Annotated in this window: 99 protein-coding genes and 1 riboswitch (1 of these 100 cut by a window edge); of the genes, 47 read left to right on the forward strand and 52 right to left on the reverse strand. The window is 68.1% G+C overall.

Annotated features, from left to right (window positions below; all coding sequences use genetic code 11):
- Nucleotides 1–107 precede the first annotated feature (107 nt).
- Nucleotides 108–773 (forward strand): phosphatase PAP2 family protein, encoded by a 666-nt coding sequence (locus GGR47_RS00565; protein ID WP_221204560.1) that lies wholly within the window; start codon nt 108–110, stop codon nt 771–773.
- 266 nt (nt 774–1,039) lie between these two features.
- Here the strand turns inward: GGR47_RS00565 and galE are convergent, their stop codons facing one another.
- The gene (galE, locus tag GGR47_RS00570) at nt 1,040–2,038 is read right to left on the reverse strand and encodes a UDP-glucose 4-epimerase GalE (protein ID WP_147036397.1); all 999 of its coding nucleotides are present in this window, start codon (nt 2,036–2,038) and stop codon (nt 1,040–1,042) included.
- Nucleotides 2,039–2,105: 67 nt separating this feature from the next.
- On the opposite strand from galE, the gene msrA reads away from it, so the two are divergent.
- A complete protein-coding gene (msrA, locus tag GGR47_RS00575; RefSeq protein WP_017977361.1) occupies nt 2,106–2,642 on the forward strand; it encodes a peptide-methionine (S)-S-oxide reductase MsrA in 537 nt (178 codons plus the stop codon).
- Between the two features lie 158 nt (nt 2,643–2,800).
- On the opposite strand, the gene GGR47_RS00580 is transcribed toward msrA, so the two are convergent.
- The 8 genes from GGR47_RS00580 to GGR47_RS00615 all read right to left on the reverse strand — a co-directional run bounded on the left by GGR47_RS00580 (nt 2,801) and on the right by GGR47_RS00615 (nt 9,174).
- Nucleotides 2,801–3,580, reverse strand: coding sequence for a sigma-70 family RNA polymerase sigma factor (locus GGR47_RS00580; RefSeq protein WP_147036398.1), 780 nt, complete (start codon nt 3,578–3,580; stop codon nt 2,801–2,803).
- Nucleotides 3,577–5,649, reverse strand: coding sequence for a flagellar biosynthesis protein FlhA (gene flhA / locus GGR47_RS00585; protein WP_017977363.1), 2,073 nt, complete (start codon nt 5,647–5,649; stop codon nt 3,577–3,579). Before flhA ends, GGR47_RS00580 begins: the two co-directional genes overlap by 4 nt.
- Before the next feature lies 1 nt (nt 5,650).
- The gene (locus tag GGR47_RS00590; RefSeq protein ID WP_147036399.1) at nt 5,651–6,514 is read right to left on the reverse strand and encodes a lytic transglycosylase domain-containing protein; all 864 of its coding nucleotides are present in this window, start codon (nt 6,512–6,514) and stop codon (nt 5,651–5,653) included.
- A 229-nt stretch (nt 6,515–6,743) separates the two neighbouring features.
- Nucleotides 6,744–7,058 (reverse strand): hypothetical protein, encoded by a 315-nt coding sequence (locus GGR47_RS00595; protein WP_018250541.1) that lies wholly within the window; start codon nt 7,056–7,058, stop codon nt 6,744–6,746.
- Entirely contained in the window at nt 7,045–7,356 is a 312-nt protein-coding gene (flgM, locus tag GGR47_RS00600; protein ID WP_017977366.1) for a flagellar biosynthesis anti-sigma factor FlgM, read from the reverse strand. Before flgM ends, GGR47_RS00595 begins: the two co-directional genes overlap by 14 nt.
- A 95-nt stretch (nt 7,357–7,451) precedes the next feature.
- Nucleotides 7,452–7,970, reverse strand: a complete 519-nt coding sequence (locus tag GGR47_RS00605; RefSeq protein WP_147036400.1) for a flagella basal body P-ring formation protein FlgA — start codon at nt 7,968–7,970, stop codon at nt 7,452–7,454.
- The gene (locus GGR47_RS00610) at nt 7,967–8,533 is read right to left on the reverse strand and encodes a flagellar motor protein MotB (RefSeq protein WP_221204561.1); all 567 of its coding nucleotides are present in this window, start codon (nt 8,531–8,533) and stop codon (nt 7,967–7,969) included. Before GGR47_RS00610 ends, GGR47_RS00605 begins: the two co-directional genes overlap by 4 nt.
- On the reverse strand, nt 8,530–9,174 hold the full coding sequence (locus GGR47_RS00615; protein ID WP_147035823.1) for a motility protein A: 645 nt from the start codon (nt 9,172–9,174) through the stop codon (nt 8,530–8,532). Before GGR47_RS00615 ends, GGR47_RS00610 begins: the two co-directional genes overlap by 4 nt.
- 448 nt (nt 9,175–9,622) lie before the next feature.
- Here GGR47_RS00615 and flgB point away from each other — a divergent pair, with 448 nt between their 5' ends.
- The 13 genes from flgB (at nt 9,623) to GGR47_RS00680 (ending at nt 20,446) form a co-directional block, all read left to right on the forward strand.
- Nucleotides 9,623–9,970, forward strand: coding sequence for a flagellar basal body rod protein FlgB (gene flgB, locus GGR47_RS00620; protein ID WP_024310425.1), 348 nt, complete (start codon nt 9,623–9,625; stop codon nt 9,968–9,970).
- A gap of 4 nt (nt 9,971–9,974) precedes the next feature.
- On the forward strand, nt 9,975–10,382 hold the full coding sequence (gene flgC / locus GGR47_RS00625) for a flagellar basal body rod protein FlgC (RefSeq protein WP_017977371.1): 408 nt from the start codon (nt 9,975–9,977) through the stop codon (nt 10,380–10,382).
- Nucleotides 10,383–10,385: 3 nt separating this feature from the next.
- Nucleotides 10,386–11,114 (forward strand): flagellar hook assembly protein FlgD, encoded by a 729-nt coding sequence (locus GGR47_RS00630; RefSeq protein ID WP_147035822.1) that lies wholly within the window; start codon nt 10,386–10,388, stop codon nt 11,112–11,114.
- Between the two features lie 36 nt (nt 11,115–11,150).
- Nucleotides 11,151–12,419: a flagellar hook protein FlgE gene (locus tag GGR47_RS00635; RefSeq protein ID WP_147035821.1), complete on the forward strand. Its 1,269-nt coding sequence runs from the start codon at nt 11,151–11,153 to the stop codon at nt 12,417–12,419.
- 29 nt (nt 12,420–12,448) lie between these two features.
- Nucleotides 12,449–13,201, forward strand: a complete 753-nt coding sequence (locus GGR47_RS00640) for a flagellar basal body rod protein FlgF (protein ID WP_147035820.1) — start codon at nt 12,449–12,451, stop codon at nt 13,199–13,201.
- A gap of 12 nt (nt 13,202–13,213) precedes the next feature.
- Nucleotides 13,214–14,002, forward strand: coding sequence for a flagellar basal-body rod protein FlgG (gene flgG / locus GGR47_RS00645; RefSeq protein ID WP_024310426.1), 789 nt, complete (start codon nt 13,214–13,216; stop codon nt 14,000–14,002).
- A gap of 1 nt (nt 14,003) precedes the next feature.
- Nucleotides 14,004–14,741 carry a flagellar basal body L-ring protein FlgH gene (locus GGR47_RS00650; protein ID WP_017977376.1) on the forward strand — a complete coding sequence of 246 codons (738 nt, stop codon included), beginning with the start codon at nt 14,004–14,006 and terminating at the stop codon, nt 14,739–14,741.
- A gap of 48 nt (nt 14,742–14,789) precedes the next feature.
- The gene (locus tag GGR47_RS00655) at nt 14,790–15,890 is read left to right on the forward strand and encodes a flagellar basal body P-ring protein FlgI (protein ID WP_063687289.1); all 1,101 of its coding nucleotides are present in this window, start codon (nt 14,790–14,792) and stop codon (nt 15,888–15,890) included.
- Nucleotides 15,887–16,219 carry a rod-binding protein gene (locus tag GGR47_RS00660; protein ID WP_147035819.1) on the forward strand — a complete coding sequence of 111 codons (333 nt, stop codon included), beginning with the start codon at nt 15,887–15,889 and terminating at the stop codon, nt 16,217–16,219. Before GGR47_RS00655 ends, GGR47_RS00660 begins: the two co-directional genes overlap by 4 nt.
- Nucleotides 16,216–17,559: a flagellar hook-associated protein FlgK gene (gene flgK / locus GGR47_RS00665; protein ID WP_147035818.1), complete on the forward strand. Its 1,344-nt coding sequence runs from the start codon at nt 16,216–16,218 to the stop codon at nt 17,557–17,559. Before GGR47_RS00660 ends, flgK begins: the two co-directional genes overlap by 4 nt.
- 8 nt (nt 17,560–17,567) lie before the next feature.
- A complete protein-coding gene (flgL, locus tag GGR47_RS00670; RefSeq protein ID WP_017977380.1) occupies nt 17,568–18,470 on the forward strand; it encodes a flagellar hook-associated protein FlgL in 903 nt (300 codons plus the stop codon).
- A 203-nt stretch (nt 18,471–18,673) separates the two neighbouring features.
- Nucleotides 18,674–19,537, forward strand: coding sequence for a flagellar motor stator protein MotA (gene motA, locus GGR47_RS00675; RefSeq protein ID WP_020486342.1), 864 nt, complete (start codon nt 18,674–18,676; stop codon nt 19,535–19,537).
- Nucleotides 19,538–19,543: 6 nt separating this feature from the next.
- Nucleotides 19,544–20,446 (forward strand): flagellar motor protein MotB, encoded by a 903-nt coding sequence (locus GGR47_RS00680; RefSeq protein ID WP_017977382.1) that lies wholly within the window; start codon nt 19,544–19,546, stop codon nt 20,444–20,446.
- Between the two features lie 115 nt (nt 20,447–20,561).
- Here GGR47_RS00680 and GGR47_RS00685 read toward each other — a convergent pair whose 3' ends face one another.
- The 3 genes from GGR47_RS00685 to GGR47_RS00695 form a co-directional block, all read right to left on the reverse strand.
- Nucleotides 20,562–21,053, reverse strand: coding sequence for a Ros/MucR family transcriptional regulator (locus GGR47_RS00685; RefSeq protein WP_017977383.1), 492 nt, complete (start codon nt 21,051–21,053; stop codon nt 20,562–20,564).
- Between the two features lie 129 nt (nt 21,054–21,182).
- Nucleotides 21,183–22,346 carry an alpha-hydroxy-acid oxidizing protein gene (locus tag GGR47_RS00690; protein ID WP_147035817.1) on the reverse strand — a complete coding sequence of 388 codons (1,164 nt, stop codon included), beginning with the start codon at nt 22,344–22,346 and terminating at the stop codon, nt 21,183–21,185.
- A 170-nt stretch (nt 22,347–22,516) separates the two neighbouring features.
- Nucleotides 22,517–23,305 carry a class II aldolase/adducin family protein gene (locus tag GGR47_RS00695; RefSeq protein ID WP_147035816.1) on the reverse strand — a complete coding sequence of 263 codons (789 nt, stop codon included), beginning with the start codon at nt 23,303–23,305 and terminating at the stop codon, nt 22,517–22,519.
- A gap of 313 nt (nt 23,306–23,618) precedes the next feature.
- On the opposite strand from GGR47_RS00695, the gene GGR47_RS00700 reads away from it, so the two are divergent.
- Together GGR47_RS00700 and GGR47_RS00705 are read left to right on the forward strand one after the other, a co-directional pair.
- Nucleotides 23,619–23,846 (forward strand): BrnT family toxin, encoded by a 228-nt coding sequence (locus GGR47_RS00700; protein ID WP_147035815.1) that lies wholly within the window; start codon nt 23,619–23,621, stop codon nt 23,844–23,846.
- The gene (locus tag GGR47_RS00705) at nt 23,830–24,102 is read left to right on the forward strand and encodes a BrnA antitoxin family protein (RefSeq protein ID WP_116462815.1); all 273 of its coding nucleotides are present in this window, start codon (nt 23,830–23,832) and stop codon (nt 24,100–24,102) included. Before GGR47_RS00700 ends, GGR47_RS00705 begins: the two co-directional genes overlap by 17 nt.
- A gap of 216 nt (nt 24,103–24,318) precedes the next feature.
- Here GGR47_RS00705 and relB read toward each other — a convergent pair whose 3' ends face one another.
- Nucleotides 24,319–24,495: a type II toxin-antitoxin system RelB family antitoxin gene (gene relB, locus GGR47_RS00710; RefSeq protein ID WP_147035814.1), complete on the reverse strand. Its 177-nt coding sequence runs from the start codon at nt 24,493–24,495 to the stop codon at nt 24,319–24,321.
- 239 nt (nt 24,496–24,734) lie between these two features.
- Here relB and GGR47_RS00715 point away from each other — a divergent pair, with 239 nt between their 5' ends.
- Both GGR47_RS00715 and GGR47_RS00720 read left to right on the forward strand, forming a co-directional pair.
- Nucleotides 24,735–25,280, forward strand: a complete 546-nt coding sequence (locus GGR47_RS00715) for a Panacea domain-containing protein (protein WP_147035813.1) — start codon at nt 24,735–24,737, stop codon at nt 25,278–25,280.
- The gene (locus tag GGR47_RS00720; RefSeq protein WP_147035812.1) at nt 25,252–25,959 is read left to right on the forward strand and encodes a hypothetical protein; all 708 of its coding nucleotides are present in this window, start codon (nt 25,252–25,254) and stop codon (nt 25,957–25,959) included. The genes GGR47_RS00715 and GGR47_RS00720 overlap by 29 nt, the downstream gene beginning before the upstream one ends.
- Here the strand turns inward: GGR47_RS00720 and uvrA are convergent, their stop codons facing one another.
- Nucleotides 25,960–28,866, reverse strand: coding sequence for an excinuclease ABC subunit UvrA (gene uvrA, locus GGR47_RS00725; protein ID WP_147035811.1), 2,907 nt, complete (start codon nt 28,864–28,866; stop codon nt 25,960–25,962).
- Between the two features lie 130 nt (nt 28,867–28,996).
- Between uvrA and GGR47_RS00730 the strand changes: the two genes are divergently transcribed.
- The 3 genes from GGR47_RS00730 (at nt 28,997) to GGR47_RS00740 (ending at nt 34,852) form a co-directional block, all read left to right on the forward strand.
- Complete coding sequence (locus tag GGR47_RS00730) at nt 28,997–29,374, forward strand: hypothetical protein (RefSeq protein ID WP_147035810.1); 378 nt, start codon at nt 28,997–28,999, stop codon at nt 29,372–29,374.
- A 364-nt stretch (nt 29,375–29,738) separates the two neighbouring features.
- Nucleotides 29,739–32,834 carry a TonB-dependent receptor domain-containing protein gene (locus GGR47_RS00735; protein WP_147035809.1) on the forward strand — a complete coding sequence of 1,032 codons (3,096 nt, stop codon included), beginning with the start codon at nt 29,739–29,741 and terminating at the stop codon, nt 32,832–32,834.
- A 110-nt stretch (nt 32,835–32,944) separates the two neighbouring features.
- Nucleotides 32,945–34,852 carry a M61 family metallopeptidase gene (locus tag GGR47_RS00740; protein WP_147035808.1) on the forward strand — a complete coding sequence of 636 codons (1,908 nt, stop codon included), beginning with the start codon at nt 32,945–32,947 and terminating at the stop codon, nt 34,850–34,852.
- A 135-nt stretch (nt 34,853–34,987) separates the two neighbouring features.
- Here the strand turns inward: GGR47_RS00740 and actP are convergent, their stop codons facing one another.
- Nucleotides 34,988–36,952 (reverse strand): cation/acetate symporter ActP, encoded by a 1,965-nt coding sequence (actP, locus tag GGR47_RS00745; RefSeq protein ID WP_147035807.1) that lies wholly within the window; start codon nt 36,950–36,952, stop codon nt 34,988–34,990.
- Nucleotides 36,953–37,596: 644 nt separating this feature from the next.
- Here actP and GGR47_RS00750 point away from each other — a divergent pair.
- From GGR47_RS00750 to GGR47_RS00760, 3 genes are all read left to right on the forward strand, one after another.
- Nucleotides 37,597–38,343: an AcvB/VirJ family lysyl-phosphatidylglycerol hydrolase gene (locus GGR47_RS00750; protein WP_147035806.1), complete on the forward strand. Its 747-nt coding sequence runs from the start codon at nt 37,597–37,599 to the stop codon at nt 38,341–38,343.
- Complete coding sequence (gene mprF, locus GGR47_RS00755; RefSeq protein WP_147035805.1) at nt 38,340–40,934, forward strand: bifunctional lysylphosphatidylglycerol flippase/synthetase MprF; 2,595 nt, start codon at nt 38,340–38,342, stop codon at nt 40,932–40,934. The genes GGR47_RS00750 and mprF overlap by 4 nt, the downstream gene beginning before the upstream one ends.
- Nucleotides 40,935–41,096: 162 nt before the next feature.
- Entirely contained in the window at nt 41,097–41,969 is an 873-nt protein-coding gene (locus tag GGR47_RS00760; RefSeq protein ID WP_147035804.1) for an HpcH/HpaI aldolase/citrate lyase family protein, read from the forward strand.
- A gap of 109 nt (nt 41,970–42,078) precedes the next feature.
- On the opposite strand, the gene GGR47_RS00765 is transcribed toward GGR47_RS00760, so the two are convergent.
- A complete protein-coding gene (locus GGR47_RS00765) occupies nt 42,079–44,172 on the reverse strand; it encodes an ATP-binding protein (RefSeq protein ID WP_147035803.1) in 2,094 nt (697 codons plus the stop codon).
- Between the two features lie 84 nt (nt 44,173–44,256).
- The gene (locus GGR47_RS00770) at nt 44,257–45,684 is read right to left on the reverse strand and encodes an efflux transporter outer membrane subunit (protein ID WP_147035824.1); all 1,428 of its coding nucleotides are present in this window, start codon (nt 45,682–45,684) and stop codon (nt 44,257–44,259) included.
- Between the two features lie 189 nt (nt 45,685–45,873).
- On the opposite strand from GGR47_RS00770, the gene GGR47_RS00775 reads away from it, so the two are divergent.
- Nucleotides 45,874–46,182, forward strand: a complete 309-nt coding sequence (locus GGR47_RS00775) for a GIY-YIG nuclease family protein (protein ID WP_147037392.1) — start codon at nt 45,874–45,876, stop codon at nt 46,180–46,182.
- 74 nt (nt 46,183–46,256) lie between these two features.
- Here GGR47_RS00775 and GGR47_RS00780 read toward each other — a convergent pair whose 3' ends face one another.
- The 14 genes from GGR47_RS00780 to GGR47_RS00845 form a co-directional block, all read right to left on the reverse strand.
- A complete protein-coding gene (locus GGR47_RS00780; protein ID WP_017977402.1) occupies nt 46,257–47,408 on the reverse strand; it encodes an HlyD family secretion protein in 1,152 nt (383 codons plus the stop codon).
- A complete protein-coding gene (locus tag GGR47_RS00785; protein ID WP_063687325.1) occupies nt 47,408–49,063 on the reverse strand; it encodes an efflux MFS transporter permease in 1,656 nt (551 codons plus the stop codon). The genes GGR47_RS00780 and GGR47_RS00785 overlap by 1 nt, the downstream gene beginning before the upstream one ends.
- Before the next feature lie 45 nt (nt 49,064–49,108).
- Nucleotides 49,109–50,116 (reverse strand): glycosyltransferase family 4 protein, encoded by a 1,008-nt coding sequence (locus GGR47_RS00790; protein WP_147037391.1) that lies wholly within the window; start codon nt 50,114–50,116, stop codon nt 49,109–49,111.
- Between the two features lie 272 nt (nt 50,117–50,388).
- Nucleotides 50,389–51,948 (reverse strand): alpha-amylase family glycosyl hydrolase, encoded by a 1,560-nt coding sequence (locus tag GGR47_RS00795; protein WP_147037275.1) that lies wholly within the window; start codon nt 51,946–51,948, stop codon nt 50,389–50,391.
- Nucleotides 51,949–52,148: 200 nt separating this feature from the next.
- Complete coding sequence (locus tag GGR47_RS00800) at nt 52,149–53,261, reverse strand: glycoside hydrolase family 130 protein (protein ID WP_147037276.1); 1,113 nt, start codon at nt 53,259–53,261, stop codon at nt 52,149–52,151.
- Nucleotides 53,262–53,471: 210 nt separating this feature from the next.
- A complete protein-coding gene (locus GGR47_RS00805; RefSeq protein ID WP_147037274.1) occupies nt 53,472–54,317 on the reverse strand; it encodes a TorF family putative porin in 846 nt (281 codons plus the stop codon).
- A 159-nt stretch (nt 54,318–54,476) separates the two neighbouring features.
- Nucleotides 54,477–55,991, reverse strand: coding sequence for a SulP family inorganic anion transporter (locus GGR47_RS00810; protein WP_147037273.1), 1,515 nt, complete (start codon nt 55,989–55,991; stop codon nt 54,477–54,479).
- A gap of 6 nt (nt 55,992–55,997) precedes the next feature.
- Nucleotides 55,998–56,696 carry a carbonic anhydrase gene (locus GGR47_RS00815; RefSeq protein WP_017977409.1) on the reverse strand — a complete coding sequence of 233 codons (699 nt, stop codon included), beginning with the start codon at nt 56,694–56,696 and terminating at the stop codon, nt 55,998–56,000.
- Nucleotides 56,697–57,005: 309 nt separating this feature from the next.
- The gene (locus tag GGR47_RS00820) at nt 57,006–58,316 is read right to left on the reverse strand and encodes an ATP-binding protein (RefSeq protein WP_147037310.1); all 1,311 of its coding nucleotides are present in this window, start codon (nt 58,314–58,316) and stop codon (nt 57,006–57,008) included.
- A gap of 171 nt (nt 58,317–58,487) precedes the next feature.
- Nucleotides 58,488–59,198: a response regulator gene (locus GGR47_RS00825; RefSeq protein WP_017977411.1), complete on the reverse strand. Its 711-nt coding sequence runs from the start codon at nt 59,196–59,198 to the stop codon at nt 58,488–58,490.
- 100 nt (nt 59,199–59,298) lie between these two features.
- Nucleotides 59,299–60,831, reverse strand: coding sequence for a DHA2 family efflux MFS transporter permease subunit (locus GGR47_RS00830; protein WP_147037311.1), 1,533 nt, complete (start codon nt 60,829–60,831; stop codon nt 59,299–59,301).
- 113 nt (nt 60,832–60,944) lie between these two features.
- Complete coding sequence (locus tag GGR47_RS00835; RefSeq protein WP_147037312.1) at nt 60,945–62,135, reverse strand: HlyD/EmrA/EmrK family protein; 1,191 nt, start codon at nt 62,133–62,135, stop codon at nt 60,945–60,947.
- A complete protein-coding gene (locus GGR47_RS00840; protein WP_183949406.1) occupies nt 62,132–63,547 on the reverse strand; it encodes an efflux transporter outer membrane subunit in 1,416 nt (471 codons plus the stop codon). Before GGR47_RS00840 ends, GGR47_RS00835 begins: the two co-directional genes overlap by 4 nt.
- Nucleotides 63,544–64,014 carry a MarR family winged helix-turn-helix transcriptional regulator gene (locus tag GGR47_RS00845; RefSeq protein WP_017977415.1) on the reverse strand — a complete coding sequence of 157 codons (471 nt, stop codon included), beginning with the start codon at nt 64,012–64,014 and terminating at the stop codon, nt 63,544–63,546. The genes GGR47_RS00840 and GGR47_RS00845 overlap by 4 nt, the downstream gene beginning before the upstream one ends.
- Nucleotides 64,015–64,167: 153 nt before the next feature.
- On the opposite strand from GGR47_RS00845, the gene GGR47_RS00850 reads away from it, so the two are divergent.
- From GGR47_RS00850 to GGR47_RS00860, 3 genes are read left to right on the forward strand one after another with little or no spacing between them, the layout of a single operon-like run.
- Nucleotides 64,168–66,714 carry a DegT/DnrJ/EryC1/StrS family aminotransferase gene (locus GGR47_RS00850; RefSeq protein WP_147037175.1) on the forward strand — a complete coding sequence of 849 codons (2,547 nt, stop codon included), beginning with the start codon at nt 64,168–64,170 and terminating at the stop codon, nt 66,712–66,714.
- A gap of 2 nt (nt 66,715–66,716) precedes the next feature.
- Complete coding sequence (locus GGR47_RS00855) at nt 66,717–67,772, forward strand: glycosyltransferase family 2 protein (protein WP_147037176.1); 1,056 nt, start codon at nt 66,717–66,719, stop codon at nt 67,770–67,772.
- A 35-nt stretch (nt 67,773–67,807) separates the two neighbouring features.
- The gene (locus tag GGR47_RS00860) at nt 67,808–69,166 is read left to right on the forward strand and encodes an NAD-dependent succinate-semialdehyde dehydrogenase (protein WP_147037177.1); all 1,359 of its coding nucleotides are present in this window, start codon (nt 67,808–67,810) and stop codon (nt 69,164–69,166) included.
- A 23-nt stretch (nt 69,167–69,189) separates the two neighbouring features.
- Here GGR47_RS00860 and GGR47_RS00865 read toward each other — a convergent pair whose 3' ends face one another.
- Both GGR47_RS00865 and GGR47_RS00870 read right to left on the reverse strand, forming a co-directional pair.
- Nucleotides 69,190–69,384 (reverse strand): hypothetical protein, encoded by a 195-nt coding sequence (locus tag GGR47_RS00865; protein WP_017977419.1) that lies wholly within the window; start codon nt 69,382–69,384, stop codon nt 69,190–69,192.
- Nucleotides 69,385–69,501: 117 nt separating this feature from the next.
- Complete coding sequence (locus GGR47_RS00870; RefSeq protein WP_147037178.1) at nt 69,502–71,172, reverse strand: GGDEF domain-containing protein; 1,671 nt, start codon at nt 71,170–71,172, stop codon at nt 69,502–69,504.
- A gap of 151 nt (nt 71,173–71,323) precedes the next feature.
- On the opposite strand from GGR47_RS00870, the gene GGR47_RS00875 reads away from it, so the two are divergent.
- The gene (locus tag GGR47_RS00875; RefSeq protein ID WP_244305266.1) at nt 71,324–71,788 is read left to right on the forward strand and encodes an NUDIX domain-containing protein; all 465 of its coding nucleotides are present in this window, start codon (nt 71,324–71,326) and stop codon (nt 71,786–71,788) included.
- Here the strand turns inward: GGR47_RS00875 and GGR47_RS00880 are convergent.
- From GGR47_RS00880 to GGR47_RS00890, 3 genes are all read right to left on the reverse strand, one after another.
- Nucleotides 71,762–72,232: a hypothetical protein gene (locus tag GGR47_RS00880; RefSeq protein ID WP_183949407.1), complete on the reverse strand. Its 471-nt coding sequence runs from the start codon at nt 72,230–72,232 to the stop codon at nt 71,762–71,764. The genes GGR47_RS00875 and GGR47_RS00880 overlap by 27 nt on opposite strands.
- Before the next feature lie 77 nt (nt 72,233–72,309).
- Entirely contained in the window at nt 72,310–74,625 is a 2,316-nt protein-coding gene (gene clpA / locus GGR47_RS00885) for an ATP-dependent Clp protease ATP-binding subunit ClpA (RefSeq protein WP_017977423.1), read from the reverse strand.
- Nucleotides 74,626–74,759: 134 nt separating this feature from the next.
- Nucleotides 74,760–74,954 (reverse strand): DUF1192 domain-containing protein, encoded by a 195-nt coding sequence (locus GGR47_RS00890; protein WP_017977424.1) that lies wholly within the window; start codon nt 74,952–74,954, stop codon nt 74,760–74,762.
- 95 nt (nt 74,955–75,049) lie between these two features.
- Here GGR47_RS00890 and GGR47_RS00895 point away from each other — a divergent pair, with 95 nt between their 5' ends.
- Together GGR47_RS00895 and GGR47_RS00900 are read left to right on the forward strand one after the other, a co-directional pair.
- A complete protein-coding gene (locus tag GGR47_RS00895; RefSeq protein ID WP_082049326.1) occupies nt 75,050–76,066 on the forward strand; it encodes an NAD(P)H-quinone oxidoreductase in 1,017 nt (338 codons plus the stop codon).
- A 240-nt stretch (nt 76,067–76,306) separates the two neighbouring features.
- Nucleotides 76,307–76,984 (forward strand): DUF1013 domain-containing protein, encoded by a 678-nt coding sequence (locus GGR47_RS00900; RefSeq protein ID WP_116461911.1) that lies wholly within the window; start codon nt 76,307–76,309, stop codon nt 76,982–76,984.
- Nucleotides 76,985–77,104: 120 nt separating this feature from the next.
- On the opposite strand, the gene GGR47_RS00905 is transcribed toward GGR47_RS00900, so the two are convergent.
- From GGR47_RS00905 to GGR47_RS00915, 3 genes are read right to left on the reverse strand one after another with little or no spacing between them, the layout of a single operon-like run.
- The gene (locus GGR47_RS00905) at nt 77,105–77,971 is read right to left on the reverse strand and encodes an SMP-30/gluconolactonase/LRE family protein (protein ID WP_147037264.1); all 867 of its coding nucleotides are present in this window, start codon (nt 77,969–77,971) and stop codon (nt 77,105–77,107) included.
- Between the two features lie 59 nt (nt 77,972–78,030).
- A complete protein-coding gene (locus GGR47_RS00910; protein WP_183949408.1) occupies nt 78,031–79,398 on the reverse strand; it encodes a sensor histidine kinase in 1,368 nt (455 codons plus the stop codon).
- Nucleotides 79,395–80,063, reverse strand: a complete 669-nt coding sequence (locus GGR47_RS00915) for a response regulator (protein ID WP_147037473.1) — start codon at nt 80,061–80,063, stop codon at nt 79,395–79,397. Before GGR47_RS00915 ends, GGR47_RS00910 begins: the two co-directional genes overlap by 4 nt.
- Nucleotides 80,064–80,173: 110 nt before the next feature.
- Here GGR47_RS00915 and GGR47_RS00920 point away from each other — a divergent pair, with 110 nt between their 5' ends.
- Nucleotides 80,174–80,926, forward strand: coding sequence for a hypothetical protein (locus GGR47_RS00920; protein WP_246342832.1), 753 nt, complete (start codon nt 80,174–80,176; stop codon nt 80,924–80,926).
- 207 nt (nt 80,927–81,133) lie between these two features.
- Here GGR47_RS00920 and GGR47_RS00925 read toward each other — a convergent pair whose 3' ends face one another.
- The 4 genes from GGR47_RS00925 to GGR47_RS00940 all read right to left on the reverse strand — a co-directional run bounded on the left by GGR47_RS00925 (nt 81,134) and on the right by GGR47_RS00940 (nt 85,552).
- Complete coding sequence (locus GGR47_RS00925; RefSeq protein ID WP_147037167.1) at nt 81,134–81,751, reverse strand: glutathione S-transferase family protein; 618 nt, start codon at nt 81,749–81,751, stop codon at nt 81,134–81,136.
- Nucleotides 81,752–81,762: 11 nt separating this feature from the next.
- Nucleotides 81,763–82,620 carry a dienelactone hydrolase family protein gene (locus GGR47_RS00930; protein ID WP_147037168.1) on the reverse strand — a complete coding sequence of 286 codons (858 nt, stop codon included), beginning with the start codon at nt 82,618–82,620 and terminating at the stop codon, nt 81,763–81,765.
- 279 nt (nt 82,621–82,899) lie between these two features.
- The gene (locus GGR47_RS00935; RefSeq protein ID WP_147037169.1) at nt 82,900–84,480 is read right to left on the reverse strand and encodes an aldehyde dehydrogenase (NADP(+)); all 1,581 of its coding nucleotides are present in this window, start codon (nt 84,478–84,480) and stop codon (nt 82,900–82,902) included.
- 214 nt (nt 84,481–84,694) lie between these two features.
- Nucleotides 84,695–85,552, reverse strand: coding sequence for a glucose 1-dehydrogenase (locus GGR47_RS00940; RefSeq protein WP_147037170.1), 858 nt, complete (start codon nt 85,550–85,552; stop codon nt 84,695–84,697).
- Between the two features lie 131 nt (nt 85,553–85,683).
- Nucleotides 85,684–85,890: riboswitch (cobalamin riboswitch) on the forward strand.
- A gap of 136 nt (nt 85,891–86,026) precedes the next feature.
- Between GGR47_RS00940 and GGR47_RS00945 the strand changes: the two genes are divergently transcribed.
- The 5 genes from GGR47_RS00945 (at nt 86,027) to alr (ending at nt 91,968) form a co-directional block, all read left to right on the forward strand.
- Nucleotides 86,027–87,952, forward strand: a complete 1,926-nt coding sequence (locus tag GGR47_RS00945) for a TonB-dependent receptor plug domain-containing protein (RefSeq protein WP_147037171.1) — start codon at nt 86,027–86,029, stop codon at nt 87,950–87,952.
- 425 nt (nt 87,953–88,377) lie between these two features.
- Nucleotides 88,378–89,175 (forward strand): ABC transporter substrate-binding protein, encoded by a 798-nt coding sequence (locus GGR47_RS00950; protein ID WP_147037172.1) that lies wholly within the window; start codon nt 88,378–88,380, stop codon nt 89,173–89,175.
- Nucleotides 89,172–90,128 carry a FecCD family ABC transporter permease gene (locus GGR47_RS00955; protein WP_147037173.1) on the forward strand — a complete coding sequence of 319 codons (957 nt, stop codon included), beginning with the start codon at nt 89,172–89,174 and terminating at the stop codon, nt 90,126–90,128. The genes GGR47_RS00950 and GGR47_RS00955 overlap by 4 nt, the downstream gene beginning before the upstream one ends.
- A complete protein-coding gene (locus GGR47_RS00960; RefSeq protein ID WP_183949409.1) occupies nt 90,119–90,889 on the forward strand; it encodes an ABC transporter ATP-binding protein in 771 nt (256 codons plus the stop codon). Before GGR47_RS00955 ends, GGR47_RS00960 begins: the two co-directional genes overlap by 10 nt.
- Nucleotides 90,890–90,942: 53 nt before the next feature.
- Nucleotides 90,943–91,968, forward strand: coding sequence for an alanine racemase (alr, locus tag GGR47_RS00965; RefSeq protein WP_147036873.1), 1,026 nt, complete (start codon nt 90,943–90,945; stop codon nt 91,966–91,968).
- Here the strand turns inward: alr and GGR47_RS00970 are convergent.
- The 4 genes from GGR47_RS00970 to GGR47_RS00985 form a co-directional block, all read right to left on the reverse strand.
- Complete coding sequence (locus tag GGR47_RS00970; RefSeq protein ID WP_244305193.1) at nt 91,965–92,885, reverse strand: 2OG-Fe(II) oxygenase; 921 nt, start codon at nt 92,883–92,885, stop codon at nt 91,965–91,967. The two genes, alr and GGR47_RS00970, sit on opposite strands and share 4 nt — an antisense overlap.
- Before the next feature lie 135 nt (nt 92,886–93,020).
- Nucleotides 93,021–96,299 carry a TonB-dependent receptor domain-containing protein gene (locus GGR47_RS00975; protein WP_017977441.1) on the reverse strand — a complete coding sequence of 1,093 codons (3,279 nt, stop codon included), beginning with the start codon at nt 96,297–96,299 and terminating at the stop codon, nt 93,021–93,023.
- A 195-nt stretch (nt 96,300–96,494) separates the two neighbouring features.
- Entirely contained in the window at nt 96,495–97,667 is a 1,173-nt protein-coding gene (locus GGR47_RS00980; RefSeq protein WP_147036872.1) for an acetyl-CoA C-acetyltransferase, read from the reverse strand.
- Between the two features lie 21 nt (nt 97,668–97,688).
- On the reverse strand, nt 97,689–98,696 hold the full coding sequence (locus GGR47_RS00985; protein ID WP_147036871.1) for an alpha/beta fold hydrolase: 1,008 nt from the start codon (nt 98,694–98,696) through the stop codon (nt 97,689–97,691).
- An 89-nt stretch (nt 98,697–98,785) separates the two neighbouring features.
- Between GGR47_RS00985 and phaR the strand changes: the two genes are divergently transcribed.
- The 3 genes from phaR (at nt 98,786) to GGR47_RS01000 (ending at nt 100,475) form a co-directional block, all read left to right on the forward strand.
- Nucleotides 98,786–99,349 (forward strand): polyhydroxyalkanoate synthesis repressor PhaR, encoded by a 564-nt coding sequence (gene phaR / locus GGR47_RS00990; RefSeq protein WP_147036870.1) that lies wholly within the window; start codon nt 98,786–98,788, stop codon nt 99,347–99,349.
- A 12-nt stretch (nt 99,350–99,361) separates the two neighbouring features.
- Nucleotides 99,362–99,547, forward strand: coding sequence for a hypothetical protein (locus GGR47_RS00995; protein ID WP_116732672.1), 186 nt, complete (start codon nt 99,362–99,364; stop codon nt 99,545–99,547).
- A gap of 241 nt (nt 99,548–99,788) precedes the next feature.
- Nucleotides 99,789–100,475 (forward strand): hypothetical protein, encoded by a 687-nt coding sequence (locus GGR47_RS01000; RefSeq protein WP_147036869.1) that lies wholly within the window; start codon nt 99,789–99,791, stop codon nt 100,473–100,475.
- Between the two features lie 146 nt (nt 100,476–100,621).
- Here GGR47_RS01000 and GGR47_RS01005 read toward each other — a convergent pair whose 3' ends face one another.
- The 3 genes from GGR47_RS01005 to GGR47_RS01015 are packed head-to-tail and all read right to left on the reverse strand — an operon-like array spanning nt 100,622 to nt 104,967.
- A complete protein-coding gene (locus tag GGR47_RS01005) occupies nt 100,622–101,803 on the reverse strand; it encodes an aspartyl protease family protein (protein WP_147036868.1) in 1,182 nt (393 codons plus the stop codon).
- A gap of 45 nt (nt 101,804–101,848) precedes the next feature.
- Nucleotides 101,849–103,417 carry a glycosyltransferase family protein gene (locus GGR47_RS01010; protein WP_147036867.1) on the reverse strand — a complete coding sequence of 523 codons (1,569 nt, stop codon included), beginning with the start codon at nt 103,415–103,417 and terminating at the stop codon, nt 101,849–101,851.
- 14 nt (nt 103,418–103,431) lie between these two features.
- Nucleotides 103,432–104,967: a TadA family conjugal transfer-associated ATPase gene (locus tag GGR47_RS01015; RefSeq protein ID WP_029720768.1), complete on the reverse strand. Its 1,536-nt coding sequence runs from the start codon at nt 104,965–104,967 to the stop codon at nt 103,432–103,434.
- Between the two features lie 334 nt (nt 104,968–105,301).
- Between GGR47_RS01015 and GGR47_RS01020 the strand changes: the two genes are divergently transcribed.
- Nucleotides 105,302–106,804 (forward strand): S1C family serine protease, encoded by a 1,503-nt coding sequence (locus GGR47_RS01020; RefSeq protein WP_183949410.1) that lies wholly within the window; start codon nt 105,302–105,304, stop codon nt 106,802–106,804.
- 107 nt (nt 106,805–106,911) lie between these two features.
- Nucleotides 106,912–108,450 (forward strand): hypothetical protein, encoded by a 1,539-nt coding sequence (locus GGR47_RS01025; RefSeq protein WP_147037143.1) that lies wholly within the window; start codon nt 106,912–106,914, stop codon nt 108,448–108,450.
- A 471-nt stretch (nt 108,451–108,921) separates the two neighbouring features.
- On the opposite strand, the gene GGR47_RS01030 is transcribed toward GGR47_RS01025, so the two are convergent.
- Nucleotides 108,922–109,947, reverse strand: coding sequence for a methylated-DNA--[protein]-cysteine S-methyltransferase (locus tag GGR47_RS01030; protein WP_147037144.1), 1,026 nt, complete (start codon nt 109,945–109,947; stop codon nt 108,922–108,924).
- Between the two features lie 49 nt (nt 109,948–109,996).
- A complete protein-coding gene (locus GGR47_RS01035) occupies nt 109,997–110,938 on the reverse strand; it encodes a hypothetical protein (protein ID WP_147037145.1) in 942 nt (313 codons plus the stop codon).
- Between the two features lie 196 nt (nt 110,939–111,134).
- Between GGR47_RS01035 and GGR47_RS01040 the strand changes: the two genes are divergently transcribed.
- The 4 genes from GGR47_RS01040 to atpD form a co-directional block, all read left to right on the forward strand.
- Complete coding sequence (locus tag GGR47_RS01040; protein WP_078462262.1) at nt 111,135–111,683, forward strand: F0F1 ATP synthase subunit delta; 549 nt, start codon at nt 111,135–111,137, stop codon at nt 111,681–111,683.
- Nucleotides 111,684–111,688: 5 nt separating this feature from the next.
- Nucleotides 111,689–113,218: a F0F1 ATP synthase subunit alpha gene (gene atpA / locus GGR47_RS01045; RefSeq protein ID WP_063687414.1), complete on the forward strand. Its 1,530-nt coding sequence runs from the start codon at nt 111,689–111,691 to the stop codon at nt 113,216–113,218.
- A 75-nt stretch (nt 113,219–113,293) separates the two neighbouring features.
- A complete protein-coding gene (locus tag GGR47_RS01050; protein WP_017977456.1) occupies nt 113,294–114,202 on the forward strand; it encodes a F0F1 ATP synthase subunit gamma in 909 nt (302 codons plus the stop codon).
- 25 nt (nt 114,203–114,227) lie between these two features.
- Nucleotides 114,228–115,343, forward strand: the 5' portion of a protein-coding gene (gene atpD / locus GGR47_RS01055; protein ID WP_063687416.1) for a F0F1 ATP synthase subunit beta. 366 nt of this gene lie beyond the right edge of the window; 1,116 of the gene's 1,482 nt are visible here — the first part of the coding sequence; it begins with the start codon at nt 114,228–114,230; its stop codon lies beyond the right edge, outside the window.

A 115,343-nucleotide genomic window follows, 5' to 3' on the forward strand; every position in this document is an offset into this window, starting at 1 on the left:
ACCGGGCGTGACGCGCCAGAGGTTGGCGGATCGGGCAGTGCGGATCGACGATCCGGGCCCGGCGCGCGTCCTTTTCGTCCCGAAGGCGTTGGCGCGGGATGATATGGATGTCTGATCGAGCCGGCGGGCGCCGGCTGCCGCCCTTATTGGTGGGACTCGCGCTGATCGCGGCGGGGCTGGCGGTGCTGCTGATCGGCGCGGTGGCGACCAGTCGCTATCCGTTCGCCTTCGACCGGGCGATCATCGTCGGTCTGCGCCATCGGAGCGGCCCTGCGTGGCTGCCGAAGGTGGCGGCGGACATCACCGATCTGGGCGGCGGCGTGGTGCTGACGCTGATCGTGACGCTCGTCGTCGGGTTCCTGCTGGTGCAGCGCCTGTGGCTGACCGCGCTCGCTACCGTGCTGGCGACGCTGACCGGTGGATGGGTGATCGAGCTGGTAAAGGGCATGGTGCTGCGCGCGCGGCCGGAGCTGGTGCCGCACCTCGTCTCCGCCAACGGCTACAGCTTTCCGAGCGGGCACGCGACGGCGAGTGCCGTCTGTTATCTAACGCTGGCCGCGCTTGCTGGGCAGGTGACGCCCGACCGCGCGGCCCGATTGTACCTGTTGGTGGCCGCGGTGCTGCTGGTCGGCGCGATCGGGTGCAGCCGCGTGTATCTGGGCGTGCATTGGCCGAGCGACGTGCTGGCCGGCTGGAGCTTCGGGACGCTCTGGGCGCTGGGTTGGTGGACCGCCACGGCGCGGGCGCGTGTGGCGATCGGCGGGGAACGGTAGGCTTCGTCAAGGTTCGAGTGGTCGTCAGTCCTCCCCGCCAATGGGAGGAATGAATCGATTTCGTCGAATGTCGAACGGCCTATGGTTGCGTGGCGAACGTAGACAACTTGAACACCTTGGCGAAACCGATCGAGGTCTACCGTTTCCGTTTCTTCACCACTTCAAGGAGCGCAATCCACTGGCCCGGAGAATGGCAGGCCACGGGCGTGTAAGACCGGGCTCGCGCAATTTCGCCGTGATCACAGCAGCTTGCCGGCAGCCCGATCCTATTGGCGTTCGCTGAGCTTGCGTTCCCAGGCGAGCGCATCCTTGACGATCGTGTCGAGGTTGTCGCGCTGCGGGCGCCAGGGCAGCGCGGCGAGGATCGCGCGGTTGTCGGCGACGAGCGCGGCGGGATCGCCGGCGCGGCGCCCTTCGTAGCGGCGCTCGATCGTCATGTTGGTGACGCGATCGACCGCATCGAGCACTTCGTTGACCGAGAAGCCGCGGTTGTAACCGGCGTTGAGGGTGTGGCTCTGCGTGGGTTTGGCGACCAGCAGTTCGAGCGCGGCGACGTGCGCGGCGGCCAAATCACTGACGTGGATATAGTCGCGCACGCCGGTGCCGTCGGGCGTGTCGAAGTCGGTGCCGAAGACCGAGACGGCGGCTCGCTTGCCGGTCGCGGCCTCGACCGCGATCTTGATGAGGTGCGTCGCGCCCACCGTCGACTGGCCAGAGCGGCCCTGCGGATCGGCGCCGGCGACGTTGAAATAGCGCAGTGCGCAATAGTTCATCGGGTGCGCCGCGGCGACGTCGCGCAGCATTGCTTCCGACATCAGCTTCGACATGCCGTACGGATTGATCGGCGCGGTCGGATCGGTCTCCTCGATCGGCACCTTGACCGGCGTGCCATACGTCGCGGCGGTCGAGGAAAAGATGAAGTGCGGCACGCTCTCCGTCACCGCGCTTTCGATCAGCGATCGCGTCGCGGCGGTGTTGTTGCGATAATATTTGAGCGGGTCGCTGACCGATTCCGGCACGATGATCGATCCGGCAAAATGCATGATCGCGCGGACGTTGTGGTCGCGGATCGCGGCACGGACGGCGATGTCGTCGGCGACGTTCGCCTCGACCAGGGTCGCGCGGGGATCGACCGCCCAGGCAAAGCCGGTGACGAGATTGTCGACGACGACGACATCATAGCCCGCGTCGCACAAGGCGAGCACCGCATGGCTGCCGATATAGCCGGCGCCGCCGGTCACCATCACCTTGCCGTTCAATGCCATGCGTCGCGTCCTTCGTCTTTTGCGCGGCCTAGCGCCTTCCTACATGGGCTGCAAAGGAGACTTCAGCATGACGGATTATGTAACGCTGGCGGGCGGCTGCTTCTGGTGTACCGAGGCGGTGTTCAAGGACGTGATCGGCGTGGAGAGCGTCGAGAGCGGCTATATCGGCGGCAACGTGCCCAACCCGACGTACAAGCAGGTGTGCGGCGGCGATACCGGCCATGCCGAGGCGATCCGCATCGGCTACGACCCCGAGCAGCTGGCGCTGGGCGACCTGCTCGACATCTTCTTCGCGACGCACGATCCGACGCAGCTAAACCGTCAGGGCAATGACGTCGGCACGCAATATCGCTCGGCGGTGTTCCCGGCGGACGAGGCCCAGGAGGCGGAGATGCGTGCGGCGATCGAGCGGGCGCAGGCGGGGCTGGACAAGCCGATCGTAACGACGGTGGAGCCGATGGCGGATTGGTATCCCGCGGAGGATTACCATCAGGATTATTGGGAAACCTCGGGCCGGTCGAACCCCTATTGCATGGCGGTGATCCCGCCGAAGCTGCAGAAGCTCCGCAAGAGCTTTGCCGCCCGGTCGAAGGCGGTGGCGTAATTTAAGTGCTAATTCCTCCCCTGCGCACGCAGGGGAGGGGGACCACGCCTCGCAGAGGCGTGGTGGAGGGGCAGCCCATGCGACACCGCCTGCGGCGGCCCCTCCACCACTCGCCTTCGGCGAGCGGTCCCCCTCCCCGCAGAGCGGGGAGGAATTGGTTAGACCTTCCTCGCCAGCGCCTTCTTCAGCTTCGCATGCGCGGCGGCCTTGATCTGGCATACTCTTGCCGAGCCGACGCCGAGCACCTGGCCGATTTCCTCCAGGTTCAATTCCTCGACATAATAGAGCTGAATCACCAGCGCCTCGCGTTCGGGCAAAGCGCCGATCGCGGCGATCAGCGTGTCGCGCAGGTCGCTTTCGGCGAGCTGTTCGAAGGCGTCGGGCGTGTCGTCGGCGAACCAGGGCAGGTCGTCGGCATAGACTTCGTCCATTGATTCGAACCGCACCGTGTCGGCAGTCTCATAGTCTGCGCGCAGCCGTTCGATCGTGACGCCGAGTTCGGCGGCGAGCGTGGCTTCGTCGGGTGCGCGGCCGGTTCGTGCCGTGACGGCGGCAATGGCGGCCTGATATTGCCGGCGCCGCCGCATCGCGCCGCGCGTCGTCGTCGCCTGTCGCCGCAGCTCGTCGATCATCGCGCCGCGCAGGCGGGTTTGCAGATAGGCCTTGAACTGCGCACCCTGTTCCGCGGCCTGTCCGACCGCCTCGACCAAAGCAACGAGGCCGATCTGCACGAGGTCCTCGACATCGACGATGGTGCTCATCGATCCGTGGACATGCCACGCGATGCGGCGGACCATGGGGAGATGCTGGCGGATCAGCGCCTCGCTGTCGCCACCGGGCCGCTGGCGCGGCGAATAGGTGAGGGGGCCCTGCGGCACCATGGCTTGCGGCGCGGGTTGGGCGCCGGCGAAGGCGTTGCTCATCGGTTCGGCGCTCATGCCGCCAGCGCCTGCTGCTGCGGTGCGCCGATGACCGCGACGACCTCGACCGCCTTTTCTTCAGGCACTTCGAAGAAGGAGAGGACGGGCGTGTCGGGCAGCACGGTCTTCACCAGCTTGCGGATCGCGATGCGGATCGCGGGCTGGACGACGAGCGCGAAGGGCTTGGCCTCGGCGATCAGCGGCTGGGCGGCCTGTTGCAGCGCCTCGACGATGCGGCGGCCGAGATCGGGCTCGATGACGTGCCGGCGCGAGGCGTCGGCGCGCGCGGCCTGGCCGAGCAGCCCTTCCAGCTGGCCCTCCAGCGTCATCACGCGCAGCGGCTCGCGCACGCCGCACAGCTTCTGGATGATCAGCGGGCCAAGCTCCGGACGGATCAGTTCGATGATCTCCTCGGCATCGGCGCTGCGCGTGGCGGCGACCGCAATCGCCTGCGCGATACGACGGAACTCCTTCAAGGGGATGTTCTCCGCGAGCAGGCCCTTCAGGACCTGGGTGAGGGTGGTGAGCGGCAACGGGTTGGGCGTGAGGCTGGCGACGAGCTGTGCGGCGCGTTCCTTCAGCCCGTCGAGCAGCGACTGGACCTCGTCGGGGCCGAGCAGGTCGGTCGCATTGGCGCCGAGCAGGTGGTTGAGGTGCGTCGCCATGACGGTGCCGGCATCGACGACGAGGAAGCCCGCGCCGGTCGCGGCATCGGCATCGCCCGCAGGGATCCAAGTGGCATCGAGCCCGAAGGTCGGGTCCTTCGCCTTCTTGCCGTGCAGCTCGCCGAACGCCTGGCCGGTATCGAGCGCCAGCATCTCGTCGGGGCTGACCTGATCTTCGCCGACGCAGACGCCGTTGATCATGATGCGATAGGTGTAGGGCGCGAGATTGATGTCGTCGCGTACGCGGCATTGCGGCACGACGAAGCCGAGGTCGCGCGAAAGCTGGCGGCGGACGCCGGTGATGCGGCCCATCAGCGGCGCACCGCGGCGCTGGTCGACCAGCGGCACCAGGCCATAGCCGATGTCGAGGTTGACCTGCATGCCCTCGGTGACTTCGTCCCAGCCGATCTTCGACGGGTCGACGGGTTCCTCGGCGGCCTTGGGCGCTTCGACGACGGGGCGCTTCTCGATCTGGCGCAGCTTCCACGCGGTGAAGCCGGCGATGCCGGCGGCCGGCAGCATGATGAGGTGCGGCATGCCCGGGAAGGCGCCGAGCAGGCCGAGGATGACCGCGACCGGGGTCCAGGTGCGCGGGGAGCCGAACTGGCTGCCGATCTGGCCGGCGAGGTCCTTGTCCGAATTGACGCGGGTGACGATCGCGGCGGCGGCGATCGAGAGCATCAGCGCCGGCAGCTGCGCGACGAGCGCGTCGCCGATCGCGAGCAGGATGTAGCTTTTCGCCGCGGCGGCGATGGTCATGCCGTGGCTGACGGGGCCAAGGATCAGGCCGCCGATGACGTTGGCGGCGAGGATCAGCATCGCGGCGACGGCGTCGCCCTTCACGAACTTCGACGAACCGTCCATCGAACCGTAGAAATCGGCTTCGGTCGCGACTTCGACGCGGCGCTTCTTGGCGTCGTCCGGCGTGATGAGGCCGGCGTTCAGGTCGGCGTCGATCGCCATCTGCTTGCCGGGCAACGCGTCCAGGGTGAAGCGGGCGGACACTTCCGACACGCGGCCTGCGCCCTTGGTCACGACGATCAGGTTGATGATCATCAGGATCGCGAAGACGAAGATGCCGACGACATAGTCGCCGCCGATCAGGAAGCTGCCGAACGCCTCGATGACATGGCCCGCGGCGCTTTCGCCCTCATGGCCGTGGACCAGCACGATGCGGGTCGACGCGACGTTGAGGCCGAGGCGGAAGAGGGTCGCGAACAGGAGCACGGTCGGGAAGGCGCTGAAGTCCAGCGGCTTCTGCGCGTTGAGCGACACCATCAGCACGGCGAGGCTGATCGCGATATTGGCGACGAAGAAGACGTCGAGCAGGAAGGCCGGGATGGGCACGACCATCACGACGACGAGCAGCAGGATGGCGAGCGGCAGCGCGGCGCCGCGGCCCTGGCTGAGCAGCTTGTTCACGTCAGCGGCTCCCCATGCTGGCGAGCATCATATAGGCGAGCTGCGCATTCTGCGGCGACGGGCGCAGCAGGCTGTTCGCGGCATCGGCGGCGCGGCTGCCGAAGCGGCCGCCGGCCTGGGTCAGCGCCTGCGTCGCCCAGCTCAAGGCATCCTCCGGCGTCTGGTTGTTGCCCGTGATAACGGTGGAATCGCCCATCGCTAGCGCCTGTGCGGCGAAGGCGAGATTGGCGCTGCGGGTTTCGCTGACGCTGTCCGACGCGGCGTTCAGCTTGTCGCTGAAACGCTGGTAGATCGCCGACAGCGACCGCGGTTGGCCGTTCGAGGCGTAGAAGATCGAGCGGTTGGCGCCGGCGGCCTGCGGGAACAGCGAGGCGGCGGAGGCACCGGGATTGTTCGCCATCGCCGACAGGAATTTCTTGGCGCCGCCGATGCCGAGGAAGTGCGCCATATAGAGGTCGGTGCCGTTGGCGTCGCGGCCCAGCGAACCCTCGAGCGCGCTCTTATTGTCGGAGGCGTGTTCGGCCGCCATCAGCGAGGCGACGTCGGGGTCGTTGCGCAGCGCGAGGATGGCGGAGCGGGTCGCGCCGTCGCTGACCGAGAAGCGGCCGCCGGCGGTCTGGCCGATGCTGTCGGCGGCCCAGCCGAGGCCGTGTTCGGCGCCGTGCTTCTTGACGACCGCGAGCCAGCTCTGCTCGACGAACTGGTACAGGCCCGTCGCCGACGACGTGCCCGAGCGCGCGCGTGCGTTCAGCCCGCTTTCGATCTTCGCCTGGCCGAGCAGATAGTCGAAATCCACACCCGTCTTGCTGCTCGCAAGCTGGATGGCGGATTGGACGCGCCCGGCAGAAATCGGATTGACGGTCATTGCGACGAAAACACACCCCTGTTGCCGGGTGGCTTTCAGCAAGAGCCGTGCCAGTTGTGGTTAAGGGCGGGTGTCAGCGGCGATTTCCGTCACCCCGGATGTGTTCCGGGGTCCACTCTGCGGCGAGGGGGATGGCTCCAGCCTCTTGCCGTCCCCGTGCGGCCTAGTGGACCCCGGAACACGTCCGGGGTGACGATAGACCTGGGGAAAGGGCGTCAGCCCCCAAGCCTCAGGCGTAGGCCTGGATCAGCGAGGGGCGGTAGCCGTGGCCGGCATCGCCGGTCAGAATTTGCAGGCGGCGGCGAACATTTGCCGCCATCAGGTTGACGTAGATGCGGCAGGTCTCGTTGAGGCGGTTCGCCTCGTCGGCCAGTTCGCGGATCTCGTCGCCGGCGGGGCCGGTGCCCATCGCGGCGATCTCTTCGATGCCGGCAAGCTTGTCCTGCGTCGCACGTTCCAGCGCGGCGCAGTCGTTGGTCTTCAGCGCTTCGATTTCGGCGTGGAGCGCGTCGATGACGCGGATGAGGGCATCACGCCGATTCATGGCCATCCCAGTTCAGCTTGAGGGCGAGCAGTCGGTCGGCGATGGTCGCCGGCAGAATGGGGAAGGTGCCGGTGGCGATCGCCTTCTTGATCTCGCCGACGCGGTCGCTGTCGACCGGGGCCGACGCGGCCATCGATTTGGCGAGGCCGCTCAGCTGCGTCGCCGGCGCTGCCGCGACGGGCTGGCGCGTCGTCGCCTGCTGTACCACTGGCTGCACCGTCGGCGCGGCCGCGGGTGCGGCGACGCGCGATACGCTTCCACTTGCCTGCTGCGGCTTTGCGCCGATTGAGTCCACCATGTCCGCACCTGTGTATGTTGCCTGACAGGCGACTAAACGGCCGTCTGCGAGCGCGCTTTAGCAAAAAAGATTCGCCCGCGAAAAAAGATGCCGCCTCAGTCGGTCCAGCCGGGCAGCGTGGCGCGGCCCGCTTCTACCGCGACCGCCTGGACGGGCGTGTTGCTGCCGTCGACCTTGATCATCACGCGGCCGCCCGGCGGTGCGTCGCCGACGGCGACGCCTTCGCGGCTGATCGAAAAGCCGGGCGAGCCCGCCTCGATCAGCACGGGATCGCCGCGGCGGATCACCGGCTCTGCCTTGGCGGGCGCGAGCATGGCGGGCACCGCGCGCGCGGCGGGCGCGTCGGCGGGGCGGATCACGGGGACGAAGATGCGCCAGTCCGGCCCGGTGCAGGACACCACGACCGCGTCATGCGCGTCGCTGCGCCAAGCGAGCGAGACGGTGGGGCATTGCGCGAGGCGCAGCCGCGCATCGATCGCGGTGCGGGCGCCGCCCTCCGCCCCGATCGGGCGGCTGGTGAAGGCGGCGACCGCGCGGTCGAGCCCGCCGGTGTCCTGGAACACAGGCAGCGTGCCCATCGGCGCGGCGGCAAGGAGCAGGGGCAGGAGGATCATGGCTGATGTCCGTGTTGAGGGTCGGTGCGGGGGCCGCTCGTGGCCGGAACGTCTCCGGCAAAGGCGAGCGTGACGATCGCGGCGCGGCGTCCGGGCCGCGGCGCGGTGGTAACGGTGATGCGGCGGCTGACCGGCGCCAGCAGCGCCGCGAGCGCGCGGGCACGGTCGGCGGCGAGGATCGCGGCACTGCCGGTCGCGGCATCGACGTCGGCGGGGCTGCCGTCGGTCGATCCGGTGACGGTGAGCGCGACGCGCGGGTCGCGCGCGGCCTCTCTGGCCCAGGCGACGACCGCCGCGGAACCGCCGGGCAGCGCCGCCGATCCGGGGGCGAAATCGAACAGACCCGCGGCCATAACCGGCATCGGCGGGGGCGGGGGAGCGTGCGGTGCCGCCTCGCCACCGAAGCTGCGTCGGAGCGCATCGGTGACGGCGCGGGGCTTCTCGCTTGCCTGCAACAGGACGAAGAAGCCGACGAGCAGCAGTGCGAGATCGGCGAGCGTCACCAGCCACACGGGCCGGGCGGGCGCTGGTTCCGGCCAGCTGGGAAGCGCGGGGGCGGTCATGCGACGCTGTGCAATTGGTGGCGCGGCGTTTCGCGCAGCGCGAGCGCGACGAGCGGCGCCTCGATCCGCGCGCGTTCGAACGCCTCGATCTTGCCCGCGGCGCGCAGGCGGTGGCAGACCGGCATGAAGAGGAGGTTGGCGAACAGCGCGCCGTACAGCGTCGCGAGCAGCGCCACCGCCATCGCGCCGCCGATCGCCTGCGGGTCGGTCATCTGCGCGAACATGCCGGCAAGGCCGATCAGCGTGCCGACCATGCCCATCGCCGGTGCGGCCTCTGCGGCGCCGGACCAGACGTCGGCGGCGGCAGCCTGTCGGTCGATCCGTTTCTGCCGGTGGAAGCGCAGCAGGGCCTCGACCTCGCGGGCGACTGCTCCGTCGACGATGGCGGCGATGGCGGCGGCGACATCGGGATCGGCGATCACCGACTTGTCGAGCGCGACGACGCCGTGGCGCTTGGCGATCCGGTCCTGCGCGGCGATCTGTTCGAGCAGCGGATCGGCGGAGAAGGCGCGGCGCGGCAGGACGCGGAGCGCCACCACCGCGCGGCCGACGTCGCGGAGCGGCGCACGGAGCGGCGTGGCGACGAGCGTGCCGCCGCCGACGATGGCGAATGCGATCGGATCGAAGAGCTGGGCGATCATGCGCGGATATAATGCAAGGGGTGGGCCAGTTGGTTTTGGGAGCGTCGGTTCGGCTGCACACCCCCCTTCGTCATCCCGGCGAAGGCCGGGATCCATGGATACGATGCGGCGGCCGTTGACGTGCGCCATTGGCCTCACCGCCTCCATGGATCCCGGCGTGCGCCGGGATGACGAAAGTAGCGGACAAGCTGTATCTGCGACGAACGCGACAAGCCGTCCCCACGCGGCCTGGTGGACCCCGGACCAAGTCCGGGGTGACGAAGAAGGGCGGCAAGCCTTGCCGTCCCTCCGGCAAATACCGGCAAGCGATTGCCGGCCGGCTTGCCGCCCGCCCGGCAACGGGGTAAAATCGCGAAAAAACCGGACCCCCGCCCTCCTGCCACGAAAAACTGGCACGGCGGTTGCTTAGCGTCTCGGCAGCGCAATGGTGCGCCGGAGATTTGGCCCGATGGCCGCTGACAGTCTGTTCGGAATTCACGGATCCGCCCTGGAAGTGCGTTCGCAACGCATGGGCGTGCTCGCGTCGAATATCGCCAACGCTTCGACCCCCGGGTTCAAGGCGAAGGATATCGATTTCAAGTCGGCGCTCGCGTCGATGGAGAGCGATATCGGCGAAAAGGGCATCGCCGCCGCAACCAAATATCGCGTGCCGGTGCAGACCTCGATGGATGGCAACACCGTCGAGTTGAACCAGGAACAGACCGCCTTCGCCGAAAATGCCGTCCAGTATCAGACGACGCTGTCGTTCCTGAACGGCCGCATCGGCCAGATCACCCGCGCGCTGAAGGGGGAGTAAGGCCATGGCCGATCCGATGAGCGTCTTTCAGGTGGCAGGCCGCGCGATGAGCGCGCAGCTCGTCCGCCTGAACACGACCGCATCCAACCTTGCCAATGCCGGCGGTACGACCGGGTCGGCGGACACCGCGTACAAGACGATGAAGCCGGTGTTCCGCACCAGCTTCGACGCCGCGAGCGGCCTTGCCACCGTCGACGTCGAAAAGATCGTCACCGCGGGCGAGGCGCCGACCAAGATCTACGACCCCAACAACCCGGTCGCGGACAAGGACGGCAATATCTACCAGGCCGCCGTCGATGAAAGCCGCGAGTTCGTCGACATGATGGAGACGGCGCGCTCGTACCAGAACAACGTCGAGGTGCTGAACACTGCCAAGCAGCTCACCATCGATACCCTCAAGCTGGGCCGCTAACCCATGACCACCACGACCTCCACATCGGGTTCGTCGTTCGATACGACGCTCGCCAACCTCGGCATCAAGCGCGCCGCGAGCAACACCGGCACGACGACCGCCAGCGGTGCATCGACCGTTACCGGCGTGACCAAGACGACGCTGGACCAGTCCGACTTCCTGACGCTGCTGACCACGCAGCTGAAGAACCAGGACCCGTTCGCGCCGATGGACAACACGCAGATGGTCGCCCAGATGGCGCAATTCTCGTCCGTCGCCGGCATCAGCGAGATGAACAAGTCGCTGACCGGCATCTCGAACAAGCTCGGCTCGACCAGCGCGAGCGATGCGATGAGCTATGTCGGCAAGACCGTGCTGACCGAAGGATCGACCGCCTATCCGCGCTCGACCGGCGGGATCGACGGTGCGGTCGAGCTGGACGACGATGCGACGCAGGTCACCGTGTCGATCAGCGACGCCAATGGCGGCATGCTGCGCCAGCTCGACCTCGGCGCGCAGAAGAAGGGTTCGATCGCCTTCGACTGGGACGGCAAGGACGGCTCGGGTCAGGACGCGGGCAAGGGCCCCTTCACGATCAGTGCCTTCGCCACCGGTGGCGACAAGACGATCACCAGCCGCACGCTCGTCTGGGCGCCGGTCGAATCCGTGTCCCTGCCATCCAGCGGCAAGCCCGTTCTGAAGGTCGTCGGCGTCGGTGACGTCGATCCGTCCAACGTCCGTTCCGCCGCCTGATCTTCCCCCCGTTTTCCGAATTCCAGGAGAAACCCAATGTCCTTCTTCACCTCGCTGTCCGGTCTTCAGGCTTCGCAGACCGACATGGACACCATCTCGCACAACCTCGCCAACGTCTCGACCACGGGCTTCAAGAAGAGCCGCGTCGAGTTTTCGGACGTCATCGCATCAAGCGTGTCGACCGATCCGCGCAAGATGGTGGGGTCGGGCGTCATCGTGAAGGCGACGCAGCAGCAGTTCAAGAACGGCAATTTGCAGGGCACGACCAACGCGCTCGACCTGGCGGTCATGGGCGAAGGCTTCTTCACGGTGAAGACGACCGGCGCCAGCGACGCGATCGCCTATACCCGCAACGGTTCGTTCTCGGTCGACGCCAGCCGCAACGTCGTCGACAGCCAGGGCAGCTTCCTGATGGTCTATCCGGTCGACGGCGACGGCAACGTCACCGCCACTGGTGAAGATGGCCTGACCAACCTGCAGCTGCAGCAGACCAGCGGTACGCCGAAGGCGACGCAGTCCGTATCGACCGCGATCAACCTGTCGGGCACGACGACCGTCAACAAGAAGACGTTCGATCGCACCGACACGACGACCTACAACAACTCGGTCGCGACGCGCGTCTACGACGCGAACGGCAATCCGATGACGATGACCAGCTATTACGTGCGCACCGCGGTGCCCGATGCCACCAAGGGCACGGACAGCACCTGGGCGGTCTATACGTTCGTCGGCGACAAGCAGCTGGAAGTCGGCGGCAAGAAGGATCCCGTCGAAATCACCTTTGCCAACACCGGCGCGATCAAGACGCCTGCGACGCCGATCCAGTACGACACGTTCATCCCGCTGTCGGGCGCTGCCGCGCAGAACCTGACGCTGAACCTCGGCAACTCGACGCAGCTGGCGTCGGCCTTCGCGGTCAACAGCAAGAGCCAGGACGGCGTGCCCGTCGGCCAGCTGGCCGGCGTGACGGTGACATCGGAAGGCCTGATTCAGGCAAGCTTCTCGAACGGCGACATCGTGCCGCTGGGCAAGGTGGCGCTGGCGAAGTTCTCGACGCCGACCGGCCTGCGCCAGATCGGCAACAGCTATTGGTCGGCGACGGGTCTGTCGGGCACCGCGACGATGGGGTCGGCGGCTGCCGACGGCTTCGGCTCGCTGATGTCGGGTCAGATCGAAGGATCGAACGTCGACATCACCGAAGAACTGGTCAACCTGATCGCCGCGCAGCGCAACTTCCAGGCGAACTCGAAGGCGCTCGATACCGCGAACCAGGTCTCGCAGACCATCATCCAGATCCGCGGCTAAACGAGTCGGTGGGGACGCGGGAGCGCTAGATGGACAAATTGGTCTACACGGCGGCGACGGGTCTGCGCGCGCACATGCAGGCGCAGGCCGCGATCGCCAACAATATGGCGAACGCGTCCACCACGGGCTTTCGCGCCGATCGCGTCATCTTCGACCGGATCGAGCTGAAGGGCGGTGGCGCGCAGTTGGAGGCGCGTGCGCCGACCAGCGAGGAAGTCACCGACGCCGACCGCGCGCCGGGTGCCATCCAGCATACCGGCCGCGCGCTCGACGTCGCCGTCACCGGCGTCAACGACTGGCTGGCGGTGCAGGCGAGCGACGGCAGCGAGGCCTATACCCGCCGCGGCGACCTGGAGGTCGCGCCGTCGGGCGTGCTGCAGACCGGCGACGGCTTCATCGTGCAGGGTCAGAACGGCCCGATCACGCTGCCGCCGTACACCAGCCTGACCATCGCTGGCGACGGGACGATCAGCATCGTGCCCCAAGGGGGCGATGCCGCCAACCCACAGGTGGTCGACCGGCTGAAGATCGTCGACACCAAGGGGTCGCAGACGGTCAAGGGCCTCGACAACCTGCTGCGCGTGAAGGGCGGCGGCACGCTGCCCGCGAACCTCGACGCCAAGGTGCAGGGCGGCGCGCTGGAGGGCTCCAACGTCAATATGACGCAGGTGCTCGTCGATATGCTGGAAAACCAGCGCAGCTACGAAATTCAGGCCAATCTGATGAAGTCGGCCAAGGAACTGGACGAAGGCGGCTCATCCGTGATGCGCCTGCCGAGCTAAGGGACGAAGAGCATGTCATCCTCCGCCATGCATATCGCGCGCACCGGGCTCGACGCCCAGGATACGCGCATGCGAGTCATTTCGAACAACCTCGCGAACGTCAACACGACGGCGTTCAAGAAGGATCGCGCCGCATTCGAGACGTTGGCCTATCAGACGGTCACGGCGCCGGGGTCTCAGTCGACCGCGGAAACCAAGTACGCGACCGGCCTCAACCTCGGCACCGGTGTGCGCGTGCAGGGCACGGCGCGGATCGATACGCAGGGGTCGCTGACGCAGACCGGCAACAGCTTCGATCTGGCGCTGGATGGCGACGGCTATTTCCAGATCCAGATGCCGGGCGGCCAGCTAGGCTACACGCGCGCGGGCAACTTCAACCGCAGCCCGGAAGGCCTGCTGGTGACGTCGGAGGGCTATCAGGTCCAGCCGGGCATCACCGTGCCGGCGAACGCGACCTCGGTGTCGATCGGCACCGACGGCACCGTCACCGCGCAGATTCCGGGGCAGACGACGGGCAGCACGCTGGGCCAGATCCAGATCGCGAGCTTCCCCAATCCCACCGGCCTGCAATCGACCGGCGACAATTACCTGCGCGAAACCGCCTCGTCGGGTGCCGCCAACCTCGGCATCGCCGGGCAGGACGGCCGCGGCAACGTGCGCCAGGGCAGTCTGGAAGCGTCGAACGTCAACGTCGTCGAGGAGCTCGTCGACATGATCGAGACGCAGCGCGCCTATGAGGTCAATTCGAAGATGATCTCGTCCTCCGACGAAATGCTCAAATACGTGAACCAGAACCTGTAACATGGCCTCCGCACCCAACCCCTTCCGCCCCGGCGCCTTCGTCGTCAGCCACTGGGCCGAGATCGCGCTCGCCGCGGCGTCCAGCCTGCTCGTGCTTGCCGCGCTCACGCCCGGCGAGGCCAATGCCAGCATCTTCGGCAAGAAGAAGCCGGCGGAGGACTTCACTGTCGTGCGCGCGCCGATGACGCCGCCGCCGGCCCCGGCCAATGGCGCGATCTTCCAGGCGAGCGACGGCTATGCGCCGCTGTACGAAGGCTGGCGCGCGCGCCGCGTGGGCGATCCGCTGACCATCGTGCTGGTAGAGAACACGGCCGCCTCCAAGTCATCGAGCTCGAAGCTCGATTCGAGCGGGCAGGGCGGCATCACGCCGCCGACCACCGGACCGCTGAGCCTGTTCGGCGCGACTGATGCGTCGATGAGCGGTACGCGCGGCTTCAACGGACAGGGGCAGGCGAACCAGGCCAATTCGCTGTCGGGCGAAGTCTCCGTCACGGTCGCCGCGGTCTATCCGAACGGCACGATGCTGGTGCAGGGGCAGAAGCGCGTGACGCTGAACCGCGGCGACGAATTCGTGCGGATCAAGGGGCTGGTGCGCAGCGCCGACATCAGCGCCGACAATCGCGTGCTGTCGACCCGCGTCGCCGACGCGCAGATCTCCTACACCGGCAAGGGCGACGTCGCGCGCGCCGGGCGGCAGGGCTGGCTCGGCCGCTTCTTCTCCGTCGTGTCGCCGTTCTGACGGCCGTCTTGACGCGTTGTTAACCATAGGAAGTGCAGGCTGCTGCCCATGTTCCGCCGTCTGATCCTCTCGCTCGCCGCCGCTCTGGCCTTCGTCGCTGCGCCCGCTGAGGCCGACCGGATCAAGGATCTGGGCGGGTTCCAGGGCATCCGCTCGAACCAGCTGACCGGTTACGGCGTGGTCGTCGGCCTGCCCGGCACGGGCGACGACAATCTCGAATATACTGTGCAGTCGCTCAAGGCCGTGGCGTCGCGCTTCGGCCTGCAGCTGCCGCCGGGGGCCAATCCGGGCATGAAGAACGCGGCGGTCGTCATGATCACCGCCGACCTGCCGCCCTTCGCCAAGCCGGGGCAGAAGCTGGACATCACCGTCGCTTCGATGGGCAAGGCGAAGTCCCTGCGCGGCGGCAGCTTGGTGCTGACGCCGCTGCTGGGTGCGGACAACCAGATCTATGCGATGGCGCAGGGCAACCTCGCCGTCGGCGGCCTGGGGGCCGAGGGCGCGGACGGATCGAAGATCGTCGTCAACGTGCCCTCCGCCGGGCGCATTCCCGATGGCGCCACCGTCGAACGTGCGGTCGCGACCGGGTTCGATTCGACGCCGAACCTCACCTTCAATCTGGCGCGGGCCGATTTCACGACCGCGCAGAATGTCGCGCAAGCGATCAACGCGAAGCTGGGCTTTGGCACCGCCGAGGCGATCGACGGCGTGTCGATCGCGGTGCGCGCGCCGCCGGGCGCCGACGTCCGCGCGACGCTGATGTCGACGATCGAGAACCTCGACGTCGTGTCGGCCGAGCCGCCGGCAAAAGTAATTGTAAATGCACGCACCGGAACGGTCGTTATCAATTCTGCGGTCAGGGTGGGTCCGGCCGCGGTGACGCACGGCAAGCTGACCGTGCGCATCGACGAGAACCAGCGGATCAGCCAGCCTGCTCCGTTCAGCCAGGGCCAGACTGCGTTGGAGCGCAAGTCCAACGTGTCGGTCGAGGAGGAGAAGAAGCCGATGTTCCTGCTCACGCCCGGGCCGAAGCTCGCCGATGTGGTGAAGGCGGTGAACGCGATCGGTGCGTCGCCCGCCGATCTCGTCGCGATCCTGGAGGCGCTGAAGGAAGCCGGCAGCCTGAAGGCGGAGTTGATCGTCCTGTGACCGGGCCATCGATCTCGACTGGCGTCGCCGGTGCCGGGGGTATCTCGACCGATACGTCGCGCCTCAAGACCGCGGACAACCTGAAGAAGGCGGGTCAGCAGTTCGAAGCGGTGTTCACCGGCATGATGCTGAAGAGCATGCGGCAGGCGAAGCTGGCCGATCCGCTGTTCGATTCGAAGGCGATCGATACCTTTACCGAAATGCAGGACGCCCGCGTCGCGCAGACAATGTCGGAGACGACGCCGCTGGGCATCGGCAAGGCGATGACCGCCTTCCTCGCCAAGAAGCAATCGGATCTTAACGACTCCACGGCAGATCCGCCCAAATGAGCGATATGCTGTCGATCGGCGCGTCCGGCGTCCGCGCGTATCAAACCGCGCTTGCGACCGTTGGCGAGAACATCGCCAACGTGAATTCGGCCGGCTACACGCGTCGACAGGTCGCGCTGAACGAAGTGGCCGGCGTCGGCACGACCTTCGCCTATGCCGCGGGCAACGGCGTCACGCTGACCGGCGTTACCCGATCGACCGACATCTATTCCAGCCGCGCGCTGCGCGCCGCGAACAGCGACCTGTCGCGCACGACCAGCGGTGCGGCATGGCTGGACCGTATCCAGGGCGCGCTGACCGGCAATGCGCTGACGTCGCGCGTCACGAATTTCTTCGGCGCGGCGCAGGCGCTCGCTGCCGAACCCGATTCGACCGCGCTGCGCACCGGTATGGTCAGCGCCGCGACGTCCGCCGCCATCGCCTTCACCGCGACGGGCAGGGCGTTCGACCAGATCGATGCCGATATCGATACCGCCGGCAACCAGGCCGCGCAGGACCTGACGTCGCTCGGCGTGTCGCTGTCCAAGATCAACGAAGGCATCAGCCGCTCACAGCCGGGCAGCACCGCGGCGGCGCAGCTGATGGACCAGCGCGACGACGTCCTGTCGCAGATGAGCAACCTCAGCGACATCACCACGACGTTCGATTCGATCGGGCGGGCGACGGTCAACCTGGGCGGATCGAGCGGCGCGCCGTTCGTGCGCGGCACCGGTGCCGGCACCGTCACCTATGCGCGGGACGACACCGGCAAGATCGCCTTCAGCATCACGGTGGGGATCGAGAAGACGCAGATCACCCCCGGCGGCGGCACGCTGGGCGGTCTGGTGGATGGCGCGCAGCGCGCCTCGTCGATCCGCGACGTGCTCAATTCGGTCGCGGGGCAGTTCGTCAAGACGGTCAACGACAACCAGGCGGCGGGCAAGGACCAGAACAACCAGACCGGCGCCGCGATGTTCGTCATCGACCAGACGCGGCCGGCGACCGAGATGAGCGTCGCCACCGGTTTCGTCGGCAGCCAGATCGCGGCGGGCACCGGTGGCGGATCGCGCGATGCGTCGAACCTCGCCGCGCTGGAAGCGACGCGCAACAGCAAGGGCTATGAGGCGCAGCTGACGACACTCGTGACCGACAATGCCACCGCCTACAAGCAGAAGAACACGATCGCGGACGCGCAGACGTCGATCCGCGATGGCGCGGCGACGGCGCTGTCCTCATCGACCGGCGTCAATCTCGATTCGGAGGCGGTCGATCTCATTCGCTTCCAACAGGCCTATGCCGCCTCGAGCCGCGTGATCCAGGTCGCGCGCGAGACGATGCAGACGCTTCTGGATATGCGGTAGGATTGCCCATGCAGATTTCGACCAGCCTGTTCTACAGCAACGCCTCCAGCCGCTTAACCAAGATGAGCGACAAGGCGCAGGAACTGCAGACGCAGATCGCGACCGGCAAGAAGCTGATCAAGCCGTCCGACGACCCCGCCGGCGCGCAGCAGCTTGCCGAACTCGATCGTCGCGACGCCGATGCGGCGGTGTACGGCACCAACCTGACGCTGGCGAGCTCGCTGCTCGATCAGGCGGATGGTGTGCTCAAGCAGATCACCGCACAGCTGACGCGCGCGACCGAACTCGCGACGCAGGCGGCGACCGGCACGCAGACCGACGCCGCGCGCAAGAGCATCGCGACCGAAATCACCTCGGTCGTCCAGTCGCTGGTCACGCTCGCCAATTCGCGCAACGTGCGCGGCCAGCCGCTGTTCGGCACCGTCGACGGCACCAAGGCGGTGACCGACAATGGCAACGGCACCTTCACCTTCCCGGCGAACAACACGCTCGTGTCCGAAGTGCCGATCGCCGATGGCCAGACGATCCAGGCGACCGAGAGCGCCAAGACGATCTTCGACCTGGGCAATGGCGACAATACGCTGGCGATGCTGAGCCGCATGGCGGCGACGCTGAACGGCGGCGGCGACGTGTCGTCGTCGATGAGCACGGCGCTTGATTCGCTGAGCCAGGCCGTCGACCAGGTCGCCAACGTGCAGGCCTCGGTCGGGTCGCGGTCGGCGCGCGTCGATCTGCAACAGCAATTGCTGACCACGGCGAACACCGATCGCGCCGATCTGCGCGGCAAGCTGGAGCAGGTCGACGTCACCGACGCGATCGTCCAGTTGCAGCAGATGATGACCGCGCTGTCGGCGTCGCAGGCGAGCTTCACCAAGCTCTCGCAGCTCTCGCTGTTCGATTACCTGAAGTAACGTAGGCCAAGGCCGACGTACGTGATGTCCCGTCGCCGCGCGAGCGGCGGTCGGGCCCATGTGCCGTTCGCGCGGCGGGGCGTTGCCACAGGTTTTTGTCCGGAACGGCCAAATCCGGGACATGGTAACCACTTGTCTAGGAAATGCGGTTAACCCGGTAAGCCACAAGAGTCGGCGTCGCCGGCAAAACGGGGGTTCCCACAGTGTTTCCTGCGATCGGTCTCGTCGTTCTACTCGGCATGGTGTTCGGCGGTTTCGCCATCACCGGCGGTGCCCTTGGCCCCGTGTTCGAGGCGATCCCGCACGAGATGCTCATCATCGGCGGCGCCGCAGCAGGCGCGCTGATCATCGGCAACTCGGGCGCCGAGCTGAAGGCGATGGGCGGCGGCCTCGCCAAGGTGTTCAAGGGACCCAAGTACAAGAAGCAGGACTATCTCGACGTCATTTTCCTCGTCAGCAAGCTGATGAAGATGCTGCGCATGGACGGTCCGATCGCGCTCGAACCGCATGTCGAGGACCCCAAGTCGTCGTCGGTTTTCAGCGAATATCCGCGCCTGCTCGCCGATCATACGCTGGTCAATCTGATCGCCGACACGCTGCGCCTGGTCGTCGTGTCGTCGGGCACGCTCGACGTGCATGCGGTGGAAGAGGTGATGGATCACGCGATCAAGTCGCACCACCACGAGGTCGAGGGGCCGGAGCATACGCTGACCAGCCTCGCCGATTCGCTGCCCGCACTCGGCATCGTCGCCGCGGTGCTCGGCATCGTGAAGACGATGGGCTCGATCGACAAGCCACCGTCGGTGCTCGGCGGCATGATCGGCTCGGCGCTGGTCGGTACGTTCATGGGCGTGCTGCTGGCCTACGGCATCGTCAATCCGCTCGCCGGGCGCCTGAAGCAGATCATCCATGCCGACGCCGCCATCTATCACGTCGTCAAGCAGATCATCATCGCCTCGCTGCACGGCCACCCGCAGCCGCTGGTGATCGAGGCCGCGCGAAGCGGCATCGCGCACAAGAACCAGCCCGGCTTCGCCGAGGTGTTCGACGGCTTGCGCGGCAAGTAAGATCCGATGGCGCGCGCAGCACCGCACGGCAACAACCAGCCGCCCAAGATCGTCATCGTCAAGAAGATCACCATCGCCGGTGGTGGTCACCATGGTGGTGCGTGGAAGGTCGCCTATGCCGACTTCGTGACCGCGATGATGGCGTTCTTCCTGCTCCTGTGGCTGCTCGGCGCGACCACGGAGAAGCAGCGCAAGGGCATCGCCGACTATTTCGCGCCGACGCTGATCGACAAGAAGTCGCTGGGCCTGGGCGGCAATGGCGTGCTGGGCGGCGAATCGATCCTCAGCAACAACAAGCTGGGTCCGAAGGCGGCGGCGGCGCCGATCGCGTCGATCGGCGTGCCGATCATGCAGACCGGCGGCGACCGCAGCGGCACGGGCGACAAGGGATCGCTGCGCAATCCGACCGCGACCGCGCTCGACCAGAAGGCGTTCGAGGCGATCAAGCAGGAGATCGAGAAGCAGATCATGAGTTCGAAGAGCCTGTCGAAGCTCGCGAGCCATATCCGCTTCGTGCCGACGCAGGACGGGCTGCGCATCGATCTGGTCGATGATGCCGATTATTCGATGTTCGCGCTGGGTACGACGGCGCTGGATTCGCGGGCGTCGGACCTGATCGGGATGATCGCCGGCACGATCGCGGGGACGCCCAACACGATCATGATCCGCGGCCATACCGACAGCGTGCCCTATGGCGACCCCAGGGCGATGAACAACTGGATGCTGTCGTCGGGCCGCGCGGAATCGACGCGGCGGCGGCTGGCGCTGGGCGGCATTCCGGAATCGCGCTTCGAGCGGATCGAGGGTGTGGCGGATCGTGAGCCGATCGTCGTCAACGACCCCGGTGATCCGCGCAATCGCCGCGTGGCGATCACCCTGCTGTATCGCAAGGGCGCGTTCGGCCAATAGCGGCTCCTCGTCATCGCCGGATACGAAAGACCCGCGCGGAAGGCATCCCTTCCGCGCGGGTCTTGCGTTCGTCCCCTCCAGCGCCGTGGGGGCGGCGGCGGAGGGGCGTGGCCGATCAGGCCTCGACGGCGTCCGCCGGCTTGCGACCGCGCTTGGCAGCAGCGGCGCCGTCGCCCTTGCGTGCGCCCGGCTTGCGGCCGAGACCGATCTTCTTGGCCATCGCGCGGCGGCTTTCCGAATAGGTTTCGGCGACCATCGGGTAATCCGGCTTCAGGCCATAACGTTCGCGATATTCGGCCGGCGTCATGCCATGGGTGGCGAGGTGACGACGCAAGGTCTTGTACGGCTTGCCGTCGATCATCGAGATGATGTGATCCTTCGACGCCAGCGACTTACGCACCGAAACCGCGGGCGTATATTCAGTCGCCGGTGCGCTTTCCGTTTCCGTGGTGCCGGTGCCAAGCAGCGCCGAGACGGTGTCGTGCATCTTGCCGAGGAAGGCCGGAACCTCATCAGCGGAAATACGGGTGTTGGGGTTGCCGAGCCAAGCAATCGTCAGTTCGGTTGCCAGTTCGACGGCATTCAGGTCGGACGTTTCATCAGTCATAGTTTGCTCCTTTGACTGATAATAGCCCTAGACAACAGACAAGGCGCGTCAACCCTGCGGCGACCCGAATTGATAGGTAGATCAAGTCAAATGTAGAAAAGGGAATGAAAATACTGTCATCAAGACTGATCAGGCCGTTCGTGACGCACCCGCGGCCCGTACGGCGGCGAGATCGGGATAGCCGTTGACCGCCATCAGCAGGTCCGCCTCCGCCAGGATGCAGCGCAGGACGTGCGCCGCGCCGGCGGCACCGTCGAGCGCCAGGCCGTAGCTATAGGGGCGGCCGACACCGACCGCGGCGGCGCCCAGCGCCAGCGCCTTCACGACGTCGCTGCCCGAGCGGATGCCGGAATCGAACAGGACGGGCGTGCGGCCCGCCGCGGCGACGACGCCCGGCAGCATGTCGATCGCGGCGATGCCGCCGTTCGCCTGCCGGCCGCCGTGGTTCGAGCAATAGATGGCGTCGGCGCCCGTATCGATGGCGCGACGGGCGTCGTCGGGGTGGCAGATGCCCTTCAGGATCAGCGGCAGCTTGGTGAGCGAGCGCAGCCAGGGCATGTCGTCCCAGGTTAGCACCTTGCCGAAGGTCGCCGCCCAGCTGCGCACCGCGGCGGCGGGGTCCTGCTCGGGCGGGGTTTGCAGCAGGCGGCGGAAGACGGGGTCGCTGAAGTAATTGGCGAGCACGTGGCCGCGCAGCTGCGGGAAGTTGCCGGTGTTGAGGTCGCGCGGGCGCCAGCCCGTCACCCATGTGTCGAGTGTCACGACGATGCCCTTGTAGCCCGCCGCCTCCGCGCGGGAGACGAGGCTGGCGGCGAGGTCGCGGTCCTTGGGCGTATAGAGCTGGAAGAAGCCGGGGGTGTCGCCCATCGCCTCCGCCACGTCCTCCAGCGGATCGTTCGACAAGGTGGAGGCGACCAGCGGCACGCGCGTCTCGGCGGCGGCGCGGGCGGCGGCGAGGTCGCCGTGGCCGTCGGGGGTCATCAGCCCGGTAACGCCGATCGGCGCCATGAAGATCGGGCTGGGCAGGCGCAGGCCGAACAGGTCGATCGACAGGTCGCGGGTCGCGCAATCGACCATCATCCGCGGCACCATGCCCCAGTGGCGGAAGGCGGCGGCGTTATGATCCTGCGTATATTCGTCGCCGCAGCCGCCCTGGACGTAATCGCGCACCGATGCCGGCATCGCCGCGGTGGCGCGGGCGGCGAGCGTGGCGAAGTCGACGGGCACCTTGGGCACCACGCCCGACAGGCCGGCGAAGTAGATGGCGTTCTGATAGTCGCCGTAATGGGGCATCGGGCTTGCCTTTACCTGCGCGCGTCAGCGCATCTTTATGGTCGCGCGAAGACGCGAAGACGCCAAGGTGTTGCGATCGGGAAGGACCTTAGTCTGTCTTCGCCTAAGGGCTGACGAGGCGGCTTCGCCGGGTGCGCCCTCTTTGCGTCTTCGCGTCTTCGCGTGAACGATTACTCCTTATAGCTCGGATCGATGCGGTCGAGCTTGCGGAGCAGCGCGGGCCAAGCGAGGCCTTGCGCGAGCATCGCCATGCCGGCGCCGCTCGACTGTTCCTCGACCTTTTCGGCGACGCCCTGGTTGGGATTGTTGAGGTTCTCCCGCCCCGCGCTGAGCATCAGGATCTGCGCTTCGCAGGCGCGTTCGAGGAAGTACATGCGCACGAACGCCTGGGCGACGCTGGCGCCGACCGCGAGCGTGCCGTGGTTGCGCAGGATCATGCTGCTCTTCGTGCCCAGGTCCGCGACCAGCCGCTCACGCTCGTCGAGCTCGGTCGCGATGCCTTCGAAGTCGTGATAGGCGACGTCGTGGCCGGCGATCATCGCGGTCTGCGTGTGCGGCAGCAGCCCTTCGCGCATCGCCGACACCGCCTGCCCGTGCGGCGTGTGGAGGTGGAGCACCGCAGCGGCATCCTCCCGCGCGGCATGGATCGCCGAATGGATGACGAAGCCGGCGCGGTTCACCGGCGCGGGCGTATCGTCGATCTTGTTGCCGTCGAGGTCGATCTTGACCAGCGACGAGGCGGTGATCTCTTCGAACATCAGATTGTAGGGGTTGATGAGGAAGTGATGCTCCGGCCCCGGCACGCGCGCGGACAGATGCGTGAAGATCAGATCGTCCCAGCCATAATGCGCGACCAGGCGATAGGCGGCGGCAAGATCGACGCGCAGCGCCCATTCCTCGGGGCTGATCGAGTCGCGCCGCGACGCCGTAACGGAATCGGGACGTAGAGCGGTGGCCATGGATGATCCTCTCTCTTTTCTATGGGCTTAGGATGCCATGGATCGGGGCGAGGGGACAGGGCGTGCGGCCGCGGAAAGTCACAAAAGTCACGCCCACGCACGTGTTTCGCGGAAGCCAGCATTGCGGGCGGCAGGGCGGCGGGATCGGGCATCAGCGGCGCGCGGCTCCGGCGGACAGCGAGTCGCGCGGTGTAGGCGAGGCGGGGCGTGTAGGACAGTTTGTCTCGTGGAATGTCCAACATGGATGTATGTGTAGCTACATAAAGGGGGCGGATGTGGAGACAGCTTCGATCCCAAGAAACGCGATAAGGTCCTGCGTGAGCGTGGCCTCGACTTTGCCGCCGCAGCTCGGGTGTTCGAGGGGCGAAGCCGGACCGTCATCGACGACCGTGTCGATTACGGTGAGGTGCGGCAGATCACGTATGGCTGGATGGAGCAGGTCGCGGTGGCGGTGGTCTGGACGGAGCGCGACGGCGCATGCCGCGTGATCTCGATGCGACGGATGCACCAATGGGAGATCAGATATGTCGGATTGGATTGATCCCGATGACGCCCCCGAATTGACGGAGGACATGGCGGCGATCGCTGAGGTTCGCGTCGGCGGCAGGGTCGTTCGCCCGGCGAGCGGCTATCTCGGACCCGATGGTGTCGTACGTGGCCGTCCACCGTTGCGCGAGCAGGCCAAGCGCCAGGTGACACTGCGGCTCGACCCCGATGTGATTGAGCGATTCCGCGCGGACGGACCGGGCTGGCAGGGGCGGATGAACGCGGCGCTGCGCAAGGCGGCGGGGCTTTAGGGTTCCTCGCGATCGGCGCGTCTGCCGGGAGGTAGGATTGTGTTCGCGCGGAGGCGCGGAGGGCGCAGAGAGGGGGCGTGCGCGGCAGCGTCTTTTGCTTGTCTCGCCGTGCAGGGAGGGCGGGAGCGTCCGGCAGGCGCGACGCCTCCGCGTCCTCCGCGCCTCCGCGTGCGAACACTGTCCAGACCTCGGCAGCGTGCGCGCGGGTGGCGAGCGTCAGGTTGTCCGGTGCCGATCGATAATCGCTCGCATCCCTGCAATTACCTGATCGTGCGGGATTTTCGATGCCGTGGACGCCATCGCCCGCTCTATCTTGGCGCGGAACCACGCGTCGTGAGCGGCGGCTTCCTCGCCGGTCGAGAATTCCCACTCGAGAGGGATTAGGTCGGTCATCCAAGGAAACGTATAGGGCCGTGGTGGCGGGCGGAAGATGGGGGTGACTTTGAGGCTCGACCCGGTGTGATTGAGCGGTTCCGGGCGAGCAGGCTTGGCTTACAAGCATGGATGAATGCGGCGCGGCGTAAGGCGACGAGATTGTGCAGCGATGCCACCTTACCAACGATCGCACCCGCTTGCGTTCCATAATTGTTCCGCATACTGAGAGGGCGTACAAGTTAGAAGGCAGCGTCGAAATGGCTCTCCACGGGGAAGACGTGCGCTCTGTCATCAACGAGATACTGGACGCCCATCCGCGGCAGCGCATCAGTAATTTGTCCGCGCAGAAGATCGCCTATTTCCTGCACGGGCAGTATCTGCTGTCCACTCGAAATCCACTAGTTAGTGGTTATTTTGAAGCGTGGGAATACGGTCCGGTTCATCCGATGCTATACAACGCGCTGAGGCATTTGGGCAGTGCGCCGCTTACTTCCCCTATTCAGAGGCGTGATATTCTCTCGGGCAGCTGGACCGCCATTCCAATGATTCCAGACGCAAACGTCAGGGCATTCGTGCGACGCGAGTCGGAACCGCTTCTCTCGATGAGCCCTCGTCAGTTAGTTGACCTGTCGCACGCGGCGAACTCTCCTTGGGATGTAATAAGCAAGGTAGGCAATCGACGCACATGGGGATTGAGACTCGACAACGAGACCATTCTCAGGCACTTCAGGTTCCACAAACGTTCTGTCAGTGACATGGCGCATGGAGACGGCTTTGAAGAGCATCCGCCTTCCGGAGACTGATATCGCAAACCTTGCGTTTAGGTCATACGACTTCAAGGTCGATTTTCTTGCCAACTGGCTGAGGCCGAAGCAAATTAAGGGCTCGTATGAGCCTCTCCGGCACAGCGTTGCCGAAGCGGCAAATGTCGAGCTTCCGCTGATACCCGATCTTGAACGCACTACGCTCGAACAGCTTGAAAAATTGGTGATTCGCGCCTGCAAGGGCAACGTCGACCGCATTAAGATGAACTTGGCACCCGTGCGTGCAATTCGGCGCTTTGTTGATGAGCAACAAGTAGAGGCTGACTTTCTCGAGTCTTTGCCAATAACGCTCCATCCGGGCATGCGTTACGAATTTTGGGCGCCTATGATTGTTCGTTATAGGGGCGTTGCGCGTATCGTCTTTCTTGACCTTCGGCGAACAGGTGGACTTTCGCCGACGGGATGCCACGTCGCATTTTCGATCATGCACGAACGCTTTCGTGCTTTGAATCCGGATTTTGGCGCTGTCCGCTTCGAGGCTTGGAAGTTCGCAAATAATGATGCGCGGACAATCCGACCGGTGGTCGAGTGGGCTGAACCAATCCAGTACGATCGTATCGTCAGCGATGTTGCCGAGACGTACGGTATCCTGCACGCTTTACGGGCGGGCGACCCGGGCCGGGCTACTGGAACCGACCCAGGTCCACTCTTCCGTTAATTACTCCGCCGCCACCGAATCATCTGCACGCGCCCTCAACAACGGCTTCAAATACTTCCCCGTAAAGCTCCGTGGTTCCTTCACCACATCCTCCGGCGTGCCCGTCGCGACGATCTCACCGCCCTTCACGCCGCCTTCCGGCCCCAAATCGACGATCCAGTCCGCCGTCTTGATGACGTCGAGATTGTGTTCGATGACGACGACGGTGTTGCCCTGCTCGACCAGCGCGTGGAGGACTTCGAGCAGTTTGCGCACGTCTTCGAAGTGCAGGCCCGTCGTCGGTTCGTCGAGGATGTAGAGCGTGTTGCCGGTGGCGCGGCGTGAGAGTTCCTTGGCGAGTTTGACGCGTTGCGCTTCGCCGCCCGACAAGGTGGTCGCCTGCTGGCCGACCTTGACGTAGCCCAGGCCCACTTCGACCAGCATTTCCATCTTGTCGCGGATCGGGGGCACGGCCTTGAAGAATTCCGCGGCATCCTCGACGGTCATGTCGAGCACGTCGGCGATGCTTTTGCCCTTGAACTTTACCTCCAGCGTCTCGCGATTGTAGCGGGCGCCGTGGCAGACGTCGCAGGTAACGTAGACGTCGGGGAGGAAGTGCATCTCGATCTTGAGCACGCCGTCGCCCTGGCACGCCTCGCAGCGGCCGCCCTTGACGTTGAAGCTGAACCGGCCGGGCTTGTAGCCGCGCGCCTGCGCCTCCGGCAGGCCGGCGAACCAGTCGCGGATTTGCGTGAAGCTGCCGGTGTAGGTCGCCGGGTTCGACCGCGGCGTGCGGCCGATCGGCGACTGGTCGATGTCGATCACCTTGTCGAGGTGCTGGAGTCCGGTGACCTTGTCGTGCTTGCCCGCCAGGATGCGCGCGCCGTTGAGCGTGCGTGCGGCGGCGGCGTAGAGCGTGTCGATCGTGAAGCTCGACTTGCCCGATCCCGACACGCCGGTGATGCAGGTGAAGGTGCCGAGCGGGATCGACGCGGTGACGCCGGTGAGGTTGTTGGCGCGCGCGTTGTGGACGGTGAGCTTCTTGCCGTTGCCCTTGCGGCGTTGCGCGGGGACGGGGACTTCGCGCGTACCGTTGAGGTAATCGGCGGTGATGCTGGTCTTGCTCTTGAGCAATTGCTTGAGCGTGCCTTGCGCGACGATCTGGCCGCCGTGGACGCCGGCGCCCGGCCCCATGTCGATGACGTAATCGGCGGTGCGGATCGCATCCTCGTCATGCTCGACCACCAGCACGGTGTTGCCGAGGTCGCGCAGGCGGCGGAGCGTCGCGAGCAGCATGTCGTTGTCGCGCTGATGGAGCCCGATGCTGGGTTCGTCGAGGACGTAGAGCACGCCCGACAGGCCGCTGCCGATCTGCGACGCCAGGCGGATGCGCTGGCTCTCGCCGCCCGACAGCGTGCCCGACGTGCGATCGAGGTTGAGGTAATCGAGGCCGACGTTGTTGAGGAAGCCCAATCGCTCGACGATCTCCTTCAGGATGCGTTCGGCGATCGCGCGCTGCTGGTCGCCCAGATGGTTGGGCAGATCGGTGAAGAAGGCGAGCGCGTCGACCACGCTGAGGTGTGTGGCGTGGGCGATGTCGGTCTTCGCGATCTTGACCGCGAGCGCTTCGGGCTTGAGGCGCGCGCCGTGGCAGACTTCGCAGGGGCGCGACGACTGGTATTTGCCCAGCTCCTCGCGCATCCACGCGCTCTCGGTCTGGAGCAGGCGGCGGTTGAGGTTGCCGATCACGCCCTCGAACGGTTTCTTGACGTCGTAGCTCTTCTTGCCGTCGACGAAGGTGAGCGTGACCGCCTTGCCCTTGGTGCCGAACAGGATGACGTCCTGCGTTTCGGGGTGCAGGTCCTTCCACGGCGTATCGAGGTCGAACTTGTATTCGCGCGCGAGGCTGCCGAGGACCTGCATGTAATAAGGGCTGGGCGGGTTGGACTTCGCCCAGGGGACGACGGCGCCCTTCTTGATGCTGAGGTCATGGTTGGGGACGACGAGGTCTTCGTCGAACAGCAGCTTTTCGCCCAGGCCGTCGCACGCGGGGCAGGCGCCCTGGGGGGCGTTGAAGCTGAACAGGCGCGGTTCGATTTCGGCGATGGTGAAGCCGCTGATCGGGCAGGCGAACTTTTCGCTGAACACGATGCGGCCGGCAGGCGCGTTGTCGCCGAGGACTTCGGACTTGGGGGTGTGCGGTTCGACGGGATCGGCCGGGTCGATATAGGCGAGGCCGTCGGCGAGCTTCAGCGCGGTTTCGAAGCTTTCGGCCAGGCGCGTGGCGGCATCGGCGCGGACGACGAGGCGGTCGACGACGATCTCAATGTCGTGCTTGTACTTCTTGTCGAGCGCGGGCGCCTCGTCGATCTCATGGATCGTGCCGTCGATGCGGACGCGGGTGAAGCCCGCCTTCTGCCATTCGGCGAGTTCCTTGCGATATTCGCCCTTGCGACCGCGCACGACGGGGGCGAGCAGGTACAGGCGCGTGCCCTCGGGCAACGCCATGACGCGGTCGACCATCTGGCTGACCGTCTGCGCGGCGATCGGCTCGCCGGTGGCGGGCGAATAGGGGATGCCGACGCGCGCCCAGAGCAGGCGCATGTAATCGTAGATTTCGGTGACGGTCGCGACGGTGGAGCGCGGGTTGCGCGACGTCGTCTTCTGCTCGATCGAGATGGCGGGCGACAGGCCCTCGATATGGTCGACGTCGGGCTTCTGCATCAGCTCGAGGAACTGGCGCGCATAGGCCGACAGCGATTCGACGTAGCGGCGCTGCCCCTCGGCATAGATGGTGTCGAAGGCGAGGCTCGATTTGCCAGACCCCGACAGGCCGGTGATGACCGTCAGCGTGTCGCGGGGGATGTCGACGTCGACGTCCTTGAGATTGTGCTCGCGCGCGCCGCGGACGGAAATTTTGGTCAGCATGAAGCGGGTTCTACTTCTGTTCTGTTTCTGATGCTAGTCTGGCAGGTAGGAACGCTTGCGCGCGATTTCGAGCCACATTGAAAGCATGGCGACGGTGTCTTACGTCTGTGCCACACAAGGAGATTGCGCGATGGGCAAGAAGCACAAGAAGGCGAAGCTTCCGAAGGAAGTGCTGGGCGTGAAGCTGCCCAAGGAGGTGCGCGAGGTGGGCGGGGCGCTGCTGGAGAAGGCAAACAGCCCGCAGGGGCGCGAGATGCTGGCGGCGGGACTGACGATGGCGGCGGCCGCGGCGACCGCGGCGCTGGCCAAGGGACGCGCTGAGCGGGCCGCCAAGCCGGACGCGCCGCGCCCGCCCGAGGCACCGGTGCCGCCCGTGCCGCCGGTTCCTCCTGTCCCGCCGGTGCCGCCGCAGGGCACGCAGACGCAGCCCGATCCGCAAGCGATCGCCGATGCGGTGGGCAAGGCGGCGGAGGCGATGCTGGGGCGATTGTTCGGTCGGAAAGACTGACGCGGCGGGGTTTGCGCGGCGCTCGCTATCCGTCGGACATAGGGACCGATTGTACGGCGCCGGACCATCCACGCTGCACCCGCGATACTGTCCATGTAGCGCCGCGAGTGATATCGATCAGTCCGCACGTCTGTGCGCGCCATTGTTCCGCGCGACGGAGACGCGAGGGTGGCATTTCCGCATCCGCCAGTCGCGGCAACTTGGGGTCGGTGACCGGGCCTTCCGCGCAACATAGCGCCACTCGCTGTGGCTGTTTTGCAACGCAACGTTGCTGAAAGCGGAAATAGGTCAGCAGTACGTGCTTTACGCGAGCAAGACAGTCACACAAGCGTCACGCAGTCCAGAAGACTGACATTCCAAATCGATGACGCATGGGGCGACCGAAAACGGCGCCGTTGCAAAGGGGATATACGTGACGAAAACCGCTCGATTCGATGTGACGCGCAAGGCGGCTCTGCTCGCCGCGGCGACGCCGCTGGCGCTGGTGCTGGGGGCCGCTCCGGCGTTCGCACAGACCGCGACGCAGACGCCCGCGCAGCTCGAGATCAAAGATCAGCAGACCGATCCGACGACGACGCAGGGCGCGAGCGATCAGGACAAGGCGAGCGACATCGTCGTCACCGGTTCGCTGTTCCGTCGCACCGACACCGAAACCCCGTCGCCGGTCACCGTGCTGACCAGCGACACGCTGGCCAAGGCGGGCATCACCACCGCGTCGGACGCGATCCGTTCGATCTCGGCGGACAGCGCGGGTTCGATCGGCACCGGCTTCCAGTCGGGCTTCTCGGCCGGCGGTTCGGCCGTGTCGCTGCGCGGCCTCGGCGTGTCGTCGACGCTGGTGCTGATCGACGGGCTGCGCTCGGCGAATTTCCCGCTGAACGACGATGGCCATAACGCCTATGTCGATCTGAACTCGATCCCGTTCAGCCTGGTCGACCGGATCGAAGTGCTGAAGGACGGCGCATCGTCGACCTATGGCGCGGACGCGATAGGCGGCGTGGTCAACGTGATCCTCAAGAAGCACTTCACCGGCATCGACGGCCTGGTCGAGGGCGGCGTCGCCGAACGCGGCGATGCGAGCCACCAGCGCGCGCAGCTGACGCTGGGCTATGGCGATTATGACCGCCAGGGTTTCAACGTCTACCTGAACGGCGAATATCAGCGCGACGGCCGTGTTTCGAACCACAGCCGCGGCTTCCCGTACAACACGCAGGACCTGACCTCGATCGGCGGACTGGACAATAACGCGTCCGACCAGTCGCTGACCGTCAACGTGCCGACCGCCTATGTCACGCGCGTCCGCCAGACCGACCTCAACAACCCGCTCGCCGGCCAGGTCGGCGCCCCGCTGACCACGCGCTACGACGCGTTGGGCTTGGCCAATTGCGCGCGCGACACGTTCGCCGTCACCACCGGTTCGGCGCAGGGCACCGGCTGCAAGTACGACCTGGTCGACCTGTATCGCCAGATTCAGCCGCTGCAGGAGCGCTACTCGCTGCAGGGCCGCGTCAGCGTTCGCATCGCCGACAACGTCGAAGGCTATATCACTGGCAGCTACAGCCGCAGTGATGTCAGCATTAACGGCACGCCCTCGGCGATCCGCAACACGCAGCCGTTCGGCGGCGCACCGTCGGTCGCGTCGAACAACCCCGGCATCGTCCTGCCGGTGTACATCTGCGCGGCGGGCACCAATTGCGCGACCGCGGCGAACCGCCAGCTCAATCCGAACAACCCCTATGCGGCAGCGTTCGCCAACGACCCGACCAACGGCGCGGCGCGCATCTATTATCTGTTCGGCGACATCCCCGGCGGCAGCGATCGCAAGAACGAGGTGTACCGCGCCACCGCAGGCTTGAACGGCAATTTCGGCGACGGCCGTTACAACTGGCGTGTCGAGGGCGTGTACGCACGCGACGAGATTCAGCTGACGCAACGCGGCCTGATCAACATCGCGGGCCTCGCCCAGACGATCAACACGGGGTCGTACAATTTCGTCAACCCGTCGCAGAACAGCGCGGCGGTGCGCAACGCGATCTCGCCCAACAAGGTGACGCCGTCGTTCTCGACCCAGGCGGCGCTGGATGCGTCGCTGTCCGCACGCCTCGCCGACCTGCCGGGCGGTCCGCTCCAGCTCGCCATCGGCGGGCAGGTGCGTCGCGAGACGCTGGAGAACAACAACCAGAATGCCGCGCTGGACACCTACGGCCTGTCGACCGCCTCGGCGTTCGGGTCGCACACCGTGTCGGCCGCCTATTTTGAAGCCGATGCGCCGATCCTCGACCAGGTCGAGCTGAACGTGTCGGGCCGCTACGACCATTATTCGGAAGGCTTCAGCCACTTCTCGCCGAAGGTCGGCGTCAAGTTCACGCCGATCAAGGAACTGGCGATCCGCGGCACCTATGCCGAGGGCTTCCGCGCGCCGACCTTCGCCGAATCGGGTCCGCGCAGCCAGTATGCGGGCTTCGTGTCGACGACCCCGCCGTGTAACTTCATCCTGCAGCACGGCGGCACCGGCACGGCGGCGTCGTGCTCGGCGAACGGCAACCCCTATAACCTCAACTACAATCTGGGTCGCGGCCTGGCCGGCAACCCCAACCTCCAGCCGGAAATCTCGCGCAGCTTCACCGGCGGCGTGATCTTCCAGCCGGTACGCTGGCTGAGCCTGACGGTCGATTATTATAACGTCCGCAAGAAGAACCTGATCGTCACCGGTCCGGACTTCGGCAAGGCGGTCGCGGCCTATTACAATTCAGCCAACCTCGCCGCGGCGCAGACCGCGGTGGCCGGGGTCGGCCAGGGCTATTCGGTGAACACGACCGACGCGGTCGATCCGCTGTTCCCGAACGCGCTGCCGCGTGTCCTCATCATCAACGTGCCGTATGTGAACGCGAACTATGCGCTGACCTCGGGCATTGATTTCTCGGCGACGGCGACCGTGCCGTTGGGCGATGGGATCAAATTCACCAGCCGCATCGAAGCGACGCACGTCATCAAGTACAACCTCGTCACCTCGGCGGGTGTGCAGCATTATGCCGGCACGATGGGCCCGTACGATCTGTCGTCGGGCAACGGCACGCCGTCGTGGCGCGGCAACTGGCAGAACACGCTGGACTTCGGCGATTACTCGCTGTCGGCGACGGCGTTCTACGTCAGCCGCATCAAGGCGGTGTCGGAAGACCAGGGCCTGCCGCTCGATTGCGCGAACGGCAATCTGTACACGCGTTCGTCGCCGCAGAACCAGGCGTTCTGCTACGTCAGCCCGTTCATCAACGTCGATCTGAACGGCACGGTGAAGGTCAACGACAAGTTCACCTTCTTCCTGAACGTAAAGAACGTGTTCGACGCCAAGGCGCCGGTGGCACCGGCCGCCTATTCGAGCGCGCCGAACTTCCTGACCACCTGGCATTACGCCGGCCTGATCGGGCGCCAGTATCGCGCGGGCGCGTCGTTCCGCTTCTAAGCGGGTCATTGACGGCATACCTGGGGGCTCCGCTGCGGCGGGGCCCCTTTTTTGTTGCGCGGGCAAAGCGCGGGCGGGCATCGTCGTCGCCGAATAGGGAAGGGTTGGGTATGCGGGCGATGGTGGCGGCAGCGGTGTTGGGGGCAGGCGCGCTGATGATGGCAGGGCCCGCCATGGCCGCGGCCGGGGCGCAGACCGCCGATCAGCTTGCGGCGCAGGCGCTGGCGATGCAGCAGGCGGGCGATCCGGGCGAGGCCGCGCCGGTGGCGTATGACGTGTCCTTTCCCAATGCGGTGCATCACGAAGCGCAGGTGACCGCGACGTTTCGCGGCGTGCCGACGGGGCCGCTACGCGTGCAGATGGCGCGCTCGTCGCCGGGGCGATATGCGATCCATGAATTCGCGAAGAACGTCTATGCGGTGTCGGCGAAGGACGGGCGCGGGCGGCCGCTCGCGCTGACGCGGACCGATCCTTATGGCTGGTCGGTGGCGGGCCATGACGGCACCGTGGTGGTCACCTACACGCTGTTCGGCGACTGGGGCGACGGAACCTACGCGCAGATCGAAGCTGATCACGCGCATCTCAACATGCCGGCGACTTTCCTGTGGGCGACCGGCTATGACGCCAAGCCGATCCGGGTGCGCTTCCACGCCTTCGACCCCAAGTGGCGCGTCGCGACGCAGCTGCCCGCGGGCAAAGCGGAGGGGACGTATTGGGCGCCGAACTTTCAGTATTTCATGGACAGCCCGACCGAGCTCAGCCCCTTTTCACTGCGCCAGTGGCCGATGACCGACGCGACCGGCAAGACCTATCTGATCCGGCTGGCGGTGCATCACATGGGGACGGAGGCGGAGGTCGACACCTATGCCGCCAAGACGAAGCGGGTGATCGCGCAACATTATGCGCTGTTCGGCCGTGCGCCGCGCTACGATTACGGCACCTATACCTTCATTGCCGACTATATGCCGCAGATCGCGGGCGACGGGATGGAGCATCGCAACTCGACGATCATCACCCAGCCGCGGGGGCTGGCCGAGGCGAATTACGCACAGCTCAATACGCTGAGCCACGAGTTCGTCCACAGCTGGAACGTCGAGCGGCTGCGCCCGGCCGAGCTGGAGCCGTTCGACTTCACGCGCGCCAATCCGACGCCGAGCCTGTGGTTCGCGGAGGGCTTCACGCAATATTACGGGCCGTTGCTGATCCGTCGCGCGGGCGAGAGCAGCGTCGACGATTTCCTGCGCGGGCTGGGCGGCACGCTGAACGGCGTCGTCAACGGCAGCGGGCGGCGGTACGGCGGGCCGGAGGAGATGAGCCTGCGCGCACCCTTCGTCGATGCGGCGAAATCGATCGACCGGACCAACCCCAACATCTTCATTTCCTATTATCCGTACGGCGCCGTCGTGGCGTTGGCGCTCGATCTTCAGCTGCGGCAGCGGTTTCCGGGCGTGACGCTCGACAGCTATATGCGGCATCTGTGGGAGACGCGGGGCGATGCCGAAAAGCCCTATACGCCCGCAGACCTGGAGCGCGGCCTCGCCGAGGTGACGCGCGATCCGGCGTTCGCGAAGGGCTTCTTCGACCGATATGTCCATGCGAGCGGGCTGCCCGATTTCGCGCCGCTGCTCGCCCAGGCGGGGCTGGCGATGCAGCCGCGCGCACCCGGCGCGGCCTGGGCGGGATTTGCGCTGAAGGCGGATGAGGGTGGAAGCGGCGTGGCGATCGCCGCTCCGCCCGCGCCGTCTTCGCCGGCCTATGCTGCGGGCCTGGAGGAGGGTGACGTGCTGCTGAGCGTCGGCGGCATGCCCGCCAATTCGGCCGAGGATGTGACGGCGCTGCTCGCCTCGCATAAGCCGGGGGACGCGGTGCCGGTCCGCTATCGCCAGCGTGGGGTCGAGCGGACGGCGACGCTGCGTCTGGCCGTCGATCCGGCCTTCACGGTCGTGCGCGGCGAGACGGTGGGGGCGGCGGTGACGCCGGCGCAGCTCGCGTTCCGCAAGGCGTGGCTGGGGAATTGAGGGTTCACGCGAAGCCGCGAAGACGCGACGATGATGTGTTTGCCGCGATAGCGGCTCTCCATTCGTGTCGAAGGATGAGACAGTGCGCTGCCGCGCACGAGACATCTTCGCGTCTTCGCGTCTTCGCGTGACCCCTCAGTGCGCCGACGCCCCGCTTGCACCGATGCCGGTTTCGGCGCGGACGCGCTGGGCGGCATAGCCCGCGCGGTCGATCGCGGCGCGGGGACTCGTGTCGAGGATCGAGACCAGCCAGATCGTGAGGAAGGCGATGGGCATCGAGATGATCGCGGGCGAGGAATAGGGGAAGATCGCGGCGGGGTGGCCGAGGATCGTCACCCACACCGCCGGCGACAGGATGGTGAGCCCAACCGCGAGCATCAGGCCCAGCGTGCCGCCCGCGACGACGCCGCGCGTGGTGGCGCCCGGCCAGAGCAGCGACAGGATCAACACCGGGAAATTGCCCGACGCCGCCACCGCGAAGGCGAGGCTGACCATGAAGGCGACGTTCTGCTTCTGGAACACGATGCCGAGCAGGATCGCGACCGCGGCGAGGACCAGCACGGTACGCCGCGAGACGGATAGTTCGGCGGCGCTGTCCGCCTGTCCCTTGCGGAAGACGGTCGCGTAGAGATCGTGGCTGACCGCCGAGGCGCCGGACAGGGTGAGGCCGGCGACGACCGCGAGGATGGTCGCGAAGGCGACGGCGGAGATGAAGCCTAAGAACAGATTGCCGCCGACCGCCTGCGCCAGATGGATCGCGGCCATGTTGGTGCCGCCGATCAGCACGCCGTCGCCGTCGAGATAGCCCGGGTTGGTCGCGACCAGCACGATCGCGCCGAAGCCGATGATGAAGGTGAGCAGGTAGAAATAGCCGATCCACCCCGTCGCCCACAGCACCGACGTGCGCGCCGCCTTGGCATCGGGCACGGTGAAGAAGCGCATCAGGATGTGCGGCAGGCCGGCGGTGCCGAACATCAGGGCCATGCCGAACGAGATCGCCGACACGGGATCCTTGATGAAATTGCCGGGCCCCATGATCGATCCGCCCTTGGTGGCGGCCTCTGCTGGCGACAGGCCGGTGGCGGCGGCGAGGCCCGTTTTTACTTCGACCGCGCGGGCGAAGAGCGCTTCGGGGCTGAAGCCGAATTGCGCGAGGACCATCAATGCCATGAAGGTGGCCGACCCCAGCAGCAGCACCGCCTTGATGATCTGGACCCACGTGGTCGCGGTCATGCCGCCGAACAGGACGTACAATGTCATCAGCACGCCGACGATACCGACCGCATATTCGTAGCGCAGGCCGAAGAGGAGTTTGATGAGCTGGCCCGCGCCGACCATCTGCGCGATCAGGTAGAAAAGCACGACGACGAGCGTGCTGGTCGGCGCGAAGCTGCGCACCGGGGCTTGCGCGAAGCGGAAGCTGGCGACGTCGGCGAAGGTGTATTTGCCGAGGTTGCGCAGGCGTTCGGCCATCAGGAACAGGATGATCGGCCAGCCGACGAGGAAGCCGATCGAATAGATGAGGCCGTCATAGCCATCGGTGAAGATCTGCGCCGAAATCCCGAGGAAGCTCGCCGCGGACATATAGTCGCCGGCGATGGCGAGGCCGTTCTGGAAGCCGGTGATTCCGCCGCCCGCGGTGTAGAAATCGGCCGCGGTGCGCGTGCGCCGCGCCGCCCAGCGGGTGATGCCGAGCGTAAACAGCGCGAAGGCCGCGAACATCAGGATCGCGGTCCAGTTGGTCGGCTGCTGCCGGGTCTGGCCGGCGATGGCGTCGGCATAGGCCGGGCCGGCGGCGAGGAGGAGCGCGCCCATGGCGAGCGCGGCGTCGTAATCGCGATTGGCGCGCGCGACGTAGAGGCCGGTGAGCAGGATCGCGAGCAGGATCAGCGCGAAGCCGATCAGGATGCCGAGCGAGGTGACGCCGCCTGCCTTGATCGGCTGGGCGAGGAAGGGCTTGTCGAAGGCGATCAGCGCGACGAAGCCGAAATAGGCGACGAACATGATGGTGGCGAGCATCCAGCCGAAGCGGCCGCGCGCCTGGACGAGCCGTCGGTAGCGGGGATCGCTCGCGATGCGCTGCACCTGGTCGTCGGTCATCCTGTCCCCCGTTCCCGCCCGGCGCGTCGCGGCCGGATCGGTTGCGCTATCATGACGCGGTGACGGCGCGGCGCAAGGGTGGTTGTGGGGGTGATTGGTGTGTGGTGGGTCGGACGGGGTGCTGCCTTTCTTTCGTCATCCCGGCGCACGCCGGGATCCATGGATGCGGTGGGGGTGCCGTATCTGGCGCCAACCGATGGTCCGTGACCATGGATCCCGGCCTCCGCCGGGATGACGAAGGGGCTTGGGGGGAGCCATGGAGCGCATCGGTTGTGGCGGACGCCGCCTTGTCCCTCCCGATCGTCATTCCCGCGGAGGCGGGAATCCAGACTGGCTGGCCTTTCGGGTCTATCGCTGCGGTTCGGAGGTTATGGATTCCCGCCTTCGCGGGAATGACGGGGGTTGTGGGGCCAGGGGTGCTTTTGACACTACTGCCCGCTGCCCGCTGCCCGCTGCCCGCTGCCCGCTGCCCGCTGCCCGCTGCCCGTTGCCCGTTGCCCGCCGCACGCCGCTTGCTGCCTGCCACCTTCCGCTTGCCCACCGACGAGGCCCGGGCATCGGCCGCCCACCCGCACCCTCCAAAATGACGAAAACTTCATCTGGCTGCCATGGGGGGGACAGGCCGGTGCGGGCATGTCGATAGGATGGGTTGGTTTGCGTCGCGATCGATACGGCATCATCTTGCCTGGGTGGGCGGGATCGCGCTCGGCGTGGTGGCGGTGATGGCGGGCGTGGCGGCGCTGGCGGGGTTCTTCGATCGCGATCCCGTCGTGCTGCTGCCCGCGGAAGGCACGACGCGGCCCGTCGCCGCACTGTATCTGTCGGGCGATATGGGGCTGCGCTTCGGTCCCAATCCCACCACGACGCGCACGCTGGCCGCGAACGGCGTGACCGTCGTAGCGCTGAAATCGCCGACGCTGTTCCGCTTTCACCGCACGCGCGGCGAGGTGGACCGGATCGTGGCCGATGCGGTACGGACCGCGCTCGCGCGCAGCGGGGCGTCGCGGATCGTGGTGATCGGGCAATCCTATGGCGCGGACATATTGGAGACCGGGCTGGCGGCGCTGCCGCCGACGCTGCGCAGCCGCATCGCGGGCGCGGTGCTGGTCGTGCCGGGCGAGAGCGTGTTCTTCCGCGCCGACCCCTCGGGCCTCGGCTATCGCGGCATGCCCGACCATATCGGCGCGGCGTCGCTCGACCGGCTGGACTGGCTGCCGGTGACCTGCATCTATGGCCGCGACGAGCAGGACAGCGCCTGTCCCGACGTCCATCTGCCGCATGCGACGATCATTGCGATGCCCGGCGGGCATTTCCTCGACAATGATCGCAAGGGCCTGTTCGCGCATGTGCTGACCGCGATCCGGCAGGACGTGCCCGGGGCGTTTCGGTGAGCACACCCGCGCACGCGCCGCGCGGCGCGTCCCGGCTCGACCGGTGGCTGGATGCGGGCGGCGCCTTCGTCGCGCGGCATCGGCGCGAGCTGGTGATCGCCGCGGTGCTGCTGGTCGCCGCGATCGGATTCGAGGCGCTGCACCTGGTGCTGCGCGAGGTACATCTGCGCGACGTGCGCGCGTCGCTGGCGGCGGTGCCCGATACGCGGATCGCGGCGAGCCTGGCGCTGACGGTGACGAGCTACCTGATGCTGACCGGCCTCGACTGGGTCGCACTGCGCGCGGTGGGCAAGCCGCTGCCGTGGCGGATCGCGGCGGCGGGGTCATTCACCAGTTACACGCTGAGCCACAATCTGGGGCTGTCGCTGCTGACCGGCGGATCGGCGCGGTTGCGGCTGTACAGTGCCGCCGGCCTGACTTTCGGCGAGGTGGCGCAGGTCGCGGCGATCTGCGCGATCGCCTTCTGGGCGGGCGTCGCGGGCGCGGCGGGGTTCGGGCTGGTCGTGGGGCAGGGCGTGACGCTGGGGCCGGTGACGCTCGATCCCGCCTGGGCGCGCGCCTTGGGCGGCGGCCTGCTGGCGCTGCTCGCGATCCTGCCGGTGCTGCGCGCGCGCGGCGTCGCGATGCTGGGGCCGGAGCGGCTGGGCGTGGCGCTGCCGAGCCTCAGGCAGATGGGCGCGCTGGCGCTGCTGTCGCTCGCGGACCTCAGCGCGGCATCGGCGGCGCTGTTCGTGCTGGTGCCCGGTGCCATGCCCGAAGCCTATCCCGCCTTCGTCGTCGCCTATGCGGTGGCGGTGGTGGTGGCGCTGGTACTGCACGTGCCGGGGGGACTCGGCGTGTTCGAGACGATGGTGCTGGCGACGGTGCCGGGCGACCGGCCGGCGCTGTTCGCCGCGCTGCTGCTGTATCGGCTGATCTATTATCTGTTGCCGCTGATGGTCGCGGCGATCGGCATTGCGGCGGCGGAGGGGTGGCGGCTGCGCCATCCGATCCGGCGCGGCTTGTCATATGTCGATCGCGCCGGACAGTTGCTGGCGCCGACCGCCGTCACCGCCTTGGTGTTCGTCGCGGGCTTCATCCTGCTGGTGTCGGGGGCGCTGCCGGGGGTGAAGGACCGATTGTCCGACCTCGACGCAATGCTGCCGCTGCCGTTCATCGAGGGCTCGCACATGGCGGGCAGCCTGATCGGTACGGCGATGCTGCTGGTCGCGCCGGCGCTCAATGCGCGGCTGCGGTCGGGCTTTGCGGCGGCGCGGCTGCTGCTGATCGGCGGCGCGCTGTTTTCGCTGATGAAGGGCCTCGATTACGAGGAAGCGGCGCTGCAGCTGATCGTCGCGGGCGTGCTGCAATATTGTAGGGCGAGCTTCTATCGCGAAGGCGGCATCCTGACCGACCGGCCGCACTGGCCGTGGCTGGTCGCCGCCGCGGCGGCGCTGGCGCTGAGCGTCTGGGCGGGGTTCTTCGCGTACAAGCGCACGCCGTATAGCGACGATCTGTGGTGGCATTTCGCGCTCAACGGCAATGCGCCGCGGTTCCTGCGCGCGAGCTTTGCGGCGGGGGTGCTGCTGACCGCGGCGTCGGTGTACCAGTTGCTCACCGGCAGCCGGACGAAGAGCCTGCCCGAAAGCGTCATCCCCGAAGACGCGATCGCGGCGGCGGGCGCGGACAGTCCGCGCACCGATGCGGCGCTGGCCTATACCGGCGACAAGAGCTTCATCGTATCGGCGGCGGGCGACGCGTTCCTGATGTATCGCGTGCGCGGGCGCAGCTGGGTGGTGATGGGCGATCCCGTCGGGCCGGTCGCAGCGTGGAGCGAGCTCGTCTGGAGCATCCGGCGGGCGTGCGATGCGCGCGCGGGGCGGCTGTGCTTCTATCAGGCGAGCGAGCGGATGCTGCCCCTGTTCGTCGAGCTGGGGCTGCATGCGATCAAATATGGCGAGGAGGCGCATGTGGCGCTGGATCGCTTTACGATCGCAGGGCCGCGCGCGAAATCGCTGCGTCATGCGGTGCGGCGCACCGAGGCGGCGGGGGCGGTCTTCTCGGTCGAACCGGCGCGTGCGGTGCCGGTGTTGATCGAGGATATGCGCGCCGTGTCTGACGCTTGGCTGGCGGCGAAGGCGGGGCGCGAGAAACGGTTCAGCCTGGGCGCGTTCGACCCGGCGTACCTCGCGCGTTTTCCGGTGGCGCTGGTGCGGGTGGAGGGGCGGATCGTTGCCTTCGCCAACATCTGGGTGTCGGGTGACGGCGAGGAGGCATCGTGCGACCTGATGCGCCACCATCCCGATGCGCCGTACGGCACGATGGAGATGATGATGGTGCGCCTGATCGAATGGGCGCGCGGGCAGGGCTATGAGCGGTTCAACCTGGGTATGGCGCCGCTGTCCGGCATGCCGAGCGGGCGGCTGGCGCCGGTGTGGGCACAGCTGGGCCATGCCCTGTTCGCCAATGGCGAGCGCTTGTACGGCTTTGCGGGGTTGCGCGCGTTCAAGGCCAAATACGGGCCAGACTGGGTGTCGCGCTATATCGCGACGCCGCCGGGCGCGGCGATGCCGCGGGTGCTGATCGATCTCGCACGACTGGTAAGCGCCTAAGGGGCGGTGTGCTTGCCATTACCCCCCGTTCGCCCTGAGCCTGTCGAAGCGCGGGTGCCTCATGGCGAGCTGCCCCTCGTGGAACCCTGTGCTTCGACAGGCTCCGCACGAACGGTTTTCGCAACGGTTCTACAGACGGCGTGCGTGCGGTAGGGTCTCGGCATGACCGACGATCCCACAGGCCGCGCGCTGCGGCGGCGTAGCGTATTGTTCATGCCGGCTTCCAATCCGCGCGCGATGGCGAAGGCGCGCGATCTGGTGTGCGATGCGATGATCCTCGATCTGGAGGATGCGGTGGCGCCCGAGGCGAAGAATGCCGCGCGCACGGCGGCGCTGGCCGTGGCGGCGGAAGGGTTCGGCGGACGTGCCTGCGCGGTACGGATGAACGCGCTCGATACCCCATGGGGCGCGGACGATGCGGCGGCGCTGGCGGCGGCGCCGGGCGTGGCTGCGGTGGTGGTGCCCAAGGTCGGATCGGCCGAGGATCTTGCGGCGGTGCGGGCGGTGCTGGGAGCGGACGGGCCGCCGATCTGGGCGATGATCGAGACGTGCGGGGCGGTGCTGCGCTTGCCTGAGATCGTCGGCGCGGCGGCGGCGACGCGGACCGCGCTGCTGATCGCGGGCACCAACGATCTGGCCAAGGAGATGCGCTGCCGGGTCGATGGCGGGCGCACGGCGCTGGTGCCGGCGCTGGTGCAGCTGGTGATCGCAGGCCGCGCGGCGGGGCTGGTGGTGCTGGATGGCGTCTACAATGCCTTCCGTGACACCGAAGGCTTTGCAGCGGAGTGCGAACAGGGCGCGATGCTGGGGTTCGACGGCAAGACGCTGATCCATCCGGTCCAGGTCGAGGCGGCCAATGCGGCGTTCGCGCCGTCGGCGGAGGCGGTGGCCTGGGCGGAGCGCGTGGTCGCGGCGTTCGCCGCACCCGAAGCGGCGGGGAAGGGCGCGATCCCGCTGGACGGCGCGATGGTGGAGCGGCTGCACCTCGCCGAGGCGGAGCGGGTGTTGGCGTTGGTGGACGCGGGAGCGGGGTGATCCCCCGCCGTTCGCCCTGAGCCTGTCGAAGGGCTGCTATCCACCAGCGTGACGTTTGCGGACACCCGCCCTTCGACAGGCTCAGGGTGAACGGTTGGAGGTGTATGGCCTATCCCGCCAAAATCGTTCGGATACGATCCGCGATGATGTCCATCGCGAACGGCTTGGTCATCAGCGCCATATTGGGGCCGAGCGGGCCGTTGCCGATGACGGCATTTTCCGCATAGCCGGTGATGAACAGCACCTTGAGGTGCGGCAGTATCTCGATCGCGGCGTCGGCGACCTGGCGGCCGTTCATCTGGCCGGGCAGGCCGACGTCGGTGATGAGCAGGTCGACATGCGCGCCGGTGCTGAGCAGGCGCAGCGCGGAGGGGCCGTCGCCCGCCTCCAGCACGACATGGCCCATCTCTTCGAGGATCTCGACCACCAGCATGCGGATCGTCGGTTCGTCGTCGACGACCATGACGCTGTGCCGCCCCTCGACGGGCGCGGCGGCGGTATCGAGCGCGACCGCGCCGTCGTCGTCGCCCGCATCGCCGTAATGGCGGGGCAGGTAGATGCACATCGTCGTGCCCTGCCCGACCTCGGAATAGATGCGCACCTGTCCGCCCGACTGGCGCGCGAAGCCGTAGATCATCGACAGGCCAAGGCCGGTGCCCTCGCCCATCGGCTTGGTGGTGTAGAAGGGGTCGAAGGCGCGCGCCTGCACCTCGGGCGTCATGCCGGTGCCGGTGTCGGTGACGCACACGGACAGATATTGCCCGGGTTCGAGGTCGCGTTCGCGCGCGGTGCGCTGGTCGAGCCAGCGGTTGGCGGTTTCGATCGTGATGCGGCCACCCTCCGGCATCGCGTCGCGCGCGTTGATGCAGAGGTTCAGGATCGCGTTTTCGAGCTGGTTGGGATCGACCATCGCGGGCCATATGCCCGCCGCGCCGACCACCTCCAGCGTGACGCCGGGGCCGACGGTGCGCTGGATGAGATCGCTGAGATCGGCGATCAGCCGGTTGACGTCGGTCGGCTTGGGATCGAGCGTCTGACGGCGCGAAAAGGCGAGCAGCCGGTGGGTCAGCGCCGCGGCACGCCGCGTCGCCCCCAACGCTGCGGTGGCGTAGCGATCGAGGTCGCCGATACGCCCCTGCGCGACGCGGACCTGCATCATTTCGATCGCGCCCGAAATGCCGGTGAGCATATTGTTGAAATCGTGCGCCAGACCGCCGGTGAGCTGGCCGACCGCCTCCATCTTCTGCGCCTGCCGCAGATGCGCTTCGGCGACCATCAGTGCGTGCGTGCGCTCCTCGACCTGCTGTTCGAGGCTGGCGGTGAGCGCGCCCAGTTCCTGTTCGACGCGGCGGCGTTCGGTCGCGTCGCGGGTGCGTTCGGCGACGTCGCGGATGAAGGCGATCTCGTCGGGCAGCCAGGGCCGGGGCACGGCGTTGTTGAGGTAGAGCAGGGCGACGAAATCGCCCCGTTCGGTGATCGGCATGTTGACGAAGGACACAGCGGCCAGGCCCTTCAGCCCCTCGGCCGTGTCGCGCGTCCGCGGGTCGTCGTAGACGTTGCCGATCGCGACCGTCTCGCCGCGCTTCAGATCCTCGATATACGAGCCATAATCGCGAAAGTGCAGCAGACCGGGCAAGGGCTGGATGTCGGGCGCGCACCAGGGGCGCGTCGCGACGATCGTTTCGGCCTCCGCGTCGATCGTGCCGTAGCCGCAGCGGCTGACGTCGAACAGGCGACCGAGGATCTCGACCGCGGCAAAGGCGAGATCGTCGGGATCGCCCGCCGTGCGCAGCCGGTCGTTGAGCTCGACCAGCGCCTGCAGGCGGAGTTCGGCGCTCTTGCGCGCGTCGATGTCGAAGCTGATGCCGGGAAAGCGGATCGCGCGGCCCACATCGTCGAGCTGCGCCTGTCCGCGTGCGGCGACCCAGCGGGCGCGGCCGTCGGGCTGGGTGAGGCGATAATCGCTTTCGAAGGGCGCACCGCTCGCCAGCGCCGCGGCGATCTCGGCCTGGACGCGGGGCAGATCGTCCGGGTGGATGCCGCCGAAGAAGCGTTCGATCGCCGTGCCGCGGGCCGCGTCGTCGGGGTCGACGCCGTACAGTCGGGCGAAAGCGGGGTCGGCGGTGATCCGATCGGCCACCACGTCCCAGTCCCAGCTGCCGACGCTGGTCGCTCCGGCGATCTGCGGGTCGTTGTGGGGCATAAGCGGCCTGTAACTCATCGGAACGGAAGGATTGTTGGTTAGGAACGCTGCCCCAACGCGTGATGGCGGCAGGCGATCCGACGGTCAGCGCTGCGTCGCCTCGATCGCCTCGCGCGACCAGCCGCCCCCCATCGCCTGGTACAGCTGCGCATAGGCGGTCAGGCGATCGGCGCGCGCCTGCACCAGTGCCAGTTCGGCGGTGAGCAGGCCGCGCTGCGCATCGAGCTGTTCGATGTACGACGTATAGCCGGCGCGATAGCGGTTGGTCGCGTTGCGCAGCGCGGCGGCGAGCGCATCCACCTGCAAGCCGAGCGCGGTCGCCTGTTCGCCCGAGCGCTGGACGCCGGCGAGGGCGTTGTCGACCTCCTGGAACGCGACGAGCGCGGTGCGGCGATAGGCGAAGGCGGCCTGGTTGCGGCGCGCGGTCGCGGCATCGCTCTGCGCGCGCAGGCGGCCGCCGTCGAAGATCGGCGACAGGATGCTGGCGCCGATCGAGAAGACGCCGATCGGATCGGCGAGCTTGGTCGACAGGACGACGCCCGCGCTGCCGGTGAGCGCGATATTGGGCAGCATCGCCGCGCGGGCGCTGTCGAGGCTGCGGTCGGCGGCGACCAATGTCTGTTCGGCCTGGAACAGGTCTGGGCGGCGGCGCAACAGGTCGGCGGGCAGGCCGTCGGGGATCGGCGGCGGCGTCAGCCGGTCGAGCGGGGCGCCGCGCGGGATCGCGCCGGGGTTCTCGCCAAGCAGCAGCGACAGCGCATTTTCCTGTCGGCTGATCGCGAGCTGCGCGGCGGGGACGAGTTGCTGCGTGGCGCGATATTCCGCCTCCGCCTGATGCAGTTCGAGGTTGGAGGTATAGCCGGTCTCGGCGCGGCGGCGCGCGATGCGCAGCGCTTCGGTGCGCGCGGCGAGCGTCTGCTGCGCGACCGCCAGCCGCTGGTCGAGCGCGCGCAGGGCGATGTAATTGCTGGCGACGCCGCTGGCGATGGCGAGGCGGACGGTGTCGCGCGCGCCTTCGCTGGCGAGCAATTGCGCTTGGGCAGCGCGGCTTGCCTGACGGAGGCGGCCGAACAGGTCGAGATCGTAGCTGGCGGTGATCAGCGGCTGCGCGCCGAGGGCGTCGCTGGGCGTGCCGAACGGGCTGACCGTCTGGCCGGTGGTCGACGGCAGGCTGCCGCCGAGCGTCGGCGTGCGTTGCGCGGCGGCGAGGCGCGCGGCGGCCCGCGCTTCGTCGATGCGCGACGCGGCGAGCGCGAGGTCGACGTTGTTGGCGAGCGCGCGCGCGACGAGATCGGTGAGGACGGGGTCGCCGAACGCGTTCCACCAGTCGGCCTGAATGGGTTGCCCCTGGCCCAGCGTGGTGCGCCATGCCGGGGGCGGGGCGACGGTGGCCGCGACTGGGGCGGGCGGGCGCGGACCGATGCACGCGGCGAGCGCGGTGGTGGCGGCGAGGGTGGTGAGGGTGCGGAGGAGGCGGAAGTTCGAGAGGCGCGGCTCCTTTGCCCCACCCACCCCGTCACCCCGGACTTGTTCCGGGGTCCACTCTGCGGCGAGGGGGATGGTTCGAGCCTCTTGCCGACCCCCTGCGGCCCGGTGGACCCCGGAACGAGTCCGGGGTGACGGGGTGGGTGAGGCGGCGGGAGTGGCCATTTCGGATATATTTTCTTGCCGCGTGTGTTGGGCTGCGCCAAGCTCACCCCCATGCGGGAGCGGCAACCGTGCGTTTACATCCTCGCGAGCGGGTATAACGGCACGCTGTACGTCGGCGTCACGTCCAACCTTATCGGCCGGTTGATCCAGCACCGTGACGGGACATTCGAAGGCTTTACCGCGCGCTACGGTGTCCTGCATCTCGTCTGGTTCGAAACCACCGACACGATGGCCGACGCCATCGCCAGCGAGAAGCGGATCAAGGCGTGGCGGCGTGACTGGAAGAAGAACCTGATCGAGAAGGCCAATCCTGGCTGGTTGGACCTGGCCGTCAATCTGGGGTTGCCGCCGCTCGGCTGACTGCAGGCCATCCCCTTGCGGACGAGTGGACCCCGGACCAAGTCCGGGGTGACGAAGAATGAGAGGCCAGCGCATCACTTCACCGTTGGGCCGGTGGTGGTGTCGACGCTGGCCTGTACCGACATGCCGGGGCGCAGGCGCTGGATCAGTTGCTGGCCGGGGTCGATGCGGATGCGGACGGCGATGCGCTGCGGCACCTTGGTGAAATTGCCCGTCGCATTGTCGGCCTTCAGCACCGCGAATTCGGAGCCGGCGGCGGGTGAAATCCGCTCGACGCGGCCGGTGAGCTTCGCCCCGCCGAGGCCGTCGACGGTGAAGGTCGCGGGCTGGCCCACCGCCATGCGGGCGGTCTGCGCTTCCTTGAAATTGGCGATGACCCAGGTTTCGGGCGGCACCAGGAACATCAGCTGCGAGCCGGCGGTCACATACTGGCCGACGCGGACGCCGACTTCGGACAGGCGGCCCGCCTCGGGCGCGCGGATGACGGTGTTGGCGAGGTCGATCTGGGCGAGGCGGCGGGCGGCTTCCGCGCCCGACACGCCGGCACGCTGGCCGCCGCGGCCGACCTGCACCGTGCGGATGTCCTGCTGCGCGATTTCGCGTGCGGCGCGCGCCTGTTGCACCGCGGCCTGCGCCTGACGGAGCGCGGCGAGCGTCTGGTCGCGTTCGCGCTGCGAGACGGAGCCGTCCGTCACGAGATCGTTGACGCGGTTCATGTCCGCCTGCGCGCGCATCAGCTGCGCCTCGGCATTGGCGACGGCGGCGGTCTGCGCGGCGAGGCTGGCGGTGCGGCTGCGTTCGGTCTGCTGCGCGTTGGCGAGCGTGGCGTTCTGCGCATCGACCTGCGCGGTCGCCTGATCGACCCGCTGGCGGTAGATGCGGTCGTCGATCTGGACGAGCGGTTGCCCCGCCGTCACGTCGGCGAAGTCGCGGACATAGACCTTGGTGACATAGCCCGACACCTGCGGCGCGATCACCGTCGTCCGGCCGCGCACATAGGCATTGTCGGTCGACTGGTTGCTGGTGGCGAAGGGCGGCAGGCGCCACGCCGCGAGCACCGCGAGCACGCCGCCGATCGCCAGGATCGCGATGACGATCATCGCGGTGCGGCTGGGCGGCTGCGGGCGCCAGCCGGAGCCGGAGGGCGCGCTGGGCGGCGTAACCGCCTCGGCCTGCGCCTCTTCGGTCGCGGGGGTGGAATCCACAGGGTTGCGGATGTCGGTCATCAGGCGGCCTCGACAAGTGCGGCGCGGCGGGCTCGGTACGCGCGGCGGATCAACAGGAAAGCAAGGTAACAGAAGGTGAGCGCGGCGAGCACCGCGATCAGGCGGAAGACATCGTCATAGGCGAGCACGTTGGCTTCGCGCGTGGTCGTCTGCGACAGGATCGCGCCGCCTTCCGCGCTGCGCAGCGCCGGATCGCCGACCACGCGCGACACCGCCGCGCCGCCGGCCTGAAGGCGCTGCGCGACGATCGGGTCGGTGGGGTCGATGCCCTGGACCAGCGCGGCGCTGTTCGCCTTTTCGCGGATCACCTGATAGCTGCCGAGCAGCGCGGTGCCGGCGAGGCCGCCGATCGAATTGATCATGCCGAATAGCGCGACGAAGCTGATGATATGGCCCGATCCGGCCTGCAGCGCGCGCGTCATGCCGAACAAGAGCGCCGGCCCCAGGAAATAGGTCGCGCCGAACGCGATCATCGCTTGCGTGACATAGAGCTGCGGCGCGCGGGTGAGGCTGGTCGCATGGCTGTCGACGAACGCCGCGATGGCGACCAGCCCGATCGCGAGCATGATCGGATGCGTCAGGCGCGTCACGTCGAGCGTCACCGCGCTCAGCACCACGCCGGCCGCCGAGGCGAGGAAGATGATCGTGAAGAAGGGGATCAGCTGATCGTTGTTCTGGCCGAGCAACGTCAGCAGGCCGACCGCGGCATAGGTCTGTTCGCTCAGCACGATGCGCGCCATGATCGTGACGATCGTGAAGCGAACGATGTCGGCGCTGCCCAGCCACCGCGTGTTGAGCAGCGGATTGACGCGGTGATGTTCGATGACCAGCGCCGCGCCCAGCATCGGAATGGCGGCGATCAGCGCCCAGCCGATCCACGCGGCATTGGTCCACCAGACGATGCGGCCTTCGCCCAATACCGCCGCGAACAGCGCCATCGCGCCCGCGAACAGGACGAAGGTGAGGAAATCGAGCGGCTCGAACGCCTTGGATCGTGTCGTGGGCGGCAGGCGGAGGAAGGCGACCGCGGCGAGGCTCAGCAGCGCGAGGCCGAGTTCGAACAGATACAAAGTGCGCCATTGCGACATGGCGAGCAGATCGGGCGAGAACAGCCGCGCGAGCGGTGTCGCGCATTGCGGAATGCCGATGCCGACGACGACCGCCTTCAGTCGCCAGCGCAGCGGCAGTGCCTGCATCATGTAATAGAGGCACAGGCTGGAGACGGCGGCGCCCGCCATGCCGCTCGCCGCGCGGACCAGGATCGCGGTGTCGAATTCGCGCACGAACAGATGGCCGAGCGTGAAGACGACATAGAGGCTGAGGAAGATCATTGCGAACGGCCTGAGGCCGAATTGCGCGCGGAACTTGATCAGCAGCAGGTTGATGCTGACGTTGGTCATCACATAGACCGTCGGCAGCCACGCGATTTCCGCAGGATCGAGGCCCAGCGCGCCCTGCAGCGTATAGGTATTCGCCGAGATCAGCGCATTGCCGAACCCGCCCGTCAGGCCGAGCAGCACCGCGATGACGCCATAGGCGATGCGGTGGCGCAGCTGATGCTCGACCGACCCCGGCGAACCGGGAATCGCCGGAATCTCATGGGGCAGGAAGTCCCAATGTTCCTCTGACAGGAAGCGGCGGAGACGGGCGAACATAGCCTGCCTATAAACCGGGAAACGGCGGCAGGTCAGCCACTTCGCTCATCCGCCGAGGATGCGGCGGTAGAGCTGGATATAGCGGTCCGCCATGCGTTCGACCGAGAAGCGTTCCGCCACCGCGCGGCGGCAGGCGGCGCGGTCGATCTCGGGCAGGCACGCGACGGCTGCGATCGCTTCATCGACGCTGTCCACCAGGAATCCGGTGACGCCGTCCTCGATCAGCTCGGGCATCGACCCGCGGTTGATCGCGATGACGGGCGTGCCGCACGCCATCGCCTCGATCACCGACAGGCCGAAGGGTTCGTCGAAGTTGATGAGGTGGAGCAGCGCTGCGGCATGGCCGAGCGCGCGGGTGCGTTCCGCGCCGCCGACCGCGCCGGGGTGGGTGATGGTGCCCCCGAGGTGCGGTGTGACAGAGCGCTCATAATAGCCCTGGTCCTGCACGATGCCGTACATGGCGAGCGCGCGGCCGGTGGCCAGCGCCACCGCGATTGCTTCGGCCGCGCCCTTGTCCGGATGCATGCGGCCGAAGAACAGCAGATCGTCGCTGCCGGTCGGATCGAAGGGAAAGTCGTCGAGGACGATGCCGTGGTGGATCGTCTCGGCATAACGGAGCTGCGGCGAGCGGTCCGCGTCGCTGATCGCGACATAATGCACCCGATCCTCATACGGCTTGTACATCGGCAGGATGCGGTTGGACGAAAAGCCATGGATCGTCGTGACCATCGGCGTGGTCACGAGGTTGGCGAAGGCATGGGCGGGAAAATCGGCCTGGTTGTGGATCAGGTCGAATTCACCCGCGCGTTCGAAGACATGGGCGAGGTGGCGGTATTCCCACACCTTCGCGTCGATCGACGGGTCTTCGGAATAGGGCGCGGGGACGACGCCGGCCAGGGTGCCGGCGGTCAGGCTGTCCTGCGTCGCGAACAGCGTGACGTCGATACCGCGTGCGACCAGCGCCTCGGTGAGCAGACTCGTGACCAATTCCCACGGGCCATAATGGCGGGGCGGCGTGCGCCAGGAGATCGGGGCGAGCATCGCGATTTTCATGGGTGGCGGTCGCCTGAGACGGAGGATTGCATGGGGGTACGGGGGCGTAACGATAAGGCCCGGTGGTGATACTCCGGCGTGGCGGAGTTGTTCCGGGCGGTGCCCCTGAGTCGCTCGTCACCGGATTTGGCCCGAGGCTGCCTCATGTCGCTCGTCACCCCGGACTCGTTCCGGGGTCCACCGAGCCGCAAGGGGACGGCAAGAGGCTCCGACCATCCCCCTCGCCGCAGAGTGGACCCCGGAACGAGTCCGGGGTGACGGAGTGGGTGAGGTTAGCGGACGAGTATCACAACGCCTTCATTGCCACGGAGCGTATCGGTTCGCACGCCCCCCGGCAGCGTGCGTAGCACCACCTCGCCCGCAGGCAGCGCGAACGGCTGGTCCTCCCTACCCAGGTTCAGTGCCACGACGATGCGCTCGTCCCCCCGCCACCGTTCGTAGGCGAGGACCGAACCGGTCGTCTCGAGCAACCGGAAGTCGCCTTCCGCCAACGCTTCATGCTTGCGGCGGAGCGACAGCAGGTCGCGATACAGCGCGAGCATCGACCCAGCATCCGCGGCTTGCGCCGCGACGTTGCGCGTCGGCCAGTCGGGGCCGAGCGGCAGCCACGGTTCCACACGCGAAAAGCCTGCGTGATCGCTGGCGTTCCACGGCATCGGCGTGCGCACCGGGTCACGGCCCAGCCCCCAACCCGGTTCGCGCAATTCGCGCGGATCCTGCACCCGATCGGGCGGAATGGCGACGTCGGTCAGGCCGAGTTCGTCGCCGTAATAGATCGTCGGGGTGCCGCGCAGTGTCAGCAGCAGCATCGCGGCGACGCGCGCCTGGGGCCCGCCGACGCGTGTCGCGATCCGGGGCCGGTCATGGTTGCCGAGCACCCAGTTCGGCCAGCCGCCGGGTGGCAGCGCCGCTTCATAGTCGGCGATCATGGTGGCGAGGCTGCGCGCGTCCCACGGCGCCTCGATCAACTGGAAGTTGAAGGGCAGATGCACTTCGGGCGTGTCGATGCCGTAATAGTGCATCAGCTTTTCGATCGGCAGGTAGATTTCGCCGATCAGCACGCGATCGCCCGGATAGCCGTCGGCGATGCGGCGCATCTCGGCGGCGATGTCATGGACTTCGGGCTGGTCGGTGGAGTTCGACTGGAGCACGGCGTGCATCTCACCCATTTCCGGGCGATAGTCCGGGTTGGCCGGATTGTCGGGGAAGTCGGCGTGCTTCACCATGTGCCACAGCACGTCGATGCGAAAGCCGTCGACGCCGCGATCGAACCAGAAGCGCAGCACGTCCATCATCGCATGCCGCACGTCGGGGTTGCGCCAGTTGAGGTCCGCCTGTTCCTTCAGGAAGGCGTGGTAATAATATTGGCCGGTGGCGGCGTCATATTCCCACGCGGAGCCGCCGAAGTCGCTGATCCAGTTGTTGGGCGGGCCGCCATCCGGGGCGGGATCGCGCCAGATGTACCAGTCGCGCTTCGGATTGTCGCGCGACGACCGGCTCTCGCGGAACCAGGGATGGTCGGTCGAGCTGTGGTTGGGGACGAAATCGAGCAGCAGTTTGAGGTCGCGGGCATGCGCGGCCGCCAGCAGCGCGTCGAAATCGGCGAGCGTGCCGAAGCGCGGATCGATGTCGCAATAATCGGCGACATCATAGCCGAAGTCGTGCATCGGCGAGACGAAGATCGGCGATATCCAGATCGCATCGACGCCGAGTGCGACGAGGTGGTCGAGCCGCGCTTCGATGCCTTTCAGGTCACCAACGCCGTCGCCGTCGCTGTCCTGAAACGAACGCGGATAGATCTGGTAGATGCTGCCCGTCTTCCACCACGTCATCGCGCGTCCCCCTGCTTGCGCACTCGAACGGGGGAGGGGCGAGGGGGTTCCTTTTACGCTTTTTGGTTCACGCGAAGACGCGAAGACGCGAAGAGTTTCTGCGCGCGGCAGCGCATCGCTCCTGCCATGGCGTGAGATAGGGCGCTGGCGTGGGGCCTACATTGACCTCTTGGCGCCTTCGCGTCTTCGCGTGAACCAAATCACACGAAACGGCTCTTCGGCAGGCGCGTGATGCGGCAGGCGAGGTCGGCTTCGCCGCTGGCGATGAGGTAATCGTCGCCGTCCGTCACGAGGCCGGTCGAGAAGACGACGGGCGTCGGCAGATACATTTGGTGCGCGATATGGGCGGTGAGGGCGGGGTTGGCCTCCAGCAGCGGCACTTCGTCCTCTACGCGCAGGATGCGCGAGGGATCGTCGCGGTCGAGCAGCGCCCAGAAGCTGCGGTAGATGCCGACGCTCTCGCGCGCCTCGACGCCGTGGTAGATCATCATCCAGCCGTCGGGCGTCAGGATCGGCTGCGTGCCACCGCCGATCTTCATCGCCGAGGTGGAGCCTTTGCGCGCGCGCAGGCCCGGGGCGTCGAGCGGCTTCCAGTGCAGCGCGTCGGGCGATGCCGCGAAGTTGATTGAAGGGCCGCTGACCCAGGGGCTGTCGGGCGGATAGGCGAAATAGACCTCGCCCAGCGGCCGGGTGAGCGCCATGAATCTGTCGGCGACCAAACCTTCGAACAGGATCATGTCCTTGTTCTGGTGGTCGAGCACGATCCCCTCGAGCCGGTAATGCAGGCCATCGCGCGAGGTGTGCAGCGTGGTGCAATGCCGCTCGGCACCGACCGAACAGGTCGTCATGTACCATGTGTCGCCGACGCGCGTGATCCGCGCATCCTCGACGCCATAGTCCTGATAGGTTGCGGCGGGCTCGATCGCGGCGTCGTAATGGACGGCGACGATGCGTTCGCCGCTGGGGTCCAGTTCCACCGGAAGCAGCCAGAACAGCGACGTCAGCGCGAGGATGCGGTGGCGGCGGCCCTTCAGCTCGAACTGGCGGGGATCGGTCATGTCGACGTCGGTTAACGGCCAGGCGTCGAGCACATAGCCGGCCGGCGTCCAGCGGATCGCATGGACATGGCCGTCACGCACGGGTTCGGCCAGCGCTTCGGCGATGCGGACCATCAGCAGCAGATTGCCGTTGGGCAGCCGGGTGAAGCCGGGGTTGAAGGCGCCGAGGACATAGGTCGGCTGGGTAATCCCGCGGCGCAGTGGGGAGCGGGAGAGGTCGACGTCGTCGGGGGTGAAGATCAGCGCGTCGTGCATGGTGGCGTTAGCGCCGGGGCGGGCGGGTGGTTCCATGGGAAACCGAGGCCGCCAATTCCATGTCCGTCACCCCGGACTTGTTCCGGGGTCCACCGGGCCGCGAGGGGGTGGCCGGAGGCTCGAACCGGCCCCCTCGCCGCGGAGTGGACCCCAGAACAAGTCCGGGGTGACGAAGAGTGTGGGGCGCATGCGCCGCGCCCCACCCATCGATCAGAACGCCGCGCTGATCGAGAACACCACCTGGCTGCCCGCGATCGTGCTGCCGTCCTTGGTCGAGGCGAAGTTCGGCTGCAGATAGGCGGCCTTCGCCTTGCTGATGTCGGTGTCGACATAATAAGCGCTGAGCGTCAGCGGCGTGCCCTTGATCGCGTAATCCGCGCCAAGCAGCCAGTCCCAGTAATGCCCCGTCGGCGCCGCCGACGTGCCGTTGGGGCCGAGGCCCGAATTGCCGTCCGAATGGCCGATATGCGCCTTGGCGGTCAGCGGCGTCTGCGGGATGGCGGCGCTGAAATCGCCCCACAGGTACAGATTGTCGTTGCCCTTGCCGGGGTTGTTCGGAACGCCGGTCGCATAGGCCGCGGCGTTGTTGTACCACTTACCCAGCGCCTGCTGCTTGGGCGCATAGGCGACGCCCGCCAGCATCGAGACGGGGCCGGCGGTGCCCGACAGCTTCACATAGGGTTCGGCGAAGTCGGTCTTCGACGCGCCGCCCGGATACATGTACCACGTCAGGCCGACATCGAGCGCGCCGCCGCTGATCGGCATCTTGTAGCCGCCGATCAGGTCCAGCTCCATGTTCGAGCCGCCGAACGTGCCCCAGCCGGACAGGTTGGACGCCCAGGTGCCGACGTACAGGCCGCTTTTATGCGTGATGGTAAGGCCGCCCTGGACCGCCATTTCCTTGTCGGTCTGCGACACGCCGCGCAGGCGATAGTCGGAGACGAGCGCGACCGAGCCGGTGACGGTGACGTCCTTGGGGGGTGCGGTCTCCTGCGCGGCGGCAGGGAGGGCGACGAACGCCGCGAGCGATGCTGCGGCCAGGCTGAGATACTTCATGGAACCCCTTTCCGTGTCGTTGGGGTCCCTCCTGCGTCCAGGCCGCCGGCGCGCTCACTCCAGAGAGGGGCGCCGATCTTTCCCGGACGTCACTTCGCTATCGCAGCATTTTCCGTTCGACAATGGGGAATCGCGGGATTGCCGCGATCCCCCGGTCGATCAGTGCGCGAGTGCGGCAGTCTTGCCACGCCCGCCGAGCAGTTCGACGCTGTCGCCCGCGGCCCGGCGACGCTGGAACCAGTCGTTGATCAGTTCCGAACAGGTGTGGTCGACGGTGCGAAGGCCGCTGACGTCGAGGCGGACGGGCGTGCCGGCCGGCGCACGCTCCAGCGTGTCGGACAGCTTGGGCAGCGATACGAAGGTCGCGGCGCCCGACAGGTTGATCGCATGCTGGGCGCCCTCCGCGCCCTCCGATACCTTCAGCTTCAGGCCGCGCGCGTGCGGCACCAGCTCCAGCATCGACAGGCCGATGCCGACCAGCACGCCGGTCAGCAGGTCCGCCGCCACCACGGTGACGAGCGTCGCCGCCCAGATGAACGCCGGCAGCACGCCATAATGCGAGAACAGGTGGCGGGCATGGTGGAGCGACACGAGCCGCCAGCCGGTGACGACCAGGATCGCGCCCAGCGCCGCCATCGGGATCTCGCGCAGCACGAACGGCAGCAGCGCAACGAAGCCGAGGATCCACATGCCGTGGAACATGGTCGACAGCCGGGTGGTGGCACCGGCCTGCACGTTGGCGGACGAGCGGACGATGACGCCGGTCATCGGCAGCGCGCCGGCAATGCCGCACAGCAGGTTGCCGACGCCCTGCGCGCGCAGTTCCTTGTTGTAGTTGGTACGCACGCCGTCGTGCATGCGGTCGACCGCAGCGGCCGACAGCAGGGTTTCGGCGCTGGCGATGAAGGCGATGGCGAGCGCGGCGGCGATGATCGACGGGTCCGCAAAGCGGGCGAGGATGCCGGCATCGGGCAGGGCGACCGCACCCGCGATCGATTCGGGCACGTTGACGCGCGCGACGTCGAGGCCGAACGCCAGGGCGACGAAGGTGCCGGTCAGCACGCCGACCAGCGCGCCGGGGACCAGCTTCAACGAGGCGGGGCGGAACTTCTCCCAGCCGATCATCGCGGTGATGGTCAGCACGCCGATGCCGAAGGCGAGCTCTGCCGCGGCGATATTGTCGGGCGACAGGCCGAGCAGGCGGCCGGGCATCGCCGACAGGTTCTGCAGGCCGCTGGGCAGCGGCTTCGCGTCGAACAGCACGTGGAACTGGCCGACGACGATCAGCACGCCGATCCCGGCGAGCATGCCGTGGACGACCGCGGGACTGATCGCGCGGAACCAGCCGCCGAGCTTCGCGACACCGGCGACGAACTGGATGATGCCGGCAAGGATCAGGATCGGCCCGAGCGCGGACATGCCGTGGTCGCGCACCAGTTCGAACACGACGACGGCGAGGCCCGCGGCGGGGCCGCTGACCTGCAGCGGCGAACCTGCCAGCGCACCGACGACGATGCCGCCGATGATGCCGGTGATCAGGCCTTTTTCCGGAGGAACGCCGGACGCCACGGCGATGCCCATGCACAGCGGCATCGCGACGAGGAAGACGACGATCGAGGCGGTGAGGTCACGGCCGACGATCGACATCTTGGGAAGGTTCAGGGCGCCCAGCATGGGGACTTACTCCGCGGCTTGGAGGAAGGGGACGTCGGACGCCTGCCGCGGTGCGGCGGCCTGCGCGACGGGGAAGGGCTCGCCTTCGCGGATCGGCACGAAACGACCCGATTCGCCGTCGAGGCCGAGGACGACGCCCTCGTGAATATCGACGAACCAGCCGTGCAGCGTGATATTGCCCTGCGCGACCGCGGCGGCGACCGACGGATGCGTGCGCAGGTGCTGCAACTGCGAGACGATGTTTTCGAGGCTGAGTGCGCGGACGCGTTCGCCATCGGTCAGTTCGGGATAGCTCTGGTCGACGACCTGGCGCGCGGCGGCGCCGTGCTTCAGCCAGTTGGCGACCGTCGGCACCGCGGCGAGCGCGGCGGGATCACCCGACAGGCCCTTCATCGCGCCGCAGTCCGAATGGCCGCACACGATGACGTCGCGCACGCCGAGGACCGACACGGCATATTCCACCGTCGCCGACACGCCGCCGGTATGCGCCGAGAAGGGGGGCACGATGTTGCCGGCGTTGCGGCAGACGAACAGGTCGCCCGGCTGCGCCTGCATGATATGTTCCGGCACGATGCGCGAATCGGCGCAGGAGATCATCAGGGCCTTGGGAAACTGGCCATGATGCGCGAGCGTCGAATACAGCGCCTGCTGGTCCTGAAAGACCTTTTTCTCGAAGCTTACGACGCGACCGATCAGTTCGTTCACGAGTGGATACTCCTGTCACGGGCGGCATGAGCCGCATTCAACAGGGTATCTACCGGGTACGTTTTGCTGCGATGCCGCAGCTTCGTGTTAAAATGTTGCCGGACAAAAACGGGCGGAAACGGCGAGGGGAAGCGGCGTTCGGTCGGGTTGCTCACAATTCCTCCCCCGCGAGGGGGAGGTGGCGCCGCGCAGCGGTGACGGAGGGGGAGGTAAGCGACGCTCCTCGTTATGATCCGTGCCGCCGTCCTCCCCCTCCACCATTCGGCTGACGCCGAACGGTCCCCTCCCCCTGGCGGGGGAGGAATGGCGTTACGCCGGCAGTTCGATCGCCGCCCGCAGGCCCCCCTCGGTGCGGTTCGACAGCGTCAGCGTGCCGCCCTCCGTCTCGACGATGCGGGCGACGATCGGCAGGCCCAGGCCGAAGCCGACGGTATCGCGCGGCCGCGCCGAATCGAGCCGGACGAAGGGTTCGAGCACGCGGCGCAGTTGATCCTCCGGAATGCCCGCGCCGTCGTCCTCCACCGCGATGCAGACGCGCCCCGGCGCGCTCGACAGGCGGATCGCGACGTTGCCGGCATAATGGAGCGCGTTTCCGACGAGGTTGCCGAGCGCGCGCTTCAGCGCCGTCGGGCGCACCGTCACCTCGCAATGCGCTGGACCGTCGTAGATGCCGGGCAGGTCGCGATCCTCGACGTCGTCGATCAGCGTCGCACACAGCACCGCGACGTCGACCAGCACCGGCGTTTCGGGGTCGCTGTCGCCGCCCAGGAAGGCGAGCAGCGACGTCACCATCGCCTCCATCTCGCCGATGTCGCGCTCGATCGCCTCGCGCACCGGCGCATCATCGACGCCCTCGGCGCGCAGCTTCAGGCGGGCGAGCGGCGTGCGCAGGTCGTGGCCGACCGCGGCCAGCGCCTGCGTCCGGTCGGCGATCAGGCGCTGGATGCGCGCGGCCATGCGGTTGAACGCGGCGACGACGTGGCGCACCTCGCGCGGGCCGGTTTCGGGGATGGGGTCGTGCTCGGCATCGCCGAACGTATCGGCGGCGAAGGCGAGCTGGCGCATCGGGCGGAGCATGCGGCGGATCAGCAGCCCGCCGATCACCATCAGCGCCAGCGCCGGGATCAGCGCGAGCAGGATGCGTTCGGCGGCGAGGTTGAGGTTCTGGAGCGGCTCCAGTGTGCGGAAATACAGCCAGCTGCCATCGGGCAGCTTCAGGCCGCCGGTGACGACAGAGCTGCGCCCCGGCGACGTCAGCTTCAGGCGCAGATCGGCGGTAGCGAGCGTCGGCTCCCAATCGACCACCTGGTGCCGCATGCTGTCGAGCGCGGGGGCGATCGGCGGCGGCGGCGGCAGGTCGCGTTGCCAGTGCAGGGCATAGCGTTCGGTGGTGAGGTCGTTCGCCATGTCGCCGCGACGCGCCGGCGGCTGTTCGGCGACGAGGCGGCGCGCGATGACGAGATGTTCGGCAAGGCGCCGCGCCTCGTCGTCGCGCACCGAAAACTGGCTCGCGCGTTCGTACAGGAGCGTGCTGATCCCGAACTCGATCACCATGGTGAGCAGCAGGATCGCGACGATCTGGCCGATCAGGCCGATCGAGGGCTGGACGAAGCGTTTCATCGGGTGATGTGCGGCAAACCGCCCCACTCACGCTTCGTCACCCCGGACTCGTTCCGGGGTCCACTCTGCGGCGAGGGGTACGGCATGAGGCTCTGGTCACTCCCCTGCGGATCAGTGGACCCCGGAACGAGTCCGGGGTGACGGAGGTAATTGGCAGGCGTCACGCGTCCCTCAACGCCGCGTCACCTCGGTGTTCAGCATATAGCCCACGCCGCGCACGGTGATGATCGGGGCGTCCTTGCCCGCACTCGACAGCTTGCGGCGCAGGCGGCTGATCAGCACGTCGATGCTGCGGTCGGAGCTGTCGCCGAGCCGCGTGCGCGACAGCTCGATCAGGCGTTCGCGGGCGATGACGCGGCCGGCATGTTCGGCAAGGCTGACGAGCAGGTCGAATTCCGCGCCGGTCAGGTCGACGACCGCACCGGTGGGCGAGGTCAGCTCGCGGCGCGGCAGCGTGACCTGCCAGCCGTCGAAGGTCAGCACACCCTCTTCGCGCTCGCCGGGATTGCGCTCCAGCGAGCCGCGGCGCAGCACCGCACGGATGCGGGCGATCAGCTCGCGCGTGCCGAACGGCTTGGCGATATAATCGTCCGCGCCCAGCTCCAGCCCGACGACGCGGTCGGTCTCGCTGCCCTTGGCGCTGATAAAGATGATCGGGACTTCGCTCTTCTGGCGCAGCGTGCGGCACAGGTCGATGCCGCTGGTGCCGGGCAGCATGATGTCGAGCAGGATCAGGTCGACGGGTCCCGCCTCCAGCGCCAGCCACATTTCGGGCGCGGCGGAGGCGGGCCGCACGAGATAGCCGTTTTCCTGCAACGCGCGGGTGGTCAGGGTGCGAAGGGCGGGATCGTCCTCGACCAGGAGGATGGTGGGGGCGGTCATGATCGAAAGTTAGGCACCGGTGCCGGGGCGGTCAACCGCGCCGGACCTATGTTCAAGCTTTGGATACGACCCCGCAACGGGCCCGCAACATTGCGCGAAGTCAGTCCGCCGCGACGTGCCCGCCGCCGCCCCGTGGCCGACGCGTGAACCAGACGATCACGACCATCGCCGCGCACAGCCATGCCGATACGCGGAACAGGTCGGTCGACGCGAGCAGATACGCCTGTCCCACCATCTGGCGCGTGATCGCCGCGGCGGCCTGCGTCGATGTCGCGCCCAGTTTCTGCAACTGCTCGCTAGCCATCTGATACGGCATGCCCTGCCCGATCGCCTCGGCAAGCCGGCTCTGATGCAGCGCCTCGCGCCGGTCCCACGCGGTGGTGATGATCGACGCGGCGAACGACCCCGCCACGATGCGTGCGAAGTTGGAGATGCCGGTCGCCGACGGGATCCGCTGCGGCGGAATGCCGTCGAGCAGGATCGTCACCATCGCGAGGAAGAAGACGCTCATCGCCACCCCCTGCACCAGCAGCGGCGCCATGAAATCGAAGACGGCGGCCCCGGTCACGAGGTTGGAGCGCATCCAATAGGATGTGGCGAAGGCGAGGAACGCCACCGTCGCGAGCAACCGCGCGTCGATCTTGCCGGACAGGCGCGCGGCCAGCGGTGAGATGATCACCGCGACCACCCCGCTGGGTGCGGCGATCAGGCCCGCCCAGGTCGCCGTGTAGCCGAGCTGCGTCTGCAGCCATAGCGGCAGGATCAGGGTGTTGGCGAAGAACACCGCATAGCCAAGGCAGAAGGCGAGCGTGCCGATCGCGAAGTTGCGGTTCAGGAACAGCGTCAGATCGACCGCCGGATTGGCATCGGTCAGTTCCCAGATGATCCACGCGATGAAGCCCACCGCCGCGATGATCGCGAGCACGCAGATCGCCGGATCGTTGAACCAGTCCGCGTTCTTGCCGAGATCGAGCATGATCTGCAGCGACCCCACCCAGACGACCAGCAGCATCAAACCGACCGTGTCGATCGGCAGTTTCCGCGTCGGCGTCTCGCGGCTTTTCAGGCCGTTCCAGCACGTCAGCGTCACGAAGATGCCGAAGGGGATGTTGATCAGGAAGATCCAGCTCCAATGATAATTGTCGCTGATATAGCCGCCCAGGATCGGGCCCATGACCGGACCGACCAACGTCGTCATCGACCAGACGCCGAGCGCCGTGGACCGCTTGTCGGACGGGAAGATCGAAATGAGCAGCGCCTGGCTGCCCGGCATCATCGGCCCAGAACACGCGCCCTGCAGGATACGGAACACGATCAGCGAGGGCAGATCCCAGGCAATGCCGCACAGGAACGACGACAGGGTGAACGCCGCCACCGCCGTGCAGAAGGTCCGCACCACGCCGAACCGACCCATCAGCCAGCCGGTCAGCGGCACCGCGACGCCGTTCGCCACGGCGAAGGCGGTGATCACCCAGGTCGAATTGTCGCTCGACACGCCGAGGTTGCCGGCGATCGTCGGCAACGACACGTTCGCGATCGTACTGTCGAGCACCATCATGAACGTGCCGAGCGCCAGCGCGAAGGCGATCAGCGCGAGCTTGCCGCCGGTGAGGGGGGCGGGTTGCGATGCCATTAGACGCGTCCTGTCGGGCCCTCACCCTTCCGGCGCTGCGCGCTTCCCTCCCTTTCCCACCGGGAGAGGGAAGAGCCGCCTAAGGCGGCGAAGGGTGAGGGCAGCTTGCTCACTTAGCGATTCGCGGCGATGATCTGGCGGATGCGCGCCTCGACCGCGGGGTCGCGCGCGTCGGTGGGCTTGTCGCCATAGACCTGCGTCGCGGGCCGGCCCAGGCGGGCGCCGGACTGATCGGCGGTGTCGACGGTGGTCTTCACCGACAGGCCGATGCGCAGCGGGTTTTGCACCAGTTCCTTCGGTTCCAGCGCGATGCGCACCGGTACGCGCTGGACGATCTTGATCCAGTTGCCGCTGGCATTCTGCGGCGGCAGCAGCGCGAAGGCGTTGCCCGATCCCGCGCCGACACCGACGACACGGCCATGGAACACCACGTCGCCGCCATACATGTCGGCGGTGACGGTGGCAGGCTGACCGATGCGCAGGTCCTTCAGCTGCGTTTCGCGGAAGTTGGCATCGACCCACACCTTGCCGAGCGGCACCACCGCCATCAACGGCGTGCCCGCGGCGACCTGCTGGCCGATCTGCACGGTGCGCTGCGCGACGACGCCGTCGATCGGCGCGACGATGTGCATGTGGCTGCGCGTGATCGCGGCGCGGCGATAGGCGGCGACGGCGGCGAGCACCGCGGGGTTGGTGCTCGTGTCGGTGCCCTGCACCGCCGAACGCGCCTGCGCCTGCTGGCTCTGCGCGAGGGCGAGGTTGGCGCGCGCCACCTTCACCGCATCGGCGGCATGCGCCAGTTCCTCGCCCGAGATCGCGCCCTGCGCGGCGGCGCCCTGGCGGCGCGCGTAGTCGGCCTGCGCCGCGCTGAGCTGCGCGCGTGCCTGCACGATCGCCGCGCCGCTTTCGGAGACCTTGGAGAAGTCGGCGCGCGTCGCACGCACCGCCCGCGCCAGTTCCGCCGCGGCAGAGGCGAGCTGGACATCCGCGGTCGCCGGATCGAGGTCGAGCAGCGGCTGCCCGGCCTTCACCGTCTGCGTATTGTCGGCGTGGATCGCGGTGATCTGGCCCGGATCGCGCGCGGTGATCGCGACGACGTCCCCCGCGACATAGGCGTCGTCGGTCTCTTCCTCGGGCTTGGCCAGCAGGAAGTGGAACACCGCCCACACGATCGCGGCGATCACCACCACTGCGGCGAGGATCAGCAGGCCGGTGCGGCGCGCCTTGGGCTTGCCGCCGGGCGCAGGGCCGGCGGGCTGTGCGCCGTCGTCGGTGTCGGTCTTGGAATCGGGCGCGTCGGTCATCGGGCGGGTTCCTGGGAGGAAAAGCCACCGCCGAGCGCCAGCACCAGCGCAACGCGCTGGCGGGCCGCATCGGCGACGAGGTTGGTCTGGGCGCGTTCGGCGTCGAGCAGCCGGACGTCGGTGTCGATCAGCGACAGCTGGCTATCGAGGCCGCTGGCGACGCGCACCGCATTGAGGCGATTGGTTTCGGCAAAGCCGCGCACCACCTCGGCGGTGCGGGCGCGTTCCTGCGCCAGCGCGGTGATGCCGGCGATCGCATCCGCCGCCTCGCGCACCGCGCCGACGACGCGCTGGTTATAGTCGGCGGTAGCGAGGTCGACGCCCGCGGTGGCGCCCGCCAGATCCGCCTTCAACCGGCCGCTGTCGAAGATCGGCAAATGGATCGCCGGTCCCGCGCCCGCCGTGCCGGCATCGAGGCTGAAGAGGTTGCCAAGGCCGACCGCTTGGAAGCCGGCGAGCGCGGCGAGGTTGATGTTGGGATAGAAAGCGCGGCGCGCGACCTGGCGGCCGGCGGCGGCGGCCTCGATCCGTGCCTGCGCGGCAGCGATGTCCGGGCGGCGCGCGATCAGGTCGGCGGGGACGCGCGCGGGCAGCGGCAAGGCGGTGTCGAGGCGCAGCGTCGCCGGGCGGATCGCGGCGGCATAATCGGGGCCGCGACCGGCGAGCGCCGCCAGCGCGTTCACCGCGCGGGCGCGGGCACCGTCCGCCTCCGCCAGCGCGACGCGCGCCTGCGATAGTAAAGTCTGCGCGGCGGTCGCCTGCAGATTGCTCGCCAGCCGGTTGCGGATGCGCACGTCGACCAGCTGCACCGACCGTTCGCGCGTCGCGATCGTGCGGCGGGCGAGCGTCGCCTGCGCTTCGGCGCGCGCGAGGTCGATATAGGTCTGCACCACCGATCCGGCGATCGCGAGGCGGGCGGCGACGACGTCGAGCGCGGCGGCGCGGGCGGAGGCGCGCGCCCCCTCGATTGCGGCCTTCTGGCGGCCGAACAGGTCGAGGTTCCAGTTGAGGTTCGCCTGCGCACTGCCGAGGAAGCGCACCGATCCGGCATAGGGCGGCGGGATGGTGTAGCGGCCCGACAGGCGCGCAACCTGTGCCGATCCGTCGAACGTCACGTCGGGGCCGCGCTCTGCATCGCGCGCCGCCAGCATCGCCTGCGCCTGCGCGACACGGGCGAGCGCGGCGTCGAGATTGGGATTGCCCTTCGTCGCGTCGGCGACGAGGCGGTCGAGCTGCGGATCGCCGAACGCGGTCCACCAATCGTCCGCGATGGCGGGCGACGCATCGGCGGCAAGCCCCAGCGACGCGGGCCCGACCGGTGCGACCGCAGGCGGGCTGTGCGGCACCGCGCACGCGCTCGCCAGCAAAGCGAGCAGCAGGGCGGATTTCGGCTTTAAGAGATAGGGGGTCATGCACTGGCCCTTTCGTCGGCCGCGCGTTGCAGCGTGTCGCGCAGCCGCTGGAGCAGATGGATCGCCTGGTCGACGTCGCTGTCCGGCCAATCGGCCAGCCATTCATTCCACAGGCGGATGACGGTGTTGCGGACGTCCGCGGCGATCGCTTCGCCCGCGGGCGTCAGCGTCAGGCGCACGACGCGGCGGTCCTCGTCGTTGCGGGTACGCACGATCCAGCCGCGCTCTTCCAGCGTATCGACCAGCCGCGTCGTCGCGCCCTTGTCGTGGCCAAGGTCGCGGGCGATTTCGGCACAGGTCGTCGCTTGGGTGAAGCGGAGCGCCGCCAGCGCGCTCCATTGCGTCTTGGTGATGTCGGCGGCGGCGAACACCGGATCCATCGCCTGCGTGCCGAGCTGTTCGGCGCGGCGGATTAGATACCCGATCGAGCGCTCCGGCGCGAAATCCGACTCGGTGTAGAAGGGCATTTGGTTGCCATGGCAACCGTTGCCGAGGCAGTCAATCATGTTTCTGTATGTTGCTGATCCAACGGCCGGAAAGGCGGGCGCGTTCCATCGCTAACCGCTTCTTAGGGACGCGCGGGTAGACGGATGCGCTCCGTTGTCCGGGACACGCCACGCATGGAATTTCCGCTGATCGCCCCCCGGCCGCCCCGGCTCAGCACGCTGACCGACGGGCTGCGGCGCGTCGAGGCGTCGGGCGTGTTCAGCAACAACGGGCCCGAGGTGCAGGCGTTCGAGCGTGAGGCGACGGCGCAGCTGTTCGGTGGGGTGGGCGGTTGCCTGGCGGTCGGCAACGCGACGCTGGGGCTGATGCTCGCGATTCGGCAGGCGGTGCCCGCGCGGTGCGGCGGAGCGATGCCGCGGGCCGGCACGCTCGCGCTGATGCCGGCACTGACCTTTGCCGCGACCGCGCAGGCGGCGCTGTGGGCGGGGCTGACGCCGCTGATCGGCGATATCGAGCCGTCTTACTGGATATCCGACCCTGCGCAGGAGGAAGCGCTGCTCGCGCGCCACGGCGATCGGGTAGGCGTGATCGTGCCCTATGCGACCTTCGGCACCGATCTGGACCTCGATCGCTATGCGTGGCTGGCGCGCCGTTATGACGTCGGCGTCGTCGTGGATGCGGCGGCGTCGCTGGGGACGATCGATGCAGCGGGACGCGGATTCGGTACGGGTGCGCCCTTCGCCATCGTCTATTCGATGCATGCGACCAAGACCTTCGCCGTGGCGGAGGGGGGGCTGATCCATTGCGGCGATGCGGACCGGATCGCGTCGTTGCGCGCCATGGCCAATTTCGGGTTCGACCCGTCCGGATCGGGCGGCGCCCGCAGCGCGGCGCTGCCCGGGATCAACGCGAAGCTGCCCGAAGTGATCGCGCTGATGGCGCGCGCCAAGCTGACCGAGATCCATGCTGTGTGCGAGGCGCGGACTGCGATCGATGCGGCCTATCGCGCCGCCTTGCCCGGGTTCACGATGCAGGTGCCCGCCGCGCAGCGGCAGGCGACGCAGTTCATGCCGCTGTTGCTCCCGCCCGCACTCATCGGCCATCGCGCCGCGATCGTCGCCGCGCTGGCGGCGGACGGCGTCGGCGTCGGCCACTATTTCAGCCCGCATATCGGCGAGCAGCCGCTGTTCCGCGACGTGGCGGTGATCGAGCCGACGCCGGTCGCCGACGATATCGCCGCGCGCATGCTCAGCCTGCCGATCACCGATGCGATGACGCCCGCCGATGCGATCGAGATCGCCCACCGGCTGATCCGCGCGATCGAACGCGTGGTGGACGCGGAAATGATGCGGATGCTGGCGCCGCCCGGGACGGAGCATGCGGTGACGCAGGGTGCGGGGGATGACGTGAGGACCGTGGTGATCGGCGGCGGACCGGCCGGCACGGCGATGCTGACCGCGGCGAGCAAGCAGAACCGCCTGGTGCCGCTGGTCGAGGCCGGTTTGGCGATCGTCGAGCGGGGGCCGCGCCTGGGTGCCGGGGCGCTGGGCGGCTATGCGATCCGATCGGATACGACTGCCGAGACCTTCCTGTCGGCGGTGAAGGACAATCCCCACCCCGAACTCGCGGCGCTGGCGCAGCATCCCGCGGCGCGGCTGATGGAGCGCTATATCGGCGAACTCGGCGCGCCGTTGGCGGACACCGCGCCGCTGCTGGAGGCGACGGGCGAACGGCTGGGCACCATCGTCCGCGCGCATGGCGGCAGCGTGCTGACCGGCCATGCGGCGCAGGAGGTGCGGCGGACCGCCGACGGGCGCTGGGCAACGCGCGTTGCCGACGGCCAGGGCGCGACGCGCACGATCCTGTCCGACCGGATCGTCGTGGCGACCGGCGGGTATCAGACCGACGAACAGGTCGCCGCGAAACGCGTCGCCGGCATGCCGCTGGGCGTGATGGCGGGCCGGCGGCTGATGCGTTCCGACATCGTGTTGCGCCGGGGCGGCATCGCAGCGGTGCAGGAGCGGTTGGGGGCGTGCAGGGCGCCGCGCATCGCGATCGTCGGTGCCTCGACCAGCGCGATCGCCGCGGCGGTATTGTTGCTGAAGAGCCAGCCCGGCTTCGCCTTCGGCGCTGGCGCGATCACCATCGTGCATCGCCAGCCGCTCAAGCCCTTCTATCCGACGATCGCCGCGGCGCATGCCGAGGGCTTCCACGATTTCGACGAGAACGACATCTGCCCGGTCAGCGGTTTCGTGCTGCGCCTTGCCGGGTTACGGCTCGAATCGCGCGAATTGGTGCTGCGGATGCTGTCGCTGGGCGGTCGCACGCCCGATCCGCGCGTGACGACGCATCGCATCGCGGGCGATCACGATGCCGCCGCGCGCGCGATCATCGAAGGCGCGGATCTGGTGATCGGCGCGCTCGGCTATCGCCCGCGCTGCGTGCCGCTGATCGGCGTCGATGGCACGTCGCTGTCGCTGGCGCATCACGTCGGGCGGCCGATGGTCGACCGGCATTGCCGTCTGCTCGATGCCACGGACCGGCCGGTGCCGGGCGCCTATGGCATCGGCCTGTCGGCAGGCTTCGTGCCCTGGGGGCGCCTGGGCGGCGAAGCGAGCTTCCGTGGGCAGGCGAACGGCCTGTGGCTGTGGCAGAATGACGTCGGCCAGATGATCGTCGACCAGGTGTTGGAACCGGAGGCGCGCGCAGTCGCTGCGTAGCCATGCCCATCGTGTCCCTGATCATCCCCGCGTATAACGGGGAACATTTCCTGCCCGACACGCTCCGGTCGCTCGAGCGCCAGACGCTGACCGACTGGGAAGCGATCGTCATCGACGATGGATCGACCGACGCGACCCGCGCGCTGATGCGGAGTTGGCCGGATTCGCGCGTGCGGCTGATCGAGAATGCCGAGAATATGGGGCCGGTGCGCGCGCGCAATCGCGGCGTCGCGGCGGCGCGCGGGCGCTATGTCGCGGGCCTCGACCAGGACGATCTGTGCCTGCCTGAGCGGCTGGCACGGCAGGTCGCGTATCTGGAGGCGCATCCCGACGTCGCGCTGGTCGGGACGCAGGCATGCCAGCTGCGGGACGAGCGGGTGTCGCCGATGCACTATGCGCCGAACACGACGCCCGCGCTGATCACCTGGCTCAGCTGGATCGAAAATCCGCTCGTCTGGTCGACCGTGATGCTGCGCGCCGACACCGCCCGCGCGCTCGATCCCTTCACCCGGCCTGAATTGCTCTACGCCGAGGATTTCGACCTATACCACCGCATCCAGCCACTCGGCCGCATCGCGCGAATCGATTCGCCTCTGGTCCTCTATCGCCAGCATGCAGGCGGCGTGTCGAAGCGCTTTATCGACACGATGCAGACCGCGGCGACGCGCGTGCTGGCGGAACGGCATGCCGCCGTGCTGGGCGCTAACGATGCGGCGACGCTCGCGCGATTGCTGGTGCTGCACAACATGGGCGGCGTGCCGGTGCCCGATCGCACGACGCTGATGCAGCTTGGCGATGGGATCGCGGCGTTGCAGGCGGCGTTCCTGGCGCAGACGCGGCCGAGCCGGGACGATGCGCGGCTGATCCGCTGGGAAACCGCGCGCCGCTGGGCGCGGATCGGGCGCGCCGGGTTGCGATCGGGTAGCGTCCATATCGCCGATGTGGTCGCCGCGAGGCCGCCGCATCTGGGGCTGGGCTATGCCGGCCTCGAAACGTTGCTGTGGGACGGCGCAATCGGCACGGTGCGGCGCTGGCAGCGCACGCGGCGGGCGGCGTAGGCGGATCGCGTGCCGGGCCTGCGCGTTGGGCCGGCATGTTTACCAGCATCAATCCCGCGACCGGCCAGCCCGGCGACAGCATCCCCGAACTGACCGCCGACGCGCTCGACGCGGCGATCGCGCGTGCCGACAGCGCCTATCGCGCATGGCGGCTGACCCCGATCGCGGACCGTACCGCGCTGCTCGAACGGATCGCCGAACAGTTCGAGGCGAACACGCGCGAGCTCGCCGAGATCGCGACGCGTGAAATGGGCAAGACGCTGAAGTCGGCGATCGCCGAGGTGCAGAAATGCGCCACCGCCTTCCGCCATTATGCGCAGGAAGGACCGGCGATGCTGGAGCCGCGCCGCTTCGACACGCCCGGCCGCCCGGCGACCGCGCATTGGCAGCCATTGGGGCCGGTGCTCGCGGTGATGCCGTGGAACTTCCCCTTCTGGCAGGTGGTGCGTTTCGCCGCGCCGACGATCCTCGCTGGCAATGTCGGGCTGCTGAAGCACGCTTCGCTGACGCAAGGCTGCGGCGCGGCGATCGAGCGGATGATCGTTGCCGCGGGCGCGCCCGCCGGCCTGTTCCAGAACCTCGCCATCCGCTCCGATAAGGTCGATGCGCTGATCGCCGACCCGCGCATCGTCGCGGTGACGCTGACGGGAAGCGAAGGCGCTGGCATCAAGGTCGCCGAAGCGGCCGGGCGCAACCTCAAGAAGGTGGTGCTGGAGCTCGGTGGATCGGATCCGTTCATCGTCATGCCCTCCGCCGACCTCGACGCGGCAGTGAAACAGGCGGTGACCGCGCGTATCCAGAACACCGGCCAGTCGTGCATCTGCGGCAAGCGGATGATCGTCCATGCCGACATCTACGACGCGTTCCTCGATCGCTTTTCGGACGCGATGCGCGCGGTGAAGGCGGGCGATCCGATGGATGCCGACACCGATATGGGCCCGCTGTCGAGCGAAGAGCAGAGGCAGACCACGCTGGAGCAGCTTGCCGCCATCCAGACGGCCGGCGGGCGGCTGCTGTTCGGGGGCGAGGCGTTGCCGGGCAAGGGCGCCTATATGTCGGCGGGCATCCTGGTCGATGTGCCGATCGACGATCCGGCCGCGCAGGAAGAGCTGTTCGGTCCGATCGCGATGGTGTTCCGCGCCGCCGACATCGATGCGGCGATCGCGCTAGCCAACGACGTGCCGTTCGGTCTGGGATCGTCGGTATGGACCAACGACCCCGATGAGCGGGCACGCTTCGAGCGCGATATCGAGGCGGGCATGGTCGCGGTGAATGCGATGCTGTCCTCGACGCCCGAAGCGCCGTTCGGTGGCATCAAGCGGTCAGGCCATGGACGCGAGCTAGGCCCGTACGGTCTGCACGAGTTCATGAACCTGAAGACGGTGTTTGGCTGAGACGTGCGGCTGGGGGCTTGCCCTCAGCCGCGTCGTGCGGTCCAGGTGTAGAGGAACGAGATCCCCACCAGCCCCAGGTCGATCGCCGCCTGGAACCGGCGCGGGCTCTGGTCGCCGATGTCATGCGTGATCAGGCGGATGTCGGGCGTTGGATGGCGCAGCGCGACGAGCGACACGGCAGCCACCGCTGCGATCGTCCACTTGCGCCGGTCGGTCATGTCGCGTCCCATCCCCTTCTGCGGGCAGGACATATCATGGCGCGGCCGTCACGGCCATAGTGTAGGATGCGTTCGAAAAGTCGTGCGCGGCCTGCCGCGCATGGCGGGGTCGACAGGTCAGGCGGCGTCGCTGCGCAGCCCGTGCCGCACGCGGTCGCGGCCCGCCGCCTTCGCCTCGAACAGCGCGCGGTCGGCGTTGCGGTACATCGTCTTCCAGTCGATTTCGCGATGGAGCGGCCCGACACAGGTGCCGATGCTGGCGGTGACGCCAAGGTCGAACGGCATGCGATGGCCGCGCAGCCCGTCGAGCACCAGCCGCGCGTCGAGCGGCGCGGCGGCAGGTGTCAGGATCGCGAATTCCTCGCCGCCGATGCGCGCGATCAGCGATTCGGGTGCAGCGACGGACCGCAGCGCGCGGGCGAAGACGCGCAACACTTCGTCGCCGCCATCATGTCCGATGGTTTCGTTGACCGCCTTGAAGTGATCGATGTCGATCAACACCAGTTGGTGTTCGCCCGCCCGCGCCATCGCCGCTTCCAGGAACGCGCGGCGGTTGAGCAGGCCGGTCAGCGGATCGACCGCGGCCAGGCGAAGCGCCGCCACCTCCTGCGCACGCGCTTCGTCGCGTTCGCGACTGAGCAGCCGGATACGATAGGCAATGCCGACCGAGGACATCGACGCTTCCAGCGCGAGTGCGATGAAGGTGGAATTGTCGATCCACAGCTGCCACTTCACCAGGCTCATCGACGCCAGGATGCGGACGACCGCACACAGCACCGGCGGCCCCCAGGCGAGCGCAAACAGCAATAGGAAGCGGCTGCGCAGCCGCCAGGCGCGCCATACCACCGGCACGGTCAGCGCGACGACCATGCAATAGCCGATGGTGCACATCAGATCGGTCACCCCGGCGTAACGGGGCACGAACACGGTGAAGCTCGCCGCCGACAGCAGCAGGAAACCGATGACCACGTTGCTGGCCGGCCGCAGCCATCCGTCGAAGACGCGGCGTTCCATGAACGCGCGTACGAATATCACCGCGCTGGCCGCGATCAGTGCCAGCAGCATATAGCTCAATCGCTGGCGATCGTTGTTGTCCATGCCGGTCAGCTGGCCGAGCAGGCCCGACGCGCTGAGCGCATAGGCGAGCAGGCACAGCACCATGACGCAATAGGCGGGCTGGAATCCCTGACGCAGCGCCGCCCAAATGGCGAGATTGTAGATCAGCAGCGCCAGGCACATTCCGGCGAAGGCGGCATAGAGCGCGACCATCTCGCGATCGCTGTTTTGCGCTGTGTGCCGGTCGACCAGCACCGGTGCGACAAGGATGCCGCGACGGTTCAGCGATCCCTCGACATGCCACAGCAATCGGTCCGGCGCGGCGGAATGGGCGGGCAGGGGGATCTGGATCACCGCACCCAGTTGTAGCAGCCGCCACGTCGTCCGGCTGGTGAAGGCGACATGGCGGATCGCGCCATCGGTGTAGCGGACATACAGCGTCACGCGATCCTGCCACACGCTGCCCTGCCGCAGCAGCTCGCCCGATGGTACGGCCGAAAGGGGCTGCGACAGCAGCCAGTAACTGCCGGGGCCGAAGGCACGCTGCGGCGTCGTGCAGTCGAACCGATCGGGCGCGGCGAACAGCGCGGCGGGGTTCTGCGATCCGGTGTCGCGCAGCACGCAGGCCTTCAGCGGCGTGCGCGCGTGCGCCGCCGCGGGCAGGATGCAGCAGGCGATCGCGAAGCTCAGCACGATCATCGCGATGCGTCGCCACTGAAAACCTGCTGGCATATGGCTTGTCCCTAGCACCGGTTTTACAAAGCTTCGGTAAACGCGGCCATAGTTGACCTAGATGAAAAATCGCAGCGTTATCTGTGACATATAAAGCCGCGTCGGGCCTTTTGGTTGACATTATGCCATGGGGACGGCTGAATCGCGAACCATGGCATCGTCCCCCGACACGGCCCCGGCGCGCATGCCGGGCAAGCAGAGCGAACCCAGGGCCGGCTGTGGCGCGGCGATCGTCGTCGATGGTCGTATCCTGCTGCTGCGCCGGCTGACCGATCCCGAGGCGGGCAGCTGGGGCCTTGCCGGCGGCAAGATCGACCTGTTCGAAACCGCCGAAGCCGCGATGCGCCGCGAAGTGGGCGAGGAATTGGGCATCGTCGTCGGCACGGTGCAACTGCTCTGCTTCGTCGACCAGATCGACGTGGCGGCGGGTACGCATTGGGTCGCGCCTATCTATCGCGTGTTGAGCTTCACCGGCACGCCCCGCAATTGCGAACCGGCCAAGCATGACGGGCCGGTCTGGTATCCGCTGGATGCGCTGCCACCGAACCTCACCACACCGACGCGGGCCGCGGTCGCTGCGCTGGCGCGATCAGCTGAGGGTGCCGTTCCAGCGTAGCCCGAGCACGGCGATGCGGGTGCGGGTGACCGCGATGCGCAGGTACAGCGGCGGCATCAGCGCCACCTCGGCGAAGCCGGGCGGATGGTCGCCCTCGACGATCAACGACACCATCCTGGCGACCAGCGCGGCGACGAGGCGGAGGTCGCTGTCGCTGCTGAGCGCCGCCAAATCCGTGCGCAAACGCCGGCAGGCATCGTACGCACTTTCGGTCCAGACCAAGGGCCGCGTCTCCGCATCGCCCTGCGGGTGCGGCGGCGTATCGGCGATTGGGGGATGATGGACGAACGCGTCGGCCTGCCGCGCCATCTGCCAGCCGCCGAGCCAGCCGACGATGTGTTCGCTGTCGACCACCCGCCCCGCCGCCAGATCGGCCAGCGCCGCCGCATCGGCGGGATCGGCCGCATCGAGCGGCAGGCCGGCAAGGGGATCGTGCGGGTCCACGCCGGCTGGCTAACACGAAAACGGACCGGATCCGGGTGGATCCGATCCGTTTCGGAGGCAGTTGCGCTTGGCCGCGGTTACTTGGCGTCGACGGGTTCCGCCTTGCCCTTCTTGCGCGGCTTCTTCGGCGCGGCGGGTTCGATGGCGAACGACAGCGCGCCGTCCTTCATCTTCACCGTCACCTCGCCGCCATGGACCAGCTTGCCGAACAGCAGTTCCTCGGCGAGCGGCTGCTTGATCTTTTCCTGGATCAGGCGGCCCATCGGACGCGCGCCGTACAATTTGTCATAGCCCTTTTCGGTCAGCCAGCTCTTGGCGGCATCGTCCAGGTTGATGTGGACGTTGCGGTCGGCGAGCTGGAGTTCGAGTTGCAGGATGAACTTGTCGACGACGCGGGCGACGACTTCCGGCGGCAGGTAACCGAACGGCACGATCGCATCCAGCCGGTTGCGGAACTCCGGCGAGAACATCTTCTGCACCGCCTGCTCATCCTCACCCTCGCGGGTCAGGTTGCCGAAGCCCACCGTCTCGCGCGCCATGTCGGCGGCGCCCGCATTGGTGGTCATGATCAGGATCACGTTGCGGAAATCGACCGTCTTGCCGTGCTGGTCGGTCAGGCGACCGTTGTCCATCACCTGCAACAGGATGTTGAACAGGTCGGGATGCGCCTTTTCGATCTCGTCGAGCAGCAGCACGCAATGCGGGTTCTGATCGACCGCATCGGTCAGCAGGCCGCCCTGGTCGAAGCCGACATAGCCCGGGGGCGCACCGATCAGCCGGCTGACCGAGTGGCGCTCCATATATTCGGACATGTCGAACCGCTGCAGCGGGATGCCCAGGATCGACGACAGCTGCTTGGCGACTTCCGTCTTGCCGACGCCGGTGGGGCCGGTGAACAGATAGTTGCCGATCGGCTTTTCGGGATCGCGCAGGCCGGCGCGGGAGAGCTTGATCGCCGCCGACAGCTTCTCGATCGCCGCATTCTGGCCGAAGACGACGCGCTTCAGGTCCGTCTCGAGGCTTTCGAGCGCGGCACGGTCGTCGGTGCTGACCGACTTCGGCGGGATGCGCGCCATCGTCGCGATCACGGCCTCGATCTCCTTGGCGGTGATCGTCTTCTTGCGCTTGTTGGCGGGCACCAGCATCTGCATCGCGCCGACTTCGTCGATCACGTCGATCGCCTTGTCGGGCAGCTTGCGGTCGTTGATGTAGCGTGCGGAGAGTTCCACCGCCGACTTAATCGCATCGGGCGTGTACTTGACCGAATGGTGATCCTCGAATGCCGAGCGCAGCCCGGCGAGGATCTTGATCGTATCCTCGATCGTCGGTTCGTTGACGTCGATCTTTTGGAACCGGCGCAGCAGCGCGCGATCCTTTTCGAAGTGATTGCGAAACTCCTTGTACGTCGTCGAGCCGATGCAGCGGATCGAACCGCCCGACAGCGCCGGCTTCAAGAGGTTCGACGCGTCCATCGCGCCGCCGCTGGTCGCGCCCGCACCGATCACCGTATGGATCTCGTCGATGAACAGCACCGCATGCGGCAGCTTTTCGAGTTCGTTGACGACCGCCTTCAGCCGCTCCTCGAAGTCGCCGCGGTAACGCGTGCCGGCGAGCAGCGCGCCCATGTCGAGGCTGTAGATGACGGCTTCCTTCAGCACGTCAGGCACCTCGCCCTCAACGATCTTGCGGGCCAGGCCTTCCGCGATCGCGGTCTTGCCGACGCCGGGATCACCGACATAGAGCGGATTGTTCTTCGACCGGCGGCACAGAATCTGGATCGTGCGATCCACCTCCGGCCCGCGACCGATCAGCGGATCGACCTTGCCGATCTTCGCCTTTTCATTGAGGTCGACGGTGAACTGCTTGAGCGCGCTTTCGCTCTTGCCCTTGTCCTGACCCTTCGCCGGCTTTTCCTCTTCGGCACCCTTGGGGGTGGAGGCTTCGGTCTGCGCGCCGCCCTTGCCGACGCCATGGCTGATGAAGCTGACAGCATCCAGGCGGCTCATGTCCTGTTGTTGCAGGAAATAGACGGCGTAGCTCTCGCGCTCGCTGAACAGAGCGACGAGCACGTTGGCGCCGGTCACCTCGTCGCGGCCCGACGACTGGACGTGCAGGATCGCCCGCTGGACGACGCGCTGGAAGCCGCTGGTCGGTGACGGATCGGTCGCGGTGTCGACCTTCAGCGCATCGAGTTCGGTGTCGAGATAATGCGCGACGGTGGTCTTCAGGTCGCCGAGGTTGACGTGGCACGCCTCCATCACCTGGGATGCATGTTCGTCGGCGATCAGCGCGAGCAACAAATGCTCGAGCGTCGCATATTCGTGCCGCCGCGAGGACGCGGCCTCGAGCGCCTTGTGCAGCGTGGTCTCGAGCGCGGGGGCGAAGGATGGCATTCAGCTTACTCCAGTCGGACCGGATCGTGACGCCCGGTCCTTTCCACCTATGTCGGTATCGTTGGGCCGTGCATCAAGCGGCGGGCGGCACACCGGGCGGGGCTGGCGGGAACCCGATCCGGTGCGCGCGTCGCTCATCGCCGGAATAGCGCGTCGGCGCTTGCGCGATGGTTAACGGAGCGTTCGATATGCCGCCGGGTGCGCGCGATCTCGCCCTCCAGCGCGGCGATGCGCGCCTCCAGCTCGGCGACCGACAGCGGGTCGAGATCCTGCCGCAGCAGCAGGCCGAGGGCGTCGTCGGGACGGGAGGGGGCGTCGTCCATATCCATCACGCGCTAACGTTGACCCCCGCCGGTGCGATGTCAATAAGGCACCATAGGGCGCGCGCTGCGTTTGCGGCGGGCAACAGGGACAGGATGGGCGGATGGACGAACGGCAGCACGGGGCAACGATCCCCGCGACGATGCAGGCGATCGATCCAGAGGCGCATGGCGGACCGGAGGTGCTGCGGCTGGTGGAACGCCCGGTGCCGCAGCCGCAATCGGGCGAGGTGCTGATCCGCGTCGCCGCGGCCGGGGTGAACCGGCCCGACGTGCTGCAGCGCAAGGGCGGCTACCCACCGCCGCCGGGGGCGCCATCGATCATGGGACTGGAGGTTTCCGGCACCGTCGTCGCCGTGGGCGAGGGTGTCGAGGATACGATGATCGGCCAGCCGGTCTGCGCGCTGATCGCAGGCGGCGGCTATGCCGAATATGCGGTCGCGCCCGCCGGCCAGTGCCTGCCGGTGCCGCACGGGCTCGACATGGTCCACGCCGCGGCGATCCCCGAAACGCTCTTCACCGTGTGGACCAACCTGTTCGAACGCGCTTTCGCGACCGAGGGCGACAGCGTGCTGGTCCATGGCGGCACCAGCGGCATCGGCACGATGGCGATCGCCTTGGGCCAATTGTTCGGCATGACGATCATCGTCACCGCCGGATCGGACGCCAAATGCGCCCGCGCGCTGGACCTCGGCGCGGCGCATGCGATCAATTATAAGACCGAAGATTTCGTCGAACGCGTGAAGGCGATCACCGACGGCAAGGGCGTCACCGCGGTCATCGACATGGTCGGCGGCGACTATGTGCCACGCAACCTGCAATGCCTCGCCGACGACGGCCGCCACGTCTCGATCGCGGTACAGGGCGGCCCGACCGCGACGATCCCGATCTTCGAGATCATGCGCCGCCGCCTGACGCTGACCGGATCGACGCTGCGCCCGCGCGACACTGCGTTCAAGACGCTGGTCGCCGACGAAATCGCGCGCACCGTCTGGCCGCACGTCGAGGCGGGCCGCCTGCGTCCGGTGATCGACAAGGTCTTCCCGCTGGCCGACGCCGCCGCAGCGCATGCGCGAATGGAAGAGGGCGACCATGTGGGCAAGATCGTGCTGACGGTGTGAGGAGGCTGCACATGGACGCCCCAGGCGTAAGGCCCCCGTCACCCCGGACTTGATCCGGGGTCCCGCTGTTGCCCACAGATAAAGAAGAAGCGGGATCCCGGCTCAAGGCCGGGATCCCGGCGAGAAAACCGCGCAATTCCACCACACGCCTTGCCCTTCGCGTGCGCGTACCGTACATCGAAGGGTGCAGCAGGCCGCTCCGGATGGGGCGGCCCTATTTATTTCCGACGGAGTTTTCCCGTGGCCCAGCCGCTCATGCCCCATGCGACCGCTTCCTGGCTGGTCGACAACACCTCGCTGTCGTTCGATCAGATCGCGGACTTCTGCGGTCTCCACATCCTCGAAGTGCAGGCGATCGCCGACGACACCGCTGCGACCAAGCTGACCGGCCGCGATCCGGTGCGTGCGCACGAGCTGACGCAGGACGAAATCGACAAGGGCCAGGCCGACCCCGCCTATCGCCTGAAGATGATCAAGGGCCCCGAGCAGGTCCGCCGCACCAAGGGCCCGCGCTACACGCCGGTGTCGAAGCGTCAGGACAAGCCCGATGGCATCGCCTGGATCATCCGCAACCATCCGGAAATCACCGATGGCGCGATCAGCAACCTGATCGGCACCACCCGCACGACGATCGCGGCGATCCGCGATCGCAGCCATTGGAACATCGCCAACATCACGCCCAAGGACCCGGTGACGCTGGGCCTGACGACGCAGCGCGAACTCGACGCCGCGGTCGCCAAGGCATCGAAGGGCACGGGCGAAGCCGCCCCGGCCGACACCCGCCTGGAAGGCGACCGCGAGGCGCTGATCGCTTCGCTCCGCGCCGAGCGCGACGCGGCGAACCGCGAGGTCGACTCGTACGAGAACGATCCGGCAGCGGCCGCACAGGCGCTGTTCCAGGATCCGTTCAAGCGCTGATCTAGCCCGTCACCCCGGCCGAAGAGCCGGGGTCCCGCTTCTGCGAGCGGCCTGAAAAGAAGCGGGACCCCGGGTCGAGCCCGGGGTGACGATCATGATGGGCGGTTCGCTCTGCCCCCCTCACACCACTGCGGGCGTCACCGCTACGCCCGCCACGCCCGGATCGAAGGCGAACAGATTCCCCGCCTCGGGCTGCTCGGCCAGCGCCGCCGCATCCAGCCCCTTGCGCGCGCTCGTTGCGTAGGCCGTGCGCAGATCGGGCCCGCCGAACGCGATCTTGGTGATGTTCGACGCCGGCATTTGCACCGTCCCCATCAGCTGACCCGCGGGATCGTAGCGGCGGACACCCCAGCCGCCCCACAAAGCGACCCACAGGCACCCGTCCGCGTCCGCGACCGATCCGTCGGGCCAGCCCGCCCCCTCCTCGATCGTGACGAAGCGCTCTTCCGGCCCCAGCGTGCCGTCGTCGCGGATCGCCGCGCGCCAGATCGTCTTGCCCAGCGTATCGGTGTGGTAGAGCGTCGATCCATGCACCGCCGGCCCGTTGGTGATCGTCACGGCCGGCAGACCGCTGCATCGGATCGCGCCGCCGTGATGCGCGAACAGCCGACCGGTATCGGCGCTCTCGCCATCGTCCATCGTCCCGAACCAGATGCGGCCGTGCGAATCGGTTGCCGCATCGTTCAGCCGGTTGTGCGTCGGATGGCCATCGGGCGTGGCATGCGGGCGGAAGGTGCCGTCGGCGGGATCGAAGCGATACAGGCCGCTCTGCAACCCGGCGATCATGCCACCGTCCATGGCGGGCAATACCCAGCCGACCTGCTCGGGCGCGTCCCAGCGATGCGCGGTGCCGGTCGCCGGATCGAAGCGGTGGACGTGGCGCTGCTTGATGTCGACGAACCACAGGGCGGCGTCGCGGCCGATCCACACCGGGCCCTCGCCCAGCGTTGCCTGGACCGGCAGGACGGATCGAACATCATGGTGCATCGGGAATCATCCTCTCGTCTGTCCCGCGCACCATTCCCGCTCGCGCGGCCGGCGTCTAGTCAGACAAATGCACGCGCCGGCAGGGAAACCCGCGCGACGAGGCCACCGCCCTCGCGGGCATCCAGCGTCAACGCGCCGCCATGCAGGCTGGCCAGCTCGCGCACGATCGCCAGGCCGAAGCCGTGGCCTTCGCCGCGTTCGTCCAGCCGCACGCCCGCCTGGGTGACGCGGCTGCGCTCTTCTTCGGGAATGCCGGGGCCGTCGTCGGTGACGGTCAGCACCAGCCGCCGCGCATCCGCCGGGTCGAGCGATGCGGACGCCTGCACCATGCTGCGGGCATGCTGCGCAGCATTGTCGAGCAGATTGCCGAGCAGTTCGTCGAAATCCTGCGGCTCGATCGCCGCGACTGGATCGCCGCGGACGTCGGCGGTGATCGCCAGACCACGGTCGCCGTGCAGCCGCCCAATCGCCTGCACCAGATCATCGACCGCGGGGCGCACCGCGGTGCTGGCGCGCGTATCGACCACACCGGCACGGGCACGGGCGAGGTGATGGCGGATCGTCGCGTCGATCCGCTCGACCTGCGCGGCCCCCTCCGCATCTGCGCGGAGCCGCAACGCCAGCGTTGCGACCGGCGTCTTCAGCGCATGGGCGAGGTTGGCGGCGGACTGGCGCGCGGTGGCGAGCGCCTGCGCGCGATCCGCGGCGAGCGCATTGAGTTCGGCGGCAAGGCCCTGCAGCTCGACGGGCTGGTCCTCATCGACCCGCTCCGCTTCGCCCGCGCGGATCGCGGCGAGCTGCGCGCGCAGTCGGGCGAGCGGCTTCAGTCCCAGCCGCAGCTGCACCAGCGTCGCCGTCGCGAGCAGTCCGGCGAGGATCGCCAGCGCGGCGAGCAACGGCACCAGCGCCTCGCGCAGCGGCCGCGCGATCACCCCGCGCGGCGCGGCGGCGATCAGCGTCACCGGGCCGCTGCGCGTCGTCAGCACCAGCCGTCGCGCATGCAGGCGCACGCCGCTGGCATCGGTGCCGTCCACGCCCTGCGGCCCTCCATCCGGCAGCGGCGCCGCGCCCGGTGGTGGCGGACCGGGCGGTCCCGGCAGGCGCGGGCCGGGCCGCGCGGCGTCGGGCCGGGGCACGAACCGGTCGGTCGAGCCGATGGCGCCGCCCGGCGCCTCGATCCGCCACAACCAGTCGCGCCCCGCGTCCAGCGCCCCCTGTCGCTGCGCCAGGGCCGCGCGATCGACCCGGCCGTCGCCATCGACGACGCTCGCCATCAACGCGATTTCGGCATCCAGCCGCCGGTCGATGCCTTCGGTGACGACGCGCTCCAGCACGCCCGCGATCGCCCAGCCGGCGATGCCCAGCGCCGCCAGGATCGCCACCGCCGACAACAGCAGCATCCGTCCCTGCAACGACCGCGGCATCATGATCCGCCGCCGCACGTCAGCCGATACCCGCGCCCGCGGATCGTCTCGATCCGGTCGGCGCCGATCTTACGACGCAGCCGGCCGACGATGACCTCCAGGCTGTTCGAATCGACATCGGCATCGCCTTCGTAGACGCGCTCGAGCAGGTCGAGCCGCTCGATCACCGCCTCCTTGCGCAGCATCAGCGCCGACAGCACGCGCCATTCGAACGCGGTCAGCTTCAGTGGCAGGCCGTCGAGCTCGAAATGCCCGATGTGCGTATCGAACGACAAGGGCCCGCAGGTCAGCACCGGCTGCGCATGGCCGGCAGCGCGGCGGACCAGCGCGCGCAGCCGCATCATCAGTTCCTCGACGCGGAACGGCTTGACCAGATAATCGTCGGCGCCCGCCTTGAACCCGGCGACCTTGTCCGACCAGCCATCGCGCGCGGTCAGGATCAGCACCGGCAGCGCGCGCCCCGCCGCGCGCCATTCGCGCAAGACCGTGATGCCGTCCTTACCGGCGAGGCCCAGGTCGAGCACCGCCGCGTCATAGGCTTCGGTCTCGCCCAGATGCGCGGCGTCGATGCCGTCGGCGATCAAGTCGACCGCGCAATGTTCGGCCCGCAGCGCGCGCGCGATCGCGGGGCCCAGTTCGTCATCGTCCTCGACCAGCAATATCCGCATGACACCCGTCACCTATGGCCCCTGCCTAAACCGAAACTGAACCGCATGGTTCAGCGGGCGTCGGCTGCGAATCGGTAGAACCCCCTCATCGACCCCCAAGGAGACGACAGATGGGTAGGTTCACGAAGCGTATGAAGGAAAAACTGACGCTGGAGCATCGCCAATGGGCGGCGCTGGGCGCAGTGGTGGTGCTCGCCGCGAGCGCGGGCGGCGCCGGCGCGATGGCGATGACGCGGCCGTCGATCGAAATGGCGCCGACCGTCGCCACGCCGATCGCCAAGCTCGCCTCGAGCAGCGGCATTGTCACGGTGAAGGGCCGCGTCGCCGAGGTGTTCGGCAACCGCATCGTCGTGCAGGACGGCAGCGGCCGCGCGATGATCGACGCCGGACCCGATGGCGCGAGCAACCTCACCACCGGCGCGCCGGTGATGGTGCAGGGCCGCTACGACCAGGGCCAGCTGCGGGCGCAATTCCTCGTCGGCCCGAATGGTGCGGTCGAGGCGGTCGGTCCGGCGCACCCGCCGCACGGCCCCGGCGCACCGCCCCCGCCTCCGGGCGCTGGCTCTGCCGGCCCGCCGCCGCCCCCGCCGGGTGCCGCCCCCGCCGGTGCGCCCCCGCCGCCGCCGCCCGGCACTAGCCCTGCCGGAGCCGGTCCGACCGGCGCACCGCCGCCGCCGCCTGCCGGCGCGAACGGTGTCGCCCCGCCGCCCCCGCCGCCGGGTGGAGCGGGCGCTCCGCCGGCTGCTGGCGCCCCGGTGCCGCCGCCCGCAGGCGCCCCGGTGCCTCCGCCCGCAGGCGCTCGTCTGCCGGCCCCCGCGGCAGGCGCGCCCACCGCGCCGCCGCCCGCCGCTCCGGCGCGCTGATCTGACGAGCCGGCTGCCCTTATGGGTGGCCGGCTTTTCCTATGGTCACGCAAAGACGCGAAGACGCGACGATGGCGCGTTCCGGGCTACGCTCGACCCTGCCCATCGGATCGTGACGGAAACGGCCGCGCGTGCGGCAGGCGCGCCCCCTTCGCGTCTTAGCGTCTTCGCGTGACCAAATGGCCGTCACGCGAATCCCAGACGGCTTTACCCCGCGGCGACCGCCGCATCGTCCAGCGCCGCCGCGCGGACCAGCGCCTCGCGGCTCGCCAACCGGCCCGCATATTCCTCGAACGCCGCGCGCTTGGGCAGTGACCCGAATTGCAGCCCCCACATTACCTGCGCCCCGACATAGACGTCCGCGGCGGTGAAGCGATCGCCGGCGATATACGGATGCGCCGCGACCGCGCGCTCCAGCACGTCAACCATGCGATCGTAATTGCCGTATCCCGCCATCCGCTGCTGCTCCGCGGTCGGCGCGACGCCCATCGATCGGTTGGTGATCGCCTGCTCGGCCGGCCCGGCGGCGAAGAACAACCAGCGGTAATAATCCGCGCGCTCGTCATCGGTCGGCGCCAGACCCGCGTCCGGAAAGGCGTCGGCGCAATAGGCGCAGATCGCCGCGCCTTCGGTCACCACATGGCCGCGATGGACGATCGCGGGCACCTTGGCCATCGGGTTGATCGACCGATACGGCTCGGCCTTCATCGTCGTCGCATAATCGAGCAGCACGACGTCATAAGGCGCGCCGGTTTCCTCGAGCATCCAGCGCGCGATCCGGCCGCGCGACATCGGGTTGGTGTAGAGCGTCAGATCGGCGGGCATCGGGCGTTCCTTCAGAGCTGCTTGCGGAACAGGTCAAGCATCCGGCCCCAGGCGCGTTCGGCCTGCGGTTGGTTGTAGACCTTGCTGTCGATGACGCACCAGCCGTGCATCGCGTCGGCATAGACCTGGATCTCCGCCGGTCGCTTCGCCGCGGCGAAGGCGTCGCGCAGCACGGTCTTGTCGTTGGGGCTGCGGGCATCGTCGTTGCTGGCGATTGCGATCAGGTAGCCGCCGGCAAGCTTCGGGATCAGCCGGTGCGGGCTGTCCGCCGCCTCGCTGACGAGGCCGGCGCCATGGAAGGATGCGCCGGCATGCACGCGGTTCGGCACCGCGGCGGCGGTGCGCAGCACCATCGGCCCGCCCATGCAATAGCCCGCGCTGCCGATGGGCCGCTTGGTGTCGACCTCCTTCTGCTTGTCGAGGAAGGTGACGAAGGTCGTCCCGTCGCGCGTTACCGCATCCGCGGTCAGCGCCGCACGCCACGGCATGATCTTGTCGCGCACCGCGGGCTGGTCGAACGATTCGCCGGGCTGGACGATCGGCGACTTGGTCGACCGATAGAATTGATTGACGACCAGCACCGCATAGCCTTCGCCTGCCAGCCGGTCCGCCATCTGCCGGAACGCCGGCCGCAGCCCCATGATGTCGGGCCACATCAGCACGCCGGGATGCTTGCCGCTGGCCGGCGCGGTGAAATAGGCGTCGCACTGGCCGTCGGGCGTCGTGATCGTGACGTCGCGGCCCTTCACGGGTTTGGCGTCGGCCGAGGTCGGCAGCAACGCCGCCATGCCCACCGCACCGGCAGACGCGCCCAATTGGCGGCGGGTGAGATGGGTGGCGTTATCGGCTTCGGTGATCTCGTCGCACATGCGGCCTCTCCTGATGTTGTGGGGAGGCTAATCGAGTGCGGGCCGTGGCTCCAGCCGGAAAAGCGTGTGGACCCAACGCTTTCCTCCACCACCCGGTCATTCCCGCCTCCGCAGGGATGACGACAGGTGGGGGAGTGACGGCCGCCCCGCCCACCCCGTCACCCCGGACTCGGTCCGGGGTCCACTGAGCCGCAGGGGGATGGTAAGAGGCTCGAACCAACCCCCTCGCCGCAGAGTGGACCCCGGACCGAGTCCGGGGTGACGGAAGGGGAGCAACCCTTACCGCGGGCTCGCCTCACGCTTGCCGTCCAGCCGCCGCGCGATACCCCACGGATTGGCGTCACGCACCGCCGCCGGCAGCAGCGCGGCGCTGAGGTTCTGGAAGCACACCGGCCGCAGGTAGCGCGCGATGGCGAGCGTACCGACCGACGTCGTGCGCCCGTCGCTCGTCGCCGGGAAGGGCCCGCCATGCACCATCGCCGGCGCGACCTCGACACCCGTCGGCCAGCCATTGGCGAGGATGCGACCCACGCGGCGCGCGATCACCGGCACGAGCCGCGCGGCATCGGCCTCGTCGGCGGCATCCATCTGCAGCGTCGCGGTCAGCTGGCCTTCCAGCCCGGCGATGACGCGCGCGATCTCCGCCATGTCGCAGCAGCGCACGACGACCGACGACGATCCGAACACCTCATGGCTCAGCGCGCGGTCGGCCAGGAACGCCTCGGCCGTCGTGTCGAAGATCGCGCCGACCGCCTGGTTGACGCCATCGCCCACCTTGCCCCGCGCGACGGTTTTCACCGCATCATGGCCGGCAAGCGCATCGACGCCCTGTTCGAAGCTCGCATGGATACCCGGCGTCAGCATCGTCGCCGGTGCCGCGTCGGTCATCGCCGCCGCGGCGGAGGCGATGAACGCATCGAGATCGGGGCCGTCGATCGCCAGCACCAGACCGGGGTTGGTGCAGAACTGGCCCGCGCCCATCGTCAGCGACGCGACGAATTCCTTGCCCAGCGCCTCGCCCCGCAAGGCAAGCGCGGCGGGGAACAGCACGACCGGGTTGATGCTCGACATTTCGGCATAGACCGGGATCGGCTCTTCGCGCTCGGCGGCGATGCGGACCAGCGCCAGGCCCCCGCCACGCGATCCGGTGAAGCCCACCGCCTGGATACGCGGATCGCGCACCAGCGCAGCCCCCAGTTCGTTCGTCTCGCCGGGCAGATAGGAGAAGACGCCCGCGGGCAGGCCGCTGTCCTTCACCGCTTGGGCGATCGCCCGTGCGACCAGCTCGCCGGTGCCCGGGTGCGCCGGATGGCCCTTCACCACCACCGGGCAACCCGCAGCGAGCGCCGAGGCCGTGTCGCCGCCCGCGACCGAAAAGGCGAGCGGGAAATTCGATGCGCCGAACACCGCGACCGGCCCGATCGCGACATTGACGCGGCGCAGGTCGGGGCGCGGCAGCGGCGCACGATCCGGCAGGGCGGGATCGATCGTCGCGTCGAGGAAGTCGCCCTGGCGCACCACGCCCGCGAACAGCTTCAACTGGCCGACGGTCCGCCCGCGCTCGCCCTCCAGCCGCATGCGTGGCAGGCCGCTTTCCGCCATTGCGCGCACGATCAGGTCGTCGCCGAGTCCCACAATATTGTCGGCGATCCGCTCGAGGAACGCGGCGCGCGTCTCGGGATCGGTCGCGGCAAAGGCGGGGAAGGCGGCATCGGCCAGCGCACACGCCTCCGCCACCGCATCGGCACCCGCCGACGAGAAATCGGGGGTCAGCGTCTCGCCGGTCGCAGGGTTGACCGCGGTGAAACGGGTCTCGGCCTGGCGAGTGTCGCCGCCGATCAGCAGGGCGCCGTCGATCATGGATGTGCCTCGTATCGAAGATAATGTCTGACTAATTGTAGGGTGGCACGACGCTGCGGACAATGACCGATTGTTCGGGTGTCGCTACCCATTCCCCACCACCCGTTCGTGCTGAGCGTGTCGGAGCACGGGGTGCCACATGCGCGCCGTCGCCTGTGGCAACGCGCCCTTCGACAGGCTCAGGGCGAACGGGGGTGGGGTGAATGGGCAGCGTTTACAAAAACGCCCGCCCGCCCGTCACTGGAATCGTCGCGCCGGTGATATAACTCGATTCATCGCTCGCCAGCAGCACATAGGCGGGCGCCAGCTCCGCCGGTTGCGCAGCGCGGCCGAGCGGCGTGTTCTCGCCGAACGTCTTCACCGCTTCAGGCGGCATCGTCGACGGGATCAGCGGCGTCCATACCGGCCCCGGTGCCACCGCATTCACGCGGATCTTCCGCTCCGCGAGCATCTGCCCCAGCCCGGATGTGAAATTGTAGATCGCGCCCTTCGTCGTCGCATAGGCGAGCAGCTGCTGATTGGGGTCCTGCGCGTTGATCGACGTCGTGTTGATGATCGACGCGCCTTCGCCCATGTGCGCGACCGCGGCCTTCGACAGATAGAACATGGAATGGATGTTGGTGGCGAAGGTCAGCTGCCATTCCTCGTCGGCGATATCTTCCAGCGTCTCGAAGCTGCGCTGGTGCGCGGCGTTGTTGACCAGCACGTCGATCCGGCCGAACGCCTCCACCGCCTTGGCGATCACGGCGCGGCACTGATCGGGGTGCGACAGGTCGCCCGCGACCAGCACCGCCTGCCGCCCCTCCGCCTCGACCAGCGCCTTGGTTGCCTCGGCATCGTCATGTTCGTCGAGATAGGCGATCAGCACGTCGGCGCCTTCGCGCGCAAAGGCCAGGGCGACCGCGCGGCCGATGCCGCTGTCGCCGCCGGTGACGATCGTCTTCTTGCCGGCGAGGCGCCCGGAGCCCTTGTAGCTCGACTCGCCATGGTCGGGGCGCGGGTCCATCGCCTCGGTACGGCCGGGGATCGCCTGCTGCTGTTCGGGATAGGGCGGGGTGGGGTAATCGGTCATGGGGCACTCCTTCGCTCCGGCCAACCGATCGCGTGCTGACCCGTTCCGGCACATCAACCTGGATCAATGAAGTCGCCCCCGACACCGGCACCGCGGCGGCGCGGCATTGACGCCTCGGCCCGTCTGACCGTAAGGGCCGGGCCGTGAAAGGTCCCCGGAGACGGGGTCAAAAGGGAAGCCGGGATGCGCAACGGGAGGCGTGGATCCGGCGCTGCCCCCGCAACTGTGACCGGCGAGCCGGTCCCCATCGAGCCACTGGGTCCGCGACGGATCTGGGAAGGCGGGGACACAGGCGACGACCCGGAAGCCAGGAGACCTGCCTTTCGCCGTCGATCCTTCGCGCGGACGGGGTGTGCCGGGCGGACGAGGGAACCCCCTCGATGCGAGCGACATCCGCCGTGCGCGAATGGTCGCGCGCGGTCAAAAAGGCCGCCGCGCGCGATCCGTCGCGTGCGGTCATAAGGGGTGTGCCCAATGACTGTTCGCCTATCCGTTTCCGTTGTCCGTCCGTCGCTGTTGACGCTCTGCCTGCTGCTCGCCGCGCCCGCCGCCGCGCAGATCGCGCCGACCGCCGATCCTGCCAACAGCGACGACATCGTTGTCACCGCGACCCGCGTCGCCCAGCCCGCTGCCGAAGTCGGCCAGGCCGTGACCGTCATCACCCGCGACGAGATCGATCGCCGCCAGACCGTGTCGGTCGCCGACCTGCTGTCGACCACGCCCGGCGTCACCGTGACGCGCAACGGCAGCCTAGGCGGCTTCACCGGCGTGCGTTTGCGCGGCGCCGAGGCGGAGCAGACGCTGGTCGTGATCGACGGCGTACGCGTCAACGATCCCTCGTCGCCCGGCGGCGGCTTCGACTTCGCGAACCTGCTGTCGGCCAGCGTCCAGCGCATCGAAGTGCTGCGCGGCCCCAATTCGGTCCCCTGGGGCAGCCAGGCGATCGGCGGCGTCGTCAACGTCATCACCGAAGAACCCACCGAGCGGCTGAAGGCGCGCGCCAGCGCCGAATATGGCTATGCCGACAGCCTTTACGCGCAAGGCGGCATCTCGGGTCGCAGCGGTGCGATCTCCGGCGCGCTGACCGGCGGCTATCTGCGCAGCGACGGCATCTCGGCCGCGGCCAACGGCACCGAGCGTGACGGCTATCGCCAATATGGCGCGACCGGCCGCCTGGGCGTCGACTTCACCGACGGCATCGGCCTCGACCTGCGCGGCTATTGGGCGGACAGCAAGACGCAGACCGACGGCTATCCTGCGCCGAACTATATCCTCGCCGACGACCCCAGCTTCTCGACCGCGAACGAGCTGTACGGCTATGCCGGCCTGCACGCCAATTTCGGCACGTTCCGCAACCGCGTCGCCTTCACCATCGCCGACATCAACCGCGACACCTATGCTAAGCCCGGCGCCACGCCGTCGCCGTTCCGCGGCCGCTCGGAACGCTACGAATATCAGGGCGATTACCAGCCGATCGATCAGGTCCGCATCGTTGCCGGCGTCGAGCATGAAGACAGCCGCTATCGTGATTCGAGCCTGCGCCGCTCGGTCGGCATCACCAGCGTCTATGGCGAAGCGATCGTGAAGCCGTTCGACGCGCTGACCTTCACCGGCGGCATCCGCAACGACGATCATGAGACGTTCGGTAACCACACCACCTTCGGCGCCGACGCCGCGCTGGCGCTGCGCACCGGCACGACGCTGCGGGCGAGCTATGGCGAAGGCTTCAAGGCGCCGACCCTGTACCAGCTCTACAGCCCGTACGGGAACACGCGCCTCGATCCGGAAACCGCGCGCAACTGGGATGCCGGCATCGAACAGGCGCTGCTCGACGGCCGCGCCCGCGTCTCGGCGACCTATTTCAACCGCGACACGCGCAACCAGATCAGCTTCCGCGGCTGCTCGGGCGCCGAGCAGACCACCACCGGCTCGATCTGCGTCAACCGCCCGTTCGGCGTCTACGACAACATCCAGCGCACCCAAGCCGAGGGCGTGGAGTTCGCGATCGGCCTGCGTCCGGTCGATGCGCTGACCGTCTCGGCGAACGTGTCGTACATCGATGCGGAAAACCGCACGCCCGGCACCGCCTTCCGCACCGATCTGCTGCGCCGGCCCAAGGAAACCGCGGCGTTCGTCGTCGACTATCGCCTGCCGTTCGGTCTGGGTATCGGTGGCACCGTGCAGATCGTCGGCGACAGCTTCGACAGTGACAGCTACGGCAGCCGCGTGCGCGTCGACGGCTATGCGCTGGCTAGCGTCCGCGCCGAACTGCCGATCGGCGACCGCCTGTCGATCTACGGCCGCATCGATAACGTCACCGACGCCCGCTACCAGACGGTGGCCGAATACGGCACCTACGGCCGCGCGGCCTATGGCGGCGTGCGCGTGAAGCTGGATTGATGACACGTCCACCCTCACCCTTCGCCGATGTTGCCGGCTCTTTCCTCTCCCGATGGGAGAGGGAGGGAGGCGCGCAGCGCCGGAAGGGTGAGGGTCGTCGTCTGCTGTCGTCTGTGCTTACCTTCCTTCCGTCATTCCCGCGAAGGCGGGAATCCAAACGCGCTACCGTCTCGCAAGCGCCGCAACGCCAGCCAGTCTGGATCCCCGCCTTCGCGGGGATGACGGGGTGGGTGGGACGGGTCACCGCGCTGATATTCACCGGCGGCACTGCGCCGTGGCGAGGGCTGGCCGTTCGGGTGCGCAACCGCTTGCCCCACACACTCCGTCACCCCGGACTTGGTCCGGGGTCCACTCTGCGGCGAGGGGGACGGCAAGAGGCTCAGGCGGCGCCCCTGCGGCCCGGTGGACCCCGGACCAAGTCCGGGGTGACGGCGGGAGTGTGGCTGAGCGCGGCCCTCACCCTCACCGCCTGCGCCTCCGCCCCCCGGCAAGGCGGCATCGTCTCCACCAACCCCTGCGCCGACGCGATTCTGGCGCAGATCGCGCCCGATCGGCTCGCCGCGGTCAGCCATTATTCGCACGATCCGGCCGCGACCTCGATGCCGCTCGCCCTCGCGCGCCGCTATCCCGCGACCGCCGGCACCGCCGAAGAGGTGATCGCGCGCCACCCCGATCTCGTCGTCACCGACACCTTCGCCCCCGCCGCGACCCGCGCCGCCTATGACCGCGCCGGGCTGAAGGTGCTCACCCTCGATTCCCCCGCCACGATCGCCGCCAGCGAAGCGCAGGTGATGCAGATCGCCACCGCCGTCGGCGTTCCCGCGCGCGGCGCGGCGATGGTCCGTGCGATGCAGAGCGCGATCCCGCCCGCGACCGGCGCGAAGCCCGCCGCGTTGCTCTATATCTCGGGCGACCTCGCCAATGGCGGCGGTACGCTGCTCGACGACCTGATGACCCGCGCCGGTCTGCGCAACGCCGCCGCCGATTACGGCCTCGCCTTCACCGGTACGCTGCCGATCGAAACCATCGTCGCGCATCCGCCCGCACTGATCCTCAGCGACGGCGACGGCCGCACGGCCGAGTTGCGCCGCCGCATCCTCGCCCGCAGCGGCGCGCATGTCGCGGAGGTGCGGTTTCCACGCCAGTTGATGAACTGCGGTGGCCCCACCATCGTCCCCGCGCTGCGCCGCCTGTCCGCGATCCGCGCGCAGCTGCTGTCATGAGCCGCGGGCTCCGCCTCACAGGCCTTGCCGCGCTCGTCGTCGCCGGCTTCGCGCTGTCGCTGGTCGCCGGCAAGCAGTGGCTGCCCTGGGGCAGCGACGCCGCCACCGCCATCTTCCTCGAACTGCGCCTGCCGCGCGCGCTGCTCGGTCTGCTGCTCGGCGCGATGCTCGGCGTGTCGGGGGCGGTGCTGCAGGGCTTCCTGCGCAACCCGCTCGCCGACCCCGCCGTGATCGGCGTATCGTCCTCCGCCGCCTTCGGCGCGGTCGCGGCTATCCTCTATGCCGGCGCGTCCAGCCTCGGCATCTTCGCCGCGGCAATGAGCGCGGCGGTCGCGTCGATGCTGCTGCTCGTCGCGCTGACCTGGCGCAACGCGGACCCGGTCGCCTTCATCCTCGCCGGCACGGTCTTGTCGAGCCTTGCGGGCGCGCTCACCGCCTTCCTCATCTCGATCGCACCAAACCCCTATGCGGTGGCAGGCGTGCTCGACTGGCTGATGGGCGCGCTCACCGACCGCGGCCTCGCCGACCTTGCCCGCGCCGCGCCTTTCCTGATCGTCGGCACGATCCTGCTCGCTGCGGCCGGCCCCGCGCTCGACGCGCTGACGCTGGGGGAGGGGGCGGCCCGTTCGCTCGGCATCCGGCTCGGCCGTGTCCAGGCGCTGGTTGTGCTCGGCACCGGCCTCGGCGTCGGCGCGGGCGTCGCGGCGACCGGCGTGATCGGTTTCGTCGGGCTTGTCGTGCCGCACCTGCTCCGCCCCGTCTTCGGCCACCGCCCGTCGGCGCTGCTGCTGCCGAGCGGCCTCGGCGGCGCGGCGCTGGTGCTGGTCGCCGACAGCCTCTGCCGCCTCGCACCCGGCGCGGGTGAGGTGCGGCTCGGCGTCGCTATGGCGCTGATCGGCGCGCCCTTCTTCCTAGGCCTGTTGCTGCGGCATCGGGGGCGGGCATGGATCTGATCGCGAACCGCCTGTCGATCGATCTCGGCTCGCGCCGAGTGTTGTACGATGTCGACGCGACAATCCGGCGCGGCCGCGTCACCGTCATCCTCGGCCCCAATGGCGCGGGCAAGAGCACGCTGCTGAAGGCGCTTGCCGGCCTCGTCACCCCGGCCGGGGGCAGCGTGACGCTGGAGGGCGCGCCGCTCGCCGCGCTCGCCCCCCGCCAGCGCGCGCGCCGCATCGGCTATTTGCCGCAGGAGGCCGCGGTCCATTGGAACGTCCCCGCGCGCGATGTCGTCGCGCTCGGCCGCGTGCCGCATCGTGCGCCCTTCGCCGGCCCGTCGCCCACGGACCGCGCCGCGATCGACGCCGCGCTCGCCACGACCCACGCCGCCGACCTCGCCGACCGCCCCATCGCCGATCTGTCGGGCGGCGAGCGGGCGCGCGTCCTGCTCGCCCGCGTCCTCGCCGGCGAACCCGACTGGCTGCTCGCCGACGAACCGCTCGCCAGCCTCGATCCCGCGCATCAGATCGACATTCTCGATCGGCTGTGCGGCATCGCCGTCGCCGGCCGCGGCGTCGTGCTCGTCCTCCACGATCTCGCGCAGGCCGCGCGCATCGCCGACGACGTCATCCTGCTGCGCGATGGCGGCATCGTCGCCGCCGGACCGGCCAGCTGCACCCTCACCGCCGCGCGCATCGCCGAGGTGTTCGACGTCACCGTCGCCAGCCTGCCCGGCAGTCGCGTGATGGTGCCGATCGGTCGCATCGTCCGCTGACCGTCGGCCCTGAGGCATCGACGCAAGGGGCGTGCGCGATTATGCGCTGACGCGTGACTGCTCCCCTCCGCCTCCGCCTCGACCCCGCCGCCCTCGCCGACAATTGGCGCATGCTCGACCGGATGAGCGGCCGCGCGGCCTGCGGCGCGGCGCTCAAGGCGAACGGCTATGGCCTGGGCGCGACAGAGGTCGCATCGCACCTCCGCGAGGCAGGATGTCGCGACTTCTTCGTCGCCACCTGGGCAGAGGCCGAACGGCTCGCCCCGCTGCGGCTGCCGCTGTCGGTGCTGCACGGCGTACGCGACGAGGACATGGCGACTGCCCTGACCGGCATCGCGCGGCCCGTGCTCAACACCGACGCGCAGGTCGCGCGCTGGCAGGCCGCGGGCGGCGGTGCGTGCGACGTGATGGTCGATACCGGCATGAACCGCCTCGGCGTGTCACCGCACGCGGTGCGGACCGGCCTGCTCGACGGCCTCGCCATCGACACGCTGATGAGCCACCTCGCCTGCGCCGATGAGGACAGCGCGATGAACGCCCGACAGCTCGCCGCCTTTGCCGCCCTGCGCGGGGCGACGAGCGCGCGGCGGATGAGCCTCGCCAATTCCGCCGGCATCGCGCTCGGCGCCGATTATGCCTTCGACCTGACCCGCCCCGGCATAGCGCTCTACGGCGGCATCCCGCGGTCCGACTTTGCCGGCCTGATCCGCCAGGTCGTCCAGCCCGAAGCGCAGATCCTCCAGCGCCGCACCGTCGCCGCCGGCGGCACCGTCGGCTACAATGCCACCTGGACCGCCCCTCGCGAGACCGAGGTTGCCATCCTCAACCTCGGCTACGCCGATGGCTACCTCCGCGCCTTTTCCGACCGCGGCAGCGCACGCGGCGGCACGCTGCCCGTCATCGGCCGCGTCTCGATGGACTTGCTGGCAGTGGACGTGACGGCCGCGCCGCACGTGGCGGAGGGCGACTGGCTGGCGATCGACTTCGCGCTGCCGGACGCGGCGGCGCAGAGCGGCCTGTCGCAGTACGAGCTGCTGACGGGAATGGGGCAGCGGTATGTGCGGGTGTGGGACGCCTAAACCGATTCCGGTCCCTGCCACACGTCGAACGGCCGGGCGCGGATCCAGCGGGTGGCGATCCATTTGACGCCTGAACGCGGCGCGGCGCCGGCGTGGCGTGCGCTATCGAGCGGTCGACCTTTGGCATCGACATTATCGAAGATGATGGCATCGCCGCCGTTCGGCACGATCTTCAGGTCGTGATGGGGGAAGAGCGTCTCGCCCCCGGCAAAACCTTCATTGAGATAGACGATGACCGTCGATACGCGTTGGTTGCGAACATGCGGCAGAACGTCGGAGTGCAGTTTGAATTGCTGGCCAGGCGAATAGCGTAGCACGGTAAGCGCTTCGCCTTGCATGACGGCGGTGCCGCTGATCCGCGCGATGCGCACATTGATCGCTCGAATGACAGGGTCCTCCCGCACAGGGCCGATCACGGCGGCGTCAGATGTGCGGATGGGGTGCGGAGTCGCCCGGCCGGTTCGCGGGTCCATCACTTGCGACGGCGCCAGCAGATCGGCCGCACTGCGCGCGATATGGGCACATTCGTCTGGCGTCATAAATGCACGCACCCGCCGGACGCTGCCGTTCGGGACAAGGGACTCGATTGCTGGCAGGCGGATCGGATCGCCACGCTCATCTAAACCCATCGCCGCCAGCAACATGTCCAGCTGCTTCGCATGGGCATCGCCGGCGGCTACCGTCCCTGACAAAAGACGCATTGCCTCCGACCAGTCCGCTGGCGCTCCGCTTCCATTGGCGGTCAAGGCGATGTCAATCAGCCGTGCTTCCCCGTGGCCCAGATCCCCGGAACGCCGGAAGGCAATGCGCGCCGCTGGAAGATCGCGGGCCAGGATATCTCCCATCAATCGCCAAAGGCCTTGCTGGAACAGGGCATCGGGATCTTCCTTGGCAACTGCACTTTCGATCAGCGCCACGGCAGCGTCCCGTCGCCCTTCCATCAACAGTCGCCGGGCGGTCGCGCTAATGTCCTCAGCCATCATGGGACGATGAACGAAAAAGGGGCCGGTGGAAACCACCGACCCCAAAGGTCTTTTCGATGTCGATCGCGATTAGAAGCGAGCGGTGACGCCCGCGTAGAAACGACGGCCGATATTGTCGAAGATAGCGCTGCCCGCACCGATGCCGGTCGCGCCGAGCGGCGGCAGGCGGTCGGTCAGGTTGTCGACGCCGATGTAGAAGTTCGACTTCTCGCCGATGTCGATGCCCAGCTTCATGCCGATGTACAGGACGTCGGGATAATAAGGGATGTCGAAATCGTCGAGGTTCTGCGGCGCACGGCCCTGGAACGCGATGTGGTTTTCGATCGCGCCGACGGACTGCTTCGACAGATAGCGGAACTGCGTGTCGAGCGTGATCAGACCGAAGTCTGCACCCAGGTTAACCGTGAACTGATCCTTCGGATAGCCGAGTTCACCCACGGTCGTGTCCGCGAAAGCGGGCTGCAGCGGATTGAGGAAGCTGCTGCTTTCGAGGATGTGGGTGTAGATTACCTCCGCACCGATCCGGGTCTCGCCGAACCGCCGCGAATAGCTGAGGTCCATGTCGATGCCGCGACGCTTCAGGCTGGCGAAGTTCAGCGACGACTGCAGCAGGCTGCCTTCGATGATGCGATAGGCCTGCTCACCGCGAGGACCCGTACCGCCGGCTGCGACGCGCTGGAACTGCGAACAGAACTGGTTGTTCGTGATCGAAGGCGAATCGTAGCAGTTGTTAACGATGCCTTGGGCGCTGACCGCCGTGATGACGTCGTTCACCTTGATGTTGTAATAATCGACCGTGAAGACGAGGCCGGGCGCGAAGGTCGGGCTGATGACCGCACCATAGGTGTAGGAGTCGGACTTCTCCACCTTCAGGTTCGGGTTGCCGCCGCTGCGAATCTCCAGCGATTGGGCGTACTGGTAGTTATAGGTGGTCGGGATACCCGCGGCGGCGCAATTCGCTTGGCGGAACTGCGTGCCACGACCCAGGTTGTCGGCCGAGCAGGGGTCGGCGAAGCCGGGTGCGAAGTTCTGCCCCGCTGCCGAATACAGTTCCGAAAGGTTCGGTGCACGAACCGCGCGGCCATAGTTCGCACGGAAGCGCAGGCCCTCGAACGGCGCATAGGTGCCGTTCAGGTTGTACGTGTAGACCGTACCTGCCGAACCCTTGTAATCCGACACGCGGCCTGCACCACTGAGCGTCAGCTCCTTGATGAGCGTGATGTCCTTCAGCAGCGGCAGGCGGAGTTCGCCGAACGCTTCCTTCACTTCGAAGGCCGGCGGCGTAAAGGCGGCCAGCGCGTTGTAGAAGGTGTAGCCCTTCTCGACGTAGGGATCGGCCCGGAAGAAGTTCGTCTCACGGCGATATTCCGCGCCGATCGAGAAGCCGATTCCGCCGCCGGGCAGGTTGAAGAACTTCGACGTATCGCCGGCGACGTTGGCAAGGATGTCGAGCTGCGTGATCTTGCCGCGCGACGTCGTGTTGCGGAGCACGAAGTTGCGCGCCGCGTCCGAAACGCTGCCGACGCCAAACGGATTGAGCGGCTGACAGTTCTTGATGTCATTGGCAAGGTTGGCGGCGTCACCGCCCAGGTCAGTTCCGAACGCGAAACGGGTCGGATCGATCTGCGCGCCGCATACGATCTGGCCATTGGCGTTGCGGACCGCGTCGAGCGCCAAGCTGAGGCGCTGGACGTCGACGTTGCCGAGGACGCGGGTGGCTTCCTTGAACTCGCCGTAGTTCGCCGACACTTCGTAGTTCAGCGTGTCAGTGATGTCGCCGCGGACACCCGCCACGAACCGGTATGTTTCACGACGCGCATCCTCACGACGCGAACCGAGGTCGGTCAGATTCTTGCGCAGGATGAAGCGATACGCACCGCTGTTGATCTGCGTACGCAGCGTCGCGGCCTGTGCCGCGGTGATGGCCGCGCCGGTGGTCGGGCTGATCCCGGCATCGACCGCCGCCAGCGCCTGTGCGGTCAGCGTGGCGCGCGAGTTGGCGTCGAGGAACGGGTTGTCGAGGCGCGGACGCTCATACAGCGCATCGATCGTCGAACCGGTGAAGAACGCGGGACCCGAACCGCCGAGGCCGACGCTGTCGAGGCGGACGTACTTCGCTTCGACGAACGGTTTGAACGCATCGGAGACGTCGAAGTGGCCGATCAGGTTCGCCGAATAGCGGTCCAGCTGCGGCAGGAGCTGTAGCAGCACGCCTTCGCGACGGGTGTTGCCGTTGCCGCCGATGAACGAACCTGACGGCGTTGCCGACGGAGCCGCTGCGCTGCCCGCGGCGATGCCGACGCGCGTGCCGGTCTGCTGCGCAAGCGAACCGCCCGGCTGGAACAGATAGTTGCAGGTGTAGGCGCGGCCCAGCGGATCGCGACCGCACCGCGCGGCTGCCGTCGCGCCCAGGCCGGCGCCAGCGAACGAGACGAGACCGCCGTCCGAGAAGGAGCCGACGCGAATGTCACGGAAGAATACCGCGTCCGGCACGCCGTCATAGTTCAACTTGCCGTCCAGACCGGGGCCCGCGGCGTCGATGTTGGTCGTGATGAAACCGTCGGTCTGACGATATTCCTTGCGGTTCGACGCGAACAGATCCTGGGTGCGGGCGTATTCCAGGCTGACTGCTACGTTGCCGCGGCCATCTGCGAAGTTCTTGCCGCCGGTCATGCTGACGAAGTAGCTGCCGGCATCCTTGCGGTCGCTGACGCCGCCCTGTGCGCGGATCTGCAGGCCGTCGAACGTCTGCTTCAGGCGGAAGTTGATGACGCCCGCGAGCGCATCCGAACCATAAACGGCAGAGTTGCCGCCGGTGACGACGTCGACGGCTTCGATCAGGTCGGTCGGGATCGTGTTGGTGTCGACCGAGACGGCGTTGTTCAGGATGTCAGAGCCGACGTGGCGGCGACCGTTGACCAGCACCAGCGTGCGCGACGTGCCCAGACCGCGAAGATCGAGCAGGTTGAGGCCCGACGTGCCGAGGAAGCGGGTCGAGTTCGACTGGCTGAACGTGCTGTTGAGCTGCGGCAGGTCGTTGAGCACGTCGCCGATCGACGTGCGCGCGGTCTGCGTCAGTTCTGCGGCCGACACCGTGGTGATCGGTACGACCGATTCGGCGTTGGGCGAACGGATGCGCGAACCGGTGATGACGATGTCTTCACCCGGACGGACCGAGTCATCCTTGTTGGTGTCGGCGATCGACGCGCCCGCCGGAGCTTCCTGCCGCTGGCAGTTTTCCGTCACTGTATCGGAGCACGGCGGAAGCGTCGTCGTCTGAGCCAGCGCAGAGGGGGCGAGCAACAGCCCGCCCGCGAGCGCGCTCGCGGAAAGCAGCCAAGTCTTCATTATGGTCCCCTATTTTCGGCACGTTTGCCTTAAACAGGGGGCCATGTTGACGCAGTCCGATGAAACGAAACAAGTCGATTTCTAACAGGGTGATGAACGAAGCGTCACATTACTCGAAACTGTCGCCGAAAAGACACAAAAGTACGTACGGATTGTTTCCATAACTCATTAATTGCGTCAATGACGTTTACCCAATCACCGCTCCACGCACATCGCGATCCCCATGCCGCCGCCGATGCACAGCGTCGCCAGGCCCTTCTTCGCGTCGCGCTTCTGCATTTCGTACAGCAAGGTAGTCAGCACGCGGGCGCCGCTGGCGCCGATCGGGTGGCCGATGGCGATCGCGCCGCCGTTGACGTTGGTCTTGGCGTGGTCGAGGCCCAGTTCCTTGCACACCGACAGCGCCTGCGCCGCAAACGCCTCGTTCGCTTCGATCAGGTCGAGGTCGGCGACGGTCCAGCCGGCCTTTTCCAGCGCCTTCCTGGACGCCGGCACCGGGCCGATGCCCATGACCGACGGGTCGACGCCCGCGCTCGCCCAGCTCTTGATCGTCGCGAGCACCGGGGCACCGCGCTTCTCGGCTTCCTCGCGGCTCATCAGCACCAGCGCGGCGGCGCCGTCGTTCAGGCCGCTGGCGTTGGCGGCGGTGACGGTGCCGTCCTTCTTGAACGCCGGGCGCACGCCGCTGACGCTGTCGAGCGTCGCGCCGGCGCGGATATATTCATCGTCCGCGACGATCGTGTCGCCCTTGCGGCCCTTGATCGTGACCGGCGCGATCTCGTCCTTGAACCGGCCAGACCCACGCGCCGCCTCCGCCTTGTTCTGGCTGGCGACCGAGAAGCTGTCCTGTTCGCCGCGCGTCACCTGATATTGCTCGGCGAGGTTTTCCGCCGTGATGCCCATGTGATAGCCGTTGAACACGTCGGTCAGGCCGTCGTTCACCATCGTATCGACCAGGCTGACGTTGCCCATCTTGGTGCCGCCGCGCATCGTCTGTGCGTGCGGGCTGAGCGACATGCTCTCCTGCCCGCCGGCGACGACGATCGACGCATCGCCGGTCTGGATGGCCTGGCACGCGAGCGCCACCGCGCGCAGGCCCGATCCGCACACCTGGTTGACGCCCCAGGCGGGCACTTCCTTGGGGATGCCGGCGGCCATCGACGCCTGGCGTGCCGGGTTCTGCCCCTGCGCCGCGGTGAGCACCTGACCCAGGATCACCTCCGACACCTCTTCGCCCTTCACGCCCGCCTGTTCCAGCGCGGCCACGATCGCGACGCGGCCTAGTTCGTGTGCCGGGGTGGCGGCGAACGCGCCCAGGAAGCTGCCGACGGGGGTACGCTTGGCGGCGGTGATGACGATCTCGGTCATGATGATCTCCTTGTGCGCCGCCTATCTAGCGGCGGGCAGGGCCGCGATCCAGTCGGCAAGCGGCTGCCATAGCGATGCGCGGGCGCGCCCGCCGACGATCATCCCGACATGGCCCAGCGCCAGTTCGCGATGATCGGCCAGGCCTGCCGCGGTGGCGGCGGGGACGATCCGGTCGGTGGTGGAGACGAACTCCACCGTCGGACAGGCGAGCGCCTCAGGGATCACGCTGTGCCCACGGATCGTCCATTGCCCTTGTCCCGGCGCATCGGCGGTGATGAAGCGATCGAACAGGTCGCGCGCGCAGGCGAGCGGCAGCGGCTCGCCGGCATTCGCCCAATCCTCCAGCCGGACGAAGGCGTGCGCCGCCTCGCTGTCGGGCGCCATCCGCCCGAACGCCTCATATTTTGCGATCGTGCGCGCCGGGTCGAGCCGCCAGAATCCCGCCTGCAGCACCTCCATCGGCAGTACGCCCAGCGCCTCCGCGGTCGGCAGCGCCGCCTGCCACAGGTCGCGCATCCCGCCCCGCGCCGCGCCATAGCCATCGAACCGCCACGGCGCCGCGATCGTGGCGAGGCCCGCCGCGCTCGTACCCGCCGCCGCCGCGGTCGCCATCGTGCCGCCCAGGCAATAGCCGACCAGCACCGGCGGCGCATCGAGCTGCTCGATCAGCGGCAGCAGCAGCGATTCGACATGGCCGGTCATGTCCATGTCCCGGTCCGCCGGCGTCGGCGCGCCCCAGTCGACCAGCGCGACGCGAAAGCCCTGTGCCGCCAGCCAGCGCACCAGCGATACCGCGCCCAGATCGAGAATTGCGGGCGGATTGATCAGCGACGGCACGCACACCACCATCCGCCCCCGCCCGCCATAATAACGCAACGCCGCCCGCCCCGCCGTGGCCAGCGCCGGCATCGGCGGCGGGGCAGGGGGGCGGGGCGCCTGCTGATAGGCGGTCAGCCCGGCGAGCGCGGCCGCCATCCGGTCGGGATATGCTGCGGTTTCGCTGCGCAGCATGTCGAGGAACAAGGGCAACGGTCGCGGACCGTGTTGCGGTGCGGAAAATTGAGGCGTAGCATGCGGTTCGATCACGGGCATAACACCGGAACGGGCAGGGGACGCGTATGAAGAAGCAACAGCCGGGCGACGGCGTCGTCATCATCAAGAAATACGCCAACCGGCGGCTCTACAATACCGAGACCTCGTCCTACATCACGCTCGATCATCTCGCGACGATGACCCGCGAAGGCCGCGACTTCAAGGTCGTCGATGCCAAGACCGATGACGATATCACGCACAACGTGCTGACCCAGATCATCATGGAAGAGGAAAGCCGCGGGCAGACGATGCTGCCCGTCAGCTTCCTGCGCCAGCTGATCGCCATGTACGGCGATTCGATGCAGTCGATGGTGCCCGGCTATCTGGAGGCGTCGATGGACAGCTTCCGCCGCAACCAGGAACAGTTCAAATCTGCGGTCGAGGGCGCGTTTGCCCATTCGCCCTTCGCCGAAATCGCCAAGCGCAACATGCAGATGTTCGAAGCCGCGACGCAGGCGTTCGGCGTCACGCCCGCGATGGCGCCCGCCGCCGCGGCTGCGCCCGCCGCGCCCGCCAGTAAGGATGACGAGATCGCCGCGCTGAAGGCGGAGCTGACGCGGTTGCAGGACAAGGTCGAAAAGCTCGGCTGACGGCGCGCGCCCGTGCCGGTGATGTTCTGGAGCGCGGGCGCCAGCCTGTGCGTCGCCCTCGTCGCGGCGTTCGCCGACCGCCGCCGGCGCCTGCGCCACGATCCCGATCGCGTCGGCTTCATCGACTGGCGCACGGTGCAGATGGCGGCGCTGCTCGCGACGATCCTGCTGGTCAGCGTCGGGCTGCATACGCGCTGAGGGCCGGGGCAGCGACCAGCCAGTCTGTCGCGCCATCCCCCCGTTCGCCCTGAGCCTGTCGACGGGCAGGCGTCCACCGCCGCGCCGCGCGTGTGGCGACCCGTCCTTCGACAGGCTCAGGACGAATGGCCAAAGGGGTGAAGCGTACCTCCGCAAAATCCCGTTGCGTCCTGCCTTCAATGGCTTACGCTTGCGGCCATCGCGGGCCTATCTCCCCGCCGTCTTCCGGGGAACGACATCCGTGCGCCATCTGCTGATCCCGACCGCCGCGGCGGCCGTCCTGTTCGCTGTGCCTGCCCACGCCGACGAGCTGCAATCGCGACTGCTCGCGGGCATGCAGGCGGCGCGCGCCACCGCCTTCGCCTTCCAGCAGACGATCGTCGTCGAGACGACCGGGCAGGCGCGGCGCACGATCGTCGAACGCTACGACCCCCGCCGCCCCGCCGCCGAGCGCTGGACGCTGGTCAGCGTCGACGGCAAGGCACCCACCGCCAAGGACATCACCAAGGCGCGCGAGGGCAAGAAGAAACCCGGCTCCTACGGCGATCTCGCCGACTGGTTCGGCACGCCGGCGCGCCGGGTCGAGGCGCCGGCGGGCTATGCCGCCTATCACTTCGACCGCCTGCCCGCAGGCGAGCTCAAGATCGGCAACCACGACGCCTCCGCCGACACCGCGGCCGACGTGCTGGTCAACACCAAAAGCGCGACCCCCTTCGTCGAACGCGTGCGCTTCACCTCGACCAAGGGGTTCCGCATGATGCTGGTCGCCTCGGTCAAGCGGATCGACAGCAACAGCCGCTATGTCGCCGCGCCGGGCATCGGCATCGTCCCCGAATCCTTCGCGATGGCAATGACCGGATCGATGATGGGCAAATCGGGCGAACTGAAAACCAACGTGACGTTCAGCGGCCACCAGCCGGTGAAGTGAGCGCGGACGGCGCGCTTGCAATCCACTCTCGCCGTCGCGCTTTGCCGGCCATGTCTATCGAGGTGGTTATCGGCGTTTCACGCGGGTCGATAGTCCTCCCCCTGGCGGGGGAGGACTTCCCACACCGCATCGAACGGCGGTCGGTTCTAATAGAAGCGCTTCAGCGTCAGCGACCGGACGGTGCCGTCGCACAGGCCCAGTCGCACGATCGTGCCCGGCGTACCGATCGACCATTTGGCGAGCGCGCTCGTCGGATAGTCCGCGCCGATCGGCTGGCCGTCGATCCGGCAGATCAGGTCGCCGACCTGCCACCCCGCCGTCGCCGCGGGGCCGCCGCGCATGACGTGCAGCACCTTCAGCCGGTCGCGCTCCAACCCGACGAGCAGCCCGCTGGTCGATCGCAGCGGCGGCCGGTTCGCATCGGGGCCGGGCTTCAGCACCATGCGCCCGGCGGCGGGATCGAGCAGCACGCGATAATTCTGCAACAGCCCCGATCCGATCCGGCCGGCGACGCCGATCGTCTCCGAAAAGCCGTTTGCCGGCTCGATCCGCGTTTCGACGCTACGGATCGCCTGTTCGCCGATCGTGATCATCGGCACGATCGTCAGCGTGCTCACCGTCTCGCCGGCGAGACCGAACGAGACGGTGGTGGTGCTCGGCAGCCGCGTCACGCCCGCGCGCTTCGCCGCGCTCTCCGACAGCGTCAGCGCCGACCCGTCGCCGGTATCGACGATCACTGGCGATAGCGTACGGCGCCCGATCCTGATCTGGCTTTCGTACACATGGCGCGCGGGCGAGATCGTCAGCGGCGCCAGCGCGCCGACGAACGGCAACCGCCCCGACGGCAGCAGGCGGAACCGGTGATTGGCATAATCGATGTCGAGCGCCTGCCCGCCGATCGCGTCGCGCCCGATCAGCATGTCGACCGCTTTGGCGCTGCCCGTCGCCAGCGCGGGCAGGTCGGCGACGGTGACGCCGCCGCCGGTGCGCGTCAGCCCGCCGATCGTCAGCGTCCGCGTCGGCTGCCAGCCGACGGCAACCGCGCCGCTGCCGGCCCCACCGATCGCGGTCGCTTGCCCGTCACTCTGCACCCGCGCCGGATCGGCGGCGGCGCGGGCAAGCACCGAATAGCTCACCCCCGTGTCGAGGATCGCGGTCAGCGGCGCCCCGTCCAGCGTCAGCGTGAAGCGGATCTGGTTGCCCGGCGTCAGGTCGAACGGCACCCAGCGCGCATCGGTATCCGCGGCAAGCGTCGCAACGCCCTCGCGTCCCGCAGGCGGAGGCGCCGCGGCGAGCAGCAGTAGGGCGAACGGTAGGAGGACGCGCATTGGGCACACCCTAGCGCGCCCGAACCGACCTATAAACCCGCCGGCCTATAAACCCGTGCGGGCCATGGCGCGGTTGATGAGGAAGGGGGATTCGCTTGCCCCCGTGCAGCCGCCGCTGCGCGCCAGCACACACATCCGGATGTTCCAGCTTTGCTCGCAATGGTCGACACGCCAGCCGGCGGGGACACGCAGCGTGTCCGGGGTCGCGGTGACGATGCGGTTGAACCCCGCCTGATGCGCCAGCGCATTCGCCATGGGGCGGTCGGCGGGATCGGCGGAATCGCCCGTCCAGAACATGCTGATCGGCGTGCCCTGGCGCAGCGCGACCGCACCTGGCAGCACGGCGAAGCTGGCGGGCTTGACCAGCGCGACGCCGCACACGGCTGGATCGGCGCGCAGATAAGCGAAGGTCCGCCAGCCGTCCGCATTGGGCGAGAGCTGGTTGGGCGCGAGCTTGCCCTGCGCCAGGCCGATCGAGGCGAGCGCGAAAGCCGCGAAGACGCCGACCGTCACCGCGTGCGCCTGCCCCTGCGACAGCCGCGCACGGGCGATCGCAATGATCTCGCCCCAGCCCAGCGCGGCCAGGATCACCAGCACGGTAAAGGCGAGGAAGATGAACCGATATTCCTTGTGCGGGATCAGGCTGTGGATCACCAGCGTCACCGCCGCCGCGGCGAGTAGCCCGGGCGCCTGTCGCCAGCCGTACAGGATGCCGATCACCGCCGGCACCATCCACCACGACCACACTTCCATGAACCACGCGACATAGGCCAGCGCCGGGAAGGTGCCGTAGCGCGCGGAAACGTTTTGGACGATATTCTGTTCGAAATTGCCCAGGATCCAGGCGAACGGCACCAGCCCGCGCGCGGCGTCGACGATCGCGCTGGCTGCGGCGACCGCGAGCGCTCCCGCGAGCAACACCGCCCAGCGCTTGCCGTCGAACAGGTCGCGCCGCCATTCCACCAGCACCAGCACCGCCGCAGCGGGCGCGTAATGCGGCCGGGCGAGCGCGGCGAAGGCGAACAAGGCGCCCGCCGCGGCGATGCGGCGCGGCCCGGTATGCCTTGCGGTCAGCAGCGCGGCGGCGGGCAGGAAGGCCGCGACCGCGATCGGCTCCGCCAGCGTTTCGGCGGCGAAGAAGACGATCTCGAACCAGGTCGCCGCGACGACGCCGGCGAGCACCCCGGTGGTCGCGCTGTGCCGTCGCCCGATGTCCCACGCCGCCCAGATGATGCCGAGCGACGCCGCCGCGGTGGCGAGGCGGGGCAGGATCATCGGCAGCAGACCGTTGGGATCGATCGCCTCGCCGATCCCCAGCGGGATGGCGAGCAAGGCGGGTAGCATCCAGCTACGGATGCCCGTGCGCCATTCCCAGGTGATGACGCCCTCGCCGGTCAGCAGGCGATGGGCCGGCTCCAGATATTGATAGATCGCGTCGGGGTGATGGAAGCCGGGGGTCAGCGCCGCCCAGACGCGCAACATTGCGCCGATCAGCATCAGCCAGGCGAGCGGCCGCGCCATGACGACGCGCTCGACCGCGTCGTACAGGCCCGGTCCGCGCAGCGCCGCATCCCGCGTCGCCGCCATGTCACGCGCGTGGATCGCCGCGGTCATCCGGCCGCCCCGCCTTACAGACAGGCTTCGAGGAACGCCTGGTCGAAGCCGAACTGCTTCGCCTTGTCGAGCGTATAGGGGCGCAGGCCCATCGAGCGATATTCGCCGATGATCTTGCCGTCGGCGCTTTCGTCCAGATATTCGAACTTGAACAATTCCTGCGTCACGATCACCGGCCCTTCCATGCCGATGACTTCGGTGACGTTGGTGACGCGGCGGCTGCCGTCGCGCAGGCGCTTGACCTGGATGATCATGTCGACGCTGTCGGCGATCTGGCGGCTGATCGCCTCCTTGGGTACCTTGATGTCCGACATCATCACCATGTTCTCCATGCGCGCCAGCGCCTCGCGCGGGGAGTTGGAGTGGAGCGTACACATCGATCCGTCGTGGCCGGTGTTCATCGCGGCGAGCATGTCGAAACACTCGCTGCCACGGATTTCGCCCAGGATGATGCGGTCCGGGCGCATACGCAGCGCGTTCTTCACCAGGTCGCGGATGCTGATCTCGCCTTGGCCTTCCAGGTTGGCGGGCCGCGTTTCGAGGGGGAGCCAGTGCGGCTGCTGCAGCCGCAATTCGGCCGCGTCCTCGATCGTCAGCACGCGCTCGCCCGGGTCGATCATCTTCGACAGGGCGTTGAGCATCGTCGTCTTGCCCGAACCCGTACCGCCCGAAATGACGACGTTGAACCGGCTGGCGCCCGCGATCTTCAGCGCGGTCGCCATCTTGGGGCTCATGCTGCCGAACCCCGCCATCATGTCGAGCGTGATCGGCTTGGCGGAGAATTTACGGATCGAGATCGCGGTGCCGCGCAACGACAGCGGCGGCACGATCACGTTGACGCGGCTGCCGTCCTTCAGACGGGCGTCGGCGAGCGGCGTCGTCTGATCGACGCGGCGACCGACCGAATTGACGATGCGCTGCGCGATCTGGAACAGATGCTCCTCGTCGCGGAACTGGATCTGCGCCAGCTCCAGCTTGCCCTTGCGCTCGACGTACGTCTGGTCGGGGCCGTTGACCATGATGTCGGTGACGGCGGCATCGGCGAGCAATTCCTCAAGCGGCCCCAGGCCGAGCAGCTCGTCGACCAGCACCTTTTCCAGCGCGAATTGTTCGCGGCGGTTCAGCGTCAGCTTCAGTTCGGCGAGCACTTCGCCGATGATCGGGCGGAATTCCTCGGCGAGCTCGTCCTTGCTCAGCGTCGCCGCGGCTTCCGGATCGACGCGTTCCAGCAGGCGCGGCAGCACCTGCTCCTTGATCTTGTGGATCGAGGCTTCGAAGCCCTCGTTGCGGCTGCTGCCCGCATCGCCGCTGGCATTCTGCCGCTCGGTCAGCCGCGCCATCGCATCGACGGTGCCGGCGGGCGGCGCGGGGGCGAGCGGGTCCTCGGGCGCGAGCAAAGCCGATTCGATCGGCGGGAACTGGCTGCCCGGCGGCGTGTCCTCCGCCGGCCGCGGCGCCACGCCGCTGCTCTGCATCGGGCGCGCGACGCCGAACGCCGGCCTCGCCGGCTGTCCGCCACCCATTCCGTTCCGACGCCCGAACGCGCTCATACCCAATTCCAATATGGTCCTGCCGAGAGGGGTAGGGGGCAAGGTTTGACATTTTCCTAACCACGATGCGCCGCTGGCCGGCGTGCCGGAAAGACATCGCAAAGGCTGGCGAAGGCTGTGTTCGCGCAGAGGCGCTGAGGACGCGGAGGTGTCCGTCGCGCGGCAACGCGCGCCTCCTTTTGCGCGTGTTCGGGCCGGGCCGCGCTTCCAGCGGGCGCAACACCTCTGCGGTCTCCGCGCCTCTGCGCGAACACAGCCTTCATCCCGCCCGATCCATCCCGTCCGCCCGTACAAGGCTTGACAGCGTGGCGCGGCTGGCCTTCGAGACCGGGCCATGCGCCGCCTGTTCCTCGCCCTGCTGCTCCTCCTCGGCTGGACCCAGCCGGCGCGCGCCGACGATATCGGCGCCACCGCGCGCGGCGTGGTGCGCGTCGTCACCATCGCGGTCGTCGACGGGCAGGTGGTCGGCTTCGGCCATGGCAGCGGCGTCGCGGTGGCGCCCAATCGCGTCGTCACCAACGCGCATGTCGTCGACCTTGCCGAACGCTATCCCGACAATGTCGTCGTCGGCGTCGTGCCGTCCGAAGGCGACAAGAGCTACCAGGGCCGCGTCATCGCCTATGATGCGCGCGCCGACCTCGCGCTGATCGAATTCACCGGCGCCAGCCTGCCGCCCGCGACCCTCTACACCGGGCCGATCGGCGAAGGCGATGCGGTGGTGGCTTTGGGCTATCCGGGCAACGTCGACCTCGCGACGGCGAAATCCGCCGCCGACTATATCCGCCCCACCTCGCCGGTGCGGTCGGAGGGTGTGTTCTCCGGCCGGCGCAACCTCACCGGCACCGAAGTGCTGCTCCACACCGCCAGCATCGCGCGTGGCAATTCGGGCGGGCCGCTGCTCGATCGCTGCGGCCGGGTGATCGGCATCAACTCGGCGATCACGCGCGGCGAAGAGGGCGACAGCTCGTTCGGCTTCGCCATCGCCGATACCGAGCTTGCCGCCTTCCTGCGCACCGCCAAACAGCCCTTCGCCACCACCGGCGCGCCCTGCACCTCGATCGAGGAGCGGCTGCGGCAGGATAGCGAGGCCGATGCCCGCGCCCGCGCCGACGCGCTCACCAGCGCGCGCGACGCAGCGACCCGCGCCGCCATGGGCCGCGAGGAAGCGCTGGCCACCGCGCGCGAGGCCGCGCAGGCGCGGCGCGAGAATGTCATGGGGATCGCCGGCCTGTTGCTGGTCTTCGGCGCGATGGGGCTGGGCGGCGCCGGCCTGCTCGACGCGAAGGGCCGCCGCCGCGCCGCGCTCTGGGCCGCGGGGATCGGGGCCGTGACGATGGCGGCGGGCATCGCGACCTTCATCCTGCGCCCCTCGGCCCGCGCCGATCTGCCGCCCGTCCCCGTTGCCGCGCGCCAGGCGGTGCCCAACGCACCGCTCGGCAAGCTCGTCTGCACGTTGCAGGCCGACGCCAGCCGCGTCACCGTCTCGTCGACCGACGACGTGACGCTCGACTGGGGCAAGAGCGGCTGCGCCGACGGTCGCACCCAATATCTCGCCACCGGCGACGCGTGGCAGCGCCTCACCGTCCCCGACGACGAACAGACCGTGTCGTCGCGCGTCTTCGATCCCGTCACCCGCCGCCTGACGGTCACGCGCTACATGCTCGGCGCGCAGGCGATGCAGGCGCTGCGCAGCCTGAGTGCGAAGACCGTCGGCCAGCGCTGCACCGTCGATCCGGTCGCCACCGAACGCCTGGTCCAGCAGCAATCCGCGCAGCGCGCCGCGCTGCCCCCGCTCCCCAACGAAAAGCTCGTCTACGCCTGCCGCCGCACGGGCTGAGGGTTGCGGCGTCCGGCGGGGCAAGCCGTCGCGTCGCACACAAATCACCGCTGGCACCTCGCACGGGCCGCGTTACGCTGCCCCATATCGGACCGAAGGGGGCGGGGATGCGATTCGCGATACGGGGCATGATGGCGGCGGCGATTGGAGCGGCCGCGCTCGCTGCGCCCGCGCAGGCCGAATGGTATGAAGCGACCGGTCGCCACGTCGTCGTCTACGCCAACGACAGCGCCGATGCCGTGCGCAAACAGGCCGAGCAGCTGGAACGGTTCGACGCGGCGATCCGCCTGGTGCGCGGCTTGCCCGACACCGACCTCGATACCTCGAACAAGCTGACCGTCTACGTCGTCGCCAACGATTCGGCGGTCCAGCGGCTGTTCGGCGCCGGCGGCAAGAACATCGCCGGCTTTTATGATGGCCGCGCCAGCGGATCGGTGGCCTTTACCCCCGGTCGCAGCGATCGCTCGGAGGGCGGGCTCGATCCGCAGATCGTCCTGTTCCACGAATATGCGCATCACGCGCTGCTCGGGCATTCCGAGCTTGCGGTGCCGCGCTGGTATTCGGAAGGGTTCGCGGAGTTCATGTCGACGACGCGGTTCGACAAGGACGTCTTCTGGATCGGCGCGCCGGCGCAGCATCGTGCCTACACGCTGCTGGAAGGGCAGGGCATGTCGGCGGAAAAGCTGTTCGCCACCGATCGCCGCAAATTGTCGGATTCGGAAACGAGCGAGCTGTATGCGCGCGGCTGGCTGCTCACGCACGTCCTCGCGCTCGACCGGACGCGTGCGGCGCAATTTGCCACCTACCTCACGCTCTTCAACCAAGGCATGCCGAGCAGCGAGGCGGCGACCAAGGCCTTTGGCGACCTCAAGGCGCTGAATAAGGAGATGAACAAGCGCCTCAGCGGTTCGAGCTTCCCCGCGTACAAACTGTCCAACGATCGGCTGCCCAAGCCCGAGGTGAGCCTCAGACCGCTACGGCCGGGCGAAAAGGCGATGATCGCGCTGCGCATGCGGTCCGATCGGGGCGTCAATCGCGAAACGGCGCAGCCGATCCTCGCCGAAGCCACGCCGATCGCGGCGAAATATGCCGACGATCCCGTGGTTCAGGGCTGGTTTGCGGAAATGGCGCTGGATGCGGGGCGCAACGACGTTGCCGAGGCGGCGGCGGATCGCGCGCTCGCACTCGATCCGACATCGTCGCAGGCTTTGGTCTACAAGGCGCAGGTCCACCTCCGCCGCGCCAGCGCCGCGCACGCCAAGGACCCGGCCGTGTGGAAAGAGGCGCGCTCATGGCTGCTGAAAGCCAACAAGCTCGACAACAACGACGCTTATGCCCTCATGCTCTATTATTCCAGCTTCGGCATGGCGCACGACGTGCCGACCGCGAACGCCAAGGCTGCGCTGGCACAGGCGCATATGCTCGTGCCGCAAGACGAGGCGTTGACCTTCGCCTACGGCGTCCAGTCGCTGCTCGACGGCAAGACCGACGACGCGCGCCTCGCGCTCCGAACGCTCGCCTATTCCCCGCATGCGCCGGTCGACAATCCCGCCGCCCGCCTGCTCGCCCAGATCGATGCCGGCAAGACCGGCCCCGCCGCGCTCGCTGCGGCCGGCGGCAAGAAGGACGACGTAACGCTGGACTAAAGCGGGGCCCCAATCGATCACGTAGACCAAGTCCTCCCCCGCCAGGGGGAGGTGGCATGCCGAAGGTATGACGGAGGGGGGGCAGGGCAGCGCCCCGCGACCGCAGACAGTCCCGTCCACCGCCCTCGACAGCAAGACTGGCCCCGCGGCGCTCGCCGCGGCCGGTGGCAAGAAGGACGACGTGACGCTGGACTAGCCCGCGCGAGGCTCCCCAACCAACCACAGAGGCCAAGCCCTCCAAGTCCTCCCCCGCCAGGGGGAGGTGGCATGCCGAAGGCATGACGGAGGGGGAGGTCAGGGCAGCGCCTCGCAACCGCAGACACTCCCATCCACCGCCTTAGGCGTCACCCCATGGCGTCGCTCACGCCCCCGGCATCGTCTTCGAGAACCCAAGGCCGATCAGCCCCAAAAATGCGCACCGCACACCGCACACCGCACTCGCATGCACCACCCAAACGGCATCACGCACCGCTACCCCCGCTCGCGCGCCAGCAGCGCACGCTTGCGCTCCACGCCCCAGGCATAGCCGCCCATCGCGCCGTCGCCGCGCGTCACGCGGTGGCATGGCACCAGCACCGCCAGCGGGTTGCGCCCGCAGGCCGTCCCCGCCGCGCGCGTCGCCCCCGGTCGTCCGGCCGCCGCCGCCAGCTCGGCATAGCTGCGCGTCTCGCCCGCCGGGATGGTGCGCAGCGCCTGCCACACCGCCTCCTGAAACGCCGTGCCCTGCACATCCACCGGCAGGCCCGCGTCGCGTCCCGGCGCCTCGACCAGCGCCACCACCTCCGCCGCCAGCGTCGCCAGCGCGGCATCGCCGGGCACGATCGTCGCCTGCGGGAAATGCTCCGTCAGCGCGTTTGCATCCTCGTCGAACGCGATCCGGCACAGGCCCGTGTCCGTCGCCGCGACCAGCAACGGCCCCAGGCTGGTCGCCACCACGGTCCAGCGGATCGTCAGCCCCGCCGCACCCTTCGCCCGCGCGCGCGGCGCCATGCCCAGTCGCGCGGCGCCGTCGGCATAGAAGCGGCTCGCCGCTCCATAGCCCGCGGCATGGATCGCCTCGGTCACGCCCGCGCCCGCATCCAGCGACGCCGCCGCCCGTCCGGCGCGCACCGCCCGCCCGTAAGCGGCGGGGCTGACCCCCGTCGCCCGCGTGAAAACCCGCTGGAAGTGATGCGGTGTATAGCCGACCGCACCGGCGAGGTCCGCCAAAGTCACCGGCCCCTCCGCCGCCGCGATCGCCGCGCAGGCGTCGGCCACCGCCTGCGTATCGCGCGCCACGCCATCGGGCAGGCAGCGCCGGCACGCGCGATAGCCCGCCGCCCGCGCCGCCGCGCCATCCGCCAGAAAGAGCACGTTCGCCCGTGCTGGGCGCCGCGCCGGGCAACTCGGCCGGCAATAGATGCCCGTGCTGGTGACCGCGACGACGAACGCGCCGTCCTGTGTCCGGTCCCGCGCGACAAAGGCGGCCCAGGCCGCATCCTGATCGATCTCGCTCATGCCCCCGTCATAGCGCGCGGGCGGGCGCCGCTCATCCCGCGGCTTGCGATCAAAACCCGGTGCCGCGCACCGGCGGCCGGGCGCGCATGATCGCGACATCGTCGCGCCCCGCGGCCAGGCTCGCCACGCGCTCCAGCCCCTTGCTCACCGCGCTGCCCGCGTCCGGCGCGAACAGCCGCGCCCGCGTATAGCGGTCCGCCGCTTCGGCATAGCGCCCCGCGGCTTCGGCGCACAAAGCCAGGTTGAACGTCGTCGATCCCTGATCGGGCACCGCCTTGTCGATCGCGGCAAAGGCGTCGCATGCGGCCCGTTCGTCGCTCTTGGTCAGATGGACCGCAGCCTTGAACTGTTTCGCGATGTCGGGCGGCAGGCCGTCGCGCTCTTCGCGGACGCGCACCTTGTAGTCCTCGGCATGCGGGGCGAGGTCCAGCCGCACCTCCTGCGCGATCGAATCGGCCATGCTGCCGACGGTGAAGCCGACATCGGTCGCGATGCCGCTGTCCTCGCACCAGCTTGAAAAGTCATGCCGCGTCTTGGTGGTGTCGTACGGCTTCTCGCCGCTCCGCGCCTCGCGCATCACCAGGTCCGCGCGGAAATCGACCGTGCGGCTGGTGCAGCGGACGACATAGCGCTGCCGGGCGACGCATTTACCATCCTTGTTCTTCTCGACGCAGCGCTCGCGGCTTTCGGTGTAATCGTTGGTCGCCACCTCGACGCCGGTATGGCCGGACAGCAGCCCGTCGGGGCGCAGGCCCGCGGGCACCAGCACCGCATGCGGCACGCCGTCCGCGCCCAGCTTGCTCAGCCGCCGCTCGATCGCATCGGCCAGCGTGCCGCCATAGGCGCCGTCGAACGGCCCGATCCCGATCGTCGGCAGCAGGCTCGCCGCGCGCGCATTGGCGCCGAACACGCCGGCCACGTGCAGCACCTCGGCCCGCGCCGTGCCCGTGATCGCCAGTCCCGCCAATACGATCGCCGCCCACCGCATCATCCGCCTCCCGTTTTGCCCTGTTGCCACCGTTACGGCCCCGTTCCTGAACAGAAGCTGCGCGTCTACTTGCGCTTGTTCGCCCCCCATGCTAGCCGCCCGCCACCCATAAGTGGTGCGCGAACTCGCGCGCCCTCTTCCCCATGGGCCAACATTTCGGCACGAGGACTTCGATTCCGTGGAGACATCCAGCGGTAATTTGGGCGGCGGTATCCAGGCGAGCCTGGGCGGACGCTATGCGATCGCGCTGTTCGAACTCGCCCGCGATTCGAAGAGCATCGACACCGTCGAGGCGAGCCTCGTGGCGGTCCGCGACGCGCTGCGCGACAGCGACGACTTCGCCAAGCTCACCACCAGCCCGCTGGTCGCCCGCGGCGCCGCGGTGAAGGCGGTGCTCGCCGCCGCCGACGCGATGGGCCTCGATGCGACGACCAAGAACTTCCTCGGCGTCCTCGCCGAAAACCGTCGCCTCGCCGCGTTGCCGCAGATCATCCGCGCCTTCCGCGCCCTCGCCAGCCGCCATCGCGGCGAAGTGTCTGCGGAAGTCACCAGCGCGCATCCGCTGACCGAGGAACAGGTCGGCGAACTCAAGCAGCAGCTGCGCACCCGCGTCGGCCGCGACGTTTCCGTCGACCTGTCGGTCGACCCCGAACTGCTCGGCGGCCTGGTCGTCCGTATCGGTTCCCAGATGATCGATTCGTCGATCCGCACCCGTCTCAACACTCTCGCGCACGCGATGAAGGGCTAACGCAAATGGATATCCGCGCCGCAGAAATCTCGAAGGTCATCAAGGACCAGATCAGCAACTTCGGTGACCAGGCCCAGGTCAGCGAGACCGGCCAGGTGCTCAGCGTCGGCGACGGCATCGCGCGCATCTACGGCCTGGACAACGTCCAGGCGGGCGAGATGGTCGAATTCGCCAATGGCGTGCAGGGCATGGCGCTGAACCTCGAAGCCGACAATGTCGGCGTCGTGATCTTCGGTTCGGACGCCGAAATCCGCGAAGGCGACACCGTCAAGCGCACCGGCACTATCGTCGACGTGCCGGTCGGCAAGGGCCTGCTCGGCCGCGTGGTCGATGGCCTCGGCAACCCGATCGACGGCAAGGGCCCGATCGTCGCCGACCAGCGCAGCCGCGTCGAGGTGAAGGCGCCGGGCATCATCCCGCGCCAGTCGGTCAGTGAGCCGATGCAGTCGGGCCTCAAGGCGATCGACGCGCTCGTTCCCGTCGGCCGCGGCCAGCGCGAGCTGATCATCGGCGATCGCCAGACCGGCAAGTCCGCCGTCGCGATCGACGCCTTCATCAACCAGAAGGGCGTCAACGCCGGCACCGACGAGAAGAAGAAGCTGTACTGCGTCTATGTCGCGGTCGGCCAGAAGCGCTCGACCGTCGCACAGCTCGTCAAGACGCTCGAAGAGAATGGCGCGATGGAATATTCCATCGTCGTCGCCGCGACCGCGTCGGAGCCTGCGCCGATGCAGTTCCTCGCGCCCTACACCGGCGCCGCGATGGGCGAATATTTCCGTGACAACGGCATGCACGCGCTGATCGTGTTCGACGATCTGTCGAAGCAGGCGGTCGCCTATCGCCAGATGTCGCTGCTGCTGCGCCGTCCGCCGGGCCGTGAAGCCTATCCGGGTGACGTGTTCTACCTGCACAGCCGCCTGCTCGAGCGCGCCGCCAAGATGTCGGACGCCAACGGTGGCGGCTCGCTCACCGCGCTGCCGATCATCGAAACGCAGGCGGGCGACGTGTCGGCCTACATCCCGACCAACGTGATCTCGATCACCGACGGCCAGATCTTCCTCGAAACCGACCTGTTCTTCGCCGGCATCCGCCCCGCGATCAACGTCGGCCTGTCGGTCAGCCGCGTCGGCTCGGCCGCGCAGACCAAGGCGATGAAGAAGGTGTCGGGCTCGATCAAGCTGGAGCTGGCCCAGTACCGTGAAATGGCCGCCTTCGCGCAGTTCGGCTCGGACCTCGATGCCTCGACGCAGAAGCTGCTCAACCGCGGCGCGCGTCTCACTGAACTGCTCAAGCAGAAGCAGTTCAGCCCGATGCCGTTCGAGGAGCAGACCGCGTCGATCTTCGCCGGCACCAACGGCTATATCGACACCGTGCCGGTCGCGGACGTGACCCGCTACGAAGCCGCGATGCTCGCCGACCTGCGCGCCAACCACGCCGACGTCCTCACCAAGATCCGCGACACCCGCGATCTCGGCGACGAAGCGAAGGCGGGCCTCAAGGCCGCGCTCGACCAGTTCGCGAAGACCTTCGCGTAACGTTCAATGTGCTCCCGCGCAGGCGGGAGCCCAGTACTGGGTCCCCGCCTTCGCGGGGACACATGAAGGACAACAATGGCGTCGTTGAAGGCCCTCAAAATCCGGATCAACTCGGTCAAGTCGACCCAGAAGATCACCAAGGCGATGAAGATGGTCGCCGCCGCCAAGCTGCGCCGTGCGCAGGAAGCGGCGCAGGCCGGTCGTCCCTATGCCGAGCGGCTGGAGGCGGTCGTCGCCAGCCTGTCGCGCCAGCTGGCGGGCGGCGCTGGCGTCTCGCCGCTGCTCTCGGGCACCGGCAAGGACCAGGTTCACCTGCTCGTCGTCGCGACCTCGGAACGCGGCCTCGCCGGTGCGTTCAACAGCAACATCGTCCGCGCCGCCCGCCGCAAGGCGGAGGAGCTGGAGGCGCAGGGCAAGACCGTGCGTTTCTACCTCGCCGGCAAGAAGGGCCGCGTGCTGCGTCGCTTCTACCCGAATGCGATCCTCGCCGACCATGAGCTGGGTCAGCACAAGGTGCTCGGCTTCCAGCAGGCGCGTGAAGTCGCCGACGACCTGCTCGCGCGCTATGCGGCGGGCGAATTCGACGTCGCGCACCTGTTCTACGCCAAGTTCGTCTCCGCGCTCGTCCAGCTGCCCGTCGGCCGTCAGATCATTCCGGTCGCGGTGGACGTTCTGGACAAGGACGTACCCTCCACTTCGTCCACTTCCAGCAACACTTCCGCCCCCGCCGCGGTGGTCGAATACGAGCCCGACGAAGAGTCGATCCTCGCCGACCTGCTGCCGCGCAACGTCGCGATCCAGATCTTCCGTGCGATGCTGGAAAACGCCGCGTCGGAACAGGGCAGCCGCATGAACGCGATGGACAATGCGACGCGCAACGCGGGCGACATGATCAACCGCCTGTCCATCCAGTACAACCGCACGCGCCAGGCCGCGATCACGACCGAACTGGTCGAGATCATCTCCGGCGCCGAAGCGCTCTAACGAATCCGAAGCAGGAAGAACCGCCATGGCAACCGCCGCAGACGACATCCGCCCGACCCAGTCGACGGGCAGCAGCAACACCACCGGCACGATCGCGCAGGTCATCGGCGCCGTCGTCGACGTCCACTTCCCCGAAACGCTGCCGGCGATCCTGTCGGCGCTGGAAACGGACAACAACGGCACCAAGCTGGTGCTCGAGGTCGCGCAGCACCTGGGCGAGAATACCGTCCGCACGATCGCGATGGACGCGACCGAGGGCCTGACCCGCGGCCAGACCGTCCGCGACACCGGTTCGCAGATCAGCGTCCCCGTCGGTCCGGCGACGCTCGGCCGCATCATGAACGTCGTCGGCGAGCCGATCGACGAGCGTGGCCCGGTCGCCACCGACCTGCGCGCGCCGATCCACGCGAAGGCGCCGGAATTCGTCGACCAGTCGACCGACAGCGCGATCCTCGTCACCGGCATCAAGGTCATCGACCTGCTGGCTCCTTACGCAAAGGGCGGCAAGATCGGTCTGTTCGGTGGCGCCGGCGTCGGCAAGACCGTGCTGATTCAGGAATTGATCAACAACATCGCCAAGGGCCACGGCGGCACCTCGGTGTTCGCGGGCGTCGGCGAGCGTACCCGCGAGGGCAACGACCTCTACCACGAATTCCTCGACGCGGGCGTCATCGCCAAGGATGCCGACGGCAATCCGATCAGCGAAGGGTCGAAGGTCGCGCTGGTGTTCGGCCAGATGAACGAGCCGCCGGGCGCCCGCGCCCGCGTCGCGCTGTCGGGCCTGACCATCGCGGAATATTTCCGCGACCAGGAAGGCCAGGACGTGCTGTTCTTCGTCGACAACATCTTCCGCTTCACGCAGGCGGGCGCCGAAGTGTCGGCACTGCTCGGCCGCATCCCGTCGGCGGTGGGCTATCAGCCGACGCTGTCGACCGACATGGGCGCGCTGCAGGAGCGCATCACCTCGACCAACAAGGGCTCGATCACCTCGGTGCAGGCCGTCTACGTCCCCGCGGACGACTTGACCGACCCGGCGCCGGCGACCTCGTTCGCCCACTTGGACGCGACGACTGTGCTCAACCGCGCGATCTCGGAACTCGGCATCTATCCGGCGGTCGATCCGCTCGATTCGACCAGCCGC

Source organism: Sphingomonas aquatilis (genome assembly GCF_014196115.1).
In the GTDB taxonomy this organism is placed as follows: Bacteria; Pseudomonadota; Alphaproteobacteria; order Sphingomonadales; family Sphingomonadaceae; genus Sphingomonas; species Sphingomonas aquatilis.

Bases quoted from the DNA above. Each gene is read 5' to 3' on its own strand.
- GGR47_RS00565 (WP_221204560.1), top strand. From the start codon at position 108: ATGTCTGATCGAGCCGGCGGGCGCCGGCTGCCGCCCTTATTGGTGGGA.
- galE (WP_147036397.1), bottom strand. From the start codon at position 2,038: ATGGCATTGAACGGCAAGGTGATGGTGACCGGCGGCGCCGGCTATATC.
- msrA (WP_017977361.1), top strand. From the start codon at position 2,106: ATGACGGATTATGTAACGCTGGCGGGCGGCTGCTTCTGGTGTACCGAG.
- GGR47_RS00580 (WP_147036398.1), bottom strand. From the start codon at position 3,580: ATGAGCGCCGAACCGATGAGCAACGCCTTCGCCGGCGCCCAACCCGCG.
- GGR47_RS00590 (WP_147036399.1), bottom strand. From the start codon at position 6,514: ATGACCGTCAATCCGATTTCTGCCGGGCGCGTCCAATCCGCCATCCAG.
- GGR47_RS00595 (WP_018250541.1), bottom strand. From the start codon at position 7,058: ATGAATCGGCGTGATGCCCTCATCCGCGTCATCGACGCGCTCCACGCC.
- flgM (WP_017977366.1), bottom strand. From the start codon at position 7,356: ATGGTGGACTCAATCGGCGCAAAGCCGCAGCAGGCAAGTGGAAGCGTA.
- GGR47_RS00605 (WP_147036400.1), bottom strand. From the start codon at position 7,970: ATGATCCTCCTGCCCCTGCTCCTTGCCGCCGCGCCGATGGGCACGCTG.
- GGR47_RS00610 (WP_221204561.1), bottom strand. From the start codon at position 8,533: ATGACCGCCCCCGCGCTTCCCAGCTGGCCGGAACCAGCGCCCGCCCGG.
- GGR47_RS00615 (WP_147035823.1), bottom strand. From the start codon at position 9,174: ATGATCGCCCAGCTCTTCGATCCGATCGCATTCGCCATCGTCGGCGGC.
- flgB (WP_024310425.1), top strand. From the start codon at position 9,623: ATGGCCGCTGACAGTCTGTTCGGAATTCACGGATCCGCCCTGGAAGTG.
- flgC (WP_017977371.1), top strand. From the start codon at position 9,975: ATGGCCGATCCGATGAGCGTCTTTCAGGTGGCAGGCCGCGCGATGAGC.
- GGR47_RS00630 (WP_147035822.1), top strand. From the start codon at position 10,386: ATGACCACCACGACCTCCACATCGGGTTCGTCGTTCGATACGACGCTC.
- GGR47_RS00635 (WP_147035821.1), top strand. From the start codon at position 11,151: ATGTCCTTCTTCACCTCGCTGTCCGGTCTTCAGGCTTCGCAGACCGAC.
- GGR47_RS00640 (WP_147035820.1), top strand. From the start codon at position 12,449: ATGGACAAATTGGTCTACACGGCGGCGACGGGTCTGCGCGCGCACATG.
- flgG (WP_024310426.1), top strand. From the start codon at position 13,214: ATGTCATCCTCCGCCATGCATATCGCGCGCACCGGGCTCGACGCCCAG.
- GGR47_RS00650 (WP_017977376.1), top strand. From the start codon at position 14,004: ATGGCCTCCGCACCCAACCCCTTCCGCCCCGGCGCCTTCGTCGTCAGC.
- GGR47_RS00655 (WP_063687289.1), top strand. From the start codon at position 14,790: ATGTTCCGCCGTCTGATCCTCTCGCTCGCCGCCGCTCTGGCCTTCGTC.
- flgK (WP_147035818.1), top strand. From the start codon at position 16,216: ATGAGCGATATGCTGTCGATCGGCGCGTCCGGCGTCCGCGCGTATCAA.
- flgL (WP_017977380.1), top strand. From the start codon at position 17,568: ATGCAGATTTCGACCAGCCTGTTCTACAGCAACGCCTCCAGCCGCTTA.
- GGR47_RS00680 (WP_017977382.1), top strand. From the start codon at position 19,544: ATGGCGCGCGCAGCACCGCACGGCAACAACCAGCCGCCCAAGATCGTC.
- GGR47_RS00685 (WP_017977383.1), bottom strand. From the start codon at position 21,053: ATGACTGATGAAACGTCCGACCTGAATGCCGTCGAACTGGCAACCGAA.
- GGR47_RS00690 (WP_147035817.1), bottom strand. From the start codon at position 22,346: ATGCCCCATTACGGCGACTATCAGAACGCCATCTACTTCGCCGGCCTG.
- GGR47_RS00695 (WP_147035816.1), bottom strand. From the start codon at position 23,305: ATGGCCACCGCTCTACGTCCCGATTCCGTTACGGCGTCGCGGCGCGAC.
- GGR47_RS00705 (WP_116462815.1), top strand. From the start codon at position 23,830: ATGTCGGATTGGATTGATCCCGATGACGCCCCCGAATTGACGGAGGAC.
- relB (WP_147035814.1), bottom strand. From the start codon at position 24,495: ATGACCGACCTAATCCCTCTCGAGTGGGAATTCTCGACCGGCGAGGAA.
- GGR47_RS00715 (WP_147035813.1), top strand. From the start codon at position 24,735: ATGGCTCTCCACGGGGAAGACGTGCGCTCTGTCATCAACGAGATACTG.
- uvrA (WP_147035811.1), bottom strand. From the start codon at position 28,866: ATGCTGACCAAAATTTCCGTCCGCGGCGCGCGCGAGCACAATCTCAAG.
- GGR47_RS00730 (WP_147035810.1), top strand. From the start codon at position 28,997: ATGGGCAAGAAGCACAAGAAGGCGAAGCTTCCGAAGGAAGTGCTGGGC.
- GGR47_RS00735 (WP_147035809.1), top strand. From the start codon at position 29,739: ATGACGCATGGGGCGACCGAAAACGGCGCCGTTGCAAAGGGGATATAC.
- GGR47_RS00740 (WP_147035808.1), top strand. From the start codon at position 32,945: ATGCGGGCGATGGTGGCGGCAGCGGTGTTGGGGGCAGGCGCGCTGATG.
- actP (WP_147035807.1), bottom strand. From the start codon at position 36,952: ATGACCGACGACCAGGTGCAGCGCATCGCGAGCGATCCCCGCTACCGA.
- GGR47_RS00750 (WP_147035806.1), top strand. From the start codon at position 37,597: ATGGGTTGGTTTGCGTCGCGATCGATACGGCATCATCTTGCCTGGGTG.
- GGR47_RS00760 (WP_147035804.1), top strand. From the start codon at position 41,097: ATGACCGACGATCCCACAGGCCGCGCGCTGCGGCGGCGTAGCGTATTG.
- GGR47_RS00765 (WP_147035803.1), bottom strand. From the start codon at position 44,172: ATGCCCCACAACGACCCGCAGATCGCCGGAGCGACCAGCGTCGGCAGC.
- GGR47_RS00775 (WP_147037392.1), top strand. From the start codon at position 45,874: ATGCGGGAGCGGCAACCGTGCGTTTACATCCTCGCGAGCGGGTATAAC.
- GGR47_RS00780 (WP_017977402.1), bottom strand. From the start codon at position 47,408: ATGACCGACATCCGCAACCCTGTGGATTCCACCCCCGCGACCGAAGAG.
- GGR47_RS00785 (WP_063687325.1), bottom strand. From the start codon at position 49,063: ATGTTCGCCCGTCTCCGCCGCTTCCTGTCAGAGGAACATTGGGACTTC.
- GGR47_RS00790 (WP_147037391.1), bottom strand. From the start codon at position 50,116: ATGAAAATCGCGATGCTCGCCCCGATCTCCTGGCGCACGCCGCCCCGC.
- GGR47_RS00795 (WP_147037275.1), bottom strand. From the start codon at position 51,948: ATGACGTGGTGGAAGACGGGCAGCATCTACCAGATCTATCCGCGTTCG.
- GGR47_RS00800 (WP_147037276.1), bottom strand. From the start codon at position 53,261: ATGCACGACGCGCTGATCTTCACCCCCGACGACGTCGACCTCTCCCGC.
- GGR47_RS00805 (WP_147037274.1), bottom strand. From the start codon at position 54,317: ATGAAGTATCTCAGCCTGGCCGCAGCATCGCTCGCGGCGTTCGTCGCC.
- GGR47_RS00810 (WP_147037273.1), bottom strand. From the start codon at position 55,991: ATGCTGGGCGCCCTGAACCTTCCCAAGATGTCGATCGTCGGCCGTGAC.
- GGR47_RS00820 (WP_147037310.1), bottom strand. From the start codon at position 58,316: ATGAAACGCTTCGTCCAGCCCTCGATCGGCCTGATCGGCCAGATCGTC.
- GGR47_RS00825 (WP_017977411.1), bottom strand. From the start codon at position 59,198: ATGACCGCCCCCACCATCCTCCTGGTCGAGGACGATCCCGCCCTTCGC.
- GGR47_RS00830 (WP_147037311.1), bottom strand. From the start codon at position 60,831: ATGGCATCGCAACCCGCCCCCCTCACCGGCGGCAAGCTCGCGCTGATC.
- GGR47_RS00835 (WP_147037312.1), bottom strand. From the start codon at position 62,135: ATGACCGACGCGCCCGATTCCAAGACCGACACCGACGACGGCGCACAG.
- GGR47_RS00840 (WP_183949406.1), bottom strand. From the start codon at position 63,547: ATGACCCCCTATCTCTTAAAGCCGAAATCCGCCCTGCTGCTCGCTTTG.
- GGR47_RS00845 (WP_017977415.1), bottom strand. From the start codon at position 64,014: ATGCCCTTCTACACCGAGTCGGATTTCGCGCCGGAGCGCTCGATCGGG.
- GGR47_RS00850 (WP_147037175.1), top strand. From the start codon at position 64,168: ATGGAATTTCCGCTGATCGCCCCCCGGCCGCCCCGGCTCAGCACGCTG.
- GGR47_RS00855 (WP_147037176.1), top strand. From the start codon at position 66,717: ATGCCCATCGTGTCCCTGATCATCCCCGCGTATAACGGGGAACATTTC.
- GGR47_RS00860 (WP_147037177.1), top strand. From the start codon at position 67,808: ATGTTTACCAGCATCAATCCCGCGACCGGCCAGCCCGGCGACAGCATC.
- GGR47_RS00865 (WP_017977419.1), bottom strand. From the start codon at position 69,384: ATGACCGACCGGCGCAAGTGGACGATCGCAGCGGTGGCTGCCGTGTCG.
- GGR47_RS00870 (WP_147037178.1), bottom strand. From the start codon at position 71,172: ATGCCAGCAGGTTTTCAGTGGCGACGCATCGCGATGATCGTGCTGAGC.
- GGR47_RS00875 (WP_244305266.1), top strand. From the start codon at position 71,324: ATGGCATCGTCCCCCGACACGGCCCCGGCGCGCATGCCGGGCAAGCAG.
- clpA (WP_017977423.1), bottom strand. From the start codon at position 74,625: ATGCCATCCTTCGCCCCCGCGCTCGAGACCACGCTGCACAAGGCGCTC.
- GGR47_RS00890 (WP_017977424.1), bottom strand. From the start codon at position 74,954: ATGGATATGGACGACGCCCCCTCCCGTCCCGACGACGCCCTCGGCCTG.
- GGR47_RS00895 (WP_082049326.1), top strand. From the start codon at position 75,050: ATGGACGAACGGCAGCACGGGGCAACGATCCCCGCGACGATGCAGGCG.
- GGR47_RS00905 (WP_147037264.1), bottom strand. From the start codon at position 77,971: ATGCACCATGATGTTCGATCCGTCCTGCCGGTCCAGGCAACGCTGGGC.
- GGR47_RS00910 (WP_183949408.1), bottom strand. From the start codon at position 79,398: ATGATGCCGCGGTCGTTGCAGGGACGGATGCTGCTGTTGTCGGCGGTG.
- GGR47_RS00915 (WP_147037473.1), bottom strand. From the start codon at position 80,063: ATGCGGATATTGCTGGTCGAGGACGATGACGAACTGGGCCCCGCGATC.
- GGR47_RS00920 (WP_246342832.1), top strand. From the start codon at position 80,174: ATGGGTAGGTTCACGAAGCGTATGAAGGAAAAACTGACGCTGGAGCAT.
- GGR47_RS00925 (WP_147037167.1), bottom strand. From the start codon at position 81,751: ATGCCCGCCGATCTGACGCTCTACACCAACCCGATGTCGCGCGGCCGG.
- GGR47_RS00930 (WP_147037168.1), bottom strand. From the start codon at position 82,620: ATGTGCGACGAGATCACCGAAGCCGATAACGCCACCCATCTCACCCGC.
- GGR47_RS00935 (WP_147037169.1), bottom strand. From the start codon at position 84,480: ATGATCGACGGCGCCCTGCTGATCGGCGGCGACACTCGCCAGGCCGAG.
- GGR47_RS00940 (WP_147037170.1), bottom strand. From the start codon at position 85,552: ATGACCGATTACCCCACCCCGCCCTATCCCGAACAGCAGCAGGCGATC.
- GGR47_RS00945 (WP_147037171.1), top strand. From the start codon at position 86,027: ATGACTGTTCGCCTATCCGTTTCCGTTGTCCGTCCGTCGCTGTTGACG.
- GGR47_RS00955 (WP_147037173.1), top strand. From the start codon at position 89,172: ATGAGCCGCGGGCTCCGCCTCACAGGCCTTGCCGCGCTCGTCGTCGCC.
- GGR47_RS00960 (WP_183949409.1), top strand. From the start codon at position 90,119: ATGGATCTGATCGCGAACCGCCTGTCGATCGATCTCGGCTCGCGCCGA.
- GGR47_RS00975 (WP_017977441.1), bottom strand. From the start codon at position 96,299: ATGAAGACTTGGCTGCTTTCCGCGAGCGCGCTCGCGGGCGGGCTGTTG.
- GGR47_RS00980 (WP_147036872.1), bottom strand. From the start codon at position 97,667: ATGACCGAGATCGTCATCACCGCCGCCAAGCGTACCCCCGTCGGCAGC.
- phaR (WP_147036870.1), top strand. From the start codon at position 98,786: ATGAAGAAGCAACAGCCGGGCGACGGCGTCGTCATCATCAAGAAATAC.
- GGR47_RS01005 (WP_147036868.1), bottom strand. From the start codon at position 101,803: ATGCGCGTCCTCCTACCGTTCGCCCTACTGCTGCTCGCCGCGGCGCCT.
- GGR47_RS01010 (WP_147036867.1), bottom strand. From the start codon at position 103,417: ATGACCGCGGCGATCCACGCGCGTGACATGGCGGCGACGCGGGATGCG.
- GGR47_RS01015 (WP_029720768.1), bottom strand. From the start codon at position 104,967: ATGAGCGCGTTCGGGCGTCGGAACGGAATGGGTGGCGGACAGCCGGCG.
- GGR47_RS01020 (WP_183949410.1), top strand. From the start codon at position 105,302: ATGCGCCGCCTGTTCCTCGCCCTGCTGCTCCTCCTCGGCTGGACCCAG.
- GGR47_RS01025 (WP_147037143.1), top strand. From the start codon at position 106,912: ATGCGATTCGCGATACGGGGCATGATGGCGGCGGCGATTGGAGCGGCC.
- GGR47_RS01030 (WP_147037144.1), bottom strand. From the start codon at position 109,947: ATGAGCGAGATCGATCAGGATGCGGCCTGGGCCGCCTTTGTCGCGCGG.
- GGR47_RS01035 (WP_147037145.1), bottom strand. From the start codon at position 110,938: ATGATGCGGTGGGCGGCGATCGTATTGGCGGGACTGGCGATCACGGGC.
- atpA (WP_063687414.1), top strand. From the start codon at position 111,689: ATGGATATCCGCGCCGCAGAAATCTCGAAGGTCATCAAGGACCAGATC.
- GGR47_RS01050 (WP_017977456.1), top strand. From the start codon at position 113,294: ATGGCGTCGTTGAAGGCCCTCAAAATCCGGATCAACTCGGTCAAGTCG.